114 protein-coding genes, 1 pseudogene and 1 riboswitch (1 of these 116 only partly in view) are annotated in these 109,199 nt (G+C 72.2%); of the genes and pseudogenes, 50 read left to right on the top strand and 65 right to left on the bottom strand.

Features of this window, described 5'->3' with window-relative positions; translation table 11 throughout:
- The 3 genes from ABZ340_RS02300 to ABZ340_RS02290 all read right to left on the bottom strand — a co-directional run.
- On the bottom strand, positions 1–1,417 hold the 5' portion of the coding sequence (locus tag ABZ340_RS02300) for an acyclic terpene utilization AtuA family protein (protein WP_358779839.1). The gene continues 257 nt to the left of window position 1, outside the view; the window shows 1,417 of its 1,674 coding nt (coding positions 1–1,417); the start codon lies at positions 1,415–1,417; its stop codon lies off the left edge, out of view.
- Positions 1,414–2,364: a TIGR03084 family metal-binding protein gene (locus ABZ340_RS02295; protein ID WP_358779838.1), complete on the bottom strand. Its 951-nt coding sequence runs from the start codon at positions 2,362–2,364 to the stop codon at positions 1,414–1,416. The genes ABZ340_RS02300 and ABZ340_RS02295 overlap by 4 nt, the downstream gene beginning before the upstream one ends.
- A 243-nt stretch (positions 2,365–2,607) precedes the next feature.
- A complete protein-coding gene (locus tag ABZ340_RS02290; RefSeq protein WP_358779837.1) occupies positions 2,608–3,594 on the bottom strand; it encodes an EamA family transporter in 987 nt (328 codons plus the stop codon).
- 234 nt (positions 3,595–3,828) lie between these two features.
- On the opposite strand from ABZ340_RS02290, the gene ABZ340_RS02285 reads away from it, so the two are divergent.
- The gene (locus tag ABZ340_RS02285) at positions 3,829–4,293 is read left to right on the top strand and encodes a GNAT family N-acetyltransferase (RefSeq protein WP_358779836.1); all 465 of its coding nucleotides are present in this window, start codon (positions 3,829–3,831) and stop codon (positions 4,291–4,293) included.
- Between the two features lie 86 nt (positions 4,294–4,379).
- Here ABZ340_RS02285 and ABZ340_RS02280 read toward each other — a convergent pair whose 3' ends face one another.
- A complete protein-coding gene (locus ABZ340_RS02280; RefSeq protein ID WP_358779835.1) occupies positions 4,380–7,304 on the bottom strand; it encodes an FAD-binding and (Fe-S)-binding domain-containing protein in 2,925 nt (974 codons plus the stop codon).
- Positions 7,305–7,472: 168 nt separating this feature from the next.
- On the opposite strand from ABZ340_RS02280, the gene ABZ340_RS02275 reads away from it, so the two are divergent.
- From ABZ340_RS02275 to serC, 3 genes are all read left to right on the top strand, one after another.
- Complete coding sequence (locus ABZ340_RS02275) at positions 7,473–7,883, top strand: VOC family protein (protein ID WP_358779834.1); 411 nt, start codon at positions 7,473–7,475, stop codon at positions 7,881–7,883.
- 315 nt (positions 7,884–8,198) lie between these two features.
- Complete coding sequence (locus ABZ340_RS02270) at positions 8,199–8,594, top strand: hypothetical protein (RefSeq protein WP_358779898.1); 396 nt, start codon at positions 8,199–8,201, stop codon at positions 8,592–8,594.
- A gap of 123 nt (positions 8,595–8,717) precedes the next feature.
- Complete coding sequence (gene serC, locus ABZ340_RS02265) at positions 8,718–9,836, top strand: phosphoserine transaminase (protein WP_358779833.1); 1,119 nt, start codon at positions 8,718–8,720, stop codon at positions 9,834–9,836.
- Positions 9,837–9,910: 74 nt separating this feature from the next.
- On the opposite strand, the gene ABZ340_RS02260 is transcribed toward serC, so the two are convergent.
- Together ABZ340_RS02260 and ABZ340_RS02255 are read right to left on the bottom strand one after the other, a co-directional pair.
- The gene (locus ABZ340_RS02260) at positions 9,911–10,087 is read right to left on the bottom strand and encodes a DUF397 domain-containing protein (RefSeq protein ID WP_358779832.1); all 177 of its coding nucleotides are present in this window, start codon (positions 10,085–10,087) and stop codon (positions 9,911–9,913) included.
- The gene (locus ABZ340_RS02255; protein WP_358779831.1) at positions 10,084–10,953 is read right to left on the bottom strand and encodes a helix-turn-helix transcriptional regulator; all 870 of its coding nucleotides are present in this window, start codon (positions 10,951–10,953) and stop codon (positions 10,084–10,086) included. The genes ABZ340_RS02260 and ABZ340_RS02255 overlap by 4 nt, the downstream gene beginning before the upstream one ends.
- Before the next feature lie 138 nt (positions 10,954–11,091).
- Between ABZ340_RS02255 and ABZ340_RS02250 the strand changes: the two genes are divergently transcribed.
- Both ABZ340_RS02250 and ABZ340_RS02245 read left to right on the top strand, forming a co-directional pair.
- Complete coding sequence (locus tag ABZ340_RS02250; protein ID WP_358779830.1) at positions 11,092–11,505, top strand: ATP-binding protein; 414 nt, start codon at positions 11,092–11,094, stop codon at positions 11,503–11,505.
- Complete coding sequence (locus ABZ340_RS02245) at positions 11,493–11,774, top strand: hypothetical protein (protein WP_358779829.1); 282 nt, start codon at positions 11,493–11,495, stop codon at positions 11,772–11,774. The genes ABZ340_RS02250 and ABZ340_RS02245 overlap by 13 nt, the downstream gene beginning before the upstream one ends.
- Here the strand turns inward: ABZ340_RS02245 and ABZ340_RS02240 are convergent.
- The 5 genes from ABZ340_RS02240 to ABZ340_RS02220 form a co-directional block, all read right to left on the bottom strand.
- Positions 11,764–12,081 carry a hypothetical protein gene (locus tag ABZ340_RS02240; protein WP_358779828.1) on the bottom strand — a complete coding sequence of 106 codons (318 nt, stop codon included), beginning with the start codon at positions 12,079–12,081 and terminating at the stop codon, positions 11,764–11,766. The two genes, ABZ340_RS02245 and ABZ340_RS02240, sit on opposite strands and share 11 nt — an antisense overlap.
- A 486-nt stretch (positions 12,082–12,567) precedes the next feature.
- Complete coding sequence (locus ABZ340_RS02235) at positions 12,568–13,020, bottom strand: hypothetical protein (RefSeq protein ID WP_358779827.1); 453 nt, start codon at positions 13,018–13,020, stop codon at positions 12,568–12,570.
- A gap of 200 nt (positions 13,021–13,220) precedes the next feature.
- On the bottom strand, positions 13,221–13,661 hold the full coding sequence (locus ABZ340_RS02230; RefSeq protein ID WP_358779826.1) for a hypothetical protein: 441 nt from the start codon (positions 13,659–13,661) through the stop codon (positions 13,221–13,223).
- A 467-nt stretch (positions 13,662–14,128) separates the two neighbouring features.
- Positions 14,129–14,950 carry an ABC transporter permease gene (locus tag ABZ340_RS02225; RefSeq protein ID WP_358779825.1) on the bottom strand — a complete coding sequence of 274 codons (822 nt, stop codon included), beginning with the start codon at positions 14,948–14,950 and terminating at the stop codon, positions 14,129–14,131.
- On the bottom strand, positions 14,947–16,011 hold the full coding sequence (locus ABZ340_RS02220; protein WP_358779824.1) for an ATP-binding cassette domain-containing protein: 1,065 nt from the start codon (positions 16,009–16,011) through the stop codon (positions 14,947–14,949). The genes ABZ340_RS02225 and ABZ340_RS02220 overlap by 4 nt, the downstream gene beginning before the upstream one ends.
- Before the next feature lie 110 nt (positions 16,012–16,121).
- Here ABZ340_RS02220 and ABZ340_RS02215 point away from each other — a divergent pair, with 110 nt between their 5' ends.
- The gene (locus ABZ340_RS02215) at positions 16,122–16,961 is read left to right on the top strand and encodes a TetR/AcrR family transcriptional regulator (RefSeq protein ID WP_358779823.1); all 840 of its coding nucleotides are present in this window, start codon (positions 16,122–16,124) and stop codon (positions 16,959–16,961) included.
- Here the strand turns inward: ABZ340_RS02215 and ABZ340_RS02210 are convergent.
- Positions 16,935–17,984 carry a WD40 repeat domain-containing protein gene (locus ABZ340_RS02210; RefSeq protein ID WP_358779822.1) on the bottom strand — a complete coding sequence of 350 codons (1,050 nt, stop codon included), beginning with the start codon at positions 17,982–17,984 and terminating at the stop codon, positions 16,935–16,937. The genes ABZ340_RS02215 and ABZ340_RS02210 overlap by 27 nt on opposite strands.
- 87 nt (positions 17,985–18,071) lie before the next feature.
- Here ABZ340_RS02210 and ABZ340_RS02205 point away from each other — a divergent pair, with 87 nt between their 5' ends.
- Together ABZ340_RS02205 and ABZ340_RS02200 are read left to right on the top strand one after the other, a co-directional pair.
- On the top strand, positions 18,072–18,746 hold the full coding sequence (locus ABZ340_RS02205) for a GDSL-type esterase/lipase family protein (RefSeq protein ID WP_358779821.1): 675 nt from the start codon (positions 18,072–18,074) through the stop codon (positions 18,744–18,746).
- A gap of 118 nt (positions 18,747–18,864) precedes the next feature.
- A complete protein-coding gene (locus ABZ340_RS02200; protein WP_358779820.1) occupies positions 18,865–19,476 on the top strand; it encodes a Uma2 family endonuclease in 612 nt (203 codons plus the stop codon).
- Positions 19,477–19,577: 101 nt separating this feature from the next.
- Here ABZ340_RS02200 and ABZ340_RS02195 read toward each other — a convergent pair whose 3' ends face one another.
- Positions 19,578–22,271: a DUF6185 family protein gene (locus ABZ340_RS02195; RefSeq protein WP_358779819.1), complete on the bottom strand. Its 2,694-nt coding sequence runs from the start codon at positions 22,269–22,271 to the stop codon at positions 19,578–19,580.
- Between the two features lie 226 nt (positions 22,272–22,497).
- On the opposite strand from ABZ340_RS02195, the gene ABZ340_RS02190 reads away from it, so the two are divergent.
- A complete protein-coding gene (locus tag ABZ340_RS02190) occupies positions 22,498–23,490 on the top strand; it encodes an aldo/keto reductase (RefSeq protein ID WP_358779818.1) in 993 nt (330 codons plus the stop codon).
- A gap of 245 nt (positions 23,491–23,735) precedes the next feature.
- Here the strand turns inward: ABZ340_RS02190 and thpR are convergent, their stop codons facing one another.
- Positions 23,736–24,308: an RNA 2',3'-cyclic phosphodiesterase gene (gene thpR, locus ABZ340_RS02185; RefSeq protein ID WP_358779817.1), complete on the bottom strand. Its 573-nt coding sequence runs from the start codon at positions 24,306–24,308 to the stop codon at positions 23,736–23,738.
- 123 nt (positions 24,309–24,431) lie between these two features.
- Here thpR and ABZ340_RS02180 point away from each other — a divergent pair, with 123 nt between their 5' ends.
- A complete protein-coding gene (locus ABZ340_RS02180) occupies positions 24,432–25,019 on the top strand; it encodes a Uma2 family endonuclease (RefSeq protein WP_358779816.1) in 588 nt (195 codons plus the stop codon).
- An 87-nt stretch (positions 25,020–25,106) separates the two neighbouring features.
- Here the strand turns inward: ABZ340_RS02180 and ABZ340_RS02175 are convergent, their stop codons facing one another.
- On the bottom strand, positions 25,107–26,441 hold the full coding sequence (locus ABZ340_RS02175) for an MFS transporter (protein ID WP_358779815.1): 1,335 nt from the start codon (positions 26,439–26,441) through the stop codon (positions 25,107–25,109).
- A 27-nt stretch (positions 26,442–26,468) separates the two neighbouring features.
- The gene (locus ABZ340_RS02170; protein WP_358779814.1) at positions 26,469–26,906 is read right to left on the bottom strand and encodes a MarR family transcriptional regulator; all 438 of its coding nucleotides are present in this window, start codon (positions 26,904–26,906) and stop codon (positions 26,469–26,471) included.
- A gap of 162 nt (positions 26,907–27,068) precedes the next feature.
- Between ABZ340_RS02170 and ABZ340_RS02165 the strand changes: the two genes are divergently transcribed.
- The gene (locus ABZ340_RS02165) at positions 27,069–27,251 is read left to right on the top strand and encodes a ribbon-helix-helix protein, CopG family (protein WP_358779897.1); all 183 of its coding nucleotides are present in this window, start codon (positions 27,069–27,071) and stop codon (positions 27,249–27,251) included.
- Between the two features lie 22 nt (positions 27,252–27,273).
- Here ABZ340_RS02165 and ABZ340_RS02160 read toward each other — a convergent pair whose 3' ends face one another.
- On the bottom strand, positions 27,274–28,725 hold the full coding sequence (locus ABZ340_RS02160) for an NCS2 family permease (RefSeq protein ID WP_358779813.1): 1,452 nt from the start codon (positions 28,723–28,725) through the stop codon (positions 27,274–27,276).
- 371 nt (positions 28,726–29,096) lie between these two features.
- Here ABZ340_RS02160 and ABZ340_RS02155 point away from each other — a divergent pair, with 371 nt between their 5' ends.
- Positions 29,097–29,381 (top strand): DUF2530 domain-containing protein, encoded by a 285-nt coding sequence (locus ABZ340_RS02155; protein ID WP_358779812.1) that lies wholly within the window; start codon positions 29,097–29,099, stop codon positions 29,379–29,381.
- 55 nt (positions 29,382–29,436) lie between these two features.
- Here ABZ340_RS02155 and ABZ340_RS02150 read toward each other — a convergent pair whose 3' ends face one another.
- Positions 29,437–30,039 carry a hypothetical protein gene (locus tag ABZ340_RS02150; protein WP_358779811.1) on the bottom strand — a complete coding sequence of 201 codons (603 nt, stop codon included), beginning with the start codon at positions 30,037–30,039 and terminating at the stop codon, positions 29,437–29,439.
- Between the two features lie 211 nt (positions 30,040–30,250).
- Here ABZ340_RS02150 and ABZ340_RS02145 point away from each other — a divergent pair, with 211 nt between their 5' ends.
- Entirely contained in the window at positions 30,251–32,644 is a 2,394-nt protein-coding gene (locus ABZ340_RS02145) for a cation-translocating P-type ATPase (RefSeq protein WP_358779810.1), read from the top strand.
- A 15-nt stretch (positions 32,645–32,659) separates the two neighbouring features.
- On the opposite strand, the gene ABZ340_RS02140 is transcribed toward ABZ340_RS02145, so the two are convergent.
- The 4 genes from ABZ340_RS02140 to ABZ340_RS02125 all read right to left on the bottom strand — a co-directional run bounded on the left by ABZ340_RS02140 (position 32,660) and on the right by ABZ340_RS02125 (position 37,157).
- Entirely contained in the window at positions 32,660–35,782 is a 3,123-nt protein-coding gene (locus tag ABZ340_RS02140) for a molecular chaperone Hsp90 (protein ID WP_358779809.1), read from the bottom strand.
- Between the two features lie 75 nt (positions 35,783–35,857).
- Positions 35,858–36,070 carry a DUF397 domain-containing protein gene (locus ABZ340_RS02135; RefSeq protein WP_358779808.1) on the bottom strand — a complete coding sequence of 71 codons (213 nt, stop codon included), beginning with the start codon at positions 36,068–36,070 and terminating at the stop codon, positions 35,858–35,860.
- Positions 36,071–36,075: 5 nt separating this feature from the next.
- A complete protein-coding gene (locus ABZ340_RS02130; protein WP_358779807.1) occupies positions 36,076–36,285 on the bottom strand; it encodes a DUF397 domain-containing protein in 210 nt (69 codons plus the stop codon).
- On the bottom strand, positions 36,282–37,157 hold the full coding sequence (locus ABZ340_RS02125; protein WP_358779806.1) for a helix-turn-helix transcriptional regulator: 876 nt from the start codon (positions 37,155–37,157) through the stop codon (positions 36,282–36,284). Before ABZ340_RS02125 ends, ABZ340_RS02130 begins: the two co-directional genes overlap by 4 nt.
- 167 nt (positions 37,158–37,324) lie before the next feature.
- Between ABZ340_RS02125 and ABZ340_RS02120 the strand changes: the two genes are divergently transcribed.
- Positions 37,325–37,795, top strand: a complete 471-nt coding sequence (locus ABZ340_RS02120; RefSeq protein WP_358779805.1) for an ATP-binding protein — start codon at positions 37,325–37,327, stop codon at positions 37,793–37,795.
- 73 nt (positions 37,796–37,868) lie between these two features.
- On the opposite strand, the gene ABZ340_RS02115 is transcribed toward ABZ340_RS02120, so the two are convergent.
- Genes ABZ340_RS02115 through ABZ340_RS02090 form a run of 6 tightly spaced genes read right to left on the bottom strand, consistent with a single transcriptional unit; the run spans position 37,869 to position 43,358 of the window.
- On the bottom strand, positions 37,869–38,558 hold the full coding sequence (locus ABZ340_RS02115) for a hypothetical protein (RefSeq protein ID WP_358779804.1): 690 nt from the start codon (positions 38,556–38,558) through the stop codon (positions 37,869–37,871).
- Positions 38,555–38,971, bottom strand: coding sequence for a hypothetical protein (locus tag ABZ340_RS02110; RefSeq protein WP_358779803.1), 417 nt, complete (start codon positions 38,969–38,971; stop codon positions 38,555–38,557). Before ABZ340_RS02110 ends, ABZ340_RS02115 begins: the two co-directional genes overlap by 4 nt.
- Before the next feature lie 15 nt (positions 38,972–38,986).
- Positions 38,987–41,365 (bottom strand): glycoside hydrolase domain-containing protein, encoded by a 2,379-nt coding sequence (locus ABZ340_RS02105; RefSeq protein ID WP_358779802.1) that lies wholly within the window; start codon positions 41,363–41,365, stop codon positions 38,987–38,989.
- A 26-nt stretch (positions 41,366–41,391) separates the two neighbouring features.
- Entirely contained in the window at positions 41,392–41,865 is a 474-nt protein-coding gene (locus tag ABZ340_RS02100) for a hypothetical protein (RefSeq protein ID WP_358779801.1), read from the bottom strand.
- A 14-nt stretch (positions 41,866–41,879) separates the two neighbouring features.
- Positions 41,880–42,887 carry a hypothetical protein gene (locus tag ABZ340_RS02095; protein ID WP_358779800.1) on the bottom strand — a complete coding sequence of 336 codons (1,008 nt, stop codon included), beginning with the start codon at positions 42,885–42,887 and terminating at the stop codon, positions 41,880–41,882.
- Between the two features lie 12 nt (positions 42,888–42,899).
- Entirely contained in the window at positions 42,900–43,358 is a 459-nt protein-coding gene (locus ABZ340_RS02090) for a hypothetical protein (RefSeq protein WP_358779799.1), read from the bottom strand.
- A 675-nt stretch (positions 43,359–44,033) separates the two neighbouring features.
- Here ABZ340_RS02090 and ABZ340_RS02085 point away from each other — a divergent pair.
- Positions 44,034–44,764 (top strand): annotated as a pseudogene (locus tag ABZ340_RS02085) (hypothetical protein); the annotation flags it as partial.
- 24 nt (positions 44,765–44,788) lie between these two features.
- Here the strand turns inward: ABZ340_RS02085 and ABZ340_RS02080 are convergent.
- Positions 44,789–45,703, bottom strand: coding sequence for a DUF3027 domain-containing protein (locus tag ABZ340_RS02080; protein ID WP_358779798.1), 915 nt, complete (start codon positions 45,701–45,703; stop codon positions 44,789–44,791).
- A gap of 484 nt (positions 45,704–46,187) precedes the next feature.
- Here ABZ340_RS02080 and ABZ340_RS02075 point away from each other — a divergent pair, with 484 nt between their 5' ends.
- From ABZ340_RS02075 to ABZ340_RS02060, 4 genes are read left to right on the top strand one after another with little or no spacing between them, the layout of a single operon-like run.
- On the top strand, positions 46,188–47,573 hold the full coding sequence (locus ABZ340_RS02075; protein ID WP_358779797.1) for an MFS transporter: 1,386 nt from the start codon (positions 46,188–46,190) through the stop codon (positions 47,571–47,573).
- A gap of 59 nt (positions 47,574–47,632) precedes the next feature.
- Positions 47,633–48,121, top strand: coding sequence for a DUF2771 domain-containing protein (locus ABZ340_RS02070; RefSeq protein WP_358779796.1), 489 nt, complete (start codon positions 47,633–47,635; stop codon positions 48,119–48,121).
- Positions 48,091–49,035, top strand: a complete 945-nt coding sequence (locus tag ABZ340_RS02065; protein WP_358779795.1) for a futalosine hydrolase — start codon at positions 48,091–48,093, stop codon at positions 49,033–49,035. Before ABZ340_RS02070 ends, ABZ340_RS02065 begins: the two co-directional genes overlap by 31 nt.
- Positions 49,028–49,873, top strand: a complete 846-nt coding sequence (locus ABZ340_RS02060; protein ID WP_358779794.1) for a 1,4-dihydroxy-6-naphthoate synthase — start codon at positions 49,028–49,030, stop codon at positions 49,871–49,873. The genes ABZ340_RS02065 and ABZ340_RS02060 overlap by 8 nt, the downstream gene beginning before the upstream one ends.
- 26 nt (positions 49,874–49,899) lie before the next feature.
- Here ABZ340_RS02060 and ABZ340_RS02055 read toward each other — a convergent pair whose 3' ends face one another.
- Positions 49,900–50,283: a cold-shock protein gene (locus tag ABZ340_RS02055; protein WP_358779793.1), complete on the bottom strand. Its 384-nt coding sequence runs from the start codon at positions 50,281–50,283 to the stop codon at positions 49,900–49,902.
- A 184-nt stretch (positions 50,284–50,467) separates the two neighbouring features.
- On the opposite strand from ABZ340_RS02055, the gene ABZ340_RS02050 reads away from it, so the two are divergent.
- Entirely contained in the window at positions 50,468–50,752 is a 285-nt protein-coding gene (locus ABZ340_RS02050) for a hypothetical protein (protein WP_358779792.1), read from the top strand.
- On the opposite strand, the gene ABZ340_RS02045 is transcribed toward ABZ340_RS02050, so the two are convergent.
- Both ABZ340_RS02045 and ABZ340_RS02040 read right to left on the bottom strand, forming a co-directional pair.
- Positions 50,695–51,369 (bottom strand): haloacid dehalogenase-like hydrolase, encoded by a 675-nt coding sequence (locus ABZ340_RS02045; protein ID WP_358779791.1) that lies wholly within the window; start codon positions 51,367–51,369, stop codon positions 50,695–50,697. The two genes, ABZ340_RS02050 and ABZ340_RS02045, sit on opposite strands and share 58 nt — an antisense overlap.
- A gap of 262 nt (positions 51,370–51,631) precedes the next feature.
- Complete coding sequence (locus ABZ340_RS02040; protein ID WP_358779790.1) at positions 51,632–52,762, bottom strand: hypothetical protein; 1,131 nt, start codon at positions 52,760–52,762, stop codon at positions 51,632–51,634.
- Between the two features lie 139 nt (positions 52,763–52,901).
- Here ABZ340_RS02040 and ABZ340_RS02035 point away from each other — a divergent pair, with 139 nt between their 5' ends.
- The 3 genes from ABZ340_RS02035 (at position 52,902) to ABZ340_RS02025 (ending at position 56,512) form a co-directional block, all read left to right on the top strand.
- On the top strand, positions 52,902–55,835 hold the full coding sequence (locus ABZ340_RS02035) for a helicase C-terminal domain-containing protein (protein WP_358779789.1): 2,934 nt from the start codon (positions 52,902–52,904) through the stop codon (positions 55,833–55,835).
- Positions 55,836–56,029: 194 nt separating this feature from the next.
- Positions 56,030–56,158, top strand: coding sequence for a hypothetical protein (locus tag ABZ340_RS02030; protein WP_358779788.1), 129 nt, complete (start codon positions 56,030–56,032; stop codon positions 56,156–56,158).
- A 132-nt stretch (positions 56,159–56,290) separates the two neighbouring features.
- Complete coding sequence (locus ABZ340_RS02025; protein WP_358779787.1) at positions 56,291–56,512, top strand: hypothetical protein; 222 nt, start codon at positions 56,291–56,293, stop codon at positions 56,510–56,512.
- Here the strand turns inward: ABZ340_RS02025 and istB are convergent.
- On the bottom strand, positions 56,490–57,899 hold the full coding sequence (gene istB, locus ABZ340_RS02020; RefSeq protein WP_358779786.1) for an IS21-like element helper ATPase IstB: 1,410 nt from the start codon (positions 57,897–57,899) through the stop codon (positions 56,490–56,492). The two genes, ABZ340_RS02025 and istB, sit on opposite strands and share 23 nt — an antisense overlap.
- Before the next feature lie 171 nt (positions 57,900–58,070).
- Here istB and ABZ340_RS02015 point away from each other — a divergent pair, with 171 nt between their 5' ends.
- The gene (locus tag ABZ340_RS02015; protein WP_358779785.1) at positions 58,071–59,714 is read left to right on the top strand and encodes a DNA repair helicase XPB; all 1,644 of its coding nucleotides are present in this window, start codon (positions 58,071–58,073) and stop codon (positions 59,712–59,714) included.
- A 254-nt stretch (positions 59,715–59,968) separates the two neighbouring features.
- On the opposite strand, the gene ABZ340_RS02010 is transcribed toward ABZ340_RS02015, so the two are convergent.
- From ABZ340_RS02010 to ABZ340_RS02000, 3 genes are all read right to left on the bottom strand, one after another.
- Positions 59,969–60,172 (bottom strand): hypothetical protein, encoded by a 204-nt coding sequence (locus ABZ340_RS02010; protein ID WP_358779784.1) that lies wholly within the window; start codon positions 60,170–60,172, stop codon positions 59,969–59,971.
- 179 nt (positions 60,173–60,351) lie between these two features.
- Positions 60,352–60,792, bottom strand: coding sequence for a nucleoside deaminase (locus ABZ340_RS02005; RefSeq protein WP_358779783.1), 441 nt, complete (start codon positions 60,790–60,792; stop codon positions 60,352–60,354).
- Entirely contained in the window at positions 60,789–61,595 is an 807-nt protein-coding gene (locus tag ABZ340_RS02000) for an LLM class flavin-dependent oxidoreductase (protein WP_358779782.1), read from the bottom strand. Before ABZ340_RS02000 ends, ABZ340_RS02005 begins: the two co-directional genes overlap by 4 nt.
- A gap of 93 nt (positions 61,596–61,688) precedes the next feature.
- On the opposite strand from ABZ340_RS02000, the gene ABZ340_RS01995 reads away from it, so the two are divergent.
- The gene (locus tag ABZ340_RS01995; RefSeq protein WP_358779781.1) at positions 61,689–62,138 is read left to right on the top strand and encodes an Lrp/AsnC family transcriptional regulator; all 450 of its coding nucleotides are present in this window, start codon (positions 61,689–61,691) and stop codon (positions 62,136–62,138) included.
- A 396-nt stretch (positions 62,139–62,534) separates the two neighbouring features.
- Positions 62,535–64,634: a UvrD-helicase domain-containing protein gene (locus tag ABZ340_RS01990; RefSeq protein ID WP_358779780.1), complete on the top strand. Its 2,100-nt coding sequence runs from the start codon at positions 62,535–62,537 to the stop codon at positions 64,632–64,634.
- A gap of 91 nt (positions 64,635–64,725) precedes the next feature.
- Here ABZ340_RS01990 and ABZ340_RS01985 read toward each other — a convergent pair whose 3' ends face one another.
- Together ABZ340_RS01985 and ABZ340_RS01980 are read right to left on the bottom strand one after the other, a co-directional pair.
- Positions 64,726–65,415, bottom strand: coding sequence for a copper homeostasis protein CutC (locus ABZ340_RS01985; RefSeq protein ID WP_358779779.1), 690 nt, complete (start codon positions 65,413–65,415; stop codon positions 64,726–64,728).
- Positions 65,416–65,519: 104 nt separating this feature from the next.
- The gene (locus ABZ340_RS01980) at positions 65,520–66,197 is read right to left on the bottom strand and encodes a maleylpyruvate isomerase family mycothiol-dependent enzyme (RefSeq protein ID WP_358779778.1); all 678 of its coding nucleotides are present in this window, start codon (positions 66,195–66,197) and stop codon (positions 65,520–65,522) included.
- Positions 66,198–66,373: 176 nt separating this feature from the next.
- Here ABZ340_RS01980 and ABZ340_RS01975 point away from each other — a divergent pair, with 176 nt between their 5' ends.
- Positions 66,374–67,027: a hypothetical protein gene (locus ABZ340_RS01975; RefSeq protein WP_358779777.1), complete on the top strand. Its 654-nt coding sequence runs from the start codon at positions 66,374–66,376 to the stop codon at positions 67,025–67,027.
- A gap of 48 nt (positions 67,028–67,075) precedes the next feature.
- On the opposite strand, the gene ABZ340_RS01970 is transcribed toward ABZ340_RS01975, so the two are convergent.
- Entirely contained in the window at positions 67,076–67,492 is a 417-nt protein-coding gene (locus tag ABZ340_RS01970) for a helix-turn-helix transcriptional regulator (protein ID WP_358779896.1), read from the bottom strand.
- Between the two features lie 186 nt (positions 67,493–67,678).
- Between ABZ340_RS01970 and ABZ340_RS01965 the strand changes: the two genes are divergently transcribed.
- Positions 67,679–68,746 (top strand): GNAT family N-acetyltransferase, encoded by a 1,068-nt coding sequence (locus ABZ340_RS01965; protein ID WP_358779776.1) that lies wholly within the window; start codon positions 67,679–67,681, stop codon positions 68,744–68,746.
- Here ABZ340_RS01965 and ABZ340_RS01960 read toward each other — a convergent pair.
- Together ABZ340_RS01960 and ABZ340_RS01955 are read right to left on the bottom strand one after the other, a co-directional pair.
- Positions 68,728–69,006, bottom strand: a complete 279-nt coding sequence (locus ABZ340_RS01960) for a DUF4031 domain-containing protein (RefSeq protein ID WP_358779775.1) — start codon at positions 69,004–69,006, stop codon at positions 68,728–68,730. The genes ABZ340_RS01965 and ABZ340_RS01960 overlap by 19 nt on opposite strands.
- Before the next feature lie 169 nt (positions 69,007–69,175).
- Complete coding sequence (locus ABZ340_RS01955) at positions 69,176–69,559, bottom strand: hypothetical protein (protein WP_358779774.1); 384 nt, start codon at positions 69,557–69,559, stop codon at positions 69,176–69,178.
- 208 nt (positions 69,560–69,767) lie between these two features.
- On the opposite strand from ABZ340_RS01955, the gene ABZ340_RS01950 reads away from it, so the two are divergent.
- The 3 genes from ABZ340_RS01950 (at position 69,768) to ABZ340_RS01940 (ending at position 72,816) form a co-directional block, all read left to right on the top strand.
- Positions 69,768–70,595 (top strand): MurR/RpiR family transcriptional regulator, encoded by an 828-nt coding sequence (locus tag ABZ340_RS01950; protein WP_358779895.1) that lies wholly within the window; start codon positions 69,768–69,770, stop codon positions 70,593–70,595.
- Positions 70,596–70,716: 121 nt separating this feature from the next.
- Entirely contained in the window at positions 70,717–71,658 is a 942-nt protein-coding gene (gene murQ, locus ABZ340_RS01945; protein WP_358779773.1) for an N-acetylmuramic acid 6-phosphate etherase, read from the top strand.
- A gap of 279 nt (positions 71,659–71,937) precedes the next feature.
- Positions 71,938–72,816 carry a hypothetical protein gene (locus ABZ340_RS01940; protein ID WP_358779772.1) on the top strand — a complete coding sequence of 293 codons (879 nt, stop codon included), beginning with the start codon at positions 71,938–71,940 and terminating at the stop codon, positions 72,814–72,816.
- Between the two features lie 327 nt (positions 72,817–73,143).
- Here the strand turns inward: ABZ340_RS01940 and ABZ340_RS01935 are convergent, their stop codons facing one another.
- The 7 genes from ABZ340_RS01935 to ABZ340_RS01905 all read right to left on the bottom strand — a co-directional run bounded on the left by ABZ340_RS01935 (position 73,144) and on the right by ABZ340_RS01905 (position 77,651).
- Positions 73,144–73,662, bottom strand: a complete 519-nt coding sequence (locus ABZ340_RS01935) for a MarR family transcriptional regulator (RefSeq protein WP_358779771.1) — start codon at positions 73,660–73,662, stop codon at positions 73,144–73,146.
- A gap of 16 nt (positions 73,663–73,678) precedes the next feature.
- Positions 73,679–74,749 carry an alkene reductase gene (locus ABZ340_RS01930; RefSeq protein WP_358779770.1) on the bottom strand — a complete coding sequence of 357 codons (1,071 nt, stop codon included), beginning with the start codon at positions 74,747–74,749 and terminating at the stop codon, positions 73,679–73,681.
- 134 nt (positions 74,750–74,883) lie between these two features.
- Entirely contained in the window at positions 74,884–75,387 is a 504-nt protein-coding gene (locus tag ABZ340_RS01925) for an RICIN domain-containing protein (RefSeq protein WP_358779769.1), read from the bottom strand.
- 78 nt (positions 75,388–75,465) lie between these two features.
- Complete coding sequence (locus ABZ340_RS01920) at positions 75,466–75,993, bottom strand: hypothetical protein (RefSeq protein ID WP_358779768.1); 528 nt, start codon at positions 75,991–75,993, stop codon at positions 75,466–75,468.
- Positions 75,994–76,054: 61 nt separating this feature from the next.
- Complete coding sequence (locus tag ABZ340_RS01915) at positions 76,055–76,546, bottom strand: hypothetical protein (protein ID WP_358779767.1); 492 nt, start codon at positions 76,544–76,546, stop codon at positions 76,055–76,057.
- Between the two features lie 29 nt (positions 76,547–76,575).
- Positions 76,576–77,067: a hypothetical protein gene (locus tag ABZ340_RS01910; protein WP_358779766.1), complete on the bottom strand. Its 492-nt coding sequence runs from the start codon at positions 77,065–77,067 to the stop codon at positions 76,576–76,578.
- Positions 77,068–77,204: 137 nt separating this feature from the next.
- Entirely contained in the window at positions 77,205–77,651 is a 447-nt protein-coding gene (locus ABZ340_RS01905; RefSeq protein WP_358779765.1) for a hypothetical protein, read from the bottom strand.
- Positions 77,652–78,080: 429 nt separating this feature from the next.
- On the opposite strand from ABZ340_RS01905, the gene ABZ340_RS01900 reads away from it, so the two are divergent.
- Positions 78,081–79,586, top strand: coding sequence for a PTS transporter subunit EIIC (locus tag ABZ340_RS01900; RefSeq protein WP_358779764.1), 1,506 nt, complete (start codon positions 78,081–78,083; stop codon positions 79,584–79,586).
- Entirely contained in the window at positions 79,534–80,106 is a 573-nt protein-coding gene (locus ABZ340_RS01895) for a hypothetical protein (protein ID WP_358779763.1), read from the top strand. Before ABZ340_RS01900 ends, ABZ340_RS01895 begins: the two co-directional genes overlap by 53 nt.
- Here the strand turns inward: ABZ340_RS01895 and ABZ340_RS01890 are convergent.
- The gene (locus ABZ340_RS01890) at positions 80,103–80,582 is read right to left on the bottom strand and encodes a carboxymuconolactone decarboxylase family protein (protein ID WP_358779762.1); all 480 of its coding nucleotides are present in this window, start codon (positions 80,580–80,582) and stop codon (positions 80,103–80,105) included. The genes ABZ340_RS01895 and ABZ340_RS01890 overlap by 4 nt on opposite strands.
- A gap of 228 nt (positions 80,583–80,810) precedes the next feature.
- On the opposite strand from ABZ340_RS01890, the gene ABZ340_RS01885 reads away from it, so the two are divergent.
- From ABZ340_RS01885 to ABZ340_RS01875, 3 genes are all read left to right on the top strand, one after another.
- Positions 80,811–81,308 carry a DUF2975 domain-containing protein gene (locus ABZ340_RS01885; RefSeq protein WP_358779761.1) on the top strand — a complete coding sequence of 166 codons (498 nt, stop codon included), beginning with the start codon at positions 80,811–80,813 and terminating at the stop codon, positions 81,306–81,308.
- Positions 81,308–81,529, top strand: a complete 222-nt coding sequence (locus ABZ340_RS01880) for a helix-turn-helix transcriptional regulator (RefSeq protein WP_358779760.1) — start codon at positions 81,308–81,310, stop codon at positions 81,527–81,529. The genes ABZ340_RS01885 and ABZ340_RS01880 overlap by 1 nt, the downstream gene beginning before the upstream one ends.
- 106 nt (positions 81,530–81,635) lie before the next feature.
- Complete coding sequence (locus ABZ340_RS01875; RefSeq protein WP_358779759.1) at positions 81,636–81,971, top strand: helix-turn-helix transcriptional regulator; 336 nt, start codon at positions 81,636–81,638, stop codon at positions 81,969–81,971.
- Positions 81,972–82,022: 51 nt separating this feature from the next.
- On the opposite strand, the gene ABZ340_RS01870 is transcribed toward ABZ340_RS01875, so the two are convergent.
- From ABZ340_RS01870 to ABZ340_RS01860, 3 genes are read right to left on the bottom strand one after another with little or no spacing between them, the layout of a single operon-like run.
- Positions 82,023–82,409 carry a hypothetical protein gene (locus ABZ340_RS01870; protein WP_358779758.1) on the bottom strand — a complete coding sequence of 129 codons (387 nt, stop codon included), beginning with the start codon at positions 82,407–82,409 and terminating at the stop codon, positions 82,023–82,025.
- Positions 82,406–82,669, bottom strand: a complete 264-nt coding sequence (locus ABZ340_RS01865; protein ID WP_358779757.1) for a hypothetical protein — start codon at positions 82,667–82,669, stop codon at positions 82,406–82,408. Before ABZ340_RS01865 ends, ABZ340_RS01870 begins: the two co-directional genes overlap by 4 nt.
- A 49-nt stretch (positions 82,670–82,718) precedes the next feature.
- The gene (locus ABZ340_RS01860) at positions 82,719–83,108 is read right to left on the bottom strand and encodes a hypothetical protein (RefSeq protein ID WP_358779756.1); all 390 of its coding nucleotides are present in this window, start codon (positions 83,106–83,108) and stop codon (positions 82,719–82,721) included.
- Positions 83,109–83,226: 118 nt separating this feature from the next.
- On the opposite strand from ABZ340_RS01860, the gene ABZ340_RS01855 reads away from it, so the two are divergent.
- From ABZ340_RS01855 to ABZ340_RS01835, 5 genes are all read left to right on the top strand, one after another.
- Positions 83,227–84,066 (top strand): helix-turn-helix transcriptional regulator, encoded by an 840-nt coding sequence (locus ABZ340_RS01855; protein ID WP_358779755.1) that lies wholly within the window; start codon positions 83,227–83,229, stop codon positions 84,064–84,066.
- Entirely contained in the window at positions 84,050–84,262 is a 213-nt protein-coding gene (locus tag ABZ340_RS01850) for a DUF397 domain-containing protein (protein WP_358779754.1), read from the top strand. The genes ABZ340_RS01855 and ABZ340_RS01850 overlap by 17 nt, the downstream gene beginning before the upstream one ends.
- 207 nt (positions 84,263–84,469) lie before the next feature.
- On the top strand, positions 84,470–85,354 hold the full coding sequence (locus ABZ340_RS01845) for a hypothetical protein (protein ID WP_358779753.1): 885 nt from the start codon (positions 84,470–84,472) through the stop codon (positions 85,352–85,354).
- 43 nt (positions 85,355–85,397) lie between these two features.
- The gene (locus ABZ340_RS01840) at positions 85,398–85,673 is read left to right on the top strand and encodes a type II toxin-antitoxin system Phd/YefM family antitoxin (RefSeq protein ID WP_358779752.1); all 276 of its coding nucleotides are present in this window, start codon (positions 85,398–85,400) and stop codon (positions 85,671–85,673) included.
- Positions 85,670–85,921: a type II toxin-antitoxin system RelE/ParE family toxin gene (locus ABZ340_RS01835; RefSeq protein ID WP_358779751.1), complete on the top strand. Its 252-nt coding sequence runs from the start codon at positions 85,670–85,672 to the stop codon at positions 85,919–85,921. The genes ABZ340_RS01840 and ABZ340_RS01835 overlap by 4 nt, the downstream gene beginning before the upstream one ends.
- 183 nt (positions 85,922–86,104) lie before the next feature.
- Here ABZ340_RS01835 and ABZ340_RS01830 read toward each other — a convergent pair whose 3' ends face one another.
- The 5 genes from ABZ340_RS01830 to thrC form a co-directional block, all read right to left on the bottom strand.
- Positions 86,105–87,235, bottom strand: coding sequence for an NADH:flavin oxidoreductase (locus ABZ340_RS01830; protein ID WP_358779750.1), 1,131 nt, complete (start codon positions 87,233–87,235; stop codon positions 86,105–86,107).
- Between the two features lie 206 nt (positions 87,236–87,441).
- Entirely contained in the window at positions 87,442–89,064 is a 1,623-nt protein-coding gene (gene groL, locus ABZ340_RS01825; protein WP_358779749.1) for a chaperonin GroEL, read from the bottom strand.
- Between the two features lie 469 nt (positions 89,065–89,533).
- On the bottom strand, positions 89,534–89,737 hold the full coding sequence (locus ABZ340_RS01820; RefSeq protein ID WP_010035953.1) for a cold-shock protein: 204 nt from the start codon (positions 89,735–89,737) through the stop codon (positions 89,534–89,536).
- A 437-nt stretch (positions 89,738–90,174) separates the two neighbouring features.
- Positions 90,175–90,450: a MoaD/ThiS family protein gene (locus ABZ340_RS01815; RefSeq protein ID WP_358779748.1), complete on the bottom strand. Its 276-nt coding sequence runs from the start codon at positions 90,448–90,450 to the stop codon at positions 90,175–90,177.
- Between the two features lie 92 nt (positions 90,451–90,542).
- Positions 90,543–91,829 (bottom strand): threonine synthase, encoded by a 1,287-nt coding sequence (gene thrC, locus ABZ340_RS01810; RefSeq protein WP_358779747.1) that lies wholly within the window; start codon positions 91,827–91,829, stop codon positions 90,543–90,545.
- Positions 91,830–91,847: 18 nt separating this feature from the next.
- A riboswitch (SAM riboswitch) is annotated at positions 91,848–91,989 on the bottom strand.
- A 276-nt stretch (positions 91,990–92,265) separates the two neighbouring features.
- Here thrC and ABZ340_RS01805 point away from each other — a divergent pair.
- On the top strand, positions 92,266–93,210 hold the full coding sequence (locus ABZ340_RS01805) for a glucosyl-3-phosphoglycerate synthase (protein ID WP_358779746.1): 945 nt from the start codon (positions 92,266–92,268) through the stop codon (positions 93,208–93,210).
- A 24-nt stretch (positions 93,211–93,234) separates the two neighbouring features.
- Here ABZ340_RS01805 and ABZ340_RS01800 read toward each other — a convergent pair whose 3' ends face one another.
- Complete coding sequence (locus ABZ340_RS01800) at positions 93,235–93,969, bottom strand: hypothetical protein (protein WP_358779745.1); 735 nt, start codon at positions 93,967–93,969, stop codon at positions 93,235–93,237.
- 166 nt (positions 93,970–94,135) lie between these two features.
- On the opposite strand from ABZ340_RS01800, the gene ABZ340_RS01795 reads away from it, so the two are divergent.
- The gene (locus ABZ340_RS01795) at positions 94,136–95,539 is read left to right on the top strand and encodes a trehalose-6-phosphate synthase (protein ID WP_358779744.1); all 1,404 of its coding nucleotides are present in this window, start codon (positions 94,136–94,138) and stop codon (positions 95,537–95,539) included.
- A gap of 85 nt (positions 95,540–95,624) precedes the next feature.
- Here the strand turns inward: ABZ340_RS01795 and otsB are convergent, their stop codons facing one another.
- The 3 genes from otsB to ABZ340_RS01780 form a co-directional block, all read right to left on the bottom strand.
- Complete coding sequence (otsB, locus tag ABZ340_RS01790; RefSeq protein WP_358779743.1) at positions 95,625–96,548, bottom strand: trehalose-phosphatase; 924 nt, start codon at positions 96,546–96,548, stop codon at positions 95,625–95,627.
- 61 nt (positions 96,549–96,609) lie between these two features.
- Positions 96,610–96,822 (bottom strand): DUF3263 domain-containing protein, encoded by a 213-nt coding sequence (locus tag ABZ340_RS01785; RefSeq protein ID WP_358779894.1) that lies wholly within the window; start codon positions 96,820–96,822, stop codon positions 96,610–96,612.
- A 236-nt stretch (positions 96,823–97,058) separates the two neighbouring features.
- On the bottom strand, positions 97,059–98,273 hold the full coding sequence (locus ABZ340_RS01780; RefSeq protein ID WP_358779893.1) for an extracellular solute-binding protein: 1,215 nt from the start codon (positions 98,271–98,273) through the stop codon (positions 97,059–97,061).
- A 232-nt stretch (positions 98,274–98,505) separates the two neighbouring features.
- Between ABZ340_RS01780 and ABZ340_RS01775 the strand changes: the two genes are divergently transcribed.
- The 3 genes from ABZ340_RS01775 to ABZ340_RS01765 all read left to right on the top strand — a co-directional run bounded on the left by ABZ340_RS01775 (position 98,506) and on the right by ABZ340_RS01765 (position 101,660).
- A complete protein-coding gene (locus ABZ340_RS01775) occupies positions 98,506–99,453 on the top strand; it encodes an ROK family protein (RefSeq protein ID WP_358779742.1) in 948 nt (315 codons plus the stop codon).
- Positions 99,453–100,598, top strand: a complete 1,146-nt coding sequence (gene nagA, locus ABZ340_RS01770; protein WP_358779741.1) for an N-acetylglucosamine-6-phosphate deacetylase — start codon at positions 99,453–99,455, stop codon at positions 100,596–100,598. The genes ABZ340_RS01775 and nagA overlap by 1 nt, the downstream gene beginning before the upstream one ends.
- A 132-nt stretch (positions 100,599–100,730) precedes the next feature.
- Positions 100,731–101,660, top strand: coding sequence for a 1-phosphofructokinase family hexose kinase (locus ABZ340_RS01765; protein WP_358779740.1), 930 nt, complete (start codon positions 100,731–100,733; stop codon positions 101,658–101,660).
- 37 nt (positions 101,661–101,697) lie between these two features.
- Here the strand turns inward: ABZ340_RS01765 and ABZ340_RS01760 are convergent, their stop codons facing one another.
- A complete protein-coding gene (locus tag ABZ340_RS01760; RefSeq protein WP_358779739.1) occupies positions 101,698–102,669 on the bottom strand; it encodes a carbohydrate-binding protein in 972 nt (323 codons plus the stop codon).
- 118 nt (positions 102,670–102,787) lie between these two features.
- Entirely contained in the window at positions 102,788–104,446 is a 1,659-nt protein-coding gene (cdgB, locus tag ABZ340_RS01755; protein WP_358779738.1) for a diguanylate cyclase CdgB, read from the bottom strand.
- A gap of 394 nt (positions 104,447–104,840) precedes the next feature.
- On the opposite strand from cdgB, the gene ABZ340_RS01750 reads away from it, so the two are divergent.
- Positions 104,841–105,449: a flavin reductase family protein gene (locus tag ABZ340_RS01750; RefSeq protein ID WP_358779737.1), complete on the top strand. Its 609-nt coding sequence runs from the start codon at positions 104,841–104,843 to the stop codon at positions 105,447–105,449.
- Positions 105,450–105,502: 53 nt separating this feature from the next.
- Positions 105,503–105,970, top strand: a complete 468-nt coding sequence (locus ABZ340_RS01745; protein WP_358779736.1) for a GNAT family N-acetyltransferase — start codon at positions 105,503–105,505, stop codon at positions 105,968–105,970.
- On the opposite strand, the gene arfB is transcribed toward ABZ340_RS01745, so the two are convergent.
- Entirely contained in the window at positions 105,894–106,331 is a 438-nt protein-coding gene (arfB, locus tag ABZ340_RS01740) for an alternative ribosome rescue aminoacyl-tRNA hydrolase ArfB (RefSeq protein ID WP_358779735.1), read from the bottom strand. The two genes, ABZ340_RS01745 and arfB, sit on opposite strands and share 77 nt — an antisense overlap.
- A gap of 290 nt (positions 106,332–106,621) precedes the next feature.
- Between arfB and ABZ340_RS01735 the strand changes: the two genes are divergently transcribed.
- The gene (locus tag ABZ340_RS01735) at positions 106,622–107,197 is read left to right on the top strand and encodes a TerD family protein (RefSeq protein WP_358779734.1); all 576 of its coding nucleotides are present in this window, start codon (positions 106,622–106,624) and stop codon (positions 107,195–107,197) included.
- A gap of 149 nt (positions 107,198–107,346) precedes the next feature.
- Here the strand turns inward: ABZ340_RS01735 and ABZ340_RS01730 are convergent, their stop codons facing one another.
- Positions 107,347–108,747: a M1 family metallopeptidase gene (locus tag ABZ340_RS01730; RefSeq protein WP_358779892.1), complete on the bottom strand. Its 1,401-nt coding sequence runs from the start codon at positions 108,745–108,747 to the stop codon at positions 107,347–107,349.
- Positions 108,748–109,199: the final 452 nt, after the last annotated feature.

Below are 109,199 nucleotides of genomic sequence, written 5' to 3'. Positions count from 1 at the left end.
CGCCGACGTTGGCGCTGCCGCCCTTGTCGCCGCTGCGGGCCCCGGCGACCAGGCCGAGGGGCGCGCGGCGGACCGGCCCCGGCGGCAGGGGCTCGGGCGGCGCGGGTTCGGGGGCCTCGGTGAGGACGGCGGTGTCCGGGGGCGGCGGTACGGGGATACGGCGTCCGTCGTGGAGGACGGCCACGTGGCCGACGGCGTCCCGGGGGACGTACCCGGCCTCGAACACCCCGTAGGGGGCGCCCTTCCCCGGGGGCGCGAGCACATGGAACCCCGGGTAGCTGGCGAGCGCCAGCTCCACGGCCGCCCCGCTCAGCGCCCGGCCCACCACCCGCTGGTCGGCGTCCCGGACGACGAGCCGGAGCAGGGCGCTGGCCGTCTCCTCGGTCGGGGCGTCGGGCCGGTCGGTGCGCACCAGCTCCCAGCGCACGTCGGCGACCTTGCGGAGGGCGGGTGCCAGCTGCTCCCGCACCAGGGCCGCCTTGGCCTCCACGTCGAGGCCGGTGAGGACGAAGACGACCTCGTTGCGGAAGCCGCCGAGGCGGTTCAGGCCGACCTTCAGGGTGGGTGGCGGGGCCTCGCCGCGCACGCCGGTGATCCGCACCCGGTCGGGGCCGTCGGGGGTGAGCGTCACGGTGTCCAGGCGGGCGGTGACGTCCGGGCCCGCGTACCGGGCGCCGCCCGTCTCGTACAGCAGCTGCGCCGTGACCGTGCCGACGTCCACGAAGCCGCCGGTCCCGTCGTGCTTGGTGATCACCGCGCTGCCGTCGTCGTGCAGTTCGGCGAGCGGGAAGCCGGGGCGCCGTACGTCGCCGTCCCGGAAGAAGGCGTAGTTGCCGCCGGTCGCCTGCGCCCCGCACTCCAGCACGTGACCGGCGACGACCGCGCCCGCGAGCCGGTCGTACTCCGCCGGCCCCCAGCCGAAGTGCGCGGCGGCGGGCCCGGGGACCAGGGCCGCGTCGGTGACCCGGCCGGTGACGACCACGTCGGCGCCCGCGCGCAGGCACTCCGCGATGCCGAAGCCGCCGAGGTAGGCGTGCGCGGCGAGGCTGCCCGGGTGGGCGGCGGTGAGGTCGTCGCCCTCGACGTGCGCCACGCGGACGGGGAGGCCGAGCCGCCCGGCGAGCGTCCGTACGGCGTCGGCGAGTCCGGCCGGGTTGAGCCCGCCGGCGTTGGCGACGATCCTCACGCCCCGCTCGTGGGCGAGGCCCAGGCACTCCTCCAGCTGCCGCAGGAAGGTGCGGGCGTACCCGGCGCCGGGGTCCTTCAGCCGGTCGCGGCCGAGGATGAGCATGGTCAGCTCGGCGAGGTAGTCGCCGGTGAGGACGTCCAGCGGGCCGCCGGTGAGCATCTCGCGCATCGCGTCGAAGCGGTCGCCGTAGAAGCCGGAGGCGTTGCCGATGCGTAGTGCGGTCGTCATCGGGCGGTTTCCTCGGGGGTGGCTTTCCGCGGGGCTGCTTCCTGTGGCGGGGTGGCCTCCGGAGCCTCCGGAGCCTCCGGAGTGGCTCGCTCCGGGGCGGCTTCCTGCGGAGGCGTGGTCTCCGGGGCGGCTCCCTGCGGAAGGGTGGTCTCCGGGGCGGCTCCCTGCGGCGCGCGGTCGGGGCCCGGTGGGCCCGCGAAGGCCTGGGCGAGGTCCAGCCAGCGGTCGGCGTCGGGGCCGTGGGCGCGCAGGGCCAGGTCGGCTCGGTGGGCGCGCCGGGTGACCAGCAGGCAGAAGTCGAGGGCGGGGCCGGTGACGCGCTGGGGGGCGTCCTCGGGGCCGTACGTCCACACGTCGCCCCCGTCGGGCGCGGTGAGTTCGACGCGGAAGGCGTCGGCGGGCGGGGTGAGACCACGCAGGCCGAAGGCGTAGTCGCGGGTCCGCACCCCGAGGTGGGCCACGTGCCGGAGCCGCGCGGTCGGCGGGCGGACCGCCCCGAGGGCGTCCGCGACATCCCGGCCATGGGCCCAGGTCTCCATCAGGCGGGCGGTGGCCAGGGAGGCGGCCGACATCGGTGGCCCGTACCAGGGGAAGCGGGCGCCGGGCGCGGCCCCGCGCAGCGCCTTGTCCAGGGCGGTACGTCCCTCCCGCCACACCGCCAGCAGCTCGGCGGGCGGGCGTGCCGCGTCCTCCTCGGCGCCTTCGTCGACGAAGGCGCCGGGCGCGGCGAGGGCTCGTTCCGTCAGGACGCGGAAGCCGTCGGCGTCCGTGACGGCCAGCAGGGCCGCACGGTCGGTCCAGGCCAGGTGCGCGATCTGGTGGGCGACGGTCCAGCGGGGCGCCGGGGTGGCGAGCGCCCACTGCCGGGGGCTCAGCCGGGAGACCAGCGCGTCGAGATCCTCGCTCTCCGCGCGCAGATCGTCGATCACGGGCATCGGGTCGGACACGGGGCGCTCCCCTCGGACACGGCGGCGTGCGGCGTGGCGTGGTGAGGAGCATGACAGCGGGACAGAAAACAATCAAGCGCGCTTGCATGAAACGAGCCTCCGGCGCCCGCCGGGCAACGAGGGCCCCGCGGCCGGGAGTTACCGGCCCCACCGGGCACCGGACCGGCCGGAAGTCACCGGTCCAGCCAGGTACCGGACCGGCCGGAAGTCATCGGCCCGGCCAGGTACCGGACCGGCCGGAAGTCATCGGTCCGCCGCCCGCGCCGCCGTCGCCTTCCCCCGCCCGACCTGGGTCCGCACCGCGCCCATGCTCGCCGCGATGACCAGGGCGATGGCGATGGACTCGGTGGCGGTCAGCGCCTGGTCGAGGATGAGGAAACCGGCCGTGGCGGCGATGGCCGGTTCCAGGCTCATGAGGACGGCGAAGGTGGAGGCGGGCATGCGCCGCAGCGCCAGGAGTTCGAGGGTGTAGGGCAGGACGGAGGAGAGCAGGGCCACCGCGCCGCCGAGTGCGATCGTCGTCGGGTCGATCAGCTCGGCCCCGGACTCGGCGATGCCGAGCGGCAGGAACAGCACCGCCCCGACCGCCATGGCGAGGGCGAGCCCGTCGGCCTGCGGGAAGCGGCGGCCCGTCCGCGCGCTGAAGACGATGTACGCCGCCCACATCGCGCCCGCCCCCAGCGCGAAGGCCACACCGAGCAGGTCGAGGTCGGCGAAGCCACCGCCGCCGAGGAGGAAGACCCCGGCGAGGGCGAGGGCGGCCCAGAGGAGGTTGACCACACGACGGGAGGTGAGGACGGACAGCGCGAGCGGGCCGAGCACCTCCAGGGTGACGGCCGGGCCCATCGGGATGCGGGCGAGGGCCTGGTAGAAGAGACCGTTCATCCCGGCCATGGCGACGCCGAAGACGATCACCGTGCCCCAGTCGGCGCGGGAGTGGCCGCGCAGCCGGGGGCGGCAGACGAGCAGCAGCACGACGGCGGCGACCAGCAGGCGGAGGGTCACGACGCCGAGCGCCCCGGTCCTCGGCATCAGGGTCACTGCGAGCGCGCCGCCGAACTGCACCGAGATGCCGCCGGCGAGGACCAGGCCGACCGGCCCGAGGGCGCCCCGGCGACCGGGGGAACCGCCCGGTGCGGGCGCCGCCCGGTCGGCGGCGCCCGCTGCCGCGAGCTCCGGGGAGGGGACGGCCGGGGGCGGGGTGCCGGGGGTGGCGCTGGGCGTACTCACGAGACCTTCCAGGGGCTGGTGACTGCTCTTCCGAGGACCATCAGAGGACCATCACGCGGGCACACACGCACCCACATTCATCCCACTGTACTGCCGAGTCCATACGACTGAACCTTGTCAGGTGCGTACATCTCTCATGCCACTGTCTTGGTCCGGCCACGCCCCTGTCAATGGGAGCCCTTGCGTCCGTATATCGGGGCACAGGCGCGCCGCGCGGCTGTCAGACTGCCCGGCATGATGGTCGGACTCGCGGCGGAACAGGACCTCGACGGCTTTCTGGGACTGGCCGCCCAGGTGGAGCACTGGTTCGGCCCCATGGTGGACGACCCCGGCTTCCATCAGGCCGTGCGGGAGCACATCGACCGGTCCGCGGCGCTCCTCGCGGTGTCCCCGGACGCGGAGGTCCTCGGCGGGCTGCTGTTCGGCACGCAGGGGAGCACCCACCACGTGCACTGGCTCGTCGTGGCGGAGCGGGCGCGGGGAATGGGCGTCGGCCGGGCGCTGATGGCACAGGCCATGGACCGGTTCCCGGCCGGCCCGGGGACCGTCGAGGTGATCACCTTCGGGGCCGATCACCCCGGTGCCGTCACCAGCGGCGCCCGCCTCTTCTACGAGGGCCTCGGCTTCGTCCCCGCCGAAGCCGCGGAACCGGGCCCGGAAGGCGGTTCCCGCCAGGTGTTCCGCCTGACCCTTCCCTGACGCGCGCCTGACCCTCCCCTGACGCACGCCCGCCCCTCCACCCGGCTCCCCCGCCCTACCCCCCCTCCACTCGACGTCCCTCCGCCCTATCCCCCTCCATTCGACTCCCCTCCGCCCGACTCCCCTCCACCCGGCTCCCCCCGCTCCAGCGCCTCCGCCAGCACCTCCGCCAGGTGACGCCCCCGCACCCCGGCCAGCTGCTCCAGCTGCGTCCGGCAGGAGTAGCCGTCGGCGAGGACCACCGCCCCGTCCGGCGCGTCCCGGACCGCGGGCAGCACCTGCTCCTCCGCGCAGGCGGCCGACACCTCGAAGTGGCCCCGCTCGAAGCCGAAGTTGCCGGCGAGGCCGCAGCAGCCGCCGCTCAGCTCCCCGGTCAGGCCCGCGGCGGTGCGCAGGCGGCGGTCGGCCGCGTCGCCGAGGACCGCGTGCTGGTGGCAGTGGGTCTGCCCGGCGACGGGACGGTCCACGGACGGCGGTGCCCAGCCGGGGGCGTGGCGCTCCAGCACTTCGGCGAAGGTCAGGACGCGGGCCGCGAGGCGGGCGGCGCGCGGGTCGTCGTGCAGCAGCTCCGGCAGGTCGGTGCGCAGGGCGGCGGCGCAGCTCGGCTCCAGCACGAGAACCGGGGCGCCGGTGGCCAGGACCGGTTCCATCAGGTCGAGCGTGCGGCGCATGACCGCGCGGGCCCGGTCGAGCTGGCCCGTGGAGACGTACGTCAGCCCGCAGCAGACCCGGCCCCGGCGGGCCGTGAGCAGCGGGACCGCCGACCGGGAGGCACCGTCCCCGACGCGCCGGCCGCGCGGCCGCAGCGCCGGGGGCAGCGCCACCCGCAGCCCCGCCGCTTCCAGCACCCGTACGGCGGCCCGGCCCACGGACGGCGACAGGTGTTCGGTGAACGTGTCGGGCCACAGCACGACCAGGTCCCCCGCACCCCCGCCCCCGGCACCCCCGTGCCCACGCCCGCGCCCGCGCCACCACCGGCTGAACGTCTCCCCCGCCAGCCGCGGGATCTCCCGTTCGGCCGCGAGGCCGCCGAGCCGCTTCGCCACCGCCGCGAGCGGGCGCACGGAGGCCAGGGCGTTGACCACCGCCGCCGCGCGCGCACGGTCCGCCCACCGCAGCCACACCGGCAGCCATCCGAGCGCGTAGTGGGCGGCGGGGCGGCGGCGACCGGCGTAGTGGTGGTGCAGGAACTCCGCCTTGTAGGTGGCCATGTCGACCCCGACCGGGCAGTCCGACCGGCAGCCCTTGCAGGACAGGCACAGGTCCAGCGCGTCCCGGACCTCCGTCGACCGCCAGCCGTCCGTGACCAGTTCCCCGGCGAGCATCTCGTGCAGCAGCCGGGCCCGCCCGCGCGTGGAGTGCGCCTCCTCGCCCGTCGCCCGGAAGGACGGGCACATGACGGCGGGCCCGGACACCGACGCCGTACGGCACTTGGCGACGCCGACGCAGCGGCGGACCGCCGCGGAGAAGTCGCCGCCGTCGGACGGGTAGCCGAAGGCGACGTCCACCGGCTCGCGCGGCAGAACGGAGAAGCGCAGGTTGGCGTCCAGGGGCGCCGGGCGGACCAGCATCCCCGGGTTGAGCAGGTCGTCCGGGTCCCAGACGGCCTTGGCCCGCTCGAACAGGGCGACCGTCTCCTCGCCGTACATCATCGGCAGCAGCTCGGCCCGTGCCTGCCCGTCCCCGTGCTCCCCGGACAGCGACCCGCCGTGCGCCACCACCAGGCCGGCGAGCTCCTCCGAGAAGCGGCGGAAGCGGCCGATCCCCGCCTCCGTCAGCAGGTCGAAGTCGATGCGGACGTGGATGCAGCCGTCCCCGAAGTGCCCGTACGGCGTGCCGCGCAGACCGTGGGCCGCCAGCAGGCCCCGGAACTCGCGCAGGTAGGCGCCGAGCCGGGCGGGCGGCACCGCGCAGTCCTCCCAGCCGGGCCACGCCTCGAAGCCCTCCGGCGTCCGCGTCGCCGTGCCGGCGGCGTCCTCCCTCATCCGCCACAGCGCCCGCTGCCCGGCCGGATCGGTCACCACGCGCGAGTCGACGACGTCGGCCGCCCGCACCACGGCCTGTGCCCGCGCGCGTGCCTCCCCTGCCGTATCCCCGCCCGTCTCCACGAACAGCCAGGCCCCGCCGCGCGGCAGTCCCGCCGCCGACGGCACCAGGTCGGCCGCCATGCCCTCCACCGTCAGCGGCTCCAGCGGCAGCAGGCCGGCCGCCGCCTCGGCCGCCGCGCTCTCGTCGCCGTACCCCAGCACGGCCAGCGCCCGCGCGCGCGGGGCCTCCACCAGCCGCACCACCGCCTCCGTCAGCACCCCGAGCGTCCCCTCGGAGCCGCAGAAGGAACGGGCGACGTCCGCGCCCCTCTCCGGCAGCAGCGCGTCCAGCGCGTACCCGGAGATGCGGCGGGGCAGCTCCGGGAAGCCGGTGCGCAGCCGCGCCAGGTCACCCTCCACCAGCTCCCGCAGCCCCTCCGGCGCCCCGGCCCATCCCCGCCCCAGCCGCAGCCGCCGCCCGCGCGCGGTGAGCACCGTCAGCTCCCGCACGCTGTCCGCCGTCGTGCCCCAGGCCACCGAGTGGGAACCGCAGGAGTTGTTGCCGATCATGCCGCCGAGCGTGCACCGGCTGTGGGTGGAGGGGTCGGGCCCGAAGCGCAGCCCGTGCGGGGCGGCGGCCTCCTGGAGCCGGTCCAGGACCACCCCCGGCTGGACGACGGCCGTGCGCGCCTGCGGGTCCAGCGACACGATCCGGTTCATGTGCCGGGTGAAGTCCAGGACCACCCCCGTGCCCGTGGCCTGTCCCGCGATCGACGTGCCCCCGCCCCGCGCCACCACCGGCACCCCGCGCTCCCGGCACACCCGGAGCACCGCCGCCACGTCGTCGGCGTCGCGCGGCGCCACCACCCCCAGCGGGACCCGCCGGTAGTTGGACGCGTCCATCGTCGTCAGCGCCCGGGAGGTGACGTCGAAGGCGGCCTCGCCCCTCACTGCCCCGCGCAGCGCTGCCTCCAGTTCGGTCATGCGTCCAGGATGCATCCGACCACTGACAGTGACGACGACCGGCCGGACGGGCGCCGCTCCCGGCTCTCTCCCCACGCTCGAAGTCCCGTCGGTCCCGGATCGATCAGCCCTCGGATCGATCAGGAATCAAGAAGCACGGGACGCGGTGCCGTCCCTAGCCTCATCTTCATGGACATCACCATTCACACGAGCTTCCTCCCCCACGTCGACCCGGAGGCGTCGCTGGCCTTCTACCGCGACGTCCTCGGCTTCGAGGTCCGCAGCGACGTCGGGCAGGGCACGATGCGCTGGATCACGGTCGGCCCCGCCGGCCAGCCCGGCACCTCCCTCCTCCTGGCGCCGCCGGCCGCCGACCCCGGAGTCACCGAGGACGAGCGCCGCACCATCACCGAGATGATGGCCAAGGGCACCTACGGCTGGATCCTGCTGGCCACCCCGAACCTCGACGAGACGTTCGAGAAGGTGCAGGCGGCCGACGCCGAGGTCGTCCAGGAACCGACCGAGCAGCCGTACGGCATCCGCGACTGCGCCTTCCGCGACCCCGCGGGCAACCTGGTCCGCATCCAGGAGCTCCGCTGAACCGCCGTCCACCACCGCTGCCGTCACCGTCGGCGAAAGGGGAGTACTCGTCATGTGTCACCCCGGATGGAGGCGCGCGCGCATCGAGGCGCAGCGCCTGAGCGACCTCGCGCGGCCGCGCGGCGCCCTTGACCGGACCGACCGGGAGGACGCACAGGACTCCCGCCCCCTGCCCACCACACCCCCGCACGAGAGGAAACCGTCATGAAGCGCACGCAGCCGTCCACCGGGAACACCGGCACGGTCATCGAGTCCACCGAGGCCACCGAGGCCACCGAGCGGCACGACGGGTTCACGGCCGAGGAACGGGACGCGATGAAGGAGCGCGCCAAGGAGCTGAAGGCCGCTCGCCGCAGCCCGCGCGGGGCCAAGGCGGACACCGAGAGCGAGGTGCTGGCGAAGATCGCCGAGATGCCGGAGGCGGACCGGGTCCTCGCCGAGAAGATCCACGCCCTCGTCAGGGCCGTCGCCCCGGAGCTCACGCCGAAGCTCTGGTACGGGATGCCCGCGTACGCCCGCGACGGCAAGGTCCTCTGCCACTTCCAGAGCGCGCAGAAGTTCAAGACGAGGTACGCCACGCTCGGGTTCAGCGACCGGGCGGCGCTCGACGACGGCACCGTGTGGCCGGTCGCCTACGCCCTGAAGGAGCTGACCGCCGCCGACGAGGAGCGCATCGGCGCGCTCGTCGCGAAGGCGGTGGGCCGGGGCTGAGTCCCGGTCGGCGCAGCCCCGCCCGCCCCTTGGCGGATCATCACAAGTCCAGGGGGCGGAGGACTCGTCTCATCGAACGGACACGTTTCCGTCCGGTTTCTCCGAACCGATACCCTCCGCTTCGTGGCTGAGATCCAGATTCCTGCTGACATCAAGCCCGCGGACGGTCGGTTCGGCGCGGGTCCCTCCAAGGTGCGTCCGGAAGCGCTGCAGGCGCTGGCCGCCACCGGCACGTCCCTCATGGGCACCTCCCACCGCCAGGCCCCGGTCAAGAACCTGGTCGGCAAGGTGCGCGAGGGCATCCGCGAGCTGTTCCAGCTCCCCGACGGCTACGAGGTGGTCCTCGGCAACGGCGGCTCCACCGCGTTCTGGGACATCGCGACCCACGGCCTGATCGAGAACAAGTCGCAGCACCTCAGCTTCGGCGAGTTCTCCTCCAAGTTCGCCAAGGCCGCCAAGCTGGCGCCGTGGCTGGCCGAGCCCACCGTCGTCTCCTCCGACCCGGGTACGCACCCCGAGGCGCGGGCCGAGGCCGGTGTGGACGTGTACGCCTTCACCCACAACGAGACCTCCACCGGCGTCGCCATGCCCATCAAGCGCGTGGCCGGCGCCGACGAGGGCTCCCTCGTCCTGGTCGACGCCACCTCCGGCGCGGGCGGCCTGCCCGTCGACATCGCCGAGACGGACGTCTACTACTTCGCCCCGCAGAAGTCCTTCGCCTCCGACGGCGGCCTGTGGATCGGCGTGTTCTCCCCGGCCGCGATCGAGCGCGCCGAGCGGATCCACGCCTCCGGCCGCCACATCCCGGAGTTCTTCTCGCTCCCGACGGCGATCGACAACTCCCGCAAGAACCAGACGTACAACACCCCGGCCCTCGCCACCCTCTTCCTCCTCAACGAGCAGCTGGAGTGGCTCAACGGCCAGGGCGGCCTGGACTGGGCCGTGCGCCGCACCGCGACCTCCGCGCGCACCCTGTACGGCTGGGCCGAGGACGTGAAGTTCGCCAGCCCCTTCGTCACCGACCCGGCCAAGCGCTCGGCCGTCATCGGCACGATCGACTTCACCGACGAGGTCGACGCCGCCGCGGTCGCCAAGGTGCTGCGCGCCAACGGCATCGTCGACACCGAGCCGTACCGCAAGCTGGGCCGCAACCAGCTCCGCGTCGCGATGTTCCCGGCGATCGACCCGGCCGACATCGAGGCGCTCACCCAGTGCGTCGACTACGTCATCGAGAAGCTGTAGTCCCTCGGCGTACGACGGCGAAGGGCGCCCGGCGGAGACCCGCCGGGCGCCCTTCGCCGTCGTGAGTGTGCCGGTCAGAACTGCCGGAGGAACGCCTGCCAGCCCTCGCGGGAGACGATGACCAGAGGGCCGTCCTGCCGCTTGCTGTCACGGACGGCCCGGCCGTTCCCGGCCGTGGGTGCCACCTCTACGCAGTTGCTCTCCGCCCCTGAGTACGACGACTTCCGGAAGGGGCCTATAACCTCGGTCACAATCGATCTTCCTCGATGTTCAGCAGCGCGTTCCGGATGAGCTTCGCGCTCGCGTCCGGTGCCAGTGCCGACGATCGTAGTAGGTCGTACATATTGGCGTAAGCGACGAGGTCGTCCGGGTCTTCCAGCACCGATGTGCCCCTCAGGTTCTCCAGGGCCACGGCTTGGACCGCCGGCTCGGAGTCGAAGCTGAAGGTCGAGAAGGCCGAGGTCACCGTGGCCAGTGCCCCGACGCTGAACGGGAGCACCTGCACGGTGACGTTCTTCCGCTTCCCCACCGCGAGGATTGCCGAAAGCTGCTCCCGGTGCACTTCGGCGCTCACCAGAGGGTGGGTGATCACCGCTTCCCAGATGATGACGGAGTACGTCGCCCCGCCCTCTTCGATCTTCGCCTGGCGCGCCTGCCGCACCTCGATCATCCGGGCGACCCGGTCGGGAGCCATGTAGGTGGGGCTCGTCTGGATGACAGCCTCCGTGTAAGCCGGAGTCTGCAGGAGTCCGGGCACGAGAGCCTGCTGCCACTCCTGGATGTAGGTCGCGTCGTCCTCCAGCGCGATGTGGTCCAGGTAGTCCGGCCGCAGATGCTCGGCGTGTTCGAGCCACCAGCCCCGCTTCTTGGAGTGCTTGGCCAAGTCCTCCAGCTTGGCCCGCACTTCCGGATCGGTGACGCCGTACGCGTCCAGCAGCAGCCGCACCTCGATGACCCGCGCGGTGACGTGTCCGCTCTCAAGGCGGCTGATTCTGGCCTGGCTTGCCGCGATGATCTCGGCGGCCTGCAACTGGTCCAGCTTGGCGGCCTGCCGGAACTGCCTGAGCGCCGTGCCAAGACGCCTGCTGCGCACGGTCGGCCGTCCACCTGCGGGCATGGGACCTCCCCTCTCTCGCGGCAACGATGCCACACAGGCCGACCGCCCTGAGCACGCTTCACCCGATCGTGTGGACGAGTGAATGTATTCAGTTGAATGGCTTGTGGGCGTCCCGGATACAGCCGTAGCTTCCAGCCCATGCCCGCAACCGAGACCTTCCGCATCCCCAAAAACCGAAAGCACGTGCCCGCCGCCCGGCAGCACGTGCGCAAAGCACTCGCGGACTGGGGAGTCATCGATCAACTCGCCGACAACGTCACCCTCTTGGCCAACGAACTCGTCACCAACGCCGTGAATCACTGCCGGGTCTCCCACGCCCAGATCAAGGTGACGCTGACCCTCGACGGGCCGGACCTGGTCCTGGAGGTCTCCGACCCGGACCGGAACAGACTCCCCCGGCTCCACGTCCCGGACCCAGACGAGGAAGGCGGACGCGGACTGGCTCTGGTGGCGGCACTGGCCGACGCCTGGGGGCACCGGCAGGAGCCGTACACGAAGTGCGTGTGGGCCAGGTTCACGCTCGCCGGAGCCGAAAGCGCATGTTCCGGCTGATCCGTGAAGCGGTCGTCCGCGTGCTCACCCGCCCCGAGGCGGACGACCGTGACCTCGCGCGGGAAACCCGGTCACCGGACCCGTACGTATGGCGGCTCCCGACCCCGTACGAGGCGCGCTGGCGCCGCTGGCACAAGCGCTCCCGCGCGGCCGGCCGCTACCTGCCCTTCCCCTGTGAGGAAACCTGCCGGCGGATCCCGCCACGTCCTCGGCCGCCTGCCTGGCACACCGACGACGAGGTGGTACGGCCGTACGTCCTCAGACCGTGACACTCCGCGGCTCGAAGGGTTCTCCCACGAAGAAGAGATAACCGTGGGAGGCGATCGCGAACTCGGCGGCGGCCGCGAGCTTCCGCACCGTGCTGTTCCTCTTCTCGGGAGGCAGCTCGTTCAGTTCGGCCACGAACCGCACGAGCTGGATCTCATTGAACATCGTGTCGCCGTAGCGGTTCACCGCACGCAGGATGCTGCCCTCGGGCGCCGCTTCGCACAAGGACAGAAAGGTCCCCTTGTGATCTTCGTGGGTTTTGGCCATGCGTTCGTGGTTCTGGTCCTCCACGTAAACGACAAGGGGCATGGGGTTCGTCCTCCTCGAAGTGCCGCCCCGTCCGGCCAAGAACGTCAGTCTCCTGAGATGTACACATAACCACGGCAGGAGACCGCTCGGCGTGCCAACTCCGTGACCTGGCGGACCACCTGCGTCCGGCTCCCCTCGGGCAGCCCGCTCAACTCGGCCACCAGGCGGCGGCACTGCAGCTCGTTGAACATCGTGTCACCGACTGCCTGCACGCCCCGCAGGACGCTGTTTCCGGGTGCCTCGCGACACAACGACAGGAAACTGTGTTCGGTGTCGTCTCCGACCTTCTCGGAGATCCGCTCGTGCAGGCTGTTCCGCAGATGGATCTCCAGCGGTTTCCCTTCCGATCACCGGTCGGCCGTTCCTGCACCGCTTCCGGGGCCCGCACCCTCCGGGAGTCGGAAGTCCGCGCTTTGATCAGCGTATGCGGCGGGCCCCGTTGAAACCAATACGGCTCGGTTTCGACGTGCCTGACAGGTGGGTGGATCAGGACCGCAGGCCCTTCACACGGACCATGCTCCCGTGTGCGTGCCCATCCGGTTCTTCGACCTGAAACCCTGCCGAGGCCAAAATTCCCAGCAGAGCGTCCCGCATGCAGTCGTGGACGGCTTGGTAATGACGGACGACTTCAGGCGGATCCGAGTAGTCGATCCCCTTCACAAAAAGGCCCAGAGCGGCAGTGCTCAGCCCTTCGTCCGTGCCCCAGTCCACGAACACACCGCCTTCGGCGAGAGGATCCACGTGAACCTCCGCCCCTGGCTTGCTGCGTGGTTCGCCACCGCGGTCGCCCCGGTGGGCGGGAAGCCCGGCCCGGCCCAGTTCCCGGCAGACCTCGTCAGCCAGTGCGTCACGCTCGGCGATGACTTCGGGTGGGGCCTTGGGAGGCAGGTCGAATCTTGGCTCAGTCACACGCACCTCGTCCCTCAGCTTGCCGTTCATCCGTCAGAGAGCGCGTCACCACCCCCACCCGTCCGCGACACCGGAATCGACCTTCCGTCAGGCGCCAAAGGTGAAATGATGTTCCGGCTCCGCCGGGAGGCACCCGCGAAAGATCGATGCCGAGGCAGCAGGCTCATTCCCCGACCGTCCGCCACAGCCCACACCCCCTCGGTAAGGGCATGATCCAAAGCGATGACCGATCAAGGTTTCGCCGTGGGCGCGAACATCGGGCCGGACCTCCTCTCGAACACCTGAACATGATCAGGGTTCATGTCGTCGTTCTCCGGCGTTGCCACGAAACCAGCCGACAGCAGGATTTTGACCAGCGCCTTCTGCATGTACATAGCGATCATTCCGGGGTAGCGGACAACGGGCGCAGTCGGGTCGCCTTCCCGAAGCTTGTCGCAGGCGGCCTGGATCATGCCCGGGTCGCACCTCCATCCCACGGACACGCCGCACGACACATCGGCGCCACGGTCCACGTACACCACCGCACCGGCTTGTTCCCCCTCTTGAGAGTCGTGCAGGAAAGCGGTCAGACCGGCGCGTCGCAGCTCGGCGCGCACCTGACCGGCCAGTTCGTTCCTGGCGGCGATGACCTCATCCGGCGCATGGCTGTAGTCGAAGCCGTACTCGGACATTCCGTCTTCCCCCTCACCCTGGGACGGACGCCGCAGGCGACTCAGAGACACCCGCGACACTCGTCGAGCCGTCTTGCTCACCCCCCTCGAACGCCCTGGCCGTCCGGGACAAGGGATGCCCCGCAGCCACTCACCGGAGCCCCGACCGGGCACCTGGACCGTCTGCTGTACAGGTGCCCCGTGGCCTTTGGCCCTTGGGCCGACCGTGTTGTCAGTGGCTGGGGTTACGGTGCTCCGTGATGGGCCGGACGGAGATCGTGAGGGACTCGCGGCCATGGGGGGTGGGTCGTACAGGCCCCGGCACCCAGCTCGGGACTGGAGACATCTTGCCATCCCCACCCCCCACCTTCGTACGGCTTCATACGGCGTCCGGGCCGTCCCGGGAGATCGGCTCTCCCCGGTCCTCTGTCGCCCCGCCCCCATCGGGTACGGCCAGGACTCGTGTGCCCCCGCCGCCGCAACGCCCCTCAGCGGCTAAGCCGCTGGAACCTCCGTGCCGCCAGCGGCAGGAAGATCGCCGTCAGTACCAGCGGCCACACCCCGGCCATCAGCAGCGCGTGCTGCTCGACCCACGACGCGCCGCCGCCGGCCGGTGTGCCGAACAGGTCGCGGGTGGCCGCGGCCGTGGAGGACAGGGGGTTCCAGGCCGCCAGCCAGCCGAGCCAGCCGGGCATGAGCTGGGGCGCGACGAAGATGCTGGAGATCATCGTCAGTGGGAACGCGACCGCGAACAGGCCGCCCGCCGCCTCCGGGTTGGGCACGAGCAGCCCGAGCCACACCCCGATCCAGATGAGGGCGAACCGCAGCCACAGCAGCAGCCCGAACGCGGCCAGGAAGCCCCAGCCGCCGTCCGGACGCCAGCCCATGGCCAGCGCGGTCAGCATCATGATCGCCAACTCGGCGGCGGCGACCAGCAGATCGGTCACCCCGCGTCCGGCGACCACCGCGGAGGAGGCCATCGGCATGGAGCGGAACCGGTCGATGACGCCCTTGGTGGAGTCGTACACCACGAGCGTCGCGGTGTTGACGAAGCCGAAGGCCATCGTCATCGCGAACATGCCCGGCATCAGGAAGTCCTTGTAGTCCCCGCCGCCGGGCACCTTCATCGCGCTGCCGAAGACATAGCCGTACAGCAGCACGGACAGGATGGGGAAGCCGAGCTGCCAGACGATGTTGACGGGCTGGCGCCGGTAGTGGGTCAGGCCGCGGCGGACGATGTTCCAGCAGTCGGCGAGCAGCCAGTACAGCCGGCCCCGGCTGTCCGGCACGGTCAGGTCGAGGGCGCTCATGCCGCGGTCTCCTTCTCCTTCGAGGTCTTCCGTGAGGTCTCCTTCGAGGTCTTCCGTGAGGTCTCCTGCGCGTCCTCCGTGCGGTGTCCGGTCAGGCGCAGGAACACGTCGTCGAGGCTGGGCCTGCGCAGCCCGATGTCCTCGACCCGGACGCCCTCGTCCTGGAGGGTGCGGGCCACCTCGGTCAGGGCGGCGACCCGGTCGGTGACCGGGGCGTGCACCCGCAGCTCCGCCTCGTCCGTCTCGGGTTCGCCCTCGCACACCCGGGCGACCACCTTCACCGCGCGCGGGAGGTCGGCGCGTTCGGCGAGGACGACCTCGACGCGGTCGCCGCCGACCAGGTCCTTCAGCCCGTCGGGGGTGTCGTCGGCGATGGCCCGCCCCCGGTCGATGACGGTGATGCGGGAGGCGAGTTTGTCGGCCTCCTCCAGGTACTGCGTGGTCAGCAGCACCGTCGTGCCGCTCGCGACCAGCGCCCGCACCGACTCCCAGACCTCGCCTCGGCTGCGGGGGTCCAGGCCGGTCGTCGGCTCGTCCAGGAACAGCACGGCCGGGGCGAGGATCATCGAGGCGGCGAGGTCGAGGCGGCGCCGCATGCCGCCGCTGTACTTGCCGACGCCCCGGTCGGCGGCGTCGGCCAGGTCGAACCGCTCCAGCAGCTCGGCGGCCCGCAGCCGCGCCCGCTTCCCGCCCAGGTGGAACAGCCGCCCGAACATCTCCAGGTTCTGCCGCCCGGTGAGCACCTCGTCCACGGCCGCGTACTGCCCGGTGAGCCCGATCCGGGCGCGCACCTCGCGCGGCTGCCGGGCCACGTCCAGGCCCGCCACCGTCGCCCGTCCCCCGTCCAGCTCGATCAGCGTGGACAGGATGCGCACGGCGGTGGTCTTCCCGGCGCCGTTCGGGCCGAGCAGCCCGTGCACGGTGCCCTCGCGGACGGCGAGGTCGAAGCCGTCCAGGGCCCGCTTCTCGCCGTACCGCTTCTCCAGGGCCTCGGCCCACACCGCGTAACCGCCGCCTCCGCCATCTCCGCCGTATCCGCTGTGACCGCCATGTCCGTCCATACGCCCCTCCCGGTCCCTCTCGGTCGAACTGAGTACACCGTACCCGATTCACGCGTACGGTGTACTCAGTTTTTACCGGCGGACCGGCCCGCGGGACTTAAGCTGAGCCCATGACCAGCGGCAAGACCGGCAGCAGCAGCGGCGGTACGGAGACCAGCGGCAGCGGTGACATCGCCCGCACGCTCGAACTGCTGTGGGACGTCGGTCCGCGCCCCAGCCGGGGCCCCAAGCCGGGCCTGACCCTGGACCGGATCGTGGAGGCGGCCGTCCGGGTCGCGGACGCCGAGGGGCTGGAGGCGGTCTCGATGCGCCGCGTCGCCACCGAGCTCGGCACCGGCGCGATGTCCCTGTACCGCTACGTCCCCGGCAAGGCCGAGCTGCTCGACCTGATGCTGGACCGCGTCCAGCGCCCCTCCGGCGATCCGGACGGCCCCGGCGACGGCTCCTGGCGCTCGGCCCTGGAGACCATGGCCCGCGGCACCCTCGCCCTGTACCGCCGCCACCCCTGGCTGCTCCACGTCAACCAGTCCCGCCCGATCCTCGGCCCCGGCGCGCTCGACGGCATGGAGAAGGTACTGGCCCGCATCAAGCCGATGGGCCTGAGCGACCCGGAACTGGTCTCCGCGATCATCATGATCGACGGGTACGTCGCCGGGGCGGCGCGCACGCAGGTCTACCAGGAGGAGGCCGAGCGCAAGTCCGGCCTGACGACGGCCGAGTTCTACGCGGCGCAGGCCCCGGTCCTGGAGAAGGTCATGACGACCGGCCGCTATCCGGTCCTGGCCTCCCTCGCCGAGGACACCTGGAGCCCCGCCTTCGACCACTTCGAGTTCGGCCTCCGGCGCATCCTGGACGGCCTGGAGGTCCTGGTGGCGGCGCGCCGCGCGGAGCGGGAACGGGAGCAGGAACGGGAGCGGCCCGCCTCAGCCCCGCCGGAACAACCGGCGTAGCCCGTACAGCGCGCCCAGCGCGACCGCCACGGCGAGGGCCGCCTTGCCCGTGCCGCTCATGCCGGCCAGGCCGCCGCCCCCGTCCGCTCCCGAGCCGGAACCGGACGCACGCGTCCCGGCCGACGGCTCCCCGGACCCCTCGCCCCCGCCCGGCGCGTCCTCGGCCCGCACCTCGCTGCCCTCACCCTCGCTGCCGTACAGCAGCCTCGTCCCGTCGGCGGAGTAGGTGACGGACTCCCCCTGCCGCTGGAACGGCACGTCGAGCCGCCCCTTGCGCTCGATCCGGCCGCCGTTCCAGGCGTACCAGATCCCGCCGAAGTACCCGCGCACCGCGAGCCGCTCCCCGTCGGGGGAGAGCGCCGCGTCGGTCGCCCACAGGTCGACGGGGGCGACTGGCCGGAAGACGTTGGTGCCCGAGGCGGACAGCTCGGCCGGCCCCTCGTACAGGTGCCCGCCGTCCTCCTTCTTGTCGACGATGTAGACGCGCCCGGTCTTCGGGTGCACGACGAGCGACTCGGCGTCCCGGGGCCCGTCCGCGTACGTGACGACGTACTGCGTGGCCCGGACCGTCTGGTCCCGCAGCTCCTTCGGCTCGGGCAGCTCGTAGATCCACACGTGCGGCCACCGCCCGCCGAAGTTGTCCCCGATGTCACCGACGAGGATCCGGCCCCCGGGCCCGACGGAGACCGCCTCGACGTCGCGCGGTGTGCCGATGCCGGTGAGGGTGATCCGGGCGGCGGTCTTCCCCGTCCGGCCGTCCACGGCGTACAGGTACGGCCCGTCGTCGCTGTCGTTGTGCGTCCAGAAGATCCCGGGGTGGAGGCGGGAGGCGGCCAGCCCGCTGGACTCGGTGATGCGCGGGTCCTCGATCGTGAACCCGTCGTTCCCGGCATTCCCGGTGTTCCCGGTGTTCCCGGCGTTCCCGGCGTTCCCGTCCTCCCCGCCGTCGGCGGCGGAGGCGGGCGCGGCGGCGAGGGCGCCCACGAGCAGGGCGGCGGCGAGGAGGGCGAAGGGTCGGCGCATGCCCCAAGCCTGCCACCGCGTACGGATGTTCACGGGGGTGTCCGGGCTCACATCGCGGGTGTCCGCCCGATCGTCCATGATGATCTGATGCTCAGGTTCATGCCCGTCGGTGACTCCATGACGATCGGGAGCGCGGGGGAGCACACCTGGCGCTACCGCCTGTGGCGGCACCTGTGCGCGGCGTACGGCGGCCCGTTCACGTTCGTCGGCCCGCGCGAGACGCTGTACGACAAGGAGGCCGAGGCCCCCGTCTCGTACGCGTACGCCGACCCGGACTTCCCCCGGGGCCACCTGGCCGGCTGGGGCGAGGGCTGGTTCCACATGGCCCCGCTGATCGGCGAGGCGGTCCGCGCCCACCGGGCGGACGTCCTGCTGGTCTCCCTCGGCCTGATCGACCTCGGCTTCTACACCGACGCGGAACAGACGGCGGACAACGTGCGGGACTTCGTCGCCGCCGCCCGCGCGGCCAAGCCGCGCATCCGCATGGTCCTGCTCCCCGTCACCCCCAACATCCGGGCCGAGCACGACGCCCCCTTCGCCGCCCAGGTCGCCCACTTCAACGAACTGCTGGCGAAGACGGCCGCCGACCTGGACGAGACGTCCTCCCCCCTGGTCATGGCCTCGCCCCCGCCGTCGTACGACATCCACACCGACACCTACGACGGCACCCACCCGAACGAGAGCGGCGAGCACAAGATCGCGGCGGCGTTCGCGGCGGCGATGGACGACGCGTGGGGGCTGGGCGGCCCGTACGACGGTTAAGCCGCCCCGTACGACGGTTGGCCGGGGGTCCGCGGGGCCCGCGTGCCCCCGTCACCGTGCGTATCGTTGTACTGCGCGGCCGTGCCCGCCGGTGGGCCGGCCGGGGAGGAACGCCACGATGACCGTCCTCGACGACAGGATCGAGATGGCCGACGTCGACCACGAGCGTCTGGACGAGTGGTTCCGGCGCCTGGAGCGCATGCCCGTCCCCGAGGGATACAGGGTCGAGATCGTCGGGGGCAACATCCACATGACGCCGCAGCGCGACCCCCACTGGAAGATCATCTTCCAGATCGCCTACGCGATCACGGAGAGGTTCGGAATGGACGCCACCGTCCTCTCCGACGTCCGCATCGACTTCCCGGGCCACGCCAACGGCTTCTGCCCGGACGTCGTCAAGCTCCGCGAGTCGGCGGAGAAGGACGCCGAGGGCCGCTGGCGCCACGAGGACGTCGAGTTCGTCGCCGAGGTGATCTCGGCGGGCACCGCGGCCGACGACTACGGCCCCAAGAAGACCGCCTACGCCGTCGCCGAGGTCCCCCTGTACCTCGTCGCCGACCCCTACCAGGGCAGGTGCCACGTCTTCACCCACCCCAAGGACGGCGACTACACCACGGAGACCCGGGTCGTCTTCGGCGAGGACGTGGACCTCACCGGCACCGTCCTCGACCTCGCCCTTGAGACCGGCAGGTTCCCCCGCGACCAGGTCACGCGCGGACCCGGTTCCTGAGCGCCCGGTGACGGTGCCGTACCCGCCCCTCCCTCCCCGTCGATCCTCCGCCCCTCCGCCCCGCCGCCCCGCCGCCGCGACGGCGCCGCGGCCGGGTCACGTCACTTGTCACCGGACGGCGGTGACGCGGAGGGCTCGGCGAAGAACTGCCAGATCGAGATGACGGCGATGACCTGGGCGATGAGATAGGCGACCTGCAGCGAGTAGTAGCGCATCTGGTAGACCGACAGCAGAAGCCCGAGGCGGGTCTGCCAGTAACGGCGCTCGCCCTGGAAGGTGTCGAGATCGAGCGCGATGCCGGTCACGGTGAGCACGAGAAGCATCGTCGAGGCGTACAGCGCGAGGTTGGCGCTGCCCTCGCGCGTGAACCATCCCACCAGCGCGTCCAGGCCGACCGGCAGCGCGAAGGCGGCGGCGACGGGAAGGGCCTTGGCGGCGCCGCGCCGGCCGGGCAGCACACGCCACAGGGCGCCCAGGACGAATCCCGCCCCGACCCACGTGACCAGCCAGTAGAGGATGCCGAGCGCCATGCCCGGCAGTCCGAACGGGTCCCCGAGCGTGTCCTGCCACGCCTCCCCTCGCACCCAGTCGGCCCACATGCCCAGGACAGCGGCCGGCACACCGGGGAGGAGAGCGAAACGGGCCCCTCGGACGCCGTTGGCCCACCACTCGTCCCGCGGTCCCAGCGCCAGGGCCGCGTCGACCACCGACACTTGCGCCGGAAGTCGCTCACGAAGGGCCGGGGAACCGCCGGTGGGCCAGTCGTGCAGCTTGTCCAGCTTCCTTTCCAGGTTCTTCCGCACGGGCGGCACGTCACCGAACAGTCCCTGGTCGAGGCGGCGCAGTTCGGCGTGCGTCTCGCGGTAGTGCCGGGACTTCTCCAGCAGCGCCGCACGGGCACCGGCGTCCGCTTCCGTGGCCAGTGGCCGTCCCGAGACGACGAGAGGCTGGGCCAGAACGGCGTTCTTGGCGAAGAGGGTGGCCGCTCCGTACAGGGCGAGCATGTACACGGGTATCCACAGGGCCCAGGGGAGGGCACTGGCGAGGTGGTAACCGCCGCCGATGCCGACGGCGAGCGGGAAGAACGTGAGGAACAGCAGGCGGTCCGCCCGGTCGTCGAGCGGTGACATGGCCGACGCCGGCGAGGACGCCGGGAGGGAGGCGCGCCACGTACGCAGGACGGCGAGCACCGCCACGCTGGTGAGCATCCAGCCGTAGTTGACGATCCACTCCTGTCCGCCGGAAAGGGACCACACCGCTTCCCAGAGAAAGTCGATCCTGTGGTCGATCCCGTACGCGTCCGCGGTCCGGTCGCTGAGCCACGTGGCGCGCCGCCAGTTGCGGTCCACCGCGAGCGCTCCGCAGACAGCCAGCACGACGGTCCACGCGCCGACGGCCGGGCCGGCCACGCGCAGCCGCAGTGCCCGCGCACGCCCCGGGAGGCGGCGGCTCGGCGGCAGCAGACCACCGTCGGCGGCGAGCCTCCAGGCCACGGTGACGAAGCCGAGCACGGTCAGCGCCATGACACAGCAGGCGGCGGTGGTCTCCGCGGCGAGGGCGATGCCCGAGGCCCGGTATTCCTCTCCCAGCCGTGACGGACGCAGGCCGAACGGCTCCGGCACACTCATCGTCACCAGCGGCGGAAGGGCCAGCAGTCCTCCCGCCGCCCAGAACCGCGCGGGCGGCCGGCCGTGACAGAACAGCAGGACGGCGGCGGCGAGGGCGAAGACGTGGCCTCGGAGGATCTGCTCGTCGAGCCAGGCGCCGGTCACGCTCTGCCTCTCCTCGTACCGGCGCATCAGATCGTCGACCTGGGTGAGCAGCGAGAGGGCGACCACGGCAACGGCCCACTCGACGAGGTTGCGCAGGGTGCGGTGTTGCGCCGCCGTGACGCTCGGGGGGCGCCGGCGGTAGCGGAAGGCCCCGGCCAGCAGGAGGCCGGAGATGGCCGACACCCACAGCAGACTCCCCAAGCGGTCGAGTCCCGCGGCGATCAGGCGATCGCCCTGCGCGGCCCAGGAACGCTGCCAGGGGGGCCGAAGGGAAACCGTGACGGCCGGAGGCGCGGGTGCGCCCGCCTCCTCCGCCTTCTCCGCGCCCGCCTTCTCCGCCTTCTCCGCGCCCGCCTTGCGCTGCTCCCCGTCCTCCTTGCGCTGCTCCCCGTCCGCCTTGCGCTGCTCCCCGTCCTCCTTGCGCTGCTCCCCGTCCTCCTTCGCGGGGCGCCACACGAGGGCGGAGGCTCCTTCCCCCGTCGTCGGCCGGGGCTTCGCGGTCTCGGCTCCGACGGCACCGGGATCCACAACGATCTTGTCCCAGTGGGCGCCTTTCAGCGCCGGCGGTGGCTGGAGCGTCACATTCCAGAGCTCCGCCCGTGCCTGTACGCGCCAGATCCCGACCTCGATGAAGGACCGGTACTGGCTCACCCAGGTGTGCGCCTTGACGGCGACCCTGACGCGGTCGCCTTTCGCGGTCACCACCGGCTGACCGGGCCTCCACTCCGTCCAGCGCCGGTGCTGGCCCGGTTCACGCCGGGTGAGGCAGGACAGTGCCGTGCCGTACGCACGACTGCCCTCACCGAGCAGCAGGTCCCCGGCGTGCTTCCAGCCGGCGGGGACGTCGACCGTCAGTTCCGTGGTGACCTTGGTGTACGTGCGGTTGCCGTGCTGGAACCTCACCGCCGTGCCGACCCTCGCCCCGGCGAGTCCCGCCGCGGCACACACGTCGTCCGCCCTCTCCGCGGCGTGGGCGGGCGCCGGAGCGGCCAAGACGCACCACAGCGCGGCCAGAGCCGTCACGACCGCCCCCAGCCCACGACTTCCCACCCGGTGTCCCCCCGACTCAAGCCCCGTGGCCAGATGATTACCCGAAAGTCCCCCTACCGGCCACCCGCCCCACCACTTCCCTCCACCTCCTCAGCGGCCTCTCTCCCCGCCCCCGCCACGGGCGGCACCCGGGCCGGCGGGCCGGCAGGCGCACGCCTCCCTTGCTTAGAGTCCACTCCAGGTCGTTGGCTTGTGGACCATGAAGTACACGCAGCTCGGACGCACAGGTCTCAAGGTCAGCCGGCTCGTCCTCGGCACGATGAACTTCGGTCCGCAGACCGACGAGGCCGACAGTCACGCGATCATGGATGCGGCGCTGGACGCCGGCATCAACTTCTTCGACACCGCCAACGTCTACGGCTGGGGCGAGAACAAGGGCCGTACCGAGAGCATCATCGGCAACTGGTTCGCGCAGGGCGGCGGACGGCGGGACAAGGTCGTCCTGGCCACCAAGGTGTACGGCAACATGGGCCCGGACGGAGAGGTCTGGCCCAACCACGACAAGCTGTCCGCCGTGAACATCCGGCGGGCCGTCGACGCCAGCCTCAAGCGGCTCCGGACCGACTACATCGACCTCTACCAGTTCCACCACATCGACCGGAACACCCCGTTCGAGGAGATCTGGCAGGCGATCGACGTCCTGGTCCAGCAGGGCAAGGTCCTCTACGCCGGATCGTCCAACTTCCCCGGCTACAAGATCGCCCAGGCGAACGAGGTCGCCGCCCGGCGCGGCGGGACCATCGGCCTGGTCAGCGAGCAGTGCCTGTACAACCTCGCCGAGCGCCGCGCCGAGATGGAGGTCATCCCGGCCGCGCAGGACTACGGCCTCGGTGTCATCCCGTGGTCGCCGCTGCACGGCGGTCTGCTGGGCGGCGTCCTCAAGAAGGAGGTCCAGGGCGCGCGCCGGACCACCGGCCGGGCCGCCGAATCCCTCGCCGACCCCGCCGTGCGGGCGCAGGTGCAGGCGTACGAGGACCTGCTCGACAAGCACGGGGTGGAGCCGGGCGAGGCCGCGCTGGCCTGGCTGCTGACCCGGCCGGGCGTGACGGGTCCGATCGTCGGTCCGCGCACCGCCGAGCAGCTCGCCTCGGCGCTGCGGGCCGTCGAGCTGGAGCTGTCGGCCGAGCTGCTGACCGGGCTGGACGAGATCTTCCCCGGGCCGGGGCCCTCTCCGGAGGCGTTCGCCTGGTAGTCCCGGGCACGCGATGGTGGGGCGGTACGGTGGCCCTGTGCGAGGCGGTGGCCCTGCGCGGGTCCGCGCAGGGCCCGCGGTGAAGCCGGCTGTCGCCAGGTGAAGCCGGCTGTCGCCAGTCGTCGCCGGCCGACGCCGGTCGTCGCTAGTTTCCTACGGCCGCCGCCACCGCCACCACCACGAGCATCAGCACGAGCACACCGGCCATGATCCGGTTCCGGGTCTTCGGGTCCACGCCTTCGAGCCTAACCGGAGGCGCCCAGCGGCCAGCGGCCGACCGGCTCGTAACGGGGCCGTTCGCCCTCCGTACCGGACCTCGGCAGGTTGCTGCGGACCAGGACCAGCTCCTCCACGGTCCAGGAGGGGCCGGTGAAGGAGGCGAGGGCGTCGACGTACGGGCGGGTGTCGGTCGCGTCCCGGCTGCGCGCCACCGTCAGGTGGGCCTTGTAGCGGCGGTGCTCCCCCATCTCCACGCCCGCCTTGCGGCCGGCCGCCTCGGCGCGGCCGGCCAGCAGGGCCAGGGTGTCCAGGTCGCCCTCCGCCCCGGCCCACAGGGCGCGGCCACGGCCGAACTGGCCGCCGCCGCTCAGGGCCAGCCGGAAGGGCTCGGTGCGGTGGGCGGCCCGCGCCAGGCGGTCCGACAGGTCCGGTACGAGGGTGTCGTCGACCTCGCCGTAGAACGCGAGCGTGAGGTGCCACCCCGGGCGGCCGGTCCAGCGCAGCCCGTCCGCGCCGGGCAGCCGCTTCAGCCGGTCGATCTCGGCGGCGAGCGCCCTGATCACCTCGTCGGGGGGCAGCACGGCGGCGAAGAGTCTCATGGGGCCAGTGTGCCCGTCCCGGCCTCCCCGCCCGCGGGTCCGGGCGTGCCCTGGCCACCGTGCGTATCGTTGTACCGCGCGGCCGCGCACTCGCCCGAGGTGCGGCCGGGGAGGAGCGCCACGATGACCGTCCTCGACGACAGGATCGAGATGGCCGAGGAGAGCGGCGAGCTCACGCTGGACGTCATGTTCGAGTGGCTCGAGAAGATGCCCGTCCCCGAGGGATACAAGGCCGAGATCGTCGGGGGTCACATCTTCATGTCACCGCAGCGGCAGACTCACTTCGAGATCATCCTCGGCATCCTGGAACAAGTACGGGCCACCTATCCACGCAGCCGGCTGGCGTCGGATGTGCGGATCGACTTCCCGGGGCATCTGAACGGCTTCGCCTGTGACGTGGCGGCTTTCGCCGATCGCTCGGTGAAGGACGACAAGGGCCGCTGGCGCCACGAGGACGTCGAATTCGTCGCCGAGGTGATCTCCAGGAACACCGCGGCCAACGACTACGGGCCGAAGAAGGACGCCTATGCCGCCGCCGAGGTGCCGGCCTACCTGATCGTCGACCCGTACACCGGCGAGTGGCACCTGCACACCCTGCCGAAGGACGGCACGTACCACGGCAGCGTCAGCTTCGGCTTCGGCGAGGACGTCGACCTCACCGGCACCCCGGTCGGCATCGTCCTGAAGACCGGCGAGTTCCCCCGCGACTGACGCGCCCCTCACCCGCCCGCGGGCCACCCCGCCGGCGCCCCCGCCCGGCCGGGCACACCGTCGGCGCCCCCGCCCCCGCCCGGCCGGTCACGCCGCCGGTGCGAGGTCCTCGCGCCGCTCGACCCGCACCCGCGGATGCCCGGCGTGCCAGCCGACCGACAGGCGCAGGTTGCCGACGCGGGCCAGGACCAGGGCGATCACCACGGCGGAGGCCGCCGCGATGGTGCCGCCGGCGGCGAAGCCGACCCGGGCGCCGTAGGTGTCGGTGATCCAGCCGACGATCGGGGCGCCGATGGGGGAGCCGCCGAGGAAGACCATCATGTAGAGGGACATCACCCGTCCCCGCATGGCCGGGTCGGTGGCCATCTGGACGCTGGTGTTCGCGGTGACGTTGACCGTCATGCTGAAGATCCCTATGGGGGTCATGAGCAGCGCGAACAGCCACAGCGACGGGGAGAGCGCGGCCACGATCTCCAGCACGCCGAAGGCGACGGCCGCCACGATCAGCACCCGCAGCCGGGCGTTGCCGCGCCGGGCGGCCAGCAGGGCGCCGGTGAGCGAGCCGACGGCCATGAGGGTGTTGAAGAGGCTGTACTCGCCCGCGCCCGCGTGGAAGACGTCGTCGGCGAAGGCGGAGAGGAAGACGGGGAAGTTGAAGCCGAAGGTGCCGATGAAGCCGACCAGGACGATGGTCCAGGTCAGCTCGGGGCGCCCGGCGACGTAGCGCAGGCCCTCGCGCAGCTGCCCCTTGCCGCGCGGGGCGCGCTCGACGACGTGCAGCTCGCGGGCGCGCATCAGCAGCAGGCCGGTCAGGGGCGCGACGAAGGACAGGCCGTTGAAGAGGAACGCCCAGCCGGTGCCGACGCCGGTGATCATCAGGCCGGCGACGGCGGGGCCGACCAGGCGGGCCGACTGGAAGTTGGCCGAGTTCAGGCTGACCGCGTTCTGGAGCTGGTCGCGGCCGACCAGCTCGGAGACGAAGGACTGACGGGCCGGGTTGTCGACGACGGTGGCCAGGCCCATCGCGAAGGCGGCGACGTAGACGTGCCAGACCTGGACGTGGCCGGTGAGGGTGAGGACGGCGAGGAACAGCGCGGTGAGCGCCATCGACGTCTGGGTGACCAGCAGCGTGGGGCGCTTGCGGAGCCGGTCGACGAGGACACCGCCGTAGAGGCCGAACAGGAGCATCGGCAGGAACTGCAGGGCGGTGGTGATGCCGACGGCGGCGGAGGAGCCGGTGAGGGAGAGCACCAGCCAGTCCTGGGCGATGCGCTGCATCCAGGTGCCGATGTTGGAGACGACCTGCCCCAGGAAGAACAGGCGGTAGTTCCTGACCTTCAAGGAGGCGAACATCGACGCCTTGCGGGGGGTGTCGTGGGTGCCGGGTGCGGGGACGGAAGCTGCTCCGGGTCCCGTACTCAAATGGGTCGCCTCCTCGGGATCGCGCTGCTACAGGTGTGCGAGTTTCTCCAGCACGGGGGCGGCGGCGCGCAGTGCCGCCCACTCGTCCTCGTCGAGTTCCTCGACCAGCGAGGCCAGGAACGCGTTCCGCTTGCGGCGGCTCTCCTCGAGCATCGCCTCGGCCTGTTCGGTCTGCGTCACCACCTTCTGGCGCCGGTCCTCGGGGTGGGGCTCCAGACGGACCAGCCCCTTGGCCTCCAGCAGCGCGACGATGCGGGTCATCGACGGCGGCTGGACGTGTTCCTTGCGGGCGAGTTCGCCCGGGGTGGCCCGGCCGCAGCGGGCCAGGGTGCCGAGCACCGACATCTCGGTGGGGCTGAGCGACTCGTCGACGCGCTGGTGCTTGAGCCGACGGGACAGCCGCATCACGGCGGATCGCAGGGAGTTCACGGCGGCGGCGTCGTCGCCATGGGTGAGGTCCGGCATGTCTTTAGCGTAACTCATTAGTCTGACGAAATACCACCGGGGACAGGGCTTTCTGCCCGTGAGCCCGACCACGGAACCCCGCTTCACCCGAACGAGTGAGCTGTTTCCGGAAAGACACGCACCACCCGGTCGCGTGAGGTGACCCTCGTGTCCATGGGGACCATGGAGACCAGTGTGCTCAGCCTGCGGATGGACGGGGAGCTGCTCGAACGGCTCCGGCACCATGCGGCCAGAAGAGGAATGAGCGTCCAGGACTATGTCGTCCGGACGCTCATTCGCAACGATTTCGACGAGCGGTTCCAGACCGCCGTCGAGGAGACGGAACGCTTCTACGGGGTCACCTGACCCCCGTAGCCCGCTCGGGGACTCAGGTCAGGCCCAGGGCCGGCATCAGCCAGTAGAAGGCGAACACCGCCGACACCACGTACATCGCCGCCGGGACCTCCCGGCCCCGCCCGGCCGCCAGGCGCAGCACGGAGAAGGTGATGAAGCCCATGCCGATGCCGTTGGTGATCGAGTAGGTGAACGGCATCATCAGCATGGTCACGAAGGCCGGAATGGCGATCGTGTAGTCGGCCCAGTCGATCTCCTTGATGGAGTTCGACAGGATCAGGAAGCCGACCGCGAGCAGCGCCGGGGTGGCCGCCTGGGAGGGGACCATCGTGGCGATCGGCGTCAGGAACAGGGCGACGGCGAAGAGTGCGCCGGTGACGACGTTCGCCAGGCCGGTGCGGGCGCCCTCGCCGACGCCGGCCGTGGACTCCACGAAGCAGGTGGTGGCCGACGCCGAGCTGGCACCGCCCGCGGCGACCGCGACGCCGTCGATGAGCAGCACCTTGTTGATGCCGGGCATCTGGCCCTGGGCGTCGGTCAGCTTCGCCTCGTCGCTGACGCCCATGATCGTGCCCATGGCGTCGAAGAAGCAGGACAGCAGGACGGTGAAGACGAACAGGACGCCGGTGAGGACGCCGACCTTCTCGAAGCCGCCGAACAGGCTGACCTGGCCGACCAGGCCGAAGTCGGGGGTGGAGACCGGGTTGCCGGGCCACTTCGGGGTGGTCAGGCCCCAGGAGGGCACCTTGGCGACCAGGTTGATGATCACCGCGACGACCGTCATGACGACGATCGAGATGAGGATGGCGCCGGGAACCTTGCGCACGATCAGCGCCAGCGTGAGCAGCGCGCCGAGGACGAAGACCAGCACCGGCCAGCCGTTGAGGTGGCCGTCCGCGCCGAGCTGGAGCGGGACGGTGGTGTGGGCGGCGTCCGGCATGCGGGAGACGAAGCCGGAGTCGACCAGGCCGATCAGCATGATGAACAGGCCGATGCCGATGGAGATGGCCTTGCGCAGGCCGTAGGGCACGGCGTTCATGACGCGCTCGCGCAGGCCGGTGGCGACCAGCAGCATCACCACGAAACCGGCCAGCACCACCATGCCCATGGCGTCCGGCCAGGACATCCGCGGGGCGAGCTGGAGCGCGACGACGGAGTTCACGCCGAGACCGGCGGCGAGCGCGATCGGCACGTTGCCGAGGACACCCATCAGGAGCGTGGTGAACGCCGCCGTCAGGGCGGTCGCGGTGACCAGCTGGCTGTTGTCCAGCTGGTGGCCGTACATGTCCTTCGCGCTGCCGAGGATGATCGGGTTCAGCACGATGATGTAGGCCATCGCGAAGAAGGTGGCGAGACCGCCGCGGACCTCACGGGCGACCGTGCTGCCGCGCTCGGAGATCTTGAAGTAGCGGTCGAGCGCACCGTAGGGGGGCCGGTCCTCCGGCTGGTCGGGCGCGGGAACCTTGGCGGTGGCCGAGGTGGACATGCGGGACCTCATCACCAGGAGACTCCCCCACGGCCTCTTGGTGTTTTCTACGAGCGGAAGTGGACAAAGACAAACGGTTTCAGTATGAACGTACGACTCCAATATCGCCATCTCCGCGCGTAGACCCTTGCGGGGACTGCTCCGAACCGATCTGTTCCGACCCGCTCCGGTCCGGTCCGCTCCCGCCCACTCCGGTCCGCTCCGGTCCGGTCCGCTCCCGCCCACTCCGATCCACTCCGATCCGCTCCGGTCCCGCCCACTCCGATCCGCTCCGGTCCCGCCCACTCCGATCCGCTCCGGTCCCGCCCACTCCGATCCGCTCCGGTCCGCTCCGGTCCAGTCCGGAGGAGACCGCCTCGTAAGCTGTGCGCATGGCGAAGTGGACCCCGAAGCACGAGGCGCCGGAGCCCCTGGAGGGGCCCGTGGTCGCCACCATCACCGGCGGCACCCTCGTGTGGTTCGTCCTCTTCCTGGTGCAGCTGCCCTTCTACGGCTGGTTCGCCGACCACGGGCACACCTGGTGGCTGTGGACCTGCCTGGCGGGAGGCGGGCTCGGACTCGTCGGCATCTGGTACGTCCGCAGGCGGGACGCGGCGATCAAGCGGGCGGCCGGGGGCGGCACGGCGACGCGGCAGCCGGACTCCTCCGCGCGGTAACCGGCCACAGCCCCGGGACCCCGGCCCCTTGTCGTGGACCGGTCCTCGCCCGCGGCTACAGCAGCACGGAGTTCGCCAGGACACAGACGCCGCAGCCCAGCAGGCCGCCGAAGAGCAGGACGAGGCCGGTGACGAGCGTCCCGCGTCGCATGCGGCGTCCACTGGGGGCGAAGGCGGCGCTCAGCGGGAACACCGCCACGCCGGCCATCGACGCGGCGACGCACCAGAACCGCGCCCCCTCGACATAGAGCGACGCCGGGGTGGCGTGCTCGGACGACATGGGGCCGAACGCCACCGCCTCGACCTTCTCGCCCCTGTCGCGGTCCGAACCGGCTTCGAAGTCCTCCACGTCGTAGCGGATGCCGCCGCCGTCGGACCGGAAGGTGCCGGTGCACTCCACGTCGTCGTCCCGGCCGGCGTCCGTGCCGCACTGCTCGATGACGACCGTCCCGAAGGTGCCGTCGGCCACCTTCTTGGGGCCTTCCTCGTAACCGGACCCGACCAGGACCAAGCCGAAGAGCAGGAAGAGAACGCCCAGCAGCCCGCTCCCCACGCGGCTGCCGGCGCCCCGCTTCGCGGCGACGGGACCGGTGCCGTCCTCTTCCGCCCCGGCCTTCCGCAAGGGGTGCCCCGCACCCGGGTCCGTCTTCAACGCCATCCCTCTCCTCGGCCTCGGGTTTTCCGGTACCACGGCATCATCCACAGCCGCCCCGGTCCTCCCCCGGCCCTCCCCGGTCCTCCCCCGGTCCTCCCCCGGCCCTCCCCCGGTCCTCCCCCGGTCCTCCCCGGCTCTTCCCCGCTCCTCCCCCGGTCGGATCTCCCCGGCATTCAGGGGGTGAACGCGTACATCCGCACGTACCGTCGAATGCATGACGCACATCGACGCGGGAGCCGGACTCGACCCTGTGCACCCCGTGCCGCTGCCGTCGCGGGCGGCCGGGCTGACCGCCGGACAGGTGGCCGAGCGGGTGGCGCGCGGCCAGGTCAACGACGTGCCGGTGCGCAGCAGCCGCTCCACCGTCGACATCGTCCGCGCCAACGTCTTCACCCGCTTCAACGCGATCATCGGCGTGCTGTGGGTGATCATGCTGATCGTCGCGCCGATCCAGGACAGCCTGTTCGGCTTCGTGATCCTCGCCAACACCGGCATCGGGATCATCCAGGAGTGGCGGGCGAAGAAGACCCTCGACTCGCTCGCCCTGATCGGCGAGGTCCGGCCGACCGTGCGCCGGGACGGGGCGGCCGTCGAGGTCGGCACCTCCGAGATCGTGCTGGACGACGTCATCGAGATCGGGCCGGGGGACAAGGTCGTCGTCGACGGGGTGTGCGTCGAGACGGACGGGCTGGAGATCGACGAGTCGCTGCTCACCGGCGAGGCCGATCCCGTCGTCAAGCGGCCGGGGGACCAGGTCATGTCCGGCAGCTTCGTCGTGGCCGGCGGCGGGGCGTTCCGGGCGACCAAGGTGGGGCGGGAGGCGTACGCGGCGCAGCTCGCCGAGGAGGCGTCGCGCTTCACCCTCGTCCACTCCGAGCTGCGCTCCGGCATCTCCACGATCCTCAAGTACGTGACGTGGATGATGGTCCCGACTGCGATCGGCCTGATCATCAGCCAGCTCGTCGTCAAGGACAACGACCTGAAGGACTCCGTCGCCCGCACGGTCGGCGGCATCGTGCCGATGGTCCCGGAAGGGCTCGTCCTGCTCACCTCCGTCGCCTTCGCGATCGGCGTGATCCGGCTGGGCCGCAAGCAGTGCCTGGTGCAGGAGCTGCCCGCCATCGAGGGCCTCGCCCGCGTGGACACCGTCTGCCTGGACAAGACGGGCACGCTGACCGAGGGCGGCATGGACGTCACCGAGCTGCGGATGCTGAACGGGTCCGAGGAGGCGTACGTACGGCAGGTGCTCGGCGCGCTCGGCGAGTCCGACCCACGCCCCAACGCCTCCCTCCAGGCGATCATCGACGCCTATCCGGACAGCGAGGAGTGGCGCTGCACCGAGTCGCTGCCCTTCTCCTCCGCCCGCAAGTACAGCGGCGCCTCCTTCAGCGAGGGCGACGGCGAGTCCAGTACGTGGCTGCTGGGCGCCCCCGACGTGCTGCTGCCCGACGACGACCCGGCCCTCGCCGAGGCCGACCGGCTCAACGAGCGGGGCCTGCGGGTGCTGCTGCTCGCCCGCGCCGCCCGCGACCTGGACGACCCCCGGGTCGCCGAGGGCGCCGAGCCGGCCGCGCTGGTCGTGCTGGAGCAGCGGCTGCGGCCCGACGCCGCCGACACCCTGCGCTACTTCGCCGACCAGAACGTGTCCGCCAAGGTCATCTCCGGCGACAACGCGGTCTCCGTCGGCGCGGTCGCCGCCAAGCTGGGCCTGAGCGGCGCCACCGTCGACGCCCGCCGGCTGCCCGCCGACCGGGCCGCCATGGCGGACGCGCTCGACGAGGGCACGGTGTTCGGGCGGGTCACCCCGCAGCAGAAGCGGGACATGGTGGGCGCCCTCCAGTCCCACGGCCACACGGTCGCCATGACCGGCGACGGGGTGAACGACGTGCTGGCGCTGAAGGACGCCGACATCGGTGTGGCGATGGGGTCGGGCTCGGAGGCCACCCGGGCGGTCGCGCAGATCGTGCTGCTGAACAACAGCTTCGCCACGCTCCCGTCGGTCGTCGCCGAGGGCCGCCGCGTCATCGGCAACATCACCCGGGTCGCGACCCTGTTCCTGGTCAAGACGGTCTACTCGGTGCTGCTGGCGATCCTGGTGGTGTGCTGGCAGGTGGAGTACCCGTTCCTGCCCCGCCACCTGACCCTGCTGTCCACGCTGACCATCGGCGTCCCCGCCTTCTTCCTGGCCCTCGCCCCCAACAAGGAACGCGCCCAGCCCCACTTCGTGCGGCGGGTGATGCGGTACGCGATCCCGGGCGGGGTCCTGGCCGCGACGGCGACCTTCGTGACGTACCTCGTGGCCCGGCACTTCTACCACGGCCCGAACGCCCTGGACGCGGAGACCAGCGTGGCCACGCTGACCCTCTTCCTGATCTCCATGTGGGTGCTGGCGATCATCGCCCGCCCCTACACCTGGTGGCGGATCGGGCTGGTGGCGGTGATGGGCGCGGCGTTCCTGGTGGTGCTGGTGGTGCCCTGGCTCCAGGACTTCTTCGCGCTGAGGCTGGTGGGCGTGACGATGCCGTGGATCGCGGTGGGCATCGCGGCGGTGGCGGCGGCCGCCCTGGAGGTCCTGTGGAGGTGGGTCGGCCGCCGCGTGCCCGCGTGATCTTCCGGTCCCCGGTCAGTCGAACCAGCGGTCCCGGGCCAGTTCCTCCGTCCGCGACGGGTCCTCCAGCAGGGCCGCCACCTCGAAGCGGCGCGGCCACTGCCCGGCCGCCCAGGCCAGCCCGGCGGCGACGCCCTCCAGGGTGGCGGCGTGCAGGACGCCGTCGTCGGTGAGCCGCCAGTCGATCTCCACGCCGTCGACGACGAGTTCCTCGTGCTCGATGTAGGAGGCCGGGGTGCGCGGCCCGAGCAGGACCCGCACCGCCTCCGGTACGTCGTGCTCGGTGCCCTCGGAGTCGACCCGCCCGGTGACGGACTCGCTCAGCCGCCGCACCTGGAACAGCTCCGCCAGCTCGGCGGCCCGGGACGGCCGCACCGGCAGCAGGGGCACCCCCTCGGTGAAGGGCAGCAGGTCCGGCGAGTCGACGACGACCGCGTCGGCGGCGTCCACCACCTCCACCCTCCCGTCGACGACCGCGCGCAGCTCGTCCGGCAGGGTCACCTGCTCGGGGTCCAGCTCGGCCAGCGCCCCGTACAGGGCGTGCAGCTGGGCCGGGGTGACCTCGCGGCCGGGGTCGGCGAGGCGGTCCAGCAGCTCGGCGGCACCGCCCGGCTCGTCCAGCAGGGCGGCCACCGAGGTGCGCACGCCCAGCGCGCGCAGCACCTGCTCGTCGTCGAAGCCGGTCGCGTCGGCCTCGTCGTACAGGCCGCGCAGCAGCGGGTCGCCGCCGGCCGCGCGCAGACCGGCGGGGCGGCGCCCGCCGAGCACCGGGTGCCCGCGCAGCCACCACGCCGTGTACGGCCGTACGGTCTCGTGGGTGCCGTCCGGCAGCAGGATGCGCACCGGCTGGACCAGCGCATCCCGCAGCGGCGGCTGCGAGAGGAGCGCGAGGGCCTGCGGCCACTTGTCGTCGTCGACGAGGTCGAGGTCCCGTACGGCGACGATCTCGGTGGCGACCGGCGGGACGGGGCTGTCCGGGAAGCGGTCGAGGATGTCCTCGCACCACACGTCGACGGCGTCCAGCAGCCCGGCGTCGTCCGGCTCGGGGTAGTCCCCCTCGCGCGGCTCCAGTTCGTCGGGGTCGAGGACGACGTCGGTGGCGCGCACGAGCGCGAAGTTCACCAGCACGCCGCAGGCGGCCAGCGGTTCCGGCCCCCACTTCTCGGCCACCTCGGCGTCCACGGCGGCCAGTTCGTCCTCGCGCATGACCTGGGCGAAGGGGCCGCCGGGGAAGACGAGTTCCCCGGCCGGGGACAGCTCGCCGTCCTCGTCGGGCAGGGCGAGCGCGCCGAGCCACGGCTCCTCGCCGGGGTCGAGCCCGGCGTCGCGGACGAGACCGAGGACGGTGTCGGCGAGTTCCTCCGCGTCGAGGGCGTCCTCCTCCCAGGACGCGCCGCCCTCGTCGTCCAGGGAGGCGGCGACGGCCGCCCGCACCTGCGGGGTGGTGAGCACGGCACGCGGGGTGGCCGGGAGGGCGCCGAGCTTCTCCAGCAGGGGGTGGGCGGCGTCCGGGTGGGTGACCTTCAGACCGAGGCGGGCGAGGGTCTCCGGGTCGATGCCGGCCGCGTCCGGGGTGGGCAGCAGGACCTGCCGGGGCCCGATCGTCGTGCGGCCGTCGGCGAGCGGCACGGGCAGCCCGGACAGCCGGTCCGGGTCGACGCCCGCGAGGCTGTCGTACAGCCGCCGCCACCAGCCGGGCTCCTTCTCCAGCCCCGCCAGCCGGTCGATCGCGTCGGTCAGCGGCACCCGGGCCACGCCCAGCGCGCGCAGCTCCGCGCGCCGCTCCAGCCCGGCGGGCAGCAGCGTCGGCAGGACGTCGGCCAGGACCCGTACGGTGTCCGCGCCCGCGCCCTCCACCACCTCCGCGTCGCGGGGCCGCAGGGAGGCGGGCAGCTCGGAGTCCTCCTCCCGCGGCGGGAGGGCGGGCGGCAGGAAGGAGGTGCGGGGCAGCCGCTCCAGGATCGCCTGGCGCAGCGCCCCGTCCAGTTCGCCCTTGCCGAGCGGGCCGGGGACGAGGTCGATGATCCCGGCGGTGACCGGGCGCCAGTCGGCGAGGAGCCCGGCGTAGGCGTCCGCCGCCCGCTGCACCAGGAAGTCGGTCAGCGGGCCGGGCGCGGTGTGCCGGCGGGTGGTGTCCAGCGGGAACGACGCGATGAGCAGGGCGGGGACGCCGAGCGGTTCGTCGCTGGGGGTGGGGGCGTGCAGGACGGGGGCGGTGCGGGGCCGGGCGGGGGCGCCGTCGGCGTCCACCGGGACCGCCCAGGTGACGGACCAGTGGGGGCGCAGCCGCTCCTCCACCGGCCGGTCGGCGAGCAGGCCGGGGGTGAGGGGGCCGTGCGCGGACGCCGTGCGCCAGCGAGTGGTGCCGTCGCGCGAGTCCTCTACGACGATGAGGTCGCCGTCGGCGCGGCGGCGCAGGGTGCGGACGGTCTCGCCGGTCTCGATCACCACCTCCTCCAGGCCGGGCAGGGCCAGGAGCAGGGCGTCGTCCACGGCGTTCAGGAGCCGTTCGGCGAGGTCGGCGGCGGCCGTGTCGCGCAACGGCAGGATGACGACCGTGTCGTACGGGTCGGGGGCGCTGCCCTCGGCGGCGAACGGCAGCCGCAGCAGCGGCACGTGGCCGTCGCGGCGGCGGATCTCGTCCCCGAGGCCGGGGCTGTGCCGGGCGGTCTCGGCGGCCAGGTCGCGGGCCTCGGCCAGGGACCAGCGCACCCCGCCGTACCGCCCGAGGATGGCGGGCTCGTCGGTGACCGCGAGGACGGCGGCGAAACCGACGCCGAACCGGCCGACCGCGCCCTCGTGGGTGTCCCGCTTGGCGGAGGCCCGCAGCGTCGACAGCGACTCGACCCCGGCCGCGTCGAGACGGGCGCCGGTGTTGGCGGCGAACAGCACGCCGTCGCGCAGGGTGAGGCGCAGCCGCCCCGGCACGCCCGCGCGGGCGGCGGCGTCGGCGGCGTTCTGGGCGAGCTCGACGACGAGTCTGTCCCGGTAGCCACCGAGGACCAGGTCCTCCTCGGCGTTGGCGTCCTCCCGGAACCGGGCGGGGCTGGTGGCCCAGGCGTCCAGCACTCCGCGGCGCAGGCGTGCCGTACCGAACGGGTCGGCACCCTCGGCGGCGGGCCGCACGAACTTGCTCACGTTCACTCTCCTCCTCGGCGAGACCACTGAAGGTACCGCTCCGCGGGGGCGGCCACGCCGAGGAGGAGGGCGGGGTCAGCCCCGCGCCGACGCGTACGTCACGAAGTCCGCCCAGGCGGTGGGGGTGACGGTGAGACGGGGGCCGGGGATGTTCTTGGAGTCACGGATGTGGACGGTGCGGGGCGCTACCGCGACCTCGACGCAGGAGTCGCCTTCGCTGCTGCTGCTGTAGCTGCTCTTGAACCACGCCAGTTCGGAAAAGGCCCCGGCCGGTACTCGCTCGGGCATGACGGTCACTCCTCGGACGCGTACGGCAGGAAGCGAGCCCAGGTGTCGGGGGCGAACGCCAGCCGGGGGCCCTCGGCGTTCTTGGAGTCACGGACGTGGACGGTGCCTGGGGTGACGGCGAGTTCAACGCAGGAGTTGCCATCGTTGCCACCGCTGTAGCTGCTCTTGAACCACGCCAGCTCGGAAGGGCCCCCGGCGGTGGTCTTGCGCATCATGTCTCTCCCAGCAGGTTCTCGATGAAGGCCAGCGACTCCCTCGGAGGGAGGGCCTGCGCTCGGATGGTGCCATACCGCAGCTCAAGGATGCGCAGTTGCTTGGGATCGTTGGTCAGACGGCCGTTGAACGCGCCGTCCGAGCGGCCAACTGCCTTACCGTCTGCGAACTTCAGCAGCTCGATCCTTCCGTCCAGACCGGAGTGGGTCTCGCAGCGCAACGGCATCACCTGGAGCATGACGTTGTGCAGTCGCCCCACCTCCAACAGGCGTTCGAGCTGTCGCCGCCATACCATTGTGCCTCCGATAGGCCTTCGCAATGGGGCCTCTTCCAGCACGAAGTGCATAGACGGGGCCGGGTCACGCTCGAAGACCGACTGCCGGGCCAGACGTGCCGCCACCATGCGTTCCACATCGTCCGACGAGTACGGCGGCTGCGCCGCACTGATCACCGCACGTGCGTGCTCGGGCGTCTGCAAGAGACCGGCGATGATGTGGCACTCGTACAAGCCGATCTCGACCGCCTTGGCCTCCAGCTTCTTCAGCTCCCGCACCTTCTTGGGATACCGGACCTTCTTCACGTCCTCCCACGCCGCCGTGAGCAGTCCGCCCGCGCCCAGGACCTCGTCGGCCCTGTCCAGGTACTCCTGCCGGGGAATCCGCTTCCCGCCCTCGACCTTGTAGACGAGGTCCTCCCCGTACCCGATGGCCGCCCCGAACTCGGCGACTCGCATCCCCGCCGCCTCCCGGCGCAGTTTGAGCTGCCGTCCGACGGTCGCGAGGACCGCGAGTCCCCACTCGTCGTCCGGGTCCACCTCCCAGCCCGGCTCGTCCGCCTCACTCCCGAGCCGTTCCGTCTCCGCTTCGACCGTCATGCCGCGCCCCTCCGTGGAACTCGCGTACTGGCTGTGCTGCACCCCAGCGCCCTACCCGTACGGTCCGCTCCGACAGACTCGGACACCCCGGACAACCTCCGGACAGTCACCGTACGTACCCGCTGAGTCACTTTTCACGGTACGCACACAGCGCCACGCTGAGTCACGTGAATCAGAAACCCGCCGAACTCACGACTCTCGCCCGTCACTTCAGCGTGCAGCTCTCCCCCACGCCACGGGGCGCCCGCCTGGCCCGCCTGCTGGCCGTCGAACAACTGCGCTCCTGGGGACTGCCGTTGGACCCGGCCCGCCAGATCGTCGCGGAGCTGTCCGCCAACGCGGCAGCGCACGGGCGCGTGCCGGGGCGCGATTTCCGGCTCATGCTCTACGTCGTCGGCGACACGCTCCGCGTCGAGGTCACCGACACGCAGGGGGAACGCCTGCCCCGGCCCCAGGCCCCCTCCCCGGACGACGAAACCGGCCGTGGCCTGCTGCTCGTCGAGGCGCTGGCGGACCGCTGGGGCGTGTCCGAGGGCCGCTTCCCCCGCAAGACGGTCTGGGCGGAACTGCGCCTCACGCCACCGGAACCCGTTCCCTCGCGCTCCGGTACCGTCGGCGCTCCCCCCAAAGAAACGTGAGAGGGAAAACACCCCCCGTCAAACCCCACACCATCCGCCCAACGTCCCGCTCACTCGGGCGGGTGCCCTGTGATCAGGCCGCCTGCTTACCGGCCAGTTTCTTCGCTGCTGCGATGCGCTTGGGGTCTTCGATGTTCTGGGTCCCGGCTCCCTTGCCGGGAGTGAGGCTCCATTGCCTGAGGGTCTCTGCGACCTGGGCGAGCTTCGTCGAGCTCGGTGAGACGTCGATGAAGAAGGTCGACTCCTTGGTCGGCTCCATGTCGCCGCCCCACTTGATGACGCCCTGCAGCTCGGCGAGGATGTCCCGGATCGCCGTGACCTGGTAGGGGAAGAGATTTCCCTTGACCCCGAGCGGGTAGCTTTCCGGGTACAGCGCCAACGCGGTGCCTGACAGGTGGTTGGATTCGAAGTCCGCCTTCACATGCAGGGCATCGCTGTACCCGATGATCTGTCCGCGGCCCGCTTCGAGCTCGGCGACGTCGTAGTGGAAGCGTTGTGCGACATAGGACAGGACGGTCCCCACATCTCCTTCTCGCAGGGTGACATGGAGATTCGTTCCCGGGATGTCGTAGGTGGCGGTGCCCGGGGAACGCCCAGGGAGGACATCCCAGCCGTTCGCCGATCTGGACTTGTTCCACGAGTTGTCGGCGGCTTGGGCGGTGAAGGGGGCGAGAAGGCCCTCCCCGGTGGTGATCAGTGCTGCTCCGGCCACGACACCGGTGAATTGTTTGAGCACGGTACGGCGCGAGAAGTTGGCGTTCATGAAGTAGCTCCAGGAGATTGTCCGACACGCTTGCGCAGGAATACGGAGATGCCGGCCGACACGAGAGCGGAACCCGTCGACAGGCACACGACCACGTTGATCGACATCGAAATGTGCTCCACGGTGGATCCGTCGGAGTACAGGCAGGAACTGCGAAGAGGCCAGTACTGCTGCTTGATGGCTGCCAGTTCGGCTCCGGCGTCGTTCTTGCTCTTGCACAGTTCGGGAAAGGGTCCTCCCAAGCTGACCGAGAACCAGCCGTAGCAGTACAGCGCCACCGCCAGGGAAAACAGGATCAGAGCGATGAGCGCGTAGGTTTTCGGCAGAGGCAGCGGCGGATGACTCAGCAGTATGAGAACCACTACGACACCCACTGCCGCAGTGACCGCGCTCACCACGAGCAACGCACCCATCAAGATCATATAAAACTACCCCTTTTCCGCCTGCTGCGCGTCAAGGAACTTCGCCCGGCGGGCCACCTGCTGTTCTATGAGGTTCTGCAGCGTTTCAGTGAAACCTGCATAGAACTCGCTCATGACAGAGTCGGACTCGTTCCATGGCTCCTTGCCCACTGGGCAGTTCCTATGGATGAGGAGCGCACGGGTGGAAGACAGCAGTGTGTCATCGATCTGATCCTCCAGGAACGCCTTCGCCGTCGTTCCGATGTTGCTCGTGACACCGCCGAACCGGTAGAGCTTGAAGTCGCTGAAACGTGTCAGATGGCCTGTTCCGATGAGGATCCTCTTCAGTTCGTCGACGATATTCGTGCTGCCGTTGTTCTTCAGGCGCTCAGCGACCAGGAATCCATCGATGTCCTCGATGAGGTCGCCCAGCGCGAACGTCGATGCGACATCGGGTCGGCACAGCGTCTTGCGGCAGAAGTCCAGTGGTGACGCGTTGTCCGAGCGGCTCCATTCGCCGTAGAAGGTAAGCAGGTCGCCGCCCCAGCTCGCCAGTTCGGCGCGGTTCGCCTTGCCCACTCCGGCATTTCCCTTGAGGAAGTACCCACTGGCGCTTGCCACCAGGTGGTCCGGATTGACGATGACACCCATCGACGGGTCTGCGTACGCATAGTCTCTCGACCGGCCGAGCCCCCGCCCGGAGGCGTAGGTGATGAACGCGTCGTCAACCTCACCGAACAGCGCTCTCCACCGAGAGTCGGTGTACTTGTCCCAGCGCATGAACTGCAACGAGAGTTCGTTCGGATCGCCCGCACCGTAGGAGACCGCGGCGTCGTATACCTTCTGGGCATAGGCGATGAACTCTTCGACCGGCGAGGTGCCTGTGTCGTTGACCGACTTCTGCCCGAAGTCGGATCCGGGGCGGTGCGCCACCCGGTCCAGTCCGAAGGTGTCCGAACCGCTGGTGAAGTCGTACTCCTTGATCTGGTTGAACGTCCAGTTCTGGGGCAGCGGGAAGCCGAGATTTCCGGAGAAGCCGTAGGACATACCGGAGACATACGCGTACGGCACGTAAGCGCCCCCGGAAACGCTGGCGCACACGTTTCGTGAGCCGTAGACACCGGCTATGTACTTGCTGCCGTTGCTCTTGAGCGCGTCGTTCACGCCGGAGAAGTAGTCGATGATCCGGTCCATGTCCGCCGCAGTGGCGTCGTAGTCGACCGCGAAGTAGATGACCGTACCTCTGTTGAAGCCGTACCCATCGGCCCGGCCGTGCGCCAGGCTGCCGTGCAGGTAGCCATTGCTGTACTTGAAGTCCGCGATACTGCTTGCGTCGTACTGCCAGATGGGTATGACGCTCAGCCCGGCAGAGAAGATGGCGTCCAGCTCGCCCGGCTGGATCTCCTTGTTCAGGGTGCTTCCGGCCGGCTCGTCCAGGTAGCGGCCCACGGCGCGATATCCCGCGTCGTAGAGGGCTGCCGCCCGTTGGGCGGTGATGGTGAACCGGGTGTCGCAGGCGTTGACCGGGCGATCGGGGTTCCCGTAGGAGACGAGCAACTGCGCCCAGGTGTCGAAGTCGGCCTTACCGGTCTGGCTGATCGCGGAAAAGCTCTGGAACTTCTTGACCCAGTCCGTAAGGTCTGCGTCGAACGTGTTGCCGAAGGTGGCGATGTCACCGCTCGTGTTGGAGGGGCCGTTCGCCACGCACGCGCCGGTGAAGAGCTGCACCCACGTGCCGCTGTCGCCCTCCGAGAGGGTGTGGGCCTTCAAGCCGGCGATGGTGCCGGGGCCGAAGACACCGGTGGCCTGGTCCTCAGGGATGCCCGACTCGTACTGAATCCCCTTCATCAGCGCCTGCTGGGCGTCCCGGGAGAAGAATCCGTCGCACGGGCCGATGAAGAAGGTGGACTTCTCGAAGTAGCGTCCGTTGAGCCACTGCTGCACGAAGCGAATCTGCTCCAGTCCGCCGGACAGGAATACATAGGCGTCCATAGTCAGCAAAGCCTTGAACACCTTGGGGCGTACCGTGCCGTCGAGATAGACCGCCGGAAGACCCATGTGCTGCATCATCGTGTTGATGCCGGCCTGAGTCGCCTGGGACATCTTCCCGTCGATGGCACCCGCACTGTAGCCCTTGCAGTACATCCCGCACTGGATGATCTTGACGATGTTCTCATTGGACTCGCCGACCTTGATGGATCCCTTGGCCTGCAGCTTCGACAATGTCGTCGGTCCGAACGCATTGGACAGTGCTGTGATGCCGAGTTCGTGTTGCAGCGCGCGAGTCAGGGAATACATGGTGTTCCAGCCGGTCTTGCCGTCTTCCGTGACAAGGTTGTAGCCGGAAACATTCTTGTAGGTGGCGTTGACCCATTTCTGAGCCTGGAGCACCATTTCGTCAGCCATTGCCGCAAGCAGCCCTTCGTCTTCTGTTACCGGTCGATGATGGGGGTGAACTCGTCGACGAAAATCTTCGGCACTTGCGGAATCGGACCCATATCCTTCGAGCCGATCACCGCGTCATCCCGGCCTGTTTTTCCCGGAGGGACGTCCTGGAGCCAGAACCGGTTGTGCGCGGTCCAGCCCTTGCCGTCGGCGATGCTGATCTGGACCGAGTACGTCGTATCCCGCTCGTAGGTGTTGGCCACCTCGATCTCGGTACGCACACCGCCGCTTTCCGGCGTGGCGCGCACGAGCAGGTCTCCGTACTCCAGGACACGCGTGCGGCCTTCGGAGTGGACCGAAGCCACCGGCGACGGACGCGCCTGCGGACTGCTCTGCTCCGCGCTCGGGGTCACCGGTCGCTGCGACGACGTGGGGGCCGGGTCGGCGCCGCCGGTACACCCCGCGGCCAGCAGACCTGCCGCGATCAGGCACAGTGCCCGGACCAGGCGCGGTGCGGGCACCGTCGCGCAGTCTCTCACCGCGCGGAGGCCGTCATCTGCTTGCGCGCCGCGGCGACCTCCGTGCCGTGCTGCTGCTTGATGGCGGTCAGCCGGCTCCGGTTGTCGGCGATCTGCCGGTTCTGGATCGCCGACTCCACACCGAACCAGATCTTCACCAGGTCGGTCTGCTCCTTGCAGTCGATGTCGTCGACCGCCAGAGCGATGGACTCCTTCGTCGGCTCTCCGTCCGCCGTGACGCCCTGGTCCATCGCCTTGTACGGATCGGCGAGTCCCGCGTGCCCCTTGTCGGCCATGCAGGAAGACCACGCGGCGGTGGCCTCGATGACCTTGTCGTCCTTCATCGACTGCGTCAGGCTGTCCCCGGCGAGCTGCGCGACGACGACCGGGTCGGCCTCCTTCACACCGAGCCGGTCCTTGGACCAACCGATGCAGCCGCCCTGCTTCAGCGCCTTCCCGTTGTACTCCGCCCGGGCGGGCTTCACCCCCTGGGCGGGACCGGCGACCGGCTGACCCGCCCTGGCCGCCGCGGGAGCCTCGGGCTTGGTGTGGCCGGTCAGAACCTCAACCTCGACACCGGACAGCTCACGCATGGTCTGCTCGGTGTGCTCCCGCAGCGCCGGGGGGAGCTCGTAGCCGTACTTCTCGGCCTCGGCCCGGTCGGAAATGCCGTAACGACGTTCGATGTTGGCATCGTTGTCGCTGGGTGGTGGGTTGGCGCCCGCCTTCGGCAGCGTCAGGTCGATGCCGTAGTCCTTCATGCAGGACTGCTGGAGGTCACTGGCGGCCTGCTCGATGGTGACCTGGTCCTCGTAAGAGGCCATGTACGCCTCCAGCGGGAGGGTCAGGTTCTTGGTCAGGCCGGTGGTGGGGATTTTCTTGGGCCAGTTCTCCTTGTTCACGATCGGTTTTCCGTCGGCCGCGTTCTCCGTGGTGTCCGGGGTGACGCCAGAAGAGCAGGCACTGACCAGGAGAGCCGAGGCGGTCAGGGCTATCGCGGTGGCTGTTCGCTTGATGTTCTTCACGCGGGTTCCTTCTTATGCGAAGTGCGAGGAAGCGTTGTTGTTCTTCAGGGCGGAGATCAGGTCCGTGATGTTGCAGTCCCCGTACGGACCGTTCTTCGCGAAATACTGAGAGGTGCCGCCGTAGCCGGAGTTGAAGTACACGCGGTAGTTGTCGCTCGGGGCGCAGTTCTGCACGGACGCCGCGTTGTTCTTCATGTACTGGCCGTTGCCGTTGCCGCCGCTGCCGAAGACGTACCGGTAGGTCGTCAGTGACGATCCCTGGTACTGGCTCGTGCCCCAGTGGTCGGACACGTTGCTGTAGAAGGTCGTGTACGCCGACTTGATGTAGCCATCCTGGATGGCGATGTCCTTGGAGTTGTAAAACAGCCAAAGGTCACCGTAGGAGCAGGTGATCCATGGAACGTCACAGTTGTCCGTGGCGGTGTACTCTGCCGCGTTCGCCGGCTGGGCGGTCGCCATTACGGCTGCCACGGCCGCGAAGGACGTGGCGCAGGCGGCCAATTTCGTCCTGAAGCGGGCATCCTTCATCGCAGCTCCATCGATAGGTCACTGAAGTGAAGGGGATCTTCGCACTCCGACGGGTGTCATGGCCGTGAATTTTGCTTGATCTAGGCCCAATGCGTGCAGTGAGCGGTGGGTGCGTGGTGTCAAGCCGTGCCGATGATGAGCATGTCGACGCTGATGGTGGCCTTGTAGCTGGTTCGGCCGGATTGGATTCGATTCCGGTCGGCGCGAATTCGAGATGACCTTCCGGGCGGTGGTCAGCTCCGCGAGACGTGCTTCGGTCTCGGGAGAGCGGTGATGAGGTGCTCGATCCGGTCGCGTAGCCCGTCGGCGCGGGCGGTGGCCTCGTCCTGCTGGGCCTGGGGGCGGCCAGGAGCTCGGTGCTGTTCACGCGGCCGCCTGGTCGAGCAGGGCTGTGTGGCGGTGGAGCGCTGGATGCGTGGCGCATCCGGACGGTACAAGGAGGCGCTGGCATTCAGCTTTGCCCATACCCCTCCGAGATCACGGCACGGACTCGACACTCACCCGTCCACCAGGAGCTTCTCTACACCTGCGTACGTCCTCATCCTCAACGGCCACGCGCATCGAACAGGTCGGAAAATCCTCAGTGGCTCCACCGAGCCGTCACCGACCTCCGTCGGCGCGCCGCCCGGCGACGTCACGGAGACCAAGCCGGTCGAGCGCCGGATCGGCACTCTTCTGCGGATCGGCACCGAGAACGACGGACCCTTCCCGCTCACCATCGGGGCGCAGCGGGAGAAGGACCCGGAAAAGCCGGCCGGCCGGGCTACTACCTCGCACACCTGTGCAGCAGGTACCGGCCGCCACCGCTTCTGCTCGTGGTCTGCCAGGACCGCGCCACCACGGAGTGGGCGGCATGTCCGGAACCCATCGGGTTCCACTCGTGGCCCTCGCTCACCGTACGGCCCATCGTCACCGGCCCGGACGAGGCCCGCGCCGACCTGACCCTGGCCAGTCTGGCGGCCATCACCCACGCTGCCGAACCGGTCGTCGATGCGATACTGAAAGCCCTGTCCACCGCGCTGCGGGACGCGCCCGAAGACATCGCGGACCCCATCGTCGAATTCACCGCGCAGGGGCTGGGCAACCGCCCGGCCAAGCACCTCTGGAGGAACCTGGTGGCCGTGGACCTCTCCTTCTACAAGTCGTACATCTCCGAAGAAATCCGAGACGAAGGCCGGGCTCAGCGAGGCGCCGAGGACGTCCTGCTCGTTCTCGAACAACGCGGCCTCGACGTCCCCGACGACATCCGCAGGCGCATCACCGACTGCAAGGACCCTGAAGTCCTCCGCCGCTGGCTCGCCCGCGCCGTCACCGCGCCGAGGGCCGAGGAGATCTTCGGGGACGAGTGACCCGGCCGGGTCACCTCCCCGCCGCTACGAGTGCCCCAGCTCCGCCGTCGCCGCGTCCTCCGTCACCGGGACCGAACCGGAGTCGGGGGCGGGGCGCAGCGGGAACGGGTCGACGCGGGTCTCGTCGATCACCGGCGGGGCAGGCTGCGGCGGCTTCGGCATGACCGCGGCCTCGGAGTGGCCGCCGCAGCCGTAGGCCAGGGACACCACGCGGCCGTCGGCCGGGGAGAACTCGTTGGCGCACACGCCGAAGGCCTGGCCGAGGGAGCCGCCGATGCGGAGCAGGAAGCCGCAGCTCACGCAGGGGGCGGGGGCCGCCTGCGCCATGGGGGTCTTGGGGCCGAACGCCTCCTCCCAGCGGTCGGCGGCGGTGTGCAGGCCGTAGCGGGACAGGACGCGGGCGCGGTGCACGCCCACCTCCTCGGCGACCGCGGCGATGGAGCCGCGCCGCGGGACGGCCGGGGGCCGGGTGGTGACCTCCGCGTCCTCGGCCTCCACCAGGTCGGCCATCTCCTCGGAGACGGCGGAGTTCGGCGGCGGCTCGTCCTCGCCGGTCCAGCCCGGCTCCAGCCTCAGGTCCTCGGCGTCGGTGGGCAGCAGGTCGCCGGGGCCCAGGTCGCCGGGGCGCAGCCGCTCGCTCCACGGCACCCATTCGGGGGCGAGGAGGGCGTCCGGGCCGGGCAGCAGCACCGCCTCGTCCACGGTGACGATCCTGGCGCGGGAGGCGCGGGCGACGGTGACGGCCCAGCGCCAGCCGCGGTACCCGAGCTCCTTGCACTCGAAGAAGTGCGTGACAACGCGGTCACCCTCCGACACGAGCCCCACGTGCTCGCCCACGACACCGGGTGCGGCGGCCTCCTCGGCCGCGGCCCGGGCGAGGTCGAGGGCCTCGGCGCACAGGCGGTCAGGGGTGCGGCTTCGCGTTGTCGCTGCGCTCACAGGTATCGCTTCTCTCCATACGCCGTCTCACAAGTGCGCCACTGCCGGCGGAAGGGGGGCGGACGGAGCGGACCCGGGGACCGCGTCGACGTCCGCGCCCGATCGCGCTCGGGCACGCCTACGTCATCCATTCTGCGGGATGCTCGTACGGCGCGCGGCCGAGAACGTTCGCCACGGCGCGCTACGCACGCTACCTTCTCGCGTCCGCTGGGCCTACACCGACGGTGGATTCCCCTCCGCTCCGGCCGTGTCCCACCCGGCCCGATCAGCCCTGCGCGGCCCGGCCCGATCAGCCCTGCGCGGCCCGGCCCGATCAGTCCTGCGCGGCCCGGCGCGGCCCTGTGCGGACCTGTGCGGACCTGTGCGGACCCTGTGCGGCCCGGAGCGACCCGGAGGGGCCCGGAGGGGCCCGGGTACAGCTCCGATCAGCTCCATCCGCGCCGCAACGGAGCTATATCGCCGTCGCTCGGGGCACTATGACGGGGTGGCAGCCACGCGGACGGAGTTCAAGGGCGGGGGCCGGGGACGCGGTCCCGGGCGCCTGCGTGCCGTCGGCCGTGCCCTGCGCCTGCCGGTGACCGGCGCGGTCCGCGGTATCCGCCGGGCCACGCACGCGCACGGCGCCGGCGAGTCCGGGCTCGGCAAGCTGATCGAGCTGCACGGGGTGAACGGCGCCGGCGACGTCATGATCACCGTGGCGCTCGCCTCCACCGTCTTCTTCTCCGTGCCGACGGACGAGGCGAGGGGTCGCGTCGCCCTCTACCTCGCCATCACCATGGCCCCCTTCACCCTGCTCGCGCCGGTGATCGGCCCGCTGCTGGACCGCGTCCCGCACGGCCGCCGCGCCGCGATGGCGGGCGCGATGCTCACCCGGGCGCTGCTCGCCCTGGTGCTGTCCGGGGCGGTCGTGACCGGCGGCATCGAGCTGTACCCGGCCGCGCTCGGGGTGCTGGTGGCGTCCAAGGCGTACGGGGTGGTCAGAAGCGCGGTGGTGCCGCGGCTGCTGCCGCCGGGCTTCTCGCTGGTGAAGGCGAACTCCCGGGTCACGCTGTGCGGGCTGCTCGCCACCGGTGTGGCCGCGCCCATCGGAGCGGGGCTCCAGCAGATCGGGCCGCGCTGGCCGCTGTACGGCGCCTTCGTGATCTTCGTTGCGGGAACGTTCCTGTCCTTCTCCCTCCCGCCGAAGGTCGACTCCGCGCGCGGCGAGGACACCGCGCTGCTCGCCGCCGACGAGCGGCATCTGCACGGGCCGCACCTGAAGCCGGTCAAGCGGCCGGGGCTGCGCACGGTCGGCCCCGCGGTCACGCACGCGCTCGGCGCCAACGCCGCCATCCGGGGCCTGTCCGGGTTCCTGATCTTCTTCCTCGCCTTCCTGCTGCGCGAGCACCCGATGACCGGGCAGAGCGCGGCCGTCTCGCTGGGCGTCGTGGGCGTGGCGGCCGGGGCGGGCAACGCGCTCGGCACGGCGGTCGGGGCCTGGCTCAGATCGCGGGCGCCGGAGATCATCATCGTCACCGTCGCCGCTCTCGTGCTCGGGACGGCGGTCACGGCCGCGGTGTTCTTCGGCGCGGTGCTGGTGGCGTGCCTGGCGGCGGTCGCCGGGTTCGCGCAGGCGCTGGCCAAGCTCTCCCTGGACGCGCTGATCCAGCGGGACGTGCCCGAGCTGGTGCGCACCTCGGCGTTCGCCCGGTCGGAGACGCTGCTGCAGATGGCCTGGGTGGTCGGCGGCGGCATCGGCATCGCGCTGCCGCTCAACGGCACCCTGGGGCTGTCGGTGGGCGCCGCGATCGTGGCCGCCGGATGGCTGGCCACCGTACGGGGGCTGATCGGTTCGGCGCGGCACGGCGGGGCCCGGCCCAGGGTGGCCTGAGGCACGGCACGCCGCACCCAGGTGGGAGGAGGGCTGGACGCGCCCGATAGCCTTCGCCCATGACCAGGTTGCAATCCGCTGTGCGACGCCGCCGCGCCGTCGCCGCCGCCGGCGCCGTTTCCGCCGGACTGCTCGTCCTTTCGGCGTGCGACAAGCCGACGCCCATGTCGACGATCACGGTCGGCGACTCCTCGGTCAGCGCCGAGGCCACCTGTGGCGGGGAGGACAAGGTCCTCGAGACGAAGGACCTCACGAACTGCCTGAAGGACACGGACATCGAGTCCATCTCGGTCGACCCCACCAAGTCCGTGGGCTTCGGTGTGGACCCGGAGGTCGCCGACAAGCGCTGGACGATCCTGCTGAACGGCCGTCCGCTGGTCGAGGACACCAAGAAGACCTACCAGACCATCCCGGGCAGCGTGTTCTTCAACACCCAGTACGGCGCGCAGGGCGACTCGACCCTGGTCTCCATCAAGGCCGGTGACGGCAAGAAGGACAGCGACGCGGCCACCGGGCTGTGGAACTTCCGGCTGAAGAAGGACGACTGACCACGTCCCCGCTGAACGTCCTCGTGGCCACCGCGGTCCCCGTCGAACGGGACGCGGTGGCCCGCGCGCTGTCCGGTCCGGGAGGCCCGGCCGGTTCGGGAGATCCGGCTGGTTCGGGGGGCCTGGCTGGTTCGGGGGGCCTGGCTGGTTCGGGGGGCCTGGCTGGTTCGAGAGATCCGGCCGGTTCGGCTGGTCTGACCGGTTCGGCTGGTTCCACCGGTTCGGCCGGTTCGGCCGGTTCGGCCGGTTCGGCCGGTTCGGCCGGTTCGGCCGGTTCGGTCCGGGAGGTGGCCCGGCCCGGTGTGACCCTGCACCGGGCCCGCGACGGCTGGGACCTGCTGGCCGCCGGGGTCGGACCCGCCCTCGCCGCCGCCTCCACCGCCGCCGCGCTGACCGCCGCCGCCCTCGACGGCACCCCCTACGGGCTGGTCGTCTCCGCCGGCATCGGCGGCGGCTTCCCCCCGCACGCGCCCGTCGGCTCCCTCGTCATCGCCGACGAGATCACCGCCGCCGACCTGGGCGCCGAGACCGCCGACGGCTTCCTGCCGGTCACCGAGCTCGGCTTCGGCACCGTCACCCACCGCCCGCCCGAGGCCCTCGTCCGCGCGGTCGCCGCCGAGACCGGCGCGCGCCCCGGCACCGTCCTGACCGTGTCCACCGTGACCGGCACCGCCGAGCGGGCCGCCGCCCTGCGCGCCCGCCACCCCCGCGCCCTGGCCGAGGCCATGGAGGGCTTCGGCGTCGCCGAGGCCGCCACCGCGCACGGCGTGCCCGTCCTGGAGCTGCGCGCGGTGTCCAACCCGGTCGGCCCCCGCGACCGGGCCGCCTGGCGCATCCCGGACGCGCTCGCCGCCCTCACGACGGCCTTCGGGAAGCTGGCGCCCGTCCTGGAGAGTTGGAGCCCTCATGACTGACCCCCTGAAGATCGCGTACTCCCCCTGCCCGAACGACACCTTCGTCTTCGACGCCCTCGCCCACGGCCGCGTCCCCGGCGCCCCCGCGCTGGACGTGACCTTCGCCGACATCGACATCACCAACGGCATGGCCGAGCGCGGCGAGTTCGACGTGCTGAAGGTGTCGTACGCGGTGCTGCCGTACGTCCTCGGCGAGTACGCCCTGCTGCCCTGCGGGGGCGCGCTGGGCCGGGGCTGCGGGCCGCTGGTGCTCACCCGGGAGCCGGGCACCGACCTGAGCGGCCGTACGGTGGCCGTGCCGAGCGAGAGGTCGACGGCGTACCTGCTGTTCCGGCTGTGGGCGGCGGACACCGTGCCCGGCGGGGTCGGCGAGATCGTCGTAATGCCGTTCCACGAGATCATGCCGGCCGTGCGGGACGGGAAGGTCGACGCGGGCCTCGTCATCCACGAGGCGCGCTTCACCTACCAGAACTACGGACTGCACAAGCTCGCCGACATGGGCGAGCACTGGGAGGCCACCACCGGGCTGCCGATCCCGCTGGGCGCGATCATCGCCAAGCGGTCGCTGGGCGAGGAGACGCTGACGCTGCTCGCCGACTCCATCCGCGCCTCCGTGCGCGCGGCCTGGGACGACCCGGAAGTCTCCCGCCCGTACGTGATGGAGCACGCCCAGGAGATGGACCCGGCCGTCGCCGACCAGCACATCGGGCTGTACGTCAACGAGTTCACCGCCGGTCTCGGCGAGGACGGCTACGCGGCCGTGCGGGGGCTGCTGACGCGCGCGGCGGCCGAGGGCCTGGTACCGGCCCTCGGCCCGGACGCGCTGTCCTTCCCCTAGCCTTCAGCCCTTCTCTCGCAGCGGCCCTACACGTCCAGTTGGTCGGCGACCGCGCGGAGCAGGCCGGCGATCTTCTTGCCGGAGGACTTGTCGGGGTAGCGGCCCTTCTCCAGCATCGGCGTGATGTTCTCGAGGAGGGTCGTCAGGTCCTGGACGATGGAGGCCAGCTCGTCCGGCTTCCTGCGCTGGGCGGCGGCGACCGACGGGGTCGGCTCCAGCAGGGTGAGGGACAGGGCCTGGTCGCCGCGCTGCCCGGCGACCACGCCGAACTCCACGCGCTGGCCCGGCTTCAGGGTCTCGACTCCGGCGGGGAGGACCGAGGAATGGACGAAGACGTCACCGCCGTCGTCCCGGGAGAGAAAGCCGAAGCCCTTCTCGCTGTTGAACCACTTGACCTTGCCGGTAGGCACGTCCGTCCTCGTCCTCGTACTCGTCGGAAAACTACTGCTGCTGGCTGCTGAAGGCCGCCGAAAACGGCCCTTGATAGCACTCGGGCGGGCCATCGGGACCCGCCGGTTCCAAGGCTAATGCTCTTCAGGCCCGTGACAAGACGTCACCGGGTTGTTCCTTCGCGCTGGGAACTACCCTGGTCGGGTGCGTGACAAAACCCAACCCCATTCCGCCGCGCCCGGTGACGGGCTGATCCGCGCCGGTGCCGTCGTCTTCTTCATCGGGGCGGTGGCCACCCTGGTCACCGTGGCCCCGCTGTTTTTCGGGACGACGCCGTTTCCCACCTACATGTTCGGACTGAGCATGCTCATGGGAGTCGGATTCCTGATCGCCGGGGCGGGGGTGCTCCGGTCGATCGCGGCGGGCCGCCGTCAGGCGCGCGCCGCGTCCGCCGCGTCCGCCGTGCCCGCCGGTCCCCCGGGCGCCTGACGGTAGGCGGCGAGCCACGCCGGGAACTCCGTCAGGTCCGCGAGGACCGTGTCGGCGCCCGCCGCGCGCAGCTCCTGCGCGCCGTACGGGCCGGTGGCCACGGCGACGGAGTGGGCGCCCGCCGCGCGCGCCCCGCGTATGTCGCCCAGGTGGTCGCCGACGTACACGCTCGCGCCGTGCTCGCGCAGCGCCACCGCCTTCTGCTCGGCCCACAGGTTGCCGATCACCTCGTCCGGCTCGATGCCGAGGTGCTCCAGGTGCAGCTTGGCGTTGGGCTCGTACTTGGCGGTGACGACGAGCGCCCGTCCGCCGGCCGCCCGGACCGCCGCGACCGCCTCGCGGGCGCCGGGCAGCGCGAGGGTGGGGGCGATGGCGGTCGCCGGGTACAGCGACCGGTACAGGTCGGCCGTGGCCGCGACCTGATCCGCCGGGAACCAGTGGGCGATCTCCTCCTCCAGCGGCGGCCCGAGCCGCGTGACCGCCAGGTCGGCGTCGACGTACGTACCGGTCCGCGCCGACAGCTCCGTGTAGCAGGCGTGGATGCCGGGGCGTGAGTCGATCAGCGTCATGTCGAGATCGAAACCGACGGTCGGGGCGGTGCGGGTCATGGAGGCCATGCCGACCATTGTGCCGGTGCCCGCCGACACCCGGAGACGGCGGACACCGCGTGGAGCCGGGAGACGGCGGACACCGCGTGGAGCCGGGAGACGGCGGACACCGCGTGGCGCCCGGAGACGGCGGACACCGCGTGGCGCCCGGAGACGGCGGACACCGCGTGGCGCCCGGAGACGGCGGGAGCCGCGTGGAGCCCGGAGACGGCGGGAGCCGCGTGGGGCTCGGAGACGGTGGGAGCCGCGTGGGGCTCGCGGGTGTCGCCGTTCACCCCCGCGGGCGGCGGGCCCGCCACACCAGGTACAGCGCCGAGGCGACGGCCGCGCCGCGCAGTACCCACGGCCACGTCCCGGCGACGGCGTCGTCCAGCTGCCCCTGGGCGACGGGCTCTCCCCAGCGGCCGTCCGTACGGCCCCACAGCCATACGACCCCGGCCGCGGCAACCACCCCGGGCAGCCCCAGCACCGCCCACTTGGACTCGGCCGGGGTCAGGCTCCGGGACAGGTAGGCGATCAGCCAGCCGAGGCCCAGCGGGACGAGGTGGCCCAGCACGGCACCGGCGACCAGCAGCGCCGCGGCCAGCAGCAGCAAGGGGCTGCCGACGCCGCCCTCGGGCCACGGACGGGGCAGACGACGGCGCCGGGCGGCCGGGGAGTCCTCCGCCGCGGGCGCGTCCTTCTCCGTGACCGGCGCGGGAGCCTTCGCCCCGGCCTTCGCCGCCCGCTCCTCCCCCTTCGGCGGGGGCTTGAGCAGCTCCGGGATCTCGATCCCGCCGACGAACCCCGGCACGCCGTCCCCCGCCCCGAACGGGCCGCCGGCATCCCCCCGGTCCTCCACCCGCCACCAGTCCCGGCTCCGCCCGTCCGGGGGTGTCCCCGGGGACGCCCCTCTCCAGTCCGGCCGCTCGACGGCGTCCCCGAGCTCGTGGGCGCCCGCCAGGTGCGGCGGGGACGGGACGTCGGGGGGCGCAGCGGGCGGCGCGGCCGGGCGGGGGCGCGGTACGACCCGGCGCAGGCCCTTGCGCGTCCGCGCGCCGCGCGCCGGACCGCCGACCGGGGTGTCCCCTCCGTCTCCCCCGTCTCCCCCGTCTCCCCCGTCTCCCCCGTCCTCTCCGTCCCGCTGCGCCGGCACCGAGGCGACCGGCTCCTGCGGCGCGCCGCCGGTGCCGGCGGTGCCGCCCGCGGCCTCGACGATCTCGTCCGGGCTGCCCAGCCGGTCCAGGATGCGGCGCACGGCGGCGGGACTGTCGACGACGGTCTTCGACCGGTGCCGGTCGATCTCGTTGCGCAGCTCGGCGACCAGGCGCATGCGGGTGGCCGACGGGAGGTGCCGCTGCTGCGCCACGTCACCGACGCGGCTCAGATACTCGTAGACGACCTGGTCGCTCTCGATCCCCACGGATCCCTCCGGGGCGTACGGTTTTGATGGCTCGTCGGACGACGGTACCGCGTGTCCCCCGGTGTGCCCCCCGCTTGCGGCAGGCTCACCCGCCCGTGGCCGGCCCGCCCGGCGAAGGGGACCCGCTACCGTTGGCCGGATGAGCACCGAGGAGAAGCCGGCAGCCCCGCGTTCCCTGGCGGAGTCCCTGCGTGCGCGCGACGACGCCTCCCTGGCCGCCCTCCTGCGCAGCCGCCCCGATCTCATCACTCCCGTCCCCACGGACCTCACCCAGCTCGCCACCCGGGCCGGCACCCGCGCCTCGGTCGTGCGCGCCCTGGAGCGGCTGGACCGGTTCGCGCTCCAGACGGCCCAGGCCCTGGCCGTGGCGGCGGACCCGGCCGGCTACGAGGAGCTGCTCGGGCTCATGGCCGGCGACGAGCGGGACCCGGTGGTCGCCGGCGCCCTGCCCCGCGCCGTCGCCACCCTGCGCGAGCAGGCCCTGGTGTGGGGCGGCGACGACCGGCTGCGGCTGGTGCGCACCGCCCGCGAGCTGCTCGCCCCCTCCCCGCAGCACCCGTCCCCCACGGGACTCGGGCCCGCCGTGCGGGAGGCCACCGCCGGGATGTCCCCCGGCCGGATCCAGGAGATCCTCACCGCCGCCGGTCTGGACTCCACGCACGACTCCGTCTCCGCCGTCGCCGCGCTCACCGCCCTGTTCACCGACCGGACCCGGATGGCGGAGCTGCTCGCCGGGGCCCCGGCCGACTCCCTGGACGTCCTGGACCGCCTGATCTGGGGACCGCCGTACGGGCAGGTCACCGCCGATCCGGCGGCCCATCTGCGCTGGCTGCTGGACCGCGGGCTGCTGCTGCCGACCGCGCCCGGCACGGTCGTGCTGCCCCGCGAGGTCGCCCTGCACCTGCGCGGCGGGCGGGCGCACCGCACGCCCGAGCCGGTGCCGCCGCCCGTGACGGCCGCCGCCACCCACCGTCCCCAGGTGGTGGACGCCACGGCGGCCGGGCAGGCGCTGGCGGCGCTGGCGACCGTCGAGGAGCTGCTGAAGGACTGGGACGAGGGCGGCCCGGCGGTGCTGCGGGCGGGCGGGCTCAGCGTCCGCGACCTGAAGCGGACCGCCGCCGCCCTGGACGTGCCCGAGCCGGTCGCCGCGTTCTGGGTCGAGCTCGCCTACGCCGCCGGTCTGCTGGCCTCCGACGGGGAGGCCGACGAGCGGTACGCGGCGACCCCCGCGTACGACGAGTGGCGCGAGCTGCCCGCCGCCGAGCGCTGGGCGCGGCTCGCCGAGGCGTGGCTGACGGCGACGCGGACGGCCGGGCTGGTCGGCGGGCGGGACGCCAAGGACCGCGCGCTGTCCGCGCTGGGCCCGGGACTGGACCGCTCGGCGGCGCCGGAGGTACGGCTCCGGGTGCTGACGCTGCTGGCGCGGCTGCCCGAGGGCGCCGCGCCGGACGGGGAGTCGGTGCTGGCCCGGCTGCACTGGGAGCGCCCCCAGCGCCGGGAGGAGGACCTGCGCACCCGGCTCGCGCGCTGGACCCTGTCGGAGGCGGAGCTGCTGGGCATCACCGGGCGCGGCGCGCTGTCGGCACCCGGTCGGGCTCTGATCGGGGCGCGGCACGGGGCGACCGAGGAGACCGCAGGGGGGACGACGGCCGAGGAGACCGCCGGGGAGACGACGGCCGAGGAGACCGCCGGGGAGACGACGGTCGCGGAGGCAGCCGAGGAGACGGCCAGGGAGACGACGGTCGGGGACGCAGCCGAGGAGACGGCCGGGGAGACGGCCGGGGAGACGGCCGGGGCGATGGTCGGAGAGACGGCCGGGGAGACGGCCGGGGAGACGGCCGGGGAGACGGCCGGGGCGATGGTCGGAGAGACGGCCGGGGCGATGGTCGGAGAGACGGCCGGGGAGTCGTCCGGTCCCGGGGACAAGCTGCCCGTGCACCACCGCGCGCGGTCCGTCCCCGCGTCCCTGCCCCTGCCTCCCCTGCCGCCCCTGCCTCCCTTGCCGCCCCTGCCGTCCCTGCCCCTGCCCGTGCCGCCCGCCGAGCAGGCCGCGCGCACGGCCGCCGCCGCCCGGGTCCTCGCGCCCCTGCTGCCCGAGCCGCTGGACCACGTGCTGCTCCAGGCCGACCTGACGGCGGTGGCGCCGGGCCCGCTGGAGCGGCCGCTGGCGGACATGCTGGGCGTGCTCGCGGACGTCGAGTCCAAGGGCGGCGCCACCGTGTACCGGTTCACGCCGGGCTCGGTGCGCCGCGCGCTGGACTCCGGGCAGACCGCCGCCGACCTGCACGCCTTCCTCGCCGCGCACTCCCGCACGCCGGTACCGCAGCCGCTGGCGTACCTGATCGACGACGTGGCCCGCCGGCACGGGCATCTGCGGGTGGGCGCGGCCTCGGCGTACGTGCGCTGCGACGACGACGCGATGCTCAGCGAGATCCTCGCCGACAAACGGGCCGCCGGGCTGGGCCTGCGGCGCCTCGCGCCGACCGTGCTGGCCGCGCAGGCCGGCCCGGCGGCGCTGCTGGAGGGGCTGCGCGCGATGGGGTTCGCGCCGTCCGCCGAGTCCGCCGAGGGCGATGTGCTGATCACCCGCGCCGACGCCCACCGCACCCCGCCCCGCACGCCCCCGCAGCCGGTCCCGGACGGTCCGCCCGTCCCCGACGACACGCTGCTCAGCGCCGCGATCCGCGCCATCAGGGCCGGTGACCTGGCCTCCACCGCGCCGCGCAAGCCGGGCCCGGGCGCGGACGCGGACGCGGACGCGAATACGGGCACGGGTATGGGTACGGATGCGGATACGGACGGGGGCGCGGGTGGTGGTGCCCCGGCGGCCGGTGAGCTGCCCCGCACCAGCCCCGCCGAGACCCTCGCCACCGTGCAGGCCGCGGTGCTCACCGGCCAGGCGCTGTGGATCGGCTACGTGAACGCCGAGGGCGCCGCCAGCCAGCGTGTCATCGCCCCGGTCCGGGTGGAGGGCGGCTTCGTCACGGCGTACGACCACACCGCGGACGAGGTCCGCACCTATCCGCTGCACCGGATCACGGGGGTCGCGGAGCTGGCGGACGACACGGGCTGACGCAAGCCGATTCCGTTTCTTGCGCACTTTCGGGTGTACGCGCGGGTTCATGCACGCCACGCCGGGTGTTTCCCACGCTTGAGGGAGCTTGCGGGAGCTTTCGCATCGCGGCGCGAGCCGCCGGGCAGCCACCCGGTGTCCTGATCGGGCCCGGCAAGGGAAGGGCCCGGTCGAGCGCAATCGAAAGGAAGCCCATGCGTTCCGTACGCCGTGTCGCCGCCGTCCTGACCTCCACCGCCGTCATGATCGGTGCCTTCGCCGGCCAGGCCTCCGCCATCGCCATCGACGTCGCCGGGCTCGTCCTGGAGACGCCGCAGATCTGACACCGCAGATCCGACGCGCTTCGTCGGCCGGCGGGCCGGCCCGGAAACACCGGGACCGGCCCGCCGGCCGATGAAGCGCATCGCACCGCACCGCGCCGTCGTCACCCCGTCCGCGAAAGGCCCGCCACGACCATGCGCCCCAAGCTGCCCGCTCGTACCCGCTCCGCCCTCGCCGCCTCCGGCACCGTCCTGGCCTCCGGCGCCCTGCTCGCCGTCCTCGCCCCTGTGGCCGCGGCGGCCCAGGCCCCGCTGCCGTTGCCGCTCCCGGCCGCCGGCCCGGAGTCCCTGGTCACCGAGGGGATCAGCATCGAGGGACCGCTGCTCAACAACATCAATCTGCCCTCGCTGAAGTAGCGCGGCGCAGCCGGTAGCTGTCCCCGTCGATCCGCACGATCTCGGCGTGGTGGACCAGCCGGTCCACCATCGCCGGGGCGGCCGGGCCGGCGAAGACCTCGTCGAAGCGGGCGGGTGGCCGGTCGCCGGTCACGATCAGCGAGCCGCGCTCGTAGCGGTGGGCGACCAGCTGGAACAGGAGCCGGGAGTCGTCCGCGTCGAAGGGGACGTACCCGACCTCGTCGACGATCAGCAGCGGGTACGCGTCGAGGGCGGCCAGTTCCTCGGCGAGCCGCCCCGCCGCCCGCGCCTCGCCCAGTTGCAGGGCCCACTGGGCGGCGGTCGCGAACAGCACCCGGTGCCCGGCCTGGCAGGCGCGCACGCCGAGGGCGACGGCCAGGTGGGTCTTGCCCGTGCCGGGCGGGCCGACCAGGACGGCGTTGCGGCGGTCGGCGACGAAGTCCAGCTTGCCGAGGCGGGCCACGGTCTCCCGGTCGAAGTCCCGGGGGTGGTCGGCGTCGAAGTCCTCCAGCAGCTTGCGGAAGGGGAACCCGGCGGCCCGGATGCGGTCCTCGGCGCCGGACTCGTACGTCTCGTGGAGGGCGGCCCCGGCCTGCCGGGGGATGGGCACCGGCCCGGCACCGGCGGGGGGTACCGGGCCGGCACCGACGAAGGGCGCCGGACCGGTGCCGACGGAGGGGGACAGGCCGGTGCCGACGGAGAGGGACGGCCCGGCGTCGGCGGAGTGGACCGGCCGGTGCCGGGGGGACTCGGGGGGCGTGGCGTGTTCCACGTGCTCCTGGGGTGCTTGGGGCGTCTGGGGTGCCTGGGGCGCCTGGGGTGCTTGTGGCGCCTGGGGCGCCTGGTGTCCGGCGCCGCGGGAGTGCCCGGAGTGCCCGGCGTGCCCGGCCATCGGCCCGGACATGTACGCCAGGATCGCCGCCGAGACGATGAACGCCATGTGGATCACCGTCCCCCACAGCAGTGCGTGGCGGGAGGTGTGGTGGACGTCCACGAACATCTGGAGCAGGTGCACGGAGGAGATGCCCACGATGGCCGTGGCCAGCTTCACCTTCAGCACGTTGGAATTGACGTGCGACAGCCATTCCGGCTGGTCGCGATGGCCCTGGAGGCCGATGCGCGAGACGAAGGTCTCGTAGCCGCCGACGATCACCATGATCAGCAGGTTCGCGATCATGACGACGTCGACCAGCTTGAGGACGGCGAGCATGACGTACGTCTCGGTCGCCTGCCCGGTCACACAGCGGAGGATTAACGCCCACAGCTCGTTGAAGAACTTGTAGACGTACACGCCCTGCGCGGCGACCAGGCCGAAGTACAGCGGGGCCTGGAGCCAGCGGGTGGCGAACAGCGCGTATCCGAGCGTCGTGGTTGGCGTATTCTGCACAGTCCGCCATTCTTCGGGGATTCCTCCGGAAAGCCGAATTCACGCCACACGTTGGGATGAAAAGGAATCCAGTAGGACGGGATGCGCGGAGCGCCGCGCCCCTCCGCGCCGATCAGGCACACTGGACGTTTGGCCGAGCCGTCCGGCTGCGCTAGCGAAAGGGTGCCGCGCGTGAATGGTCCGCTGATCGTCCAGTCCGACAAGACCCTGCTCCTGGAAGTCGACCACGAGCGGGCCGACGACTGCCGCCGCGCCATCGCGCCCTTCGCCGAGCTGGAGCGGGCGCCGGAGCACATCCACACCTACCGGGTCACCCCGCTCGGCCTGTGGAACGCGCGCGCCGCCGGGCACGACGCCGAGCAGGTCGTGGACGCGCTGGTGGAGTACAGCCGCTACCCGGTGCCGCACGCGCTGCTGGTCGACATCGCCGAGACGATGGACCGCTATGGCCGGCTCACCCTCTCCAAGCACCCGGCGCACGGGCTGGTGCTGACCACCACCGACCGGCCGGTGCTGGAGGAGGTCCTGAAGTCCAAGCGGATCGCGCCGCTGGTCGGCGCCCGCATCGACGCCGACACGGTGGCCGTGCACCCCTCCGAGCGCGGCCAGATCAAGCAGGTGCTGCTGAAGCTGGGCTGGCCCGCCGAGGACCTCGCCGGGTACGTCGACGGCGAGGCGCACCCGATCGAGCTGCGCGAGGACGGCTGGGCGCTGCGGCCCTACCAGAAGCAGGCGGTGGAGAACTTCTGGCACGGCGGGAGCGGTGTGGTCGTGCTGCCGTGCGGCGCGGGCAAGACGCTGGTCGGCGCCGGGTCGATGGCCCAGGCGAAGTCGACCACGCTGATCCTGGTCACCAACACGGTCTCGGCCCGGCAGTGGAAGCACGAGCTGGTGAAGCGGACCTCGCTGACCGAGGACGAGATCGGCGAGTACAGCGGCACGAAGAAGGAGATCCGGCCCGTCACCATCGCCACGTACCAGGTGCTGACGACGAAGCGGAAGGGCGTCTACCCGCACCTGGAGCTGTTCGACTCCCGCGACTGGGGCCTGATCGTCTACGACGAGGTGCACCTGCTGCCCGCGCCGGTGTTCAAGTTCACCGCCGACCTCCAGGCGCGGCGGCGGCTGGGCCTGACGGCGACCCTGGTGCGTGAGGACGGCCGCGAGTCGGACGTGTTCTCGCTCATCGGCCCGAAGCGGTTCGACGCGCCGTGGAAGGAGATCGAGGCGCAGGGCTACATCGCGCCCGCCGACTGCGTGGAGGTCCGGGTCAACCTCACCGACTCCGAGCGGCTGGCGTACGCCACCGCCGAGGCCGAGGAGAAGTACCGCTTCTGCGCGACCACCGCGACCAAGCGGAAGGTGACGGAGGCGATCGTCCGGCGGTTCGCCGGGCAGCAGGTCCTCGTCATCGGCCAGTACATCGACCAGCTCGACGAGCTGGGCGAGCACCTGGGCGCGCCGGTGATCAAGGGCGAGACGTCCAACGCGCAGCGCGAGAAGCTCTTCGACGCCTTCCGGCAGGGCGAGATCAACGTCCTCGTCGTCTCCAAGGTCGCCAACTTCTCCATCGACCTGCCGGAGGCGACGGTCGCCATCCAGGTGTCGGGCACCTTCGGCTCCCGCCAGGAGGAGGCGCAGCGCCTGGGGCGGGTGCTGCGGCCGAAGGCCGACGGCCACCAGGCGCACTTCTACTCGGTGGTCGCCCGCGACACCATCGACCAGGACTTCGCCGCCCACCGCCAGCGCTTCCTGGCGGAGCAGGGGTACGCCTACCGGATCATGGACGCGGACGAGCTGCTGGCGGAGACCTGAGGGGCCGGGGAGCCGAAGGCCCGGGGAGTCCAGGGGCTGAGGGCCCGGGAAGCCGAGAGGCCGAGGGCCCGGGAAGCCGAGAGGCCGAGGGCCCGGGAAGCCGAGAGGCCGAGGGCCCGGGGAGCCGAGGGGCTGAGGGCCCGGGGAGCCGAGGGGCCGGGGCGAGGAAGCGGGCCCGAGGGAGATGGCCCGAGGGAGATGGGGAGGGGCACGCCGCGCGAAGAGCCCGGCGGGTCACGTCGTGACCCGTTCGCTCACCTGCGGCGCACGCCCGCTTCCTCGCCGTGCTCGCCGTATTCGCCGCACTCGCCGAGGATGACGACGTCGAAGGCGGCGCCCGCGAACACGCGCACGGCGCGCAGGGCGTCGCCGAGACGGTGCCGCCGGCCGTCGGCCGCGGCCGTGGCACCGGGCACGCGGCCCGGTGCCGGGGCGGGGGAGATGGTTACGGCGCTCATGTCTCCATAGTGGTGTTTCGGGCACAACGCGGGCATCGGTCTGCGGGGCGAATCCGGGCCCCCGACGCGTACGACTCCGGGGGGACCGATGGCCCTGGGGTGCCCCTCAGGGTGGAGACGCCGCCCCCTGGGCGAGGGTGCCGAGGGCCGTGTACATCAGCAGGCCGGCATCGCGTACGTCATCGGGCGGGCCGGTAATAGGCCGCTACGGGGTCGCGCGCCTCGTCGTGGAGGGCCGGACCGTCGTGGGGCACCGTCGGCCAGGCGCCCGACGACGGGTTGAGCGCGACGAGTTGCTCGGTCGACAGCGCGTAGACGACCCGGCCGATGCCAGAGCGGACGATGCCGCCGTCACACATGCCGCACGGCTGGCAGCTGGTGTACAGGGTGGTACGGGCAGCCGTGTCCGGGTCGAGTTCGCGGGCCGCCCAGCGGGCGAGTTTCAGTTCCGGGTGGGCGGTGATGTCGTTGTCCCGCCGGACCGTGTTGTGGGCTTCCGCGAGCACGGTGCCGTCCGGTCCGGCCAGAAGGGAACCGTACGGCGCGTCGCCCAGGGAGACCGCGTGGGCGGCGATGCCGATGGCACGCCGCAGAAGGGCCTCATCGGCCGGGGTGATCATGATCGAGTGCTCCAGTGGGTGGCCACGGTGGTGAGTGCCCGCCATGCCGCGTCGGGCCGACGGGTCTCGTTCGGGTCTCCGTGGTAGGGATCGAGTACGACGGTGTCCGCGCCCAGCAGGCGCAACTGGTCGAGGTCGTCGAGGATCTGTTCGACGGTGCCGACGCCGGCGGGCCGGTCGGAGGCGTCGACCGGTGCGCTGGTGACGCGCAGGGCGATGCGGGGCGCGAACCCCGGCAGCGCGTGCCGTCGCAGGACCGCGCGCATGCTGGGGAGGGAGAGCCGCAGCGGGTGCCAGGCGTCACCGAACCTCACGGCGCGCCGCAGGGCCGCCTCGCTGTGGCCGCCGATCCAGACCGGAACTTTGCCCTCCTGGCGGTCCCCGGCCCCCCGGAGGACGCCAAGACACTCGTCCGTCAGCCGGCCACGCGCGGTGAACGGCACGCCCAGCGCCTCGAATTCCTGCCGGGCCCAGCCGACACCCACCCCGAGGACGAAGCGACCGCCGCTCAGTTGGTGGAGGTTGGCAGCCATGCGGGCCACCAACAGGGGATGCCGGTACGGCAGGACGAGCACGGTCGTGCCCAGCCGCACCGTGGTGGTGAGACCGGCCAGCCACGACAGGGTGGTGAACGGCTCGTAGAACGGCTCCGGGTACCGCTCGGCCACGTCCGGGGTGACCGCCACATGGTCCGACACCATGAGGGCGCCGAAACCGAGGCCCTCCGCGAGCCGCGCCCATTCACGCAGGATGCCGGGATCGGTCCCCGGGCCGAAGTTCGGTACGTTGACGCCGAGTTGCATGGCCCGAGGCTATCCCGGCGATCATGACGCACGGAAGCGAAACCTCCCTGCGCAGCTGCTACTTCGCCGTGATTTTGCTGGTACTTTCGCCGCATGGCCGGGAATCTTGACCACGTCGACTGGGCGATCATCGAACAGCTGCAACGGGAGGCCCGCATCTCCTTCAGCGAACTGGGCCGCCGCGTGAACCTCAGCCCGTCGGCCACCACCGAACGCGTCCGCAATCTGGAGGCCTCGGGCATCATCACGGGCTACCGTGCCGAGATCGACCTGGCCAAGGTCGGCTACCCCGTCCTCGCCGTCGTCCGCCTCAAATATCCGGGCAACCGCCACGAACCGCTGCGCCGCCTCCTCGCTGAACGCCGTGAAATCCTGGAGTGCCTGCGCACTACCGGCAACGACTGCTACACCCTGAAGGTGGCCGCGACCTCCATGGAACACCTGGAGACGCTCATGGACGAACTCGCCGGCTTCGGCAGCACCACCACGAACGTCGTCTACAGCCAGACCCTCCCCTACCGCGGCCCCGCCGCCCCAGACTGACAACCGGTCCGCCATCCGTCCGTGGCTGCGCCAGCGGTCGTCCGGGACCCTGCTCCTGCGCTCGGTGGCGACCTGGCCGCAGTCGACGCCGTCGACCGGCCGTACACGGTCGGGAGCCGGAGCGTGCTCCGAACCGGGCGGCGCCGCCGGTAGCCGTGGGCAAGCCCACCCCAGGGGATGCGCGGAGCCAGCGGGGCCCGCGGGGGGGGTTGGAAAACCGTTGGCCTCCGCCTCCCTCGCTCCCCTACAATCTCCGCTCTTGCCCCGCCTCCCTCCCGGAGTGCCGCCGTCCGGACGGAAACCGGCCGGTATCGACGCGTCCCGAGCCGACGCGGCCCCTCACGCAGCAGCAGGTCTTCCGGAGGCACCCCCTTGTCCACGCCGTCCACGCCAGCCATGCCGTCCACGTCAGCCATGCCGTCCGCACCGCCCGCTCCCGCCGACGACGACCCCCTGTCCCGCGAGCGCGCCCACCTCGCCGCGTCCCGCGCCGCCCTGCGCGCGATGCGGGCGGACGTCGAGTCCCTCGACCTCCGCGACGTCGCCGCGAACTGGGTCAACGCCCAGGTCCTGGAGCGGCAGATCGCGGAACGCGTCAAGGCGCTGGCCGACCTCAGCGACACCCCGCTGTTCTTCGGCCGGCTCGACTACCTGCACGCCCCCGGTGTCGACCAGGCCGAGGGAGCGGAAGGGGAGCGCCCGCAGCCGGAGACCGCTTATCAGACACTGCACATCGGGCGCCGCCATGTGCACGACGCCGACGGCGACCCCATGGTGATCGACTGGCGTGCGCCGGTCGCGCAGCCGTTCTACCGGGCGTCCAAGAAGGACCCGATGGACATCGCGCTGCGCCGCCGCTTCGGCTACACCGGCGGCGACCTCACGGCGTACGAGGACGAGCACCTGTCCGACCCGGCCGAGGCGGCGGCTGTCAGCAAGCTGCTCCAGCAGGAGATCGAGCGGCCCCGCGTCGGCCCGATGCGGGACATCGTGGCGACCATCCAGCCCGAGCAGGACGAGATCGTCCGCTCGGGGCTGTCGGGCACGGTGTGCGTGCAGGGAGGCCCCGGCACCGGGAAGACGGCCGTCGGCCTGCACCGGGTCGCCTATCTGCTCTACGCCCACCGCGAGCGGCTGGCCCGCACCGGCACCCTCGTCATCGGGCCGAACCGCTCCTTCCTCCACTACATCGAGCAGGTCCTGCCCGCGCTGGGCGAGCTGACGGTCCAGCAGGCCACGGTCGACGACCTCGTCGCGCACGTCGAGGTGCGGGGCACGGACGACGCGGGCGCCGCGACCGTCAAGGGGGACGCCCGGATGGCGGAGGTGCTGCGCCGGGCCCTCTACGCGCATGTGACGATGCCCACCGAGACGGTCGTGGTCGTGCGCGGCTCGCGCCGCTGGCGGGTTCCGGCGTACGAGGTCGAGGAGATCGTCCGGGAGCTGCTGGAGCGCGGCATCCGCTACGGCGCCGCCCGCGAGGCCCTGCCGCAGCGGATCGCGCACGCCGTGCTGGTGCAGATGGAGCGGGCGGGCGAGGCGCCGGACGACCGGGTGCAGAACGCGGTGGCCCGCACCGCCGCGGTCAAGGCGGCGGTGAAGGAGATCTGGCCGGCCGTCGACCCGGCGAAACTCGTGCTGCGGCTGCTGACGGACGCGGACTTCCTCGCCGTACACGCCGACGGAATCCTCACCGCGGAGGAGCAGAAGGCGATCCTGTGGGCGAAGCCCGCCCGGTCGGTGAAGTCGGCGAAGTGGTCGCCCGCGGACGCCGTGCTGATCGACGAGGCCGCCGACCTGATCGAGCGCACCCACTCCCTCGGCCACGTCGTCCTGGACGAGGCGCAGGACCTGTCCCCCATGCAGTACCGGGCGGTGGGCCGCCGCTGCACCACCGGCTCGGCGACCGTCCTCGGCGACCTGGCGCAGGGCACCACGCCGTGGGCGACGCGCGGCTGGCGGGAGGCGCTGGCGCATCTGGGCAAGGACGACGCGGTGGTCGAGGAGCTGACGGCCGGTTTCCGCGTGCCGACGGACGTCATCGCCTACGCGTCCCGGCTGCTGCCGCACATCGCGCCGGGCCTGACGCCGGTACGGTCGGTCCGCGAGAACCCGGGCTTCTTCGAGGTCCGCCCGGCCGGCGGGACCGCCGACGTGATCGACGCCTGCCGGGAGCTGCTGCGCCGCGAGGGCTCCGTCGGCCTGATCGCCGCCGACGCCCGGGTCCCCGGCCTGGCCGAGGCCCTCACGGCGGCGGGGATCGGCCACCTCGGCCCCGGTGAGGAGACGACGCGGGAGACCCGGCTGACGCTGGTCCCGGCATCGCTGGCCAAAGGTCTGGAGTACGACTACGTCGTGCTGGACGAGCCGCAGGCCGTGGTGGACGGCGAGCCGGACGAGCGCACGGGCCTGCGCCGCCTGTACGTGGCGCTGACCCGGGCGGTGTCCGGCCTGATCGTCACCCACGCGGCCCCGCTGCCGCCGCAGCTGGCGTAGCCGCCGTCCCCGGAGGGGCCACCGGCGGCGCCGCTCGACCGACGGTCGCCCGGCCGACGCCCCTGCGGCACCGGCCGTCGGCGCGGGCCGGTCAGCCGTCGAGGGCCTGCCGCCAGCGGGCGACCGCCTGTGCCGTCACGGGCCCCGTCCAGCCGTCCGGGCGGGCCGCCCCGCCGATGTGGAAGGCGTCGACGCCGGCGTCCCGCAGCGTCGGGACGTGGTCCAGCCGCAGTCCGCCGCCCACCATGAGCTGCGGTTCGTACCCGGGCTCACCGCGCCGCCGGGCCTCCGCGCACAGCGTCGTGAGCCCCTCGTCGACCCCGCCGGCCGCCCCGGCCGTCAGGTAGGCGTCCAGTCCCGGCAGGTCGGCGAGCTGCTTGCGCAGGGCGTCGCGGTCGGCGGCCCGGTCGATCGCCCGGTGGAACGTCCACCGGCAGCCGTCCAGCACCGCGACGACCCGCTCCACCGCCGCGAGGTCCACACCGCCGTGCGGGTCGAGGAACCCGAGCACGAACTGGTCCGCACCGGCCTCCCGCATCTCCCCGGCCACCCGCACCAGCCGCTCCACGTCCCCGGCGGCGAACCCGTCCGCGAGCCGCAGCATCACCCGGGCGTCGATGTCGACGGCCGCCCGGATCGCGGCCACGGTCCGGGCCGGCGGGGTGAGCCCGTCGGCGGCCATGTCGGTGACCAGTTCGAGGCGGTCCGCGCCTCCGGCCTGGGCGGCGACCGCGTCCTCGGCGTCGAGGGCGATCACCTCCAGGACTGCACGCTTGCTCATGGGACCCCATTCGTCGGATACGTCGGCGGCTACAGGTCTAGTCCAATCTGGTCCAAGACTACGCCCCCGGGCCTCCCGGGCCCCGGATCACACGGGACCCTGTCTCACCCGAGGATGTTCAGCTCCCGCTCCTCCACCCCCGCCAGCTCGTACGCGGCCCCGTCCACCGGCCGGCCCATGCACAGCCGTACGAGCGTGGCGGCGTCGCCGATGAAACGCCCCGGGGGCCGCTCACCGCTCGCCTCGCCCAGCTTCAGCGGCTCGTCCACGTCGTCGAGGTCGGCATGGAGCGGGACGCCGCCGCGGTCGCGGGTGACGACGGCGAGCAGCGTGAGTGCGTCCGGCAGGCCGGGCCCCGCGTACGCCCCCGGCTCCCCGAGGGCCTCGCGCACGTCACCGGCGTGCACCCACTCGCCCAGCGCGACCGAGTCCAGGCCGCCGTCCGAGCGGGCGATCACCGGGCCCGCCTCGGTCATGGCGCGCTCCAGCTCGTCGACGACCTGTGCGTTCGTCCAGCCGGCGCGTTCGGCGATGTCGCGGTCGTTCGACTCGGGGGAGAAGACGCCCTCCCCCAGACGCCCCTCCACCACCCGGACCAGCGCGGACGAGCAGTGCGCGAGCACATCCCGCACCGTCCAGCCGGGACAGGCCGCCACCGGCAGCGCGAAATCCTCGTCCTTCCGGGAGCGCAGCAGCGGCACGAGCGCGTCCCGCTCGGTGGTCAGGAGCCGCCCGGGCAGCTCGGGGTCACGGACGTCGGGCAGATCGGCAGGTGTCGTCATGAGTCCCACGCTAGGGGCGGGCGCGGGCCCCGTCACGGAACAACCGGACTACAGGGCTACGGGACTGCGGGAGAACGGGAGAACGGAACTACGGGAGAACCGGGAGAACGGAACTACGGGAGGGAGAACGGGACTACAGGACTACGGGAGAACGGAACGACGGAGACAATGGGCGCATGGCCGATCTCGACGCCCTGCGCTCCCGCTTCGCCCGCGCCCTGGAAGGAGCCCGGGGCACCGGTCCCGGCTCCGGCCCCGACCCGGCGCCGTACGCCGAGAACCTGCTCGCCCGCTGGCGGGAGCCGCAGCGCCGGTACCACACGCTCACCCACCTCACCGCGGTCCTGGACCACGTCGACGTGCTGGAGGAGTACGCGGCCGACCCGGACGTGGTCCGGCTGGCCGCGTGGTTCCACGACGCCGTCTATCTGCCCGACCGCTCCGAGAACGAGGAGCGGTCGGCCCGCCTGGCCGAGCGCGCCCTGCCCGAGGCCGGGGTGTCCGGGGCGAAGACGGCCGAGGTCGCCCGCCTGGTCCGGCTCACCGTCACCCACGACCCGGCCGACGGCGACCGCGACGGCGAGGTGCTGTGCGACGCGGACCTGGCGATCCTCGCCGCGCCGCCGTCGGCGTACGCCGCCTACACCGCGGCCGTCCGCGAGGAGTACCACTTCGTGCCGGGCGACGCCTTCCGCGAGGGCCGCGCCGCCGTACTGCGCCACCTGCTGGACCTGCCACGGCTGTTCAGGACGCCGTACGGCCGGGAGAAGTGGGAGGCGACCGCCCGCTACAACCTCACCGCCGAACTGGACCTGCTGGCTCTGCCCTGATCCCTCGCCGGGCGCCGGTCAGGGACGCGGTCGACCGGAACGGCCCGGTCAGCCCTGTCCCCGGCCGTTCCGGTCGCCCGTGTCCCTGACCGGCCTGGTCACCTGTTTCGCCACGCACGGCGGCATCCCCGCCGTCGTACGGGCCGCCTCGCGCTTGTAGACGCTGGGCGGTACGCCGACCAGTTCGCTGAAGCGCGTGCTGAAGGTGCCCAGCGAGGAGCAGCCGACCGCGAAGCAGACCTCGGTGACGCTGAGGTCGCCGCGGCGCAGCAGCGTCATCGCCCGCTCGATGCGCCGCGTCATCAGATAGCTGTACGGCGACTCGCCGAAGGCGGCCTTGAACGCGCGGCTGAGGTGCCCGGCCGACATGTGCACGCCGCGGGCGAGCGCCTCGACGTCCAGCGGCTGGGCGTACTCCCGGTCGATCCGGTCGCGGACGCGGCGCAGCAGCGCCAGGTCGCGCAGACGCTGGTCACCGTCACCAGCCGGACGGCCGCTGCCGCTGCCGCTGCCGTCGCCGTCGCCGTGGCCTCTGCTGCTCACAGCGTGATCGTGCCACGGCGGGCCGCACCGTGAACACCCGTGCCCGGAGCCGGGCATCACCCGATAACCCGTCGCCCGGCGACCGCACCACCCCGTAGCCTGCCGCATATGCGGAACACGGGCGGGGAACGGGTGGACGAGGCCGTCGCGAGCGCCGTGGCGCTGCTGCGGACGGCGACGGACCGGGACTGGGAGCAGGTGCGGGCCCGGGGGCTGGAGTGGAGCTGCCGCATGACGGCGGTGCACATCGCGGAGTGTCTCGTCGGCTACGCGGGCCAGCTCACCGGACGGGCGGCCGACGGTTACGTCCCCTTCGAGATCAGCTTGGAGGAGGGCACCGGCAACGAGGGCGCGCTACGGGTGATCGAGGCGATGGGCGGCCTGCTCTCCGCCACCGTCCGCACCACCCCGCGCGACGTCCGCGCCTTCCACTCGTACCCCTTCCGCAGCGCGAACCGCGAGGGCTTCGCCGCCATGGGCATCGCCGAGGTACTGCTGCACACCCACGACATCGCCCACGGCCTCGGGCTGGACTACGAGCCGCCCGCCGAGACGGTCTCCTACGTCCTGACCCGGATCTTCCCCGACGTCCGGCCCGGCCCCGCCCCCTGGCCCACCCTGCTGTGGGCGACCGGCCGCGGCGAGCTGCCCGGCCGCGCCCCGGTCACCGAGTGGCGCTGGCACAACAACCTGGTGATCGGCGGCGACCGGCTCACCCTCGAAGGCATCACCCCCGCGTCCGCCGCGGATCTGGCCGTGGGCGGGGACGGCGGGTTCACGTGGGCGGGGGACGGGCCGTTCGAGGGCACCCGCGAGGGCGCCGGGATCATGGTGAAGCAGTACGAGGAGGGCCTGCTGCGGCCGGAGTGGGGGATGTTCGCGCTGGTCCGGCGGGAGGACGACCGGGCGGTCGGTGCGATGGGCTTCCACGGCCCGCCGGACGAGGACGGCCGCGTGGAGATCGGTTACGACCTCGTCGAGGCCGCCCGCGGCCACGGCTTCGCCACCGAGGCGCTGCGCGCGCTGTCGGCGTGGGCGCTGGCCCGCGAGGACGTGACGAGCGTGTTCGCGAGGACCGAGCCCGGCAACACCGCCTCCCAGCGCGTCCTCGCCCGCGCCGGTTTCACCCGGGTCGCCGCGGACGGGGAGGAACCCGCCTACGAACTGCGCGGCTGATCCCGCCGCTTGGGCCGCCGCAGCCCGGCGGCGCGCAGCAGCCGCACCACCTCGCGGCTGCCGGTCTCGACGGCACCGGCGCGCACCGCGTCGGCGTAGCGGTGGGCCGGGATGTCGTAGTGGTCGCGGTCGAAGGCCCGCCGGGGGACGCCGAGCCGCGCGGCGAACGCGTGCAGCTCCTCGTAGGAGACGTCGCTGACGAGGTGCGACCACATCCGGCCGTGGCCCGGCCACGCGGGCGGGTCGATGTAGACGGTCATGGCGCGCTCGCCGGGGCGGAGTCCGTCACGGGACCCGTCACGGGACTCGTGACGGGACTCGTGACGGGTCCCGTCACGAGGACCGGCGCGAGGGGCCTCACGAGGACCGGCACAGGGCACCTCACGAGGACCGGCACAGAGAACCTCACGAGGACCGGCACAGGGAACCTCACGAGGTCGGCGTCGTGCCGGTGGCGGTGCCCAGCGAGCCGACCGCGGCGACCTTCACGCCCGCCTTGGCGCACACCCAGTGCGGATCGGGCCCGAGTTCGGGCTCGACGTCCAGGGCGTGCGGGTCGCCGGAGCCGCACACCGGGCACAGCGGCCAGCGGCCGTACCGCTCCAGCAGGGCGTCCTGCACGTCCTGGGCGACCAGGCCGGCGACGTACTCGACGCCGTCCGGCCACTGTTCGACCCACCAGCGCCGCTGGGCGACGGAGTCCTCGACGAGGGACACCACGTCCGCCTCGGCGACCTCGCCCGCGACCAGGTCGGCGAGCACGAGGGCGCGCGCCGCGTGCAACGCCTGCTCCAGGGGGCTGATGGGGTCCATGCACCCATTGTGCGCACTCTTGACCCCGGCGCCGAACCGAAAATATCTTTCACAGGTGACCGAGAAGGTGAAGGAAACTTTCGCGCATCCCGCGCCTCCCGCGCATCCCTCTCCTCCCGCGCCTCCCGCGCCTCCCGCTCCTCCCGCGCATCCCGCGCATCCCGTGCCCGCCGCGCTCGTGGCCAAGGTGCGCACGCTGGCCCCCTCGATGACCCGCTCGATGCAGCGCGTCGCCGAGGCCGTGGCGGGCGACCCGGCCGGCTGCGCGGCCCTCACCGTCACCGGCCTCGCCGCACGCACCGGCACCAGCGAGGCCACCGTCGTCCGCACCGCCCGGCTGCTCGGCTACCCCGGCTACCGGGACCTGCGCCTGGCGCTGGCCGGGCTCGCCGCCCAGCAGCAGTCCGGCCGCTCCCCCGCGATCACCACCGACATCGCGGTCGACGACCCGATCGGCGACGTCGTCGCCAAGCTCGCCTACGACGAGCAGCAGACCCTCGCCGACACCGCCGCCGGCCTGGACACCGTCCAGCTCGGCGCGGCCGTCACCGCGCTGGCCGGCGCCCGCCGCACCGACGTGTACGGCATCGGCGCCTCCGGTCTGGTCGCCCAGGACCTCACCCAGAAGCTCCTGCGCATAGGACTGATAGCCCACGCCCCCGGCGATCCGCACCTGGCCGTCACCAACGCCGTCCAGCTGCGCACCGGGGACGTGGCCGTCGCCATCACCCACTCCGGCTCGACCGGCGACGTCATCGAGCCGCTGCGGGTCGCCTTCGAGCACGGGGCGACCACCGTCGCGATCACCGGCCGTCCCGACAGCCCCGTCACGCAGTACGCCGACCACGTGCTGACCACCGCCACCTCCCGGGAGACCGAACTGCGCCCGGCGGCGATGTCCTCCCGCACCAGTCAGCTCCTCGTCGTGGACTGCCTGTTCGTGGGGGTGGCGCAGCGGACGTACGACACGGCGGGCCCCGCGCTGGCGGCGTCGTACGAGGCGCTCGCGCACCGGCACGGAACGCGCCGCGGGTAGACCGCAGGGCCGCCCGGCACCGTCCGGTACCGCACCACGCCACCCGGTACCGCACCACGCCACCCGGTACCGCACCGCACCGCCGTTTCCCGGAAAGCAACCGAAGAGAGCCGCCCCCGCCATGACCTCCCCCTCCCCCTCCCACCCCGGTGATCTGCGCGCCCAGTTGGAGCACCTGGCCACCGAGGCGTTCCGGCCCGAGCTGTCCGGCATCGACCGCCTGCCCACTCTGGAGATCGCCCGGCTGATGAACGGCGAGGACGCCACCGTGCCCGCCGCGGTCGCCGCGCGGCTCCCCGAGATCGCCGCCGCCATCGACGCCGTCGCCGCCCGGATGGCGCGCGGCGGCCGGCTGGTCTACGCGGGCGCCGGCACGGCCGGCCGCCTCGGCGTGCTGGACGCCTCCGAGTGCCCGCCCACCTTCAACACCGCCCCCGGCCAGGTCACCGGCCTGATCGCGGGCGGCCCCGAGGCGATGGTCACGCCGGTCGAGGGCGCAGAGGACTCCCGGGAGCTGGCCCGCGCCGACCTCGACGCCCTCGCGCTCACCCCGGACGACACGGTGGTCGGCGTCTCGGCCTCCGGCCGCACCCCGTACGCGGTCGGCGCCGTCGAGCACGCCCGCGCCCTCGGCGCCCTCACCATCGGCCTGGCCTGCAACGCGGGCAGCGCCCTCGCGGCGGCGGCCGAGCACGGCATCGAGGTCGTCACCGGCCCGGAGCTGATCACCGGCTCCACCCGGCTGAAGGCGGGCACCGCCCAGAAGCTGGTCCTCAACATGATCTCGACGATCACGATGATCCGGCTGGGCAAGACCTACGGGAACCTGATGGTCGACGTCCGCGCCTCCAACGACAAGCTGCGTGCCCGCTCCCGCCGGATCGTCGCCCTGGCCACCGGCGCCGGCGACGAGGAGATCGAACGCGCCCTGGCCGCCGCCGACGGCGAGGTCAAGCACGCCATCCTGATCCTGCTGGCGGACGTCGACGGCCCGTCGGCGGCCCGCCTCCTGGAGGACTCCGGCGGCCGGCTGCGCGCCGCGCTCGCCGCGGCGGCCGGCTGAGCTCCCCCACCCCATCGCACCACCGCACCACCCCCACCGCACCATTCCGCCGTCACCCCATCACCCCGCCGGGCCCTTAGCAGGTCTCCTGCCCGCCACAGGCGGGAAGCGGGCAAGAACCACGCTCTCCGGTGATTCGAGCGGGCTCACTGTTTCCCCTGCTCAGAGGCGGCGCAGCCTGTCAGCGGCGAGGCCGGCGTCCACCGGCCCGCCGACTGCATCAGACAACGCATGACGCATGACATGACGCGTGACGCGCGACGAAGGGGAGAGGACCACATGGGTACGTGGAGCGACTGGAAGGACCTGGGCGGGACGATCATCTCGGCCCCCAGCGCGGCCTCACGGGTGAAGGAGCGGATCACCGTGGTGGCGCGCGGCACCAAGAACGAGATCGTCTACCGGTCGTACACCGACGGCAGCGGCTGGGGTGACTGGGGCTCCCTGGGCGGGACGACGACCTATGACCCGGCGATCCTGTCCGGCAAGCCGGAGCACTACACCGTCTACGTTGTCGGCGGCAGCCAGTCCGTCTACCGCAGGTCCTACATCGACGGCAGCGGCTGGGAAAAGGACTGGTCCAAGACCTACGACGCCGGGACGGCGTGGGCCGGCATCGCGGCCGCCTCCTCCCAGGAGGGCCGCTACGACATGTTCACCCTCAACGGCAGCAACCAGGTCCTGCACGGCACCGCCACCGGCAGCGGCTGGCAGCCGCTCAAGAACATCGGCGGCACCATCCAGGGCACCGTCGCCGCGGCGTCCTGGAGCAGCGGCCGGGTGGACCTCGTCGCCCGCGGCGCGGCCACCAACACCCTGTGGCACCGCGTCTGCAACGGCAGCACCTGGTCCAAGTGGCACGACATCGGCTCCAACTTCATCTCCGGCCCGGCCCTGGCCACCTGGGGCCCCGACCGACTGGACGTCTTCGCCAAGGGCCGCGACCACCAGGTCCTGCACCGCTTCTGGAACGGCCAGACCTGGAGCGAGTGGAACGACCTGGGCATCAGCAACACCGACGACAACCTCGCCGCGGTCTCCCGCGCGCCCGGCAACATCGAACTGTTCGCCCGTGGCCGCGACAACAAGCTCTACCACCGCACCTACACCGCCGACCCGAGTGAACTCGACAACGGCGGCGTCGACGACGCCAGCTGATGGCCGATAGTCGATAGCCGACAGCTGATACACGGCCGCTCCCGTCGGCCTGGGCCCGCACGCCCCCGGCACGGCGCGAAAGCGCGCCGCGCCGAGGCACGGTCCGGGTCGACGGGCACCGGCGTCCAGGCGGGTCTCGCGGCCGGACCACCGGCACACCGGCTCACGCCGGACCACCGGCACACCGGCTCACGCCGGACCACCGGCACACCGGCTCACCAGCTCACGCCGGACCACCGGCACACCGGCTCACCAGCTCACGCCGGACCCCCGGCACACCAGCTCACGCCGGACCCCCGGCACACCGGCTCACGCCGGACCGACCGCCTAACAGCACCCGGTTTCCCCGCCACCCGGCAAGGCGGTCGCGTCGAGGTTCTCCTCGATCCGGTGGGCGAGGCCCGCGAACCGTTCGCGCTCCCGCGCCGTCAGCCCCTGGACCGTGGCCTCTTCGAGCCGGGCCCAGGCGTCCATGACCGACGCCCGCAGCCCGCGCCCGGCCTCCGTCAGGTGGACCAGCGTGGAGCGGCGGTCGCGCTCGGACCGCACCCGCGTGACGAGTCCGGCCTCCTCCAGGCGACGCACCGACTTCGCCACCGTGGAGTGGTCCAGGCCGAGGGTCCTGCCGAGGCTGGTCTGCGACTGGCCGTCGTGCTCCCACAGCTGCATCAGCATCAGCTCCTGCCCGACGTACAGCCCCGTTCCGCGGAGCAGTTCGGCGGCGAGGGCGCGGTGTCTGCGGGCGAGGCTGAACACCGCGAAGCTCACCGGGAACCTCTCGGCCGCGGTCTGGAGGGGCTGCTGTGTCGCGTCGGTGGCCTCTTCGGCCGATGCCGTGTCCGTCATGCCTGTGGTCTCGATGTCAGGAGAGCGTCGGGTAGTCGGTGTACCCCTTCTCGTCCCCACCGTAGTAGGTGGCCGGGTCGGGCTCGTTCAGGGGCGCGCCCTGCCGCAGCCGCTCCACGAGGTCGGGGTTGGCCAGCGCCCAGGAGCCGACCGGTACGACGTCCGCCAGTCCGGCCTCGATGTCCGCGGCGAGGGCCTCCCGGGGCCGGCCGGGCCGGTTGACCAGCAGCGCGTTCGGCCAGGCGACCCGTACGTCGCGCAGCAGGTCCTCGCCCCCGACGTGCAGCACGTGCAGGTAGGCCAGGTCGAGGCGGGCGAGCTCGGCCACGAGGTGGCGGTAGAGCGCGGGGCCGCTCGCGCCCTCGGCCAGACCGCCCGCGGGGCTGCCGGGCGAGATGCGGAAGCCGGTGCGGTCCGCGCCGATCTCGGCGGCGACGGCCGCGGCGACCTCCACGCCGAAACGGGCGCGCCCCTCGATGCCGCCACCGTACTCGTCGGCGCGCCGGTTGGCGTTCTCCGCGAAGAACTGGTGGACCAGGTAGCCGTTGGCGCCGTGGATCTCGACACCGTCGGCACCGGCGGCCACCGCGAGGGCGGCGGCCCGGCGGAAGTCGTCGACGGTGGCCCGCACCTCCTCGGTGGTCAGCGCGCGCGGCACCGGGATCTCCCGCGGGCCGCCGGCGGTGAACATCTGCTCGCCGGGCGCGATCGCCGAGGGGGCGACCGGCCGGCGGTGGTGGGGCGTGTTGTCCGGGTGGGACATCCGGCCGGTGTGCATGAGCTGGATGAACAGGTGCCCGCCCGCCTCGTGCACGGCGTCGGCCACCCGGCGCCAGCCGGCCACGTGGTCCTCGGTGTGGATGCCGGGGGTGAGCAGGTAGCCCTGGCCGTCCTCGGAGGGCTGGGTGCCCTCGGTGATCAGCAGGCCCAGCGAGGCGCGCTGCGCGTAGTACCGGGCCATCAGGCCGGTGGGCGTGCCGTCGGCCCGTGCCCGGTCGCGGGTCATGGGCGCCATGGCCAGCCGGTGGTCGAGCTTGAGGCGGCCCACGGTGGTGGGGGTGAACAGCTTCTCCACAGCATCCTCCATTTACGTTGCCGACCACGTAAACGTACCACCAATATGTGGTCGGCAACGCAAATAACCGGGACGTGCACACGCGTGACCGGCCACACCAGCGTGGGGTCCCGGTGTGGCCGGCCGGTCGGAGGGGGCGGGTGCCGTCAGACGTTCCGCTCGACGACCTTGAAGAACTGCGTCAGGTACTGCTGGAAGGGCAGCAGGTACAGGTGCAGGTCCGAGTTGTTGAGCGGGGAGACGGCGACCGAGAGGTCGTCGGCCGGGTGCAGGCTGAAGCTGCCGAACAGGCCCGACGCCTGCACGCGCCACTTCTGGCCGGTGGGGTAGGTGGGGCCGGAGAGGACGACCTTCCTGTAGTTCAGGCCGGAGCCCCCGAGGGTCAGCTCGCGGCCCGACTCGGCGTTGGTGATGGTGTAGGTGCCGTCTCCGGCCGCCTTGAACTGCCACATCTCGCCGAGCGTGTTGGTGTTGTCCCGGTCGTGGAACAGGAACGTGTGTCCGTCCGCGGCCCCGTGGAAGCCATCGCTGTTGAGGTGCAGCGAGCTGGCCAGGTGGTCGATCCACACGTTCCGGCCCGTGGGGATGTTGACGGACGGCTGCGGCGGGACGGGCGGTACCGGGTCCTCGAAGGGACGGGGTTCGGGCATGTCGGTCTCCTTGCCGTGTCGTTGACGTGACGTTGACGTGTCGCCCCTCGATGGGGGCATGGCGTGGTGACCTCTTGGTCACTCGCCCTCTTCGCCCCGCGGGACGGGGGCGAGCATCCAGGCGTGGTAGATGCTGGGCTGGTTGTTCCAGGCGCGGATGAGCCGGACCTCGCTGCCCAGGGAGAGCCCGCTGTCGCGCACCCCGAGGGCGTAGCTGCTGCCCCGGGCGACCAGGGCCCGTACGGGGGCCGTGCCGGTCTCGCTCAGCCCGGCGATGGGGACGAGCTGCCAGTGCTGCCGGTAGTCGTTCTCGGCCCTGCTCCGGATGCGGACGTTGGCGTTGTACCCGACCGCGGTCTGCACGGTGAGGTACCGCTGGCCGTTGGGGGTGCCGATGCGGTAGTAGCCGCTGCTCAGGCGGGTGATCCTCCACAGGACGGCCGCGCCGGCGGGCAGCGGGTCCGCGTGGTGGATCTCGACCTCGTCGTCCTCGGTGTTGTCGTTGGTGTTGTCCGGCATGAGGTAGCCGTTGGTGACGCTGTGGATGAGCATGGCCTGGGCCGGGATGGTGACCGGCGGGGCGGGCGGCGGGGTGGGTTCGGACATGGCGGTTTCCTTCCGTTTCTTGCCGCTTCTTCCTGTTTCTTTTCGTGGTGACGGGACGTCGTCAGTACAGGGAGGAGAGGTGCAGCACGCGGCCGGAGCGCCGGGAGAGCTTCAGCGTCTTCTTCGGGGCGCCGGTGTCGTCCTTGAGGGCCTGGTAGTCGTAGTAGCGGACGGTTCCGCCGCCGGTGCCGGTGACGGCGATGTCGACGCGGTCGAGGATCCAGTCGTCGTCGGCCGCGCGGGGCTGGAAGCGGAGGTAGACCGGGTGGCGGTCCAGGTCCGCGACCTGGAGCTGGGGGTCGCGCGGGTCGTTGCCGGCGGCGTTCTGGACGTTGGCGCCCTCACCGAGGACGAACGTGTCCGTGGCGGGCCGGCCGCCGGTGGGCGGTTCGAAGTCGTTCTCGGCGGTGTCGAGCTGGAACTCGCGTCCGCCGAGGCCGAGGAAGACCCAGCCGTCGGTACCGGCGCCGGGGGCGGTGTCGGTCTGCGTCTTCACCTCGATCCGGGTGATCAGCTGGGGTGCGTTGGGGTCGATGGGGCGGGGGTTGGGCATGGCGGGACTCCTGTTCGCGCGGCGAGGGGTCAGTAGACCGAGGCGAGGGACAACTGGGTGCCGGCGTAGGTGCCCAGCCACAGCTTCCGCTTGGGGCCGGAGTCGTCGGTGATGACCGGGGAGCGGTAGTCGTAGAAGCGCACCACGCCGCCGCCGGTGGCGGTGAGGGTCACGTTCACCCAGTCGATCTCCCAGTTGTCGCTGTCGTCGGCCGGTTCGAAGCTGAGGTAGGCCGGGTAGCGGTCCAGGTCGGCGACCTGGAGCTGGGGCTTGCGCGGGTCGTTGTCGTCCGGGTTCTTGACGTTGGCGCCGTCACCGAGGACGAAGGTGTCGACGCGGGTGGGCGGGTCGGGCCGCTCGAAGTCGTCGGCCTCGGTGTCCAGCAGGAACTCGCGGCCGCCGATGCCGAGGTAGATCCAGCCGTTGGTGCCCGCGGTGGCGTCGGTACCGGTCTGGACCTTCACCTCGATCTGCGAGATCAGCTGGGGTACGGAGGGGTCGATGGGCCGGGGATTGGGCATGGGAGTGCTCCTTGGCTCGCGCGCCGGGCGGAGGACTGAGTGAGTGGAGTGGGCAGAGTGAGCGCCATGAGCGCCGTGAGTGCAGTGAGCGCCGTGAGTGGACCGAGCGGACGGACGGAACACCGCCCCGGCGTCCGTCAGGGGTTCGAGGGCGTGAGGTAGACCCGCTCGCTGTAGCGGGTCCCCATGCGCAGGGTCCGCTTCTTGCCGCCCTCGTCGGCGAGGGCCTGGTAGCGGCGGGTGCCGGGCGCGCTCCCGTCACCGAAGGTCACGGTCACGTCCACGCGTTCCAGGTGCCACACGTCGTTCTCGTCGACGGGCCGGAACCGGACGTAGGGCGGGAACCGGTCCAGGAACGAGGAGCGGAGCTGCGGATCGCGCGGATCGTTGCTGGCGGCGTTGAGGACGTTGGAGTCCTCGCCCAGTACGAAGGTCTGGGAACCCGGTTCCTGGTCGTTGCCCTGCGTCCTGAGCAGGAACTCGCGTCCGGCGATGAACAGGTACACCAGGCCGTCGGTGCCGGCGCCCGCCTCCTGGACGGTCTGGACCTGCGCTTCGATCTTCCTGATGTTCTCGTCGGCCATGGCTGGTCTCCTTGCTGAGGGGGGACCGCTCCCGGCTGCGGGCACGACGGGTCGGGCCGAGCGAGTCGCGCCCGGCAGGGGAGAGGGAAAGGATCAGACGAAACGCCTGAGAGAAACGGCCGTAACGGACCGTGCACAAATGGCATGCCCCCATCACCGACAGCGACACGCCCATTCACCGCATCGAGGGACAATAGTGTGATGGACGCGGGCGCGACCGCTCCCCGAACGTCGCGCACTCCGCGAGGGCCTCACGCGCCTCTTCAGGGCGAACGCGCCCTGCCCGGCGCCCAGGACGCGCACGCCACTCCCACCAGCCCCACCACACTCACCGTCCCCGACCCGACGGCCGCCGCCTTCCGGAGGACTCCGGCGGCCCTCCGCGCGCCGCACCGGCCGCCGCGCGCGGCCACCGCGCACGCTCGTCTCGTGCACACCGACCCCCGCGCCACCGCCGCCGCCCTCCTCCCCCTGGTCGGCGGCCCCGCCAACGTCCTCTCCGCCGCCCACTGCGTGACCCGCCTGCGGCTGGCCCTGGCCGACCGCGCCCGCGTCGACGAGGCGGCCCTGCGGGCGCTGCCCGCCGTCCTCGGCGTGGTCGAGGACGGGGAGTCGTACCAGATCGTGCTCGGCCCCGGAGTGGTGGGCCGGGTGACGGAGGAGTTCGAACGACTGCTGCCGGGCACACCGGCGACGGAGCCCGAGCAACCGCTCCCAGGCACGCCGACAGCGGAGGAACTAGCCCGCCGGGGAGCGGAGCTGAAGGAGCGTCAGAAGAAGCGCAACGCGACCCCCGCCAAGGCGGCCCTGCGCCGCGTCGCGAACGTCTTCGTCCCCCTCATCCCCGCTCTGATCGGCTGCGGCATCCTCGCGGGTGTGGCCGGTCTGCTGACGAACCTGCGCTGGCTGCCCGCCCTCACCCCCGCCCTGACCGCCCTCGCCTCCGCCTTCATGGCGCTGATCGCGGTGTTCGTCGGCCACAACACGGCCCGGGAGTTCGGCGGCACCCCGGTGCTGGGCGGCGCGGTCGCCGCCGTCGTGGTCTACCCGGGCGTGGCGAAGGTGACGGCGTTCGGCTCCGCGCTCACCCCCGGCCAGGGCGGCGTGCTGGGCGCGCTGGCGGCGGCGCTGCTGGGCACGTACGTGGAGAGGTGGTGCCGCGCCCGCCTCCCCGGCACCCTCGACGTCCTGCTCACCCCCACCCTCACCGTCCTGGTCTCCGGCCTGGTCACGCTGTACGCCCTCATGTACGCGGCCGGACAGGTCGCCTCGGCGATCGGCACGGCGTCGACCTGGCTGCTCACCCACACCGGAGTCCTGGCCGGCCTACTGCTCGGCGGCCTCTTCCTCCCCCTGGTCATGCTGGGCCTGCACCAGGCCCTCATCCCCCTGCACACCACCCTCATCGAGCAGCAGGGCCACACCGTGCTGCTGCCCCTGCTGGCCATGGCGGGCGCGGGCCAGGTCGGCGCCGCAGCGGCGGTGTACGTCCGCCTGCGCCACGACACCTCCCTCCGTACGACGATCCGCTCCGCGCTCCCGGCCGGACTCCTCGGCGTCGGCGAACCACTGATCTACGGCGTCTCCCTCCCCCTCGGCCGCCCCTTCCTCACGGCGTGCGTGGGCGGGGCGGCGGGCGGCGCCTTCGTCGGCGCGTTCGCGATGCGCGGCACGGAGGTGGGCGCGACCGCGATCGGCCCCTCCGGCTGGGCCCTGTTCCCGCTGCTGGCGGGCGACGCGGGCCCCGCCGTGGCGGCGGCGGTGTACGGCGGCGGGCTGCTGACCGGGTACGCGGTCGGGTTCCTGGCCACGTACTGCTTCGGCCTGGGCGGTACGGCGACGGCCCCCGCCTCTGTCAGTCCCGTGTGCGACCCTGAGGAACATGAACCACGCCCAGCTGACCGCCCTGGGCCGCGCCCTGCGTCTCCTCGGTGAGCACGGCGAGGCCCTCACCGCCGACACTCCGGACGCCAAGCTGCACGAGGTCAAGGCGGACCTGAAACGCGCGCTGGACCTGCTGGAGGAGAGCGTCACGACGGCGGCGCCGGCCACCCGCTGCCCGGAGCATCCGAACGGCCCGGTCGACACCGCCGCCCCCGACCTGTGCCTGCTGTGCGAGACCCGCCGCCGCGCCGCCCGCCGCGCCGAGTACGGCGGCGGTCCCGCCCGGCCCCGCCCCGCCGAGCCGGTCCCCTCCCGCTACGGCCTGCGCGGCGACCGCCCCCAGCCCCAGCAGCGCTGGCTGCCGGAGGCGTGGAACGGGCAGGCGTGGCAGCTGTGCGGCACCCCGCGCCGCGACCGGCGCGAGGCCGAGCTGTACATCGCCGCCCAGCTGCGCGGACCGCGCCCCGCCACGGCCTACCGCCTCGTGCACGAGTTCACGGACTACGAGGTGCTGCGGGTGTGGGGGACGCCGGTCCGCATGGACCGCGCGGACGCGGAGCCGCTGGGCTAGGCGAAGTTGGCGTACTGGCCGGGCTGGTAGTCGCCGGCGGGCTGCCGGGTGATGACGTTCAGCCGGTTGAAGGTGTTGATCAGGGCGATCTGGGCCACCAGGGCGACGAGCTGCTCCTCGTCGTAGTGCTTGGCGGCGTTCGCCCAGACCTCGTCCGGGACCCCGGCCCCGTCCGCGAGGCGGGTCCCGTGCTCCGTCAGCTCCAGCGCAGCGCGCTCGGCCTCGGTGTAGACCGTGGCCTCCCGCCAGGTCGCGACCAGGTTGATGCGCACCGCGCTCTCACCGGCCGCGGCGGCGTCCTTGGTGTGCATGTCCAGGCAGCCGGCGCATCCGTTGATCTGGCTCGCGCGGATGTTCACCAGCTCCTGCGTCGCGGCCGGCACGCCGGTGGCCTGGAGCGCGCGCCCCGCCGTGACGATGTGCTTCAGGAAGGTCCGCGCGGTCGGGCTGGCGAAGACGTTCAAACGGGCTTCCATGCCTGGCTCCTCTGCCGTTTCCTCTGGTGTCTGTGTCGTTCTCGGTAGCGCTACACCCCTACGACGGAACGGCCCGGCGAGATGTGACACGGATCGGAGTGACGCCCGTCACTCTCCCCTCCCCCTGCCCTCCTCCTGTCCTCCCTCCGCCCTCCCCCCTGGCGTCTCCTATCGAATTTCGATAGATTCCCATTGCTATTCGATAGAACGACAGCTGGAGTGAGGGCGATGGGAAAACTGACGGTGCTGGCGCTGCGGGCCGTGCTCGTGGCACTGCTCGCCGGGTCGGTGTTCGTGCAGGCGGTGATGGTGCCGCTGCTGGGCGCCGACCTCGACGGGGTCGAGTCCGACCTCCCCTACCCGCCCGCCGCCTACCTCACGATCGTCGTCCTGGGCGTGGTGACGGCCCAGGTCGTCCTGGTCTGCGTGTGGCGCCTGGTGACGATGGCCCGCCGCGGCACGGTGTTCTCCCCCGCCGCCTTCCGGTACGTGGACGTCGTCATCGGCGCCTTCGTGGCGGCGGCCCTGGTGGTGTTCGCGTTCGCGGTCGCCCTCGCGCCGGGTGAGGCCGTCGCCCCCGGTATCGTCCTGCTGATCTGCGGGGTGGTGCTGGCGATCCTCGGGGTCGCGCTCGTCGTGCTCGTCCTGCGGGCCCTGCTCGCCCAAGCCGTCGCCCGCGACACCGAGGCGGCGCGCATGGAGGCGGAACTGGACGGGGTGATCTGATGCCGATCGTCGTCGACATCGACGTGATGCTGGCCAGACGGAAGATGTCCGTCGGCGAGCTCGCCGAACGCGTCGGCATCACCCCCGCCAACCTCGCCGTCCTCAAGAACGGCCGCGCCAAGGCGGTCCGCTTCACCACCCTCGCCGCCCTCTGCGAGGCCCTCGACTGCCAGCCGGGGGACCTGCTGCGCTGGGAGAGCGGGGAAAGCAACGCCGGTTGACACCGCCCGGGCCCCACGGCCCCGCGGTGGCCGCCCGTACAGTGCGCGCCGATCGGCACGGACCGGCCCACGTGACGTACCGCCGCGGCGAGGAAGGAGACGCACGATGAATCACACCCGCTGGAGGCCGGCACGAGAGAAGCAGTCGGCCGAAGGGTTCACCGAGTCCCCGGAGGTCGCGGCCGAGCGGGCCGAGATCCGGCTGGCCATGGCCTTCGCCAAGGCCATGTACGACCGCCGCACGGAGCTCGGGCTGACCCAGACGCAGCTCGCCGAGCGCGCTGGCCTCACCCAGGCGAAGATCTCCCGTGTCGAAGGCTCCGACACCGTCCCCACCCTGCCCCTGCTGCCCCGGCTGGCGCAGGCGCTGGACGCCTCCCTGAGCATCGCGCTCGACAACGACGGCGAAGAGGTCGCGTTCATCGCCCGCCCGGCGGCCTGAGCACGGCACCCCGCCCGAAGACCGGGGACCACCGCCTCGCCGCCGTCCGGTTCAGCGGTTCAGGTCGAGGAAAGCCACGCCCCGCCCCTCGTACGCCTCCGGGTCCACCGTGGCGACGAGCGCGTCCGCACCCCACTCGGGCAGGTGCCGGGCGGCATGGATCGCGGCGGCGACCCCCGGCGGCACACCGTCACGGCCCATCCCCGCGACGGCCAGCACGGCCGGGTAGTCCAGATCCACTGTGTGGATCACCTCCAGTTGCCCGACATGCTCGGCGATCCCCGGACGCTCCCGGTCCGCTTCGAGGACCGACAGCACCGGCGCCCACAGCCGGGCGTCCGGCTCGAAGTGAGCCCGATGGACCAGCGCGGACACCTGCCGGTTCCCCGTCAGCGCCAGCAGAGTCGGGGCGTCGAGGACGAGGTGGTGCAGGATCACGCGGCCGTGCCCTGCTGCCGGGCGAACGCCTCCCGCAGCCTGCGGCCCATCGCCGCGCTCTCCTCGTCCGTCACCTCGACTCCGAAGTGCTCGGCGAGATAGGCACGGGTGCGCTCGGCCCGCTCCCGGCGCTCCTCCTCGGTCAGCGTGGACTCCGCGAACTCCTGGACCAGGGACCGGATCGACATTCCCCGCGACTCGGCGATGACCGCCAGCCGGTCACGCACCTCGGCGGGCACTCGGATCATGGCATCGGACACCCTCGCAGTATACGCCCGCGTATACACGCCGACCGGCCGTACGACCACGTCACGCCCCCGCGCTCTGCCGGTTCATCCACCGCACCCGGGTCCGCAGCACCTCCTCCGGCGCCGCCGGTCCCGCCGACTCCACCGGGCACTCCCACGCCCCGCCCCCGGCGACGGGCCGCAACCGCACCACCTTGCCGAGGTGCTCCATCACCTCCCCGAGCCGCCCGTCCCGCGTGTCCACCACCGGCGTGCCGACCGCCGGCCGCTCCCCGCGCAGCACCGACGCCAGCCGCTCGGCCGTCCGCACGTTGCAGCGCCCCAGGTCCACCAGGGCGAACGGCTCGTCGCTCGCACCGGTCACCGGGTCCACACCCAGCGACGGCAGCACCACTCCGACGCCCGCGAGGGCCTTCCGCAGCAACTCCACGACATCCTCGGTCGACCGCACCTTTCCTCCATCTCCACGCTGAGTTTTCGAATCGCCACACAGCGTGTCTGCCCCGCCCCTAACCTGGCCATACGGAGTGCCCCAACAACCCGTGCTGTGCGATCGGGAGTTGCCTGCCATGCCTGGACCCAAGGACCTGGACCCCTCTTCCTCCCCCCGCGCCCTGCTCGGCGCCGAACTCCGCCACGCGAGAGAGAAGGCGGGACTCAGCCAGGAGGAACTGGGCCAACGGCTGTTCGTCAGCGGCTCGTTCATCGGGCAACTGGAGGCCGGTACGCGGAGGATGCAGCCGGAGTACGCGCGGATGCTGGACGAAGCCCTGGGGACGGACGACTTCTTCCTGCGGAACTGCAAGGCTGCGGCGAAGTCCAAGTATCCGGAGCACTTTGCCGAAGCAGCCGAGGCGGAGGCGGTGGCCACGGCCATCAGGGAATATGCGCCGATGCTGATTCCTGGACTGCTCCAGACACCCGCGTACGCACGAGCCGTGAACCGTGCGTACGACCCGACGGCACCGGAGGAGACCATCGACGAGTGGGTGGACGGGCGCATGGCCCGGACTCGCTTGCTTGACCACCCAACAAAGCCCTTGTTGTGGGTGGTGCTTGACGAGGCGGCGCTGCGACGGGAGACAGGAGGCCGTGCGGTGATGGCGGAAGCACTACGCCACATCGCGGATCTGGCCCGGCGAAGCCGGGTGATCACGCAAGTGCTCCCGTTCAGCGCGGGCGGGCACACAGCGATGAAGGGAGCCTTGAAGCTGATGGACTTCGAGGACGCCCCTTCGATGGTCTATTTCGAAGGGGTCGGCACCGGCCGACTGGAAGACGACCCTCTCACCGTCAGGCAAATGAAGTTCACCTACGAACTCCTCGCAGCCTCCGCGCTGCCACCGGGGAACTCCCTGGCCCTGGTCGAGGCATTGGCGCAGGATTACGCCCATGAGGAACACGCCTGACCACGACCTGAGCACGGCCACCTGGCACAAGTCCAGCTACAGCGGTGGAGGCGGCGACAACTGCCTCGAAGTAGCCGTCGGCCACCCCACCGTCATCCCCGTCCGCGACTCCAAGAACCCCCACGGCCCGAAGCTCGTGTTCCGGGCCGCCGCCTGGGCGGCATTCGTCGGAAACCTCAAGGACGAGACCGTCTGAGCTTCGGGAACCGGGACCCGAGACCTCTTTTCAAGGAATGGGTGGTGGGTCTCAACCCACCCTCCCACCCTGCGCGTTGACTTCACGCGTTCGGCTTGCCACGCACGGTGACAAGCCTCTAGCGTGCGGGCAACAAGCAACAGCCCCCGCCCGGTGCCGCAAACACCTGCGGGGGCCTGACCACCGAGATCGAAGTAGGCGATCCCCATGGCTGACGCCAACCTTAGTGCCGTCTTCCCGCCCGCGCAGCAGCCCCCGCACCCGATGGCCAAACCGGGTTACGGCAAGCGCACCGCCCCGGACCAACTCCCCCGCACGGCGCACGACTTCTCGCACCTCCCGCCCCGCGAGGCCGCCATCGCCGCCTTCCTGGACCGGCTCCCCGAGGGGGCCGACGTCTCCGTGAAGACGCTGGCCAAGCAGCTCCCGTACGGGCAGTGCGCCCTCGGTACGGCCCTCAACCGCCTCCAGCAGGCGGGCCACCTGCGCCGGGGCCGGGAGCGGGTGACGGCGGACGACGGCGGCTCCCGCTGGGTCACCCGGACGTGGTTCTCCCGCACCGCGCGGGACGACGCCTGGTGGGCGGCGTTCATCCGCGGCGACGTACCGGAGCAGCGGGAATCCCCGCCGGAACGGCCCGCCGGTCCCACCCGTTCCCGCGCCCACATCCTCCTCGCCGCCCTCGGCCGCACGGCCCCGGCGCTGTCCCTCTCGCAGGCCGACTGCGCGGCGCTCGCCCCGCTGGTGGCGGAGTGGTTCGCGCGGGGCGCCTCGGAGGAGGACGTTCTGCGCGCGCTCACCGCCGGTCTGCCGACCCCCGTCCACCACCCGGCCGCCCTGGTCCACAAGCGCCTGAGCAGCAAGCTCCCGCCCCCGCCGCCCGCCCCTCGCCCGTCCCTGCGCCTGCTGGAGTGCGCGACCTGCCGCGCTCCGGGGAGCCCGGAGGCCCTGCCCGGCGGCCGGTGCAGCGCGTGCCGGGGCGAACCCGCCCCGGCTCACCCCGGCACACCCCTGCCCGCCCCCACGGTCCACGCCCGCGCGGCCGAGATCCGCGCCGCGATGGCCCACCGCCGGGAGAGAGCACTCGTATGAGCACGCCGTACGCAACACACACGCAGGTGTGTACAGTTTTCGCATGGACACGTATCCGCTCGTGGAAGCCCGCAACCAGCTCGGCCAGCTGGTGGGCAGGGTCCGGCACGGCCAGGAGCACATCCTGATCACGGAGTACGGCAAGCCCGCCGCCGCGCTCATCCCGATAAGCGAGCTGGAGGAGTTGCAGCGGCTCCGTGACGAGGCCGACATCGCCGAAGCGCGAGCCCGGGAGGCGACCCCGGGCGGCCCGTCGATGTCCCACGACGACTTCATGGCCCAGCTGGAGGAAGAAGACCGGCGGGAAGCCGCTTCGTGACGTATGTGGTGGTGTGGGAACACCACGCCATGGGCGAATTCCGCCGGCTTCGCGTCACCGACCCCGTAGGAGCCAAGGCAACTGCCGCCGCGGTACGGGCGCTCGCCGACGACCCCCGCCCTCAGGAAGCCCGCGCCCTGGGCGCCTCCGGTTACTACCGGAGGCGCGTGGGAAGCCGGCGCGTGCTGTATCGACCGGAGGACGGCACTGTCACCGTTTACGTGATCAAGGTCGGTCGCAGCAGCTGAGACGTGGTCCGGCCAGAGCCGGGGCCTGCCCTGGGAACCACGCCCAGCTCACCGCCCCGGCCGCACCGGCCGCACGCCGCGCGTGTGGAACAACCGTGTGGAACAACCGTGTGGGACAACCCTGTGGAACAACCCGGTGCGGACCGGCATCGAGCCGATGGGCGGCCCGTGACGTCCTGGGCGTCAGCTCAGCGTCCGCAGCGACGACGGGTCGTACGGCGCCAGCTCGTCGAAGCGGCCCGCGAGGACCTTCTGGGCCCACAGCGGGTCCTGGAGCAGGGCGCGGCCGACCGCGACCAGGTCGAACTCGTCGCGCTCCAGGCGGTCCAGCAGGTCGTCGAGGCCGCCCAGCTCGGCGCCCCGGCCCTGGAACGCCTCGATGAAGTCGCCGTTCAGGCCGACCGAGCCGACGGTGATGGCCTGCTTGCCGGTGAGCTTCTTGGTCCAGCCGGCCAGGTTCAGGTCGGAGCCCTCGAACTCGGGGAGCCAGTAGCGGCGGGTGGAGGCGTGGAAGGCGTCCACACCGGCCGCCGCGAGCGGGGTGAGGATGGCCTCCAGCTCCTCGGGGGTCTCGGCGAGGCGGGCGTCGTAGGCGTCCTGCTTCCACTGCGAGTAGCGGAAGATCACGGGGAAGTCCGGGGAGACGGTCTCGCGGACGGCCGCCACGATCTCCGCCGCGAACCTGGTGCGGGCGACCGGGTCGCCGCCGTAGGCGTCGGTGCGGCGGTTGGTGCCCGCCCACAGGAACTGGTCGACGAGGTAGCCGTGGGCGCCGTGGATCTCCACGCCGTCGAAGCCGATCCGCTCGGCGGCGGCAGCGGCCTCGGCGAACGCGCCGATGACGTCGTCCACGTCCTGCTGGGTCATCGCCTTGCCGGTCGGCTCGCTCTCACCGATGCGCAGGCCGGAGGGGCCGACGGCCGGGGCCTCGGGGAAGGGCGGCTCGCCCTGGCGGCGGACCATGCCGATGTGCCACAGCTGCGGCACGATCGTGCCGCCCGCCGCGTGCACCGCCTCGGCGACCTTCGCCCAGCCCGCGAGCTGCTCCTCGCCGTGGAAGCGCGGCACGCGGTCGCTCTGCCCGGCGGAGGGGTGGCCGACGTAGGTGCCCTCGGTGACGATCAGGCCGACACCGGCGGCGGCGCGGCGGCCGTAGTACGAGGCGACGTCCTCGCCGGGGACGCCCCCCGGGGAGAACTCACGGGTCATCGGCGCCATCGCGATGCGGTTCGGGACGGTCAGCCCGTTGATGACGGCCGGACGGGAGAGGATGTCGGCCGCGCGGGAGGCGGCTTCGGAGGCGGTGACGGTCACGTGGGGGCTCCTCGAAGCGATGCTGGTGGTACCGGTAGGTATGTGCGCGTGCATTCAACGCACTCCCACGTCAACCGCCCCTCCCCCGGCCGGATTCCGCCCGCACCGCCCGGCCCCCTGTGATCCCGGGCACGCCCGAGGGCGGCACCCCCAGCCGGAACTGGGGATACCGCCCTCGGAAAAGGACCGGATCGATCGGGGATCGATCAGAAGTCCATGTCACCGCCCGGCATGCCGCCGCCGGCCGGGGCAGCGGCCTTCTCCGGCTTGTCGGCGATGACGGCCTCGGTGGTGAGGAACAGCGCGGCGATGGAGGCGGCGTTCTGCAGCGCGGAACGGGTCACCTTCGCCGGGTCGATGATGCCTTCCTTGACCAGGTCGACGTACTCGCCGGTCGCGGCGTTCAGGCCGTGGCCCGGGGTCAGGTTGCGCACCTTCTCCACCACGACGCCGCCCTCGAGGCCGGCGTTGACCGCGATCTGCTTCAGCGGGGCCTCCAGGGCCAGCTTCACAGCGGCGGCACCGGTGGCCTCGTCACCCTCCAGCTCCAGCTTCTCGAACACCTGGGAGGCCTGGAGCAGGGCCACGCCACCACCGGCGACGATGCCCTCCTCGACGGCCGCCTTCGCGTTGCGGACGGCGTCCTCGATGCGGTGCTTGCGCTCCTTGAGCTCGACCTCGGTGGCGGCACCGGCCTTGATGACGGCCACGCCGCCCGCGAGCTTGGCCAGGCGCTCCTGGAGCTTCTCGCGGTCGTAGTCGGAGTCGCTGTTCTCGATCTCGGCGCGGATCTGGTTCACGCGGCCCTGGACCTGGTCGGCGGAGCCGGCACCGTCGACGATGGTGGTCTCGTCCTTGGTGATGACCACCTTGCGGGCCTTGCCCAGCAGGTCGAGGGTGGCGTTCTCCAGCTTGAGGCCGACCTCCTCGGAGATGACCTCGCCGCCCGTGAGGATGGCGATGTCGCCGAGCATGGCCTTGCGGCGGTCGCCGAAGCCCGGGGCCTTGACGGCGACGGACTTGAAGGTGCCGCGGATCTTGTTGACGACCAGGGTCGACAGGGCCTCGCCCTCGACGTCCTCGGCGATGATCAGCAGCGGCTTGCCCGACTGCATGACCTTCTCCAGGAGCGGGAGCAGGTCCTTGACGGAGGAGATCTTGGAGTTGGCGATCAGGATGTACGGGTCGTCGAGGACGGCCTCCATACGCTCCATGTCGGTGGCGAAGTACGCCGAGATGTAGCCCTTGTCGAAGCGCATACCCTCGGTGAGCTCCAGCTCCAGACCGAAGGTCTGGGACTCCTCGACGGTGATGACGCCTTCCTTGCCGACCTTGTCCATGGCCTCGGCGATGAGCTCGCCGATCTGGGTGTCGGCGGCGGAGATGGAGGCCGTGGAGGCGATCTGCTCCTTGGTCTCGACGTCCTTCGCCTGCTCCAGCAGGGCGGCGGAGACGGCCTCGACGGCCTTCTCGATGCCGCGCTTCAGAGCCATCGGGTTGGCGCCGGCGGCCACGTTGCGCAGGCCCTCGCGGACCAGCGCCTGGGCGAGAACGGTCGCGGTGGTCGTACCGTCACCGGCGACGTCGTCCGTCTTCTTGGCGACTTCCTTGACCAGCTCGGCGCCGATCTTCTCGTACGGGTCCTCGAGCTCGATCTCCTTGGCGATGGAGACACCGTCGTTGGTGATCGTGGGGGCGCCCCACTTCTTCTCGAGGACGACGTTGCGGCCCTTGGGGCCGAGGGTCACCTTGACGGCGTCCGCGAGCTGGTTCATGCCGCGCTCGAGGCCGCGCCGCGCCTCCTCGTCGAACGCGATGATCTTGGCCATGTGAAGTGGTCCCTCCAGGACTGGGGGTGATTCCTTCGGACCGCGCCCGCGCCCGCGACGGACGGCTCGCCGGCCTCGTGGTTCCTTGCCCCACCCGGCCTGCGGGCCTCACCGACCCGGTCCTTCGCTGTCACTCTCACCTTCAGAGTGCTAACGCCAATGATTAGCACTCGGGCATGGTGAGTGCAAGCGCCTTCGAGGGAGCGGCGGGGTACTCAGCCGCGCGCGAACAGGCGCATACCGGCGCCGGGCGCGGTACCGGACGCGGGGCGGGGTGCCGGGCTCGGTGCGGCGCGGGGCGGGGCGGGGCGGGGCGCGGTGGCGGGATACGGCGGGCGGGCACGAGCCTGACGGGCGGGCACGAGGGGTGGGCACGACGGGCATGGCGGGCGGGCACGACGGAGGGCCCGCACCCGTGGCGGGTGCGGGCCCTCCGGAGAAGACCGTTCGCTTGCGGTCGGCCGCGCGTTCAGGCAGAGACGCGGACCATGTCGGCCTGCGGGCCCTTCTGGCCCTGCGAGATCTCGAACTCGACCCGCTGGCCCTCTTCCAGGGTGCGGTAGCCGTCCATCTGGATCGCGCTGTAGTGGACGAAAACATCCGCACCACCGTCGACCGCGATGAAGCCGTACCCCTTCTCCGCGTTGAACCACTTGACGGTGCCCTGAGCCATGCCTAACTCCCCTATTACTGGCCCTTGCACAGATCCACACTTCGCGGATCCGGGTCAGACCTCACCCCCCAACGACTGGGGGCGTGCGCCGGAACGCGTCGACCGCGGCCGAATGTATCTGCCCAACTGCCGTCTGCAACAGGTCAATCGGACGAGAAATCCGGACGCGCGCGGTCCGGAATGTGGCATGAATTCGGTAAAATGCGGGGCAAGTCGGGCTGCACATAAGGCACGAAAGCCGCAAAGGACGCCCACATTTTGGCTACATCTTGTCGGGCGGGCGGCAGGAATCCGGGGCTCCTCACCGGAAGATCAGCACCGCGTTCCCCAACTGTACCGCGCTCAATCACACGGAATTGCCCCCTCCGCTTCTCTCGCGGAGGGGGCAACGGGAAGAACGCCGGGCGGTCGCCGCCACCGGAGGCGGCGGGTCCCGGTCAGCCGCCGGCGACCGCCGGGATGATGGACACGCCCGCCCCGTCGGGGGTGGCCGTCTGAAGGCCCTGCTCGAAGCGGACGTCGTCGTCGTTGACGTAGACGTTCACGAAGCGGCGCAGCTTGCCCTGGTCGTCCAGGACGCGGGCGGCGATGCCGGTGTGGTTCTTCTCCAGGTCGGCGATGACCTCGGCGAGGGTCGCGCCCTCGGCGGTCACCTCGGCCTGGCCGCCGGTGTAGGTGCGCAGGATGGTGGGGATGCGGACGGTGACGCTCACGGGGGAATCCTCCGGTCGGGATGACGTACGGGGGCGCGGACCGAGGCCCTGGTGCCTGGACCGATGCCCTGATGCCTGGGGCCTGTGGGGGCCTAGGCGAGGCCGGCCTCGCGGAAGGCGTCCAGGGTGGGCCGGATCGTCGCGGTCGGTCCGGTGCCGGCCACCGCGTCGAGGGTCTTCAGGCCGTCGCCGGTGTTGAGGACGACGGTCGTCTTCGCCGGGTCCAGGACGCCGTTCTCGATCAGCTTGCGCGTCACGCCCACGGTCACACCGCCGGCGGTCTCGGCGAAGATGCCCTCGGTCCGGGCGAGCAGCCTGATCGCGTCCACGACCTGCTCGTCGGTGACGTCCTCCACCGCGCCGCCCGTGCGGCGCGCGATGTCGAGGACGTACGGGCCGTCGGCCGGGTTGCCGATGGCGAGGGACTTGGCGATGGTGTTCGGCTTCTGCGGGCGCACCACGTCGTGGCCGGCCTTGAAGGCGGTGGACACCGGGGAGCAGCCCTCGGCCTGCGCGCCGAAGATCTTGTACGGCCGGTCCTCGACCAGCCCGAGCTCGATCAGCTCCCGCAGCCCCTTGTCGATCTTCGTGAGCTGGGAGCCGGAGGCGATCGGGACGACGATCTGGTCGGGCAGCTTCCAGCCGAGCTGCTCGCAGATCTCGTACGCGAGGGTCTTGGAGCCTTCCGCGTAGTACGGGCGGAGGTTGACGTTGACGAAGCCCCAGCCCTCGCCGGCCGGGTCGCCGATCAGCTCCGAGCAGAAGCGGTTCACGTCGTCGTAGTTGCCCTCGATGCCGACGAGCTCGCCGCCGTAGACGGCGGCCATGACGACCTTGCCCTGCTCCAGGTCGTGCGGGATGAACACGCAGGAGCGGAAGCCGGCGCGGGCGGCGGCGGCGCCGACGGCGCCGGCCAGGTTGCCGGTGGAGGAGCAGGACAGCGTCGTGAAGCCGAAGGCGCGGGCGGCCTCCAGGGCCTGGGCGACGACGCGGTCCTTGAAGGAGTGGGTCGGGTTGCCGGAGTCGTCCTTGACGTACAGGCCGCCGGTGACGCCGAGTTCGCGGGCGAGGTGGTCGGCCTTGACGAGCTTGGTCCAGCCCGGGTTCAGGTTCGGCTTGTCCGCGACATCGGCCGGGACGGGCAGCAGGGGGGCGTAACGCCAGATGTTCGCGGGACCCGCTTCGATGCGCTTGCGGAGCTCTTCGGCGTCGTAGCCCGAGAAGTCGTAGGCGATCTCCAGCGGGCCGAAACACTCCTCGCAGGCGAAGACCGGGCCGAGCGGGACGCGGTGGCCGCACTCCCGGCAGGAAAGCGCCGCGGCAGGACCGAGATCGACGGAGGTGGGGGTGGGGGTGCTTGCGACAGTCTGCACAGCCATGTGAGGCGAGGCCCTTTCTCCTCATCTTCCTCGCAGCGCACCTCGCCGCGAGACGGATTTGGCACCTTCCCTAGCCGGGAGCCTCGCTCCTGAACGAGAACCGACTGGAGGGTTGCCGGGGCTTCATCGGGCCGTGTCCCTCTGCCCCTCTGGATGAGCTGTATTCGGTTGTGTGAACGTGCGCGAACACGGACGGACAGGGGGGCGACCCCCGACATGCAATGGTCATCCGTGTTGTTCAAGACTGTAACCGAAGGCCAGGACAGTTGAGATAGTCGTCCGAACCGCGAGATGGATCACACCGGACCGCCGGGAGAACCGGTCCCTCGGGGAACCGGACCGCCGGGAGGACCGGATCGCCGGGAGAACCGGATAGCCGGGAGAACCGGATAGCCGGGAGAACCGGATCGCAGAGAGAGCGAAGGAGCCGCCGACCGTGCTGGAAGAAGTCGAGCGCTGGCTGAGGACACGCTCCTGGTCCCTGTCCGACCGCCCGCTCCAGCAGATCCTGGCCGCCAAGCGCGCCACGGGGCAGTCGGTCAGCGTCGTGCTCCCCGCCCTCGACGAGGAGGAGACCGTCGGCGACATCGTCGCCGCCATCCGCCACGACCTGATGGTGCGGGCCCCGCTCGTCGACGAACTCGTCGTGGTCGACTCCGGCTCCACCGACCGCACCGCCGAGGTGGCCGCCGCGGCGGGCGCGCGCGTGGTGCACCGCGACGAGATCCTCCCGCGCCTCCCGGCCGTGCCCGGCAAGGGCGAGGTGCTGTGGCGCTCGCTGCTGGCCACCGGCGGTGACCTCGTCTGCTTCGTCGACGCCGATCTGCGCGAGTTCTCCTCCGACTTCGTCACCGGCATCGTCGGCCCGCTGCTCACCGACCCGGACGTGCACCTCGTCAAGGCCATGTACGACCGTCCGCTGGGCGGCGCGGCCGGGCAGGGCGGCCGGGTCACCGAGCTGATGGCGCGCCCGCTGCTGAACATGCACTGGCCGCAGCTGGCCGGGTTCGTGCAGCCGCTGGGCGGCGAGTACGCGGCCCGCCGCTCCCTGCTGGAGCAGCTTCCCTTCCCCGTCGGCTACGGCGTGGAGCTCGGCATGCTCGTCGACGCCCTGCACCTGGTGGGCCTGGACGCCCTCGCCCAGGTCGACGTGGGCGTGCGCAAGCACCGCCACCAGGATGGCCAGGCGCTGGGCCGGATGGCCGCCGCCATCTACCGCACCGCCCAGCTCCGCCTGGCCCGCGGCCATCTGGTGCGGCCCGCCCTCACCCAGTTCGAGCGCGGCGAGGACGGCTTCGAGCCGCGGACGTACTCCGTGGACACCGAGGAGAGGCCGCCGATGGTGGAGATCGCGGAGTACGCGGCGCGGAAGGTGGCGTGAGCGTCCCGGGGCCCGAGGTCCGCGTCAGCCGGTGACGCCGTCCGACCAGCGCCAGCGACCGGAGCCGTCCTGGCTGCAGGTCAGGTACTCGCCGCCCCGGCCGTAGGTGCTCAGACCGTGGTGACGGTTGGCGCAGAACTGGCCGTCGGCGTAGCAGTTGCCCGCGGGGCTGGTGATCGCGCAGGCCGTGCCTCCGCCGCCCCCGGTCGAGCCGCCGCCGCCCGTGGAGCCGCCGCCGCCCGACGATCCGCTCCCGGTGCCGGTGCCGGTGCCGGCCGCGCGCGTCGGCTCCGGCGTGTGCAGCAGCCGTCCCGCGCAGTCGCGGCCGCTGCGGGGGACGGTGAACGCCACGTCGTAGGAGGCGCCGTCGGAGGCGTCGATCTGGTCGCAGACCTCTTCGCCCGCCGCCCAGGAGGAGGCCCGCTGCCCGCCGCCGTCCCGCGACAGTCCGGTGCCCTGGAGGTAGACGGCGTAGCGCAGTCCGCCGGACTCGGCCGCGGCGATCGCCTTTCCGATGCTCGCGCCGGTGAAGTCCTTCAACGGGACGGCGGACGGCGTCGGGGTGCTGCCGGGGGACGTCTCCGGACCGGTGCCGCTCGGCGAGGCGGTGGCGGTGGCGGCAGCGGTGGTGGAGGCGGACGCGGAGGGCTCGTCCGCCGTCGTGGCGGCGCTCCCGCCCCCGCATCCGGCCAGGGTGAGCGCGCCGGCCCCCGCCAGCGCTGCCGCGCCGAGGAGTCGGCGGACGCGTATGAAGTGCATGGATCCTCCCCCAGAGGTCCCGGACATGCCACGGGACACCTACTGAAACATGTATCGCACATCTTTCAACTGCGCACAGGGTTCTCACAAGTTTTCCGGTGAATTCACGGACGTGACGGCAATCGCGAACGTTTGAGCGTTTCCGGGTCGGGCTAGGTTGAGGCGTATGGCTTCAACGTTCGGTGCTGCTCAGGTGCTGGTGGCCTCCAACCGAGGACCGGTGTCGTACCAGGTGGAGGAGGACGGCTCGCTCACCGCGAAACGCGGGGGCGGCGGGCTGGTCTCCGGACTGTCGGCCATCGGGCCGGACGCGGGCGCGCTGTGGGTGTGCTCGGCGCTGTCCGACGACGACCGGGAGGCGGTGCGGCGCGGGGCCGGCGAGGACGGCGTGCGGATGCTGGACATCCCGGCCGCCGTGCACGCCGGCGCCTACAACGGCATCGCCAACTCTGTGCTGTGGTTCGTCCACCACATGCTCTACCAGACGCCGCTGGAGCCGGTCTTCGACGCGGAGTTCCGACGGCAGTGGGCCGCGTACGAGGCGTACAACCGGGCCTTCGCCGAGGCGCTGGCCGAGGAGGCCGCCGAGGGCGCGGTCGCGATCGTGCAGGACTACCACCTGACGCTGGTGCCGGGGATGCTCCGGGAGCTCCGTCCCGACCTGCGCATCGGGCACTTCTCGCACACGCCGTGGGCGCCGCCGGAGTACTTCCGGCTGCTGCCGGACGACGTGGCCGGGCAGGTCCTGAAGGGGATGCTGGGCGCGGACCGGCTCGGGTTCCTCACCCACCGCTGGGCGGAGGCGTTCACCGCCTGCTGCGAGGCGTTCGCCGGGGGGCTCGGCGCCACCCGGGTCGGCGTGCACGGGCTCGGCGCGGACGCGGAGTTCCTGCGGCGCCGCTCGCACGAGGCGGACGTCGGCGAGCGGATGGCGGCGCTGCGCGAGGAGATCGGCACGGGCCCGGACGGCAGCCCCCGCAGGACGATCGTGCGCGTGGACCGCACCGAGCTGTCGAAGAACATCGTGCGCGGGCTGCTGGCCTACCGGCAGCTGCTGGAGGACCGCCCCGAGTGGCGCGAGCGGGTCGTGCACGTCGCGTTCGCCTACCCCTCCCGGCAGGACCTCGCGGTGTACCGGGACTACACGGCCGAGGTGCAGCGGCTGGCGGCCGAGATCAACGAGCAGTACGGGACGCCGGGCTGGACGCCGGTGGTGCTGCACGTCAAGGACGACTTCGCGCGGTCGCTGGCGGCCTACCGGCTGGCCGACGTGGCGCTGGTCAACCCGATCCGGGACGGCATGAACCTGGTCGCGAAGGAGGTGCCGGTCGTCTCCGACGAGGGCTGCGCGCTGGTGCTGTCGCGGGAGGCGGGGGCGTACGAGGAGCTGGGCGAGGACGCGCTCGTGGTGAACCCGTACGACGTGGTGGGCACGGCGCGGGCCCTGCACGAGGCGCTGAGCATGCCGGCGGGCGAGCGGGCCGAGCGGAGCAAGCGGCTGGCGGCGGCGGCCACGGCGCTGCCGCCGGGGCGGTGGTTCCTGGAGCAGCTGGAGGCGCTGCGGGGCTGAGGGAACGAGGGAGCGGGAGAAAGCGGGAGAACGGGAGAATGGGCGGGCGCCGTGCGGTGCCCGCCCCGCTGGTTGCCGGGGAGCCTCAGGAGAGGCGGGCCGCCAGGCTCCGCAGCAGGTCCACCACCCCCGCCGGGCCGTCCACCACCAGGTCGGCCCGCTCCCGCAGCTCCGTCACCTCGTCGCTGCCGCTGCACACCAGCAGGCCGGGCGTGCCGGCGGCGCGGAGGCCGTCGACGGCCGCGTAGGCGGGGAGGTCGCCGAGGTCGTCACCGGCGTAGAGGACGGACTCGGCGCCGAGCGCGCGGACGTACTCGGTCAGGGCGACGCCCTTGTCCATGCCCGGCGGGCGCAGTTCCAGGACCAGCCGCCCCGGCTCGACGACCAGGCCGTGGCGGGCGGCCAGGGCGGCGAGGGGCTCGCGCAGGGCCTCGAAGGCGGCCTGCGGATCGGTGGCGCGGCGGGTGTGGACGGCGAACGCGCGGCCCTTCTCCTCGACCCACGTGCCCTGTCCCGCCCCGGCCTTCTCCAGCAGGTCCGGCAGCTCGGCGCGGGCGGCGGCGACCCCGGGGTCGGGGGCGGGGGCGGTGATCTCGCCGGTGGCGGCGTCCCAGCGTTCGGCGCCGTAGTGGCCGAGGACGACGAGGTGTTCCAGGCCGGGCACGCCCGCGAAGCCGCCGTAGCGGACGGCGACCTCGGCCGGACGGCCGGTGACCACCGCGACGGCGGCGACCTGTGGGGCGAGGGCCGCGAGCGCCGGTACGGCGTCGGGGTGGGCGCGGGCCTGGTCGGGGTCCGGCACGATCGGGGCGAGCGTGCCGTCGAAGTCCAGCGCGATCACCGCGCGGCCGGGGCGCGCGAGGAGGGCGTCCAGCCCTTCCCGCCCGGCCTTGGTCGCGGGCGTCGGCAGGTCGTTCACGGAGTCGTTCACGGGGTGGTCCGCGGAGTGGTCCGCGGAGTGGTCCGCGGCGTACGGGGAGTCGTCGGTGGAGTCCTTGTGGCTGCCCATAGGGCGAACCTATCCCCGGCAGGCCGCCCCTACGCCCCCGGACCCGCCGGGCCCGCCGGCCTCAGCGCTCCGTCCGGCGGGCCTCGCGGACCCGGCGGAGCCGGTTGACCGTCACCGGGTCGAAGGCGAGGGCCCGCGGGTCGTCGAGCAGGGCGTTGAGGAGCTGGTAGTAGCGGACGGGGACCAGCCCCAGCTCCTCCCGTATCGCGCGTTCCTTCGCGCCGGGGCCGGGAAAGCCGCGGCGTTCGAGCGCGAGGACGCGCTGTTCCCGCAGGCCGAGCTCCCGGGGCTCCGCGAGCTTCCGGGACTCCGCGAGCTTCCGGGGCTCCGGGGACTCCACAGGCTCCCGGGATTCCACAGGCTCCCGGGACTCCACAGGCTCCCGGGATTCCACAGGCTCCCGGGACTCCACAGGCTCCCGGGTCTCCCCGGGCCCTCGGGGCTTCTCCTGCTCCATGCCCGCCACCGTAACGCGCGGCACCGACAGCAGACGACGGTGGCGCCGCGGTGCTACTCCGCGCTCTCGGCCCGGCTCGCCGTGGCCTGGATGTTGCCGAGCACGGTCGCCGGGGAGGCGCCGGGGGCGACCGCCTGGCCGATCCGCTTCTTGATGTCCGCGCTGACCTCGGCCCAGGAGATCTTGCCGACCGGGTACAGCTCGGAGGCGAGCAGCTCGTCCAGGAACGGCCGGAGCTCCTTGTCCCGGGCCGACGTGCTCATGGTCTCGGAGGCGGAGGTGGTGACCGGCAGCAGGTCGTACGTGCGCGAGAAGTCGAGGACGCTGTCGTCGCTGTAGACGAAGTCGAGGAAGTCGCCGATCTCCTCCTGGTGGCCGTTCTGCTTGAAGGCCGTCATCCAGTCGGTGACGCCGAGGGTCGCCTTGCTCTCGCCCTCCACGCCCGGGGTGGGCACCATGCCGAACTTCACGCCCTTGGCGGCGGCGGCCTTCATGAGCGAGGGGTGCCCGTTGAGCATGCCGACGTCGCCGTCGGTGAACGCCGCGAAGGCGGCGGCCCGGTTGAGCTTGCCGGGGGCGACCGGCCCGGTGAGGTCCTTGGCGACCAGTTCGTCCTTGAGCCAGGTGAAGGCGGCGACGTTCTCGATGGAGTCGATGCGGTAGGTGCCGGCCGTCGAGGTGTAGCCGCCGTTGCCGCTGAGCATCCACTGCATGGTCTCGGCCTGTGCCTCCTCGGGGCCCAGCGGCAGCGCGTAGGGGTACTTCACGCCCTGCTCCTTCAGCGCCTCGGCGGCCTCGGCGAGGTCGTCCCAGGTCTTGGGCGGGGTGATTCCGGCCTCGGCGAAGAGGGCCTTGTTGTAGAAGAGCACGCGAGTGGAGGCCGCGAACGGCATGCCGTACTGCACGCCGTTGACCTGGCCCGCGCTCGCGAGCTGGGAGACGAAGTTGGCCTGGACGGGGATGGAGAGCACGTCGTCGGCCCGGTAGAGCAGGTCCTTGTCCGCGTAGTCGGCGTAGGCGCCGATCTGCGCCATGTCGGGTGCCTGGCCCGCGTCGACCATCTCCCGGACCTTGCGGTCGACGTCGTTCCAGGAGTGGACGGTGACGTCGATCCGCACGCCGGGGTGCTTCGCCTCGTACGCCTTCACCAGGTCGTCCCAGTACTTCCGGGAGCTGTTGGCCTTGCTGTCGCCGTAGTCGGCGGCGACGAGTTTCAGGGTCACGTCGGAGCCGCCCACGAACCCGCAGCCGCCGAGGACCGCCGTCATGCCCAGTGCGGACACCACCGCGATCGTTCCTGTCCTAAGCCGCTGCACCGATCCGTCCCAACCTTGCCTTGCACCGCGCGGGAGCCGACGGAGAACCGACAGGGATACGGAGAGAACCGACAGAACCGGACTCCGAAGCTCCACAACGCGAAATTTTCGAAATTGCAGCCCTAAGGTCTACACCACTGGAGTGGACTAGACCTCTTGTGGGTGGACGGGCCACACTGTCCCCGTGAGACATGTCATCGCCCTCGATGTGGGCGGCACCGGGATGAAGGCCGCCCTGGTCGGCGCCGGGGGCGAACTGCTCCACCAGGCCCGCCGGGCCACCGGCCGCGAGCGCGGCCCCGAGGCGGTCGTCACGGGCATCCTGGACTTCGCCGCCGAACTGCGCGCCCTGGGCGCCGACCGGTTCGGCGAGCCCGCCGTCGCCGCCGGCCTCGCCGTCCCCGGCATCGTCGACGAACGGCACGGCACCGCCGTCTACGCGGCCAACCTCGGCTGGCGCGACCTCCCCCTGCGCGCCCTGCTCGCCGAGCGGCTGGACGGCCTGCCCGTCGCCCTCGGCCACGACGTGCGCACCGGCGGCCTCGCCGAGGGCCGCGTCGGCGCCGGGCGCGGCGCCGACCGGTTCCTGTTCGTGCCGCTGGGCACCGGCATCGCGGGCGCCATCGGCATCGACGGCCGGGTGGAGGCGGGCGCCCACGGCTTCGCCGGGGAGATCGGCCACATCGTCGTACGGCCCCAGGGCGAGCCCTGCCCGTGCGGGCAGCGCGGCTGCCTGGAGCGGTACGCCTCCGCCGGTGCCGTCGGCCAGGCCTGGGCCGCGGCCTGCGGCGACGCGGACGCGGACGCGGCCGACTGCGCCAAGGCCGTGGAGTCCGGGGACGTACGGGCCCGGCGCGTGTGGCGGGATGCCGTGGAGGCGCTCGCCGACGGCCTGGTCACCGCGCTCACTCTGCTGGACCCGCGCACCCTGATCATCGGTGGCGGCCTCGCCGAGGCGGGGGAAACCTTGTTCACACCGCTGCGGGACGCCGTCCGGCGGCGCGTCACCTTCCAGAAGCTGCCCGAGATCGTCCCCGCGGCCCTGGGGGACACCGCCGGATGTCTCGGTGCCGGGCTCATGGCCTGGGACCTGCTGCACTCCCCCACCACTCCCCCGGAGGTAACCGCCTGATGGCCCCCAGCAAGCTTCTCTCCGGCGCCCGGGTGGTCCTGCCCACCGGCACCGTGGACGACGGCCGCCTGGCCGTCGACGGCACCCGCATCGCCGCCGAGGCCCCGCCCGGCGCCGAGGTCGTCGACCTCACCGGCCACTGGGTGGTCCCCGGCTTCGTCGACCTGCACAACCACGGCGGCGGCGGCGCCTCCTTCACCTCCGGCACCGCCGAGGAGGTCCTGAAGGGCATCCACACCCACCGCCTGCACGGCACCACCACCCTGGTCGCCTCCGCCGTCACCGGCGACCTGGACTTCCTCGCCCGCCGCGCCGGGCTGCTGGCGGAGCTGGCCGAGCAGGGCGACATCGCCGGCATCCACTTCGAGGGCCCCTTCATCTCCCCGTGCCGCAAGGGCGCCCACTCCGAGGAACTGCTGCGCGACCCCGACCCGGCCGAGGTCCGCAAGCTGATCGACGCCGCACGCGGCCACGCCAGGATGGTCACCCTCGCCACCGAGCTGCCCGGCGGCATCGACTCCGTGCGGATGCTCGCCGACCACGGCGTGATCGCCGCGATCGGCCACACCGACGCCACCTACGAGCAGACGGTCGAGGCCATCGAGGCGGGCGCCACGGTCGCCACCCACCTGTTCAACGCCATGCCGCCGCTCGGCCACCGCGCCCCCGGCCCCATCGCCGCCCTCCTGGAGGACGAGCGGGTGACGGTGGAGCTGATCAACGACGGCGTCCACCTGCACCCGGCCGCCCTCCAGCTGGCCTTCCACCACGCGGGCGCCGCGCGGGTCGCCTTCATCACCGACGCGATGGACGCGGCCGGCTTCGGCGACGGCCGCTACCTGCTCGGCCCGCTGGAGGTGGAGGTCTCCGGCGGCGTGGCCCGCCTGGTCGACGGCGGCTCGATCGCCGGCTCCACGCTCACCCTGGACCGCGCCTTCCAGCGGGCGGTGACGGTGGACGGGCTGCCGGTCGAGGACGCGGTGGCGGCCCTGTCCGCCAACCCGGCCCGGCTGCTGGGCCTGGACGACCGGATCGGCTCCCTGGAGCCCGGCAAGGACGCCGACCTGGTGGTCCTCGACTCCGGCTTCGCCCTCAAGGGCGTCATGCGCCGGGGCGCGTGGGTGGTCGATCCCCAACTGGGCTGATCCGTCCCCGTTCGCGGGCACGGTGGCCGGTTGCGGGACTGGGCCGGCCGCCGTCTCTTTGGCATGATCGACCCCCCGGAAACCCTCCGGGAACCACATGTCGGGCGAGTCAATCGGGGGAGGTCGGCCCAGGTGATCCTCACGGTCACGCTGAACACCGCTCTCGACATCACCTACCGCGTACGGGGCCTTCGGCCGCACGCCTCCCACCGGGTCCAGGAGGTGACCGAACGCCCCGGCGGCAAGGGACTGAACGTCGCCCGGGTGCTCGCGGCCCTCGGGCACGAGGTGACGGTCACCGGCTTCGCGGGCGGCGCCACCGGGCGGGAGGTGCGGGAGCGGCTGACCGCCGTGCCGGGGGTCGCGGACGCGCTGGTCCCGGTCTCCGGCACCACCCGGCGCACCATCGCCGTCGTCGACGAGCGCACCGGCGACACCACCCAGCTCAACGAGCCCGGCCCGGTGATCACGCCCGCCGAGTGGAGCGCCTTCCAGGAGGTCTACGGGGGTCTGCTCGCCGGTGCCCGTGCCGTCGCCCTGTGCGGCAGCCTGCCGCCGGGCGTGCCGGTGGGCGCCTACGCCGGGCTGATACGCGCCGCCCGCGCCGCCGGGGTCCCGGTGCTGCTGGACACCAGCGGCGAGCCGCTGCGCCGCGGGGTCGCCGCCCGCCCCGACCTCATCAAGCCCAACGCCGGGGAACTGGCCGAGCTGACCGGCTCCCACGAGCCGCTGCGCGCCGCGCAGGACGCCCGCCGCCGCGGCGCCCGCTCCGTGGTCGCCTCCCTGGGCGCCGACGGGCTGCTGGCGACGACCCCCGAGGGCCGCTGGCGCGCCGCCCCGCCCGCCCGCGTCCACGGCAACCCGACCGGCGCCGGCGACTCGGCGGTCGCGGGCCTGCTGTCGGGCCTGGTGGAACGCCTCCCCTGGCCGGACCGGCTGGCCCGCGCGACCGCCCTGTCGGCGGCGACGGTGCTGGCGCCGGTGGCGGGCGAGTTCGACCGGGCGGCCTACGGGGAGCTGCTGGGACGGGTGGCGGTGACGGCGGAGGCCACCGCGGCCTAGTGCCCCGGCAGGCGACGTCCACCCCGGGGCAGCGCACCTAGCTGCGCTTGACCTGGCCTTCCTTCAGCCAGAGCTGGTCCAGCAGGACGTCGCACTTGTCGCCGTCCTGGCAGGACAGCGAGATCGTGTTGGTGCCCTTGTTGAGGGTCGGCCAGGCGTAGGTCTCGGTCCAGCCCTTGGCGAAGTCGCCGGCCTCGGCGCGGGCGAAGTTGCCCAGGTTCAGCTTGTTGCCGAACTCCTTGCCGTTGACCGTCAGCGTCATCGACTGATCCTCGCCGGCCGCGCTGTAGCGGGCGAAGAGGGTGTAGGCGCCGTCCTTCGGGATGCCGTTGACGGTCCAGGTGACCGAGGCTCCCGCCTGGTTGAGGTTGGCCACGTAGATGCCGCCGTCGGACACGGCGCCCTGCACGTCCGACGCCAGGGAGGCGGTGCCGCCCAGCCGCAGCGCCTTGGCGTCGATCGTCGGCAGCTCCGCCTGCGGTTCGGCGCTGGCGCTGCTCGACGGGCTCGGCTCGGAGGTCTGCGACTGCGTCGGCGCGGGAGCGGCCTGGCCGCCGCCCTTGTCCTCGTCCGAGCTGCTGGTGGTCATGGCCACGCCGATGCCGACGACGACCGCGGCGACCACCGCGACCGCGCCGATCAGCAGCCCCTTGGTGTTGGGACCGCGGCCCCGGCCGCCGTTGTGGCCGCCCGCGCCGTGCGGCGCCGGGCGCGGGGCGGCACCGGGTCCCCCCGGGCCGCCGGGGAGCGTCTCCGGGGCGGCGTAGTGCGGGTTCGGCCGGCCGTAGGCCCCCTGCTGCTGCGGCGCCTGGCCGTACGGAGCGGTCGGGGCGGCCTGGGCCTGGTGCCCGTACTGCCGGGAACCGACGGTCCGCACGCGGTTGACCGAGTTGGGGTAGCCGTAGCCACCGGACGGCGGCTGGGCCCCGTTGGCCTGCCCGTCGGCGTACAGATAGCCGAACGGGTCGTCGTCCTCGGGCGTGCTCGCGCCGTTGTTGCCGGGCGTCATCCCTAGGTCTCCTAACCAGGTGCGGTGCGTGTGCGGTACGGATGGTGAGACAGCGAGCCTACCCGCTTCCTGTCCCCCGAAAGGGTGACCGGAATCGCGTCAAGCCGCTGACCTGGGCTTATCCGGCACGCCGGTGCTGTTTGGGACGAGATCGTTTCTCGACGTACATCCGTTCGTCAGCGGACTTCAGCACTTCGTCGGCGGTCATGCCGCAGTGGGCCCATCCGATGCCGAAGCTGGCGCCGACCCGGACGGCCCGTCCCTCGGCCCGGATCGGCTGGATGATCTCGTTGCGCAGCCGTACGGCGAGGTCCTGGGCGTCGGCCCGGCCGAGCCCGTCGGCGAGGATCACGAACTCGTCGCCGCCGAGCCGGGCGACGGTGTCGCCGTCCCGCACACCGTTGCTCAGGCGCCGGGCGACCTCGACGAGGACGGTGTCGCCCGCGTTGTGCCCGAACCGGTCGTTGATCGACTTGAAGCCGTCGAGGTCGCAGAAGAGGACCGCGAGCCCCTTGGTGCCGTCGTCCCGGTCGCCCTCGGGGGCGACGGCGTGGACGTGGTGGTCGTAGGCGTCGTACGGCTCGGTGACGGCCGGGAAGTCGAAGCGGTGGCCGCCGGAGTCGAAGACGTCGCCGTAGGCCGCGTCCATGGCGTCGACCGCGGTGGGCTGCTCGGACCGGGGGCGCGTGCACAGCCGGGCGGAGAGGCGGGCCCGCAGCTCGGCGGAGTTCGGCAGGCCGGTGAGGGAGTCGTGGGAGGCGCGGTGGGCGAGCTGGAGCTCGCGGCGCTTGCGCTCCTCGATGTCCTCGACGTGGGTGAGCAGGAAGCGGGGTCCGTCGGCGGCGTCGGCGACGACGCTGTTGCGCAGGGAGACCCAGACGTAGGTGCCGTCGCGGCGGCCCAGGCGCAGCTCGGCCCGGCCGCCCTCGGCGGAGGTGCGCAGCAGGGTGCCTATGTCCTCGGGGTGGACGAGGTCGGAGAAGGAGTAGCGGCGCAGCGCGGAGGCGGGCCGGCCCAGCAGGCGGCACAGGGCGTCGTTGGTGCGCAGGATGCGGCCGTGCTGCTCGCCGCCCATCTCGGCGATGGCCATGCCGGAGGGGGCGTACTCGAAGGCCTGCCGGAAGCTTTCCTCGCTGGCCCGCAGGGCCTGCTGCTCCCGCTCCAGCCGGACCAGGGCGCGCTGCATGTTGGCCCGCAGCCGGGCGTTGGATATCGCGATGGCGGCCTGGAAGGCGTACATCTGGAGCGCCTCGCGGCCCCAGGCGCCGGGCCGCCGCCCGTTGCGCGGCCGGTCCACGGACAGCACGCCGATCAGCTCGCCGCTGGACCGGCCGCCGTGCGGGCCGGGCGCGAACATGGGGGCGAAGAGGCGGTCGGCGGGGTGCCACTCGTCCTCGAAGCGGGGCGCGGGCCCGTCGGTGTACCACTGCGGGACGTCGTCGTCGTCGAGGACCCAGCCCTCGGTGTGGGGGATGAACACCAGGTCGCCCCACCGCTCGCCCATGGCCAGCCGCCGGTCCCATGCCTCGCGGGAGCCGACGCGGCCGGTGATGAGGGCCTCGGCGGCCGGGTTGCCGGAGAAGGCGGCGACGACGAGGTCGCCGTCGGGGCGCACCAGGTTGACGCAGGCCAGCTCGTAGCCGAGGGCGTGGACCGCGCCGTCGGCGACGGTCTGCAACGTGTCCGCCAGACTGCGGGCCGTGTTCATGTCGGCCATGACCTGGTGCAGTTGGCGCAGGGACGCAAGACGGACGTACGGTTCCGACTCGGTCTCCATGCTCGCCCTCCCCCCGAGACCTCGCAGCGAATCAAGGGTTGTGTTCGGCGCCGTTTCCGGGTGGTGCCCTTGCAGCTTCCCCGCCACTGAATCACAGCGCGCTGCTCACTCGGTACACAGGGTCAACAATTATTGCCCCTTGTGACTCAAGTCACAGGCAAACATGAACAATTGAGTGGTGTTTCTGCTTTCCCCCTGTGCACATGCTGAACGCAATGTTTGTGGGTATGTGCGTTACTCCGTGCCCCTGTGACTCCGTGGCGCCGTGACGCTGTGCCTCTGCGGCTCCGTGACGCTGTGCCTCTGCGGCTCCGTGGCTCCTGCCGAGGTCCTAGGACCCGGCTGGGACCGGGGCCCGATGCGGGCGCCGGAGCCGGCGGTTAGCGTGACGGACGTGCCGAACACCTCCCCCGCCCTCGCCCCCTCCGCCCCCGCCGCCCCTTCCTCCTCGCCGTCCCCTTCCGCCCCCGGGCATGCTGAAGGGGTGAGCAACGACGAGTTCCGCGCCGCCATGTCCCGGCTGGCCTCGGGCGTGGTCCTGGTGACCGCGCAGGAGCCGCCCCTCGACCCGGACGACCCCGGGGCACCGCGCGGCGAGGACGTCGGCATGACCGCGACGGCGTTCGTCTCCGTCTCCCTGGACCCGCCACTGGTCCTGGTCAGCCTGCGCGAGGGCTCCCGCATGGACGACCTGCTCGCCGAGCAGCCCCTGTGGGCGGTCTCCGTGCTCTCCGAGAACCAGCGGCACATAGCAGGCCGCTTCGCCATGAAGGGCCGCGTCAGCGACCGCCTCCTGTTCGCGGACCTCCCCCACGTCCGCGGCGAGGCGTCCGGCGCCCCCCTGGTGGGCGGCGCCCTGGCCACCCTCGAATGCCGCACCGAGCAGCGCGTGCCGGCGGGCGACCACACCCTGGTGATCGGCCGCGTCCTCACCGCCCACGTCCCGAACGCCGACGGCGGCCCGCTGGCGTACTTCCGGGGGCGGTACCGGCAGCTGGGCTGAGTCGCGGGAAATCTCCGTGGCGGCCCGGCGGACGGCCCGCCTACGGGGCACGGATGGCACCCGCACCCGCACCCGCGCCCGCGCCCCGACTGGAAGAGATCACCCCGCGCAACATCGACGCCTCGCTCGCCATCCGCGTCCGGCCCGGCCAGGAGCACGCGGTCTCCCCGGTGGTGAAGTCGCTCGCCGAGGCCTACGTCCGCCCCGGCGTCGCCTGGCCCCGCCTGATCGTCGACGGCGGCCGGCCGGTCGGGTTCCTCATGGCCTTCTTCGACATCGACTGGAACGGCGACGGCACCCTCTTCCGCTCCGGACTGTGGCGGCTGGACATCGACGCCGGGCAGCAGGGCCGCGGCTACGGCCGCTTCGCGGTCGACGCGGTGGCCGCCGAGATCCGCCGCCGCGGCGGCGACCGCCTCCACGTCTGCCGGCACCCCGGCCCGGTCAGGACCAGTTCTTCGGCGACCGGCCCCGCTTGGTCTCCGCGCGCTGCTTCTTCTCGCGCAGCCGGCGCTCGTTGATGCCGCGGGGCACCCGGGTGGGCCTGCGCGGCTTGGGCGGGGGCGCGGTCGCCTCGGCGAGCAGGGCGGCCAGGCGTACGGCGGCGGCCTCGCGGTTGCGCCACTGGGAGCGGTGCTCGGAGGCGCGCACGGTGACGACCCCGTCGGTCAGCCGCCCGGCGAGCCGTTCGAGCGCCCGCCGCTTCCACACCTCGGGCAGGGCCTCGGTCCGCGCCAGGTCGAAACGGAGCTCCACCTGCGAGTCGGTGGTGTTGACGTGCTGTCCGCCCGGCCCCGACGACCGCGAGAAACGCCACATCAGCTCCGCCTCGGGGAGGTGGACCGAGCCGCGGATGACATGGGGACCTGACATGCCGTCCATGTTCCCGGCTGCGTCCGGTCCGCGTCACCCGAATTATCCGCGTACCCGCGTACCCGCGTACCCGCGTACCTGCGTACCTGCGTACCTGCGTACCCGCGTACCCACGTACCCGCGTACCCGCGGCCCGGGCCTGCGCACTCCGCCCGCCGGTGGCGTCGCGGTGGCGCGGCGGTGAAGGAGAGGTGACGGTAAAGAAAGTAAAGCCACCTGGAACTTCGCGTACCTCCCTCGACGTTCTCAGGGGTAGCTGTAGCTTCTTGCCGTACGTAAACGAGGAAAGGACTCCCGCAATGGCTGTAAGCCTGTCCAAGGGCGGCAACGTCTCGCTCACCAAGGAAGCTCCGGGCCTGACCGCCGTCACCGTGGGCCTCGGCTGGGACGTCCGTACCACCACCGGCACCGACTTCGACCTCGACGCCTCCGCGATCGCGGTCAACCCCCAGGGCAAGGTCTACTCCGACGCCCACTTCGTCTTCTTCAACAACAAGCAGACCCCGGACAACACCATCGTCCACACCGGTGACAACCGCACCGGCGAGGGCGCCGGCGACGACGAGGCGATCAACGTCAACCTCGCCGCGCTCCCGGCCGACATCGACAAGGTCGTCTTCCCGGTCTCGATCTACGACGCCGAGAACCGCGGCCAGAACTTCGGCCAGGTCCGCAACGCCTACATCCGCATCGTCAACCAGGACGGCGGCACCGAGATCGCCCGCTACGACCTGTCGGAGGACGCGGCCACCGAGACCGCGATGGTCTTCGGCGAGCTGTACCGCAACGGCGCCGAGTGGAAGTTCCGCGCGGTTGGCCAGGGCTACGCCTCGGGCCTGGTCGGCATCGCCCAGGACTTCGGCGTGAACGTCTGACGCACGCCCGTCCGCAGCGGCGCGGCCCCCGGTCCTCCGGCCGGGGGCCGCGCCGTGTCCGCTGCCTTTCCGGCCGGGGGCCGCGCCGTGCCCGTGCGGTGGTCCGCCCGCGTGCTCCTCGTTCCGCCGCCGGGCGACCGGGACCCGGGTCAGAGGCGTTCCGGCTTCCCGTCGCCGTACAGCCACTCCTCCCAGATCCCGTCGAAGTCATGGCCGGGTGCCTTCTTCTCCACGTAGGCCGTGAAGTCGCCGGTGTCCGCGTTGCCGTGCCGGCGGGCACCCGCCCAGCCCCGGATCAGCTCGAAGAAGGCGTCGTCACCGACTGTCTGCCGGATCTTGTGCAGCACCATCGCGCCCCGCAGGTAGACCGGGTCGGCGGAGACGTGCGCGGCATCGGGCGGATCGGCCGGCGCGAACTCCCACACCGCCTCCTCCTCGTCGCCGGAGTACGTGCCGTCGTAGAGCGCCTCGAACGTCTCCTGCGCGCTGTCGCCGCCGTGGTCCTCCTCCCACAGCCACTCCGCGTACGTGGCGAACCCCTCGTTCAGCCACATGTCCCGCCAGGTCTTCGGCGTGACGGAGTCGCCGTACCACTGGTGGGCGAGCTCGTGGACGAGGAGGGCGACGTCGGGGGCGCCGGGGAAGACCGGCCGGCTCTGCGTCTCCAGCGCGTACCCGGCGTCCTCCGCGTCCTCGACGATCGCGCCGGTGGTGGAGAACGGGTAGGGGCCGAACAGGTCCCGCGCCCACTCCACGACCTCGGGAATCCGCCCGAGCACCACCCGGCTCGCACCGGCCTGGTCCGGGTCGACGGCCGTGTACACGGGCAGACCGTCCTCGGTGGCGAAGCGGGCGATGTCGTACTCGCCGATGGCGAGGGTGGCGAGGTAGCTCGCCATCGGCTCGGCGGTGTGCCAGGTGAACGACGTACGGCCCCCACTGGCCCGCTCGCTCGTCAGCTCACCGTTGGAGACGGCCCGCAGACCCTCGGGCACGGTCACCGTGATGTCGTAGGCCGCCTTGTCGGAGGGGTGGTGGTTGCCGGGGAACCACGCCATCGAACCGGTGGGCTGGCCCAGTGCCAGCGCCCCGTCGTCCGTGCGCAGCCAGCCCTCCTGCGAGCCGTCCGGGTCGGTGATCGTCTCGGGGGTGCCGGAGTAGCGGACCGCGACACGGAACCGCGTGCCGTCGCCGATGTCGTCGGGCGACCGGACGGTCAGCTCCTGGCCGGTGCGGTTCCACCGGGCGGCCTCGCCGTCGACGGTGACGCGCTCGACGTCCAGGCCCTTGAGGTCCAGGGAGAAGGCGGACAGGTCCTGGGTGGCGCGGGCGGTGAGAGCCGCGGTGCCGGAGAGGTGGTCGGCCTCGGGGTCGTAGGCGAGGTCGAGGGCGTAGTGGGTGACGTCGTAGCCGCCGTTGCCCGCCTTCGGGAAGTACGGGTCGCGCACCCCGGAACCGCCGGGGGTGCCGTGGACACCGCCGCTGCCGCCGCACGCGGTGAGCACGGTCAGGGCGGCGGCGACGGTGACGGCGGTGGCCGGAACGGGCAGGCGAGGTCTACGCACCTCGTGATCCTATGGGCGTACGCGGCGTTTCGGGCGGGGCACGGCGTCCACGCCCCCGTCGGGCGGCGGAACGGCACAGACGGGGCGGGGTCATCCGATCGGCTGACCCCCGAGAGCGCCGCGGACGGCGACAATGGTGGTGTTTGCGCAGCTCAGCGCGGTGCGATGCGATGCGCGCGGGCTGCGGGAGACGCGGTCTGTGGGCGGCGCGGGCTGCGGGAGACGCGGTCTGTGGAGGGCACGGGCCGGCGGGAGACACGGTCCGTGGACGACACGGGCCGACGGAAGACACGGTCCGTGGACGACACGGGCCGACGGAAGACACGGTCCGTGGACGGCACAGGCCGACGGAAGACACGGTCCGTGGACGACACGGGCCGACGGAAGACACGGTCCGTGGACGGCACAGGCCGACGGAAGACACGGTCCGTGGACGA

Origin of the sequence: Streptomyces sp. NPDC006134, assembly GCF_040628835.1 — a bacterium.
Classification (GTDB): Bacteria; Actinomycetota; Actinomycetes; order Streptomycetales; family Streptomycetaceae; genus Streptomyces.
Note: the sequence above shows the minus strand (reverse complement) of the source record. Positions and strands in the feature narration are given on the sequence as shown.

Bases quoted from the DNA above. Each gene is read 5' to 3' on its own strand.
- ABZ340_RS02285 (WP_358779836.1), top strand. From the start codon at position 3,829: ATGATGGTCGGACTCGCGGCGGAACAGGACCTCGACGGCTTTCTGGGA.
- ABZ340_RS02280 (WP_358779835.1), bottom strand. From the start codon at position 7,304: ATGACCGAACTGGAGGCAGCGCTGCGCGGGGCAGTGAGGGGCGAGGCC.
- ABZ340_RS02275 (WP_358779834.1), top strand. From the start codon at position 7,473: ATGGACATCACCATTCACACGAGCTTCCTCCCCCACGTCGACCCGGAG.
- ABZ340_RS02270 (WP_358779898.1), top strand. From the start codon at position 8,199: ATGAAGGAGCGCGCCAAGGAGCTGAAGGCCGCTCGCCGCAGCCCGCGC.
- ABZ340_RS02255 (WP_358779831.1), bottom strand. From the start codon at position 10,953: ATGCCCGCAGGTGGACGGCCGACCGTGCGCAGCAGGCGTCTTGGCACG.
- ABZ340_RS02250 (WP_358779830.1), top strand. From the start codon at position 11,092: ATGCCCGCAACCGAGACCTTCCGCATCCCCAAAAACCGAAAGCACGTG.
- ABZ340_RS02245 (WP_358779829.1), top strand. From the start codon at position 11,493: ATGTTCCGGCTGATCCGTGAAGCGGTCGTCCGCGTGCTCACCCGCCCC.
- ABZ340_RS02240 (WP_358779828.1), bottom strand. From the start codon at position 12,081: ATGCCCCTTGTCGTTTACGTGGAGGACCAGAACCACGAACGCATGGCC.
- ABZ340_RS02235 (WP_358779827.1), bottom strand. From the start codon at position 13,020: ATGAACGGCAAGCTGAGGGACGAGGTGCGTGTGACTGAGCCAAGATTC.
- ABZ340_RS02230 (WP_358779826.1), bottom strand. From the start codon at position 13,661: ATGTCCGAGTACGGCTTCGACTACAGCCATGCGCCGGATGAGGTCATC.
- ABZ340_RS02225 (WP_358779825.1), bottom strand. From the start codon at position 14,950: ATGAGCGCCCTCGACCTGACCGTGCCGGACAGCCGGGGCCGGCTGTAC.
- ABZ340_RS02220 (WP_358779824.1), bottom strand. From the start codon at position 16,011: ATGGACGGACATGGCGGTCACAGCGGATACGGCGGAGATGGCGGAGGC.
- ABZ340_RS02215 (WP_358779823.1), top strand. From the start codon at position 16,122: ATGACCAGCGGCAAGACCGGCAGCAGCAGCGGCGGTACGGAGACCAGC.
- ABZ340_RS02210 (WP_358779822.1), bottom strand. From the start codon at position 17,984: ATGCGCCGACCCTTCGCCCTCCTCGCCGCCGCCCTGCTCGTGGGCGCC.
- ABZ340_RS02205 (WP_358779821.1), top strand. From the start codon at position 18,072: ATGCTCAGGTTCATGCCCGTCGGTGACTCCATGACGATCGGGAGCGCG.
- ABZ340_RS02200 (WP_358779820.1), top strand. From the start codon at position 18,865: ATGACCGTCCTCGACGACAGGATCGAGATGGCCGACGTCGACCACGAG.
- ABZ340_RS02190 (WP_358779818.1), top strand. From the start codon at position 22,498: ATGAAGTACACGCAGCTCGGACGCACAGGTCTCAAGGTCAGCCGGCTC.
- thpR (WP_358779817.1), bottom strand. From the start codon at position 24,308: ATGAGACTCTTCGCCGCCGTGCTGCCCCCCGACGAGGTGATCAGGGCG.
- ABZ340_RS02180 (WP_358779816.1), top strand. From the start codon at position 24,432: ATGACCGTCCTCGACGACAGGATCGAGATGGCCGAGGAGAGCGGCGAG.
- ABZ340_RS02170 (WP_358779814.1), bottom strand. From the start codon at position 26,906: ATGCCGGACCTCACCCATGGCGACGACGCCGCCGCCGTGAACTCCCTG.
- ABZ340_RS02165 (WP_358779897.1), top strand. From the start codon at position 27,069: ATGGAGACCAGTGTGCTCAGCCTGCGGATGGACGGGGAGCTGCTCGAA.
- ABZ340_RS02160 (WP_358779813.1), bottom strand. From the start codon at position 28,725: ATGTCCACCTCGGCCACCGCCAAGGTTCCCGCGCCCGACCAGCCGGAG.
- ABZ340_RS02155 (WP_358779812.1), top strand. From the start codon at position 29,097: ATGGCGAAGTGGACCCCGAAGCACGAGGCGCCGGAGCCCCTGGAGGGG.
- ABZ340_RS02150 (WP_358779811.1), bottom strand. From the start codon at position 30,039: ATGGCGTTGAAGACGGACCCGGGTGCGGGGCACCCCTTGCGGAAGGCC.
- ABZ340_RS02145 (WP_358779810.1), top strand. From the start codon at position 30,251: ATGACGCACATCGACGCGGGAGCCGGACTCGACCCTGTGCACCCCGTG.
- ABZ340_RS02135 (WP_358779808.1), bottom strand. From the start codon at position 36,070: ATGCCCGAGCGAGTACCGGCCGGGGCCTTTTCCGAACTGGCGTGGTTC.
- ABZ340_RS02130 (WP_358779807.1), bottom strand. From the start codon at position 36,285: ATGATGCGCAAGACCACCGCCGGGGGCCCTTCCGAGCTGGCGTGGTTC.
- ABZ340_RS02125 (WP_358779806.1), bottom strand. From the start codon at position 37,157: ATGACGGTCGAAGCGGAGACGGAACGGCTCGGGAGTGAGGCGGACGAG.
- ABZ340_RS02115 (WP_358779804.1), bottom strand. From the start codon at position 38,558: ATGAACGCCAACTTCTCGCGCCGTACCGTGCTCAAACAATTCACCGGT.
- ABZ340_RS02110 (WP_358779803.1), bottom strand. From the start codon at position 38,971: ATGGGTGCGTTGCTCGTGGTGAGCGCGGTCACTGCGGCAGTGGGTGTC.
- ABZ340_RS02105 (WP_358779802.1), bottom strand. From the start codon at position 41,365: ATGGCTGACGAAATGGTGCTCCAGGCTCAGAAATGGGTCAACGCCACC.
- ABZ340_RS02070 (WP_358779796.1), top strand. From the start codon at position 47,633: ATGACCAGGTTGCAATCCGCTGTGCGACGCCGCCGCGCCGTCGCCGCC.
- ABZ340_RS02060 (WP_358779794.1), top strand. From the start codon at position 49,028: ATGACTGACCCCCTGAAGATCGCGTACTCCCCCTGCCCGAACGACACC.
- ABZ340_RS02045 (WP_358779791.1), bottom strand. From the start codon at position 51,369: ATGGCCTCCATGACCCGCACCGCCCCGACCGTCGGTTTCGATCTCGAC.
- ABZ340_RS02035 (WP_358779789.1), top strand. From the start codon at position 52,902: ATGAGCACCGAGGAGAAGCCGGCAGCCCCGCGTTCCCTGGCGGAGTCC.
- ABZ340_RS02030 (WP_358779788.1), top strand. From the start codon at position 56,030: ATGCGTTCCGTACGCCGTGTCGCCGCCGTCCTGACCTCCACCGCCGTC.
- ABZ340_RS02025 (WP_358779787.1), top strand. From the start codon at position 56,291: ATGCGCCCCAAGCTGCCCGCTCGTACCCGCTCCGCCCTCGCCGCCTCC.
- ABZ340_RS02010 (WP_358779784.1), bottom strand. From the start codon at position 60,172: ATGAGCGCCGTAACCATCTCCCCCGCCCCGGCACCGGGCCGCGTGCCC.
- ABZ340_RS02005 (WP_358779783.1), bottom strand. From the start codon at position 60,792: ATGATCACCCCGGCCGATGAGGCCCTTCTGCGGCGTGCCATCGGCATC.
- ABZ340_RS02000 (WP_358779782.1), bottom strand. From the start codon at position 61,595: ATGCAACTCGGCGTCAACGTACCGAACTTCGGCCCGGGGACCGATCCC.
- ABZ340_RS01995 (WP_358779781.1), top strand. From the start codon at position 61,689: ATGGCCGGGAATCTTGACCACGTCGACTGGGCGATCATCGAACAGCTG.
- ABZ340_RS01990 (WP_358779780.1), top strand. From the start codon at position 62,535: ATGCCGTCCACGTCAGCCATGCCGTCCGCACCGCCCGCTCCCGCCGAC.
- ABZ340_RS01985 (WP_358779779.1), bottom strand. From the start codon at position 65,415: ATGAGCAAGCGTGCAGTCCTGGAGGTGATCGCCCTCGACGCCGAGGAC.
- ABZ340_RS01980 (WP_358779778.1), bottom strand. From the start codon at position 66,197: ATGACGACACCTGCCGATCTGCCCGACGTCCGTGACCCCGAGCTGCCC.
- ABZ340_RS01975 (WP_358779777.1), top strand. From the start codon at position 66,374: ATGGCCGATCTCGACGCCCTGCGCTCCCGCTTCGCCCGCGCCCTGGAA.
- ABZ340_RS01965 (WP_358779776.1), top strand. From the start codon at position 67,679: ATGCGGAACACGGGCGGGGAACGGGTGGACGAGGCCGTCGCGAGCGCC.
- ABZ340_RS01960 (WP_358779775.1), bottom strand. From the start codon at position 69,006: ATGACCGTCTACATCGACCCGCCCGCGTGGCCGGGCCACGGCCGGATG.
- ABZ340_RS01955 (WP_358779774.1), bottom strand. From the start codon at position 69,559: ATGGACCCCATCAGCCCCCTGGAGCAGGCGTTGCACGCGGCGCGCGCC.
- ABZ340_RS01950 (WP_358779895.1), top strand. From the start codon at position 69,768: ATGACCCGCTCGATGCAGCGCGTCGCCGAGGCCGTGGCGGGCGACCCG.
- murQ (WP_358779773.1), top strand. From the start codon at position 70,717: ATGACCTCCCCCTCCCCCTCCCACCCCGGTGATCTGCGCGCCCAGTTG.
- ABZ340_RS01940 (WP_358779772.1), top strand. From the start codon at position 71,938: ATGGGTACGTGGAGCGACTGGAAGGACCTGGGCGGGACGATCATCTCG.
- ABZ340_RS01935 (WP_358779771.1), bottom strand. From the start codon at position 73,662: ATGACGGACACGGCATCGGCCGAAGAGGCCACCGACGCGACACAGCAG.
- ABZ340_RS01930 (WP_358779770.1), bottom strand. From the start codon at position 74,749: ATGGAGGATGCTGTGGAGAAGCTGTTCACCCCCACCACCGTGGGCCGC.
- ABZ340_RS01925 (WP_358779769.1), bottom strand. From the start codon at position 75,387: ATGCCCGAACCCCGTCCCTTCGAGGACCCGGTACCGCCCGTCCCGCCG.
- ABZ340_RS01920 (WP_358779768.1), bottom strand. From the start codon at position 75,993: ATGTCCGAACCCACCCCGCCGCCCGCCCCGCCGGTCACCATCCCGGCC.
- ABZ340_RS01915 (WP_358779767.1), bottom strand. From the start codon at position 76,546: ATGCCCAACCCCCGCCCCATCGACCCCAACGCACCCCAGCTGATCACC.
- ABZ340_RS01910 (WP_358779766.1), bottom strand. From the start codon at position 77,067: ATGCCCAATCCCCGGCCCATCGACCCCTCCGTACCCCAGCTGATCTCG.
- ABZ340_RS01905 (WP_358779765.1), bottom strand. From the start codon at position 77,651: ATGGCCGACGAGAACATCAGGAAGATCGAAGCGCAGGTCCAGACCGTC.
- ABZ340_RS01895 (WP_358779763.1), top strand. From the start codon at position 79,534: ATGAACCACGCCCAGCTGACCGCCCTGGGCCGCGCCCTGCGTCTCCTC.
- ABZ340_RS01890 (WP_358779762.1), bottom strand. From the start codon at position 80,582: ATGGAAGCCCGTTTGAACGTCTTCGCCAGCCCGACCGCGCGGACCTTC.
- ABZ340_RS01885 (WP_358779761.1), top strand. From the start codon at position 80,811: ATGGGAAAACTGACGGTGCTGGCGCTGCGGGCCGTGCTCGTGGCACTG.
- ABZ340_RS01880 (WP_358779760.1), top strand. From the start codon at position 81,308: ATGCCGATCGTCGTCGACATCGACGTGATGCTGGCCAGACGGAAGATG.
- ABZ340_RS01875 (WP_358779759.1), top strand. From the start codon at position 81,636: ATGAATCACACCCGCTGGAGGCCGGCACGAGAGAAGCAGTCGGCCGAA.
- ABZ340_RS01855 (WP_358779755.1), top strand. From the start codon at position 83,227: ATGCCTGGACCCAAGGACCTGGACCCCTCTTCCTCCCCCCGCGCCCTG.
- ABZ340_RS01850 (WP_358779754.1), top strand. From the start codon at position 84,050: ATGAGGAACACGCCTGACCACGACCTGAGCACGGCCACCTGGCACAAG.
- ABZ340_RS01845 (WP_358779753.1), top strand. From the start codon at position 84,470: ATGGCTGACGCCAACCTTAGTGCCGTCTTCCCGCCCGCGCAGCAGCCC.
- ABZ340_RS01840 (WP_358779752.1), top strand. From the start codon at position 85,398: ATGGACACGTATCCGCTCGTGGAAGCCCGCAACCAGCTCGGCCAGCTG.
- groL (WP_358779749.1), bottom strand. From the start codon at position 89,064: ATGGCCAAGATCATCGCGTTCGACGAGGAGGCGCGGCGCGGCCTCGAG.
- ABZ340_RS01820 (WP_010035953.1), bottom strand. From the start codon at position 89,737: ATGGCTCAGGGCACCGTCAAGTGGTTCAACGCGGAGAAGGGGTACGGC.
- thrC (WP_358779747.1), bottom strand. From the start codon at position 91,829: ATGGCTGTGCAGACTGTCGCAAGCACCCCCACCCCCACCTCCGTCGAT.
- ABZ340_RS01800 (WP_358779745.1), bottom strand. From the start codon at position 93,969: ATGCACTTCATACGCGTCCGCCGACTCCTCGGCGCGGCAGCGCTGGCG.
- ABZ340_RS01795 (WP_358779744.1), top strand. From the start codon at position 94,136: ATGGCTTCAACGTTCGGTGCTGCTCAGGTGCTGGTGGCCTCCAACCGA.
- otsB (WP_358779743.1), bottom strand. From the start codon at position 96,548: ATGGGCAGCCACAAGGACTCCACCGACGACTCCCCGTACGCCGCGGAC.
- ABZ340_RS01780 (WP_358779893.1), bottom strand. From the start codon at position 98,273: ATGACGGCGGTCCTCGGCGGCTGCGGGTTCGTGGGCGGCTCCGACGTG.
- nagA (WP_358779741.1), top strand. From the start codon at position 99,453: ATGGCCCCCAGCAAGCTTCTCTCCGGCGCCCGGGTGGTCCTGCCCACC.
- ABZ340_RS01760 (WP_358779739.1), bottom strand. From the start codon at position 102,669: ATGACGCCCGGCAACAACGGCGCGAGCACGCCCGAGGACGACGACCCG.
- cdgB (WP_358779738.1), bottom strand. From the start codon at position 104,446: ATGGAGACCGAGTCGGAACCGTACGTCCGTCTTGCGTCCCTGCGCCAA.
- ABZ340_RS01745 (WP_358779736.1), top strand. From the start codon at position 105,503: ATGGCACCCGCACCCGCACCCGCGCCCGCGCCCCGACTGGAAGAGATC.
- arfB (WP_358779735.1), bottom strand. From the start codon at position 106,331: ATGGACGGCATGTCAGGTCCCCATGTCATCCGCGGCTCGGTCCACCTC.
- ABZ340_RS01735 (WP_358779734.1), top strand. From the start codon at position 106,622: ATGGCTGTAAGCCTGTCCAAGGGCGGCAACGTCTCGCTCACCAAGGAA.